Annotated in this window: 104 protein-coding genes and 4 tRNA genes (2 of these 108 cut by a window edge); 39 read left to right on the plus strand and 69 right to left on the minus strand. The window is 70.2% G+C overall.

What is annotated here, in order from left to right; genetic code table 11:
• The 8 genes from DK368_RS07045 to DK368_RS07080 all read right to left on the minus strand — a co-directional run.
• Positions 1-1,144, minus strand: partial view of a host specificity factor TipJ family phage tail protein gene (locus DK368_RS07045; RefSeq protein WP_114393230.1) — the 5' end (the start) only. The gene continues 6,374 nt to the left of window position 1, outside the view; only the first 1,144 of its 7,518 coding nucleotides appear in the window; its start codon is at positions 1,142-1,144; its stop codon lies off the left edge, out of view.
• On the minus strand, positions 1,144-1,593 hold the full coding sequence (locus tag DK368_RS07050) for a C40 family peptidase (RefSeq protein ID WP_114393231.1): 450 nt from the start codon (positions 1,591-1,593) through the stop codon (positions 1,144-1,146). Before DK368_RS07050 ends, DK368_RS07045 begins: the two co-directional genes overlap by 1 nt.
• A complete protein-coding gene (locus DK368_RS07055; RefSeq protein ID WP_114393232.1) occupies positions 1,593-2,060 on the minus strand; it encodes a DUF1833 family protein in 468 nt (155 codons plus the stop codon). The genes DK368_RS07050 and DK368_RS07055 overlap by 1 nt, the downstream gene beginning before the upstream one ends.
• Positions 2,060-2,419 carry a hypothetical protein gene (locus DK368_RS07060; RefSeq protein ID WP_114393233.1) on the minus strand — a complete coding sequence of 120 codons (360 nt, stop codon included), beginning with the start codon at positions 2,417-2,419 and terminating at the stop codon, positions 2,060-2,062. The genes DK368_RS07055 and DK368_RS07060 overlap by 1 nt, the downstream gene beginning before the upstream one ends.
• 3 nt (positions 2,420-2,422) lie before the next feature.
• Positions 2,423-3,376, minus strand: a complete 954-nt coding sequence (locus tag DK368_RS07065; protein ID WP_114393234.1) for a hypothetical protein — start codon at positions 3,374-3,376, stop codon at positions 2,423-2,425.
• Positions 3,377-3,662: 286 nt separating this feature from the next.
• Positions 3,663-4,034, minus strand: a complete 372-nt coding sequence (locus tag DK368_RS07070; protein ID WP_114393235.1) for a gene transfer agent family protein — start codon at positions 4,032-4,034, stop codon at positions 3,663-3,665.
• An 11-nt stretch (positions 4,035-4,045) separates the two neighbouring features.
• Positions 4,046-4,474 (minus strand): phage tail tube protein, encoded by a 429-nt coding sequence (locus DK368_RS07075; protein ID WP_114393236.1) that lies wholly within the window; start codon positions 4,472-4,474, stop codon positions 4,046-4,048.
• 43 nt (positions 4,475-4,517) lie between these two features.
• Entirely contained in the window at positions 4,518-4,967 is a 450-nt protein-coding gene (locus DK368_RS07080) for a hypothetical protein (protein ID WP_114393237.1), read from the minus strand.
• A gap of 680 nt (positions 4,968-5,647) precedes the next feature.
• On the opposite strand from DK368_RS07080, the gene DK368_RS07085 reads away from it, so the two are divergent.
• A complete protein-coding gene (locus DK368_RS07085; RefSeq protein WP_114393238.1) occupies positions 5,648-6,208 on the plus strand; it encodes a Pycsar system effector family protein in 561 nt (186 codons plus the stop codon).
• Positions 6,209-6,253: 45 nt separating this feature from the next.
• On the opposite strand, the gene DK368_RS07090 is transcribed toward DK368_RS07085, so the two are convergent.
• The 5 genes from DK368_RS07090 to DK368_RS07110 all read right to left on the minus strand — a co-directional run bounded on the left by DK368_RS07090 (position 6,254) and on the right by DK368_RS07110 (position 10,976).
• The gene (locus DK368_RS07090) at positions 6,254-7,906 is read right to left on the minus strand and encodes a sulfite reductase subunit alpha (protein ID WP_114393239.1); all 1,653 of its coding nucleotides are present in this window, start codon (positions 7,904-7,906) and stop codon (positions 6,254-6,256) included.
• On the minus strand, positions 7,906-8,913 hold the full coding sequence (locus DK368_RS07095) for an FAD:protein FMN transferase (protein WP_114393240.1): 1,008 nt from the start codon (positions 8,911-8,913) through the stop codon (positions 7,906-7,908). Before DK368_RS07095 ends, DK368_RS07090 begins: the two co-directional genes overlap by 1 nt.
• A 66-nt stretch (positions 8,914-8,979) precedes the next feature.
• Positions 8,980-9,795: a DUF4198 domain-containing protein gene (locus DK368_RS07100; protein WP_114393241.1), complete on the minus strand. Its 816-nt coding sequence runs from the start codon at positions 9,793-9,795 to the stop codon at positions 8,980-8,982.
• A 31-nt stretch (positions 9,796-9,826) separates the two neighbouring features.
• Positions 9,827-10,339, minus strand: coding sequence for a DUF2271 domain-containing protein (locus DK368_RS07105; RefSeq protein ID WP_114393242.1), 513 nt, complete (start codon positions 10,337-10,339; stop codon positions 9,827-9,829).
• 10 nt (positions 10,340-10,349) lie between these two features.
• Positions 10,350-10,976: a PepSY-associated TM helix domain-containing protein gene (locus DK368_RS07110; protein WP_114393444.1), complete on the minus strand. Its 627-nt coding sequence runs from the start codon at positions 10,974-10,976 to the stop codon at positions 10,350-10,352.
• Between the two features lie 214 nt (positions 10,977-11,190).
• On the opposite strand from DK368_RS07110, the gene DK368_RS07115 reads away from it, so the two are divergent.
• Positions 11,191-12,378 (plus strand): FAD-dependent oxidoreductase, encoded by a 1,188-nt coding sequence (locus DK368_RS07115; protein WP_162305921.1) that lies wholly within the window; start codon positions 11,191-11,193, stop codon positions 12,376-12,378.
• A 41-nt stretch (positions 12,379-12,419) separates the two neighbouring features.
• Positions 12,420-12,620, plus strand: a complete 201-nt coding sequence (locus tag DK368_RS07120) for a hypothetical protein (protein ID WP_114393244.1) — start codon at positions 12,420-12,422, stop codon at positions 12,618-12,620.
• A gap of 67 nt (positions 12,621-12,687) precedes the next feature.
• Here DK368_RS07120 and DK368_RS07125 read toward each other — a convergent pair whose 3' ends face one another.
• The 12 genes from DK368_RS07125 to DK368_RS07180 all read right to left on the minus strand — a co-directional run bounded on the left by DK368_RS07125 (position 12,688) and on the right by DK368_RS07180 (position 22,960).
• Positions 12,688-12,906, minus strand: coding sequence for a DUF1150 family protein (locus tag DK368_RS07125; RefSeq protein ID WP_114393245.1), 219 nt, complete (start codon positions 12,904-12,906; stop codon positions 12,688-12,690).
• An 83-nt stretch (positions 12,907-12,989) separates the two neighbouring features.
• Entirely contained in the window at positions 12,990-13,493 is a 504-nt protein-coding gene (locus DK368_RS07130) for an Hsp20 family protein (RefSeq protein ID WP_114393246.1), read from the minus strand.
• 155 nt (positions 13,494-13,648) lie between these two features.
• The gene (fliN, locus tag DK368_RS07135) at positions 13,649-13,951 is read right to left on the minus strand and encodes a flagellar motor switch protein FliN (RefSeq protein WP_114393247.1); all 303 of its coding nucleotides are present in this window, start codon (positions 13,949-13,951) and stop codon (positions 13,649-13,651) included.
• 196 nt (positions 13,952-14,147) lie between these two features.
• On the minus strand, positions 14,148-15,521 hold the full coding sequence (locus DK368_RS07140) for an efflux transporter outer membrane subunit (RefSeq protein ID WP_114393248.1): 1,374 nt from the start codon (positions 15,519-15,521) through the stop codon (positions 14,148-14,150).
• A complete protein-coding gene (locus DK368_RS07145; protein WP_114393249.1) occupies positions 15,518-17,479 on the minus strand; it encodes a MacB family efflux pump subunit in 1,962 nt (653 codons plus the stop codon). Before DK368_RS07145 ends, DK368_RS07140 begins: the two co-directional genes overlap by 4 nt.
• A gap of 3 nt (positions 17,480-17,482) precedes the next feature.
• Positions 17,483-18,703 carry a macrolide transporter subunit MacA gene (gene macA, locus DK368_RS07150; RefSeq protein ID WP_114393250.1) on the minus strand — a complete coding sequence of 407 codons (1,221 nt, stop codon included), beginning with the start codon at positions 18,701-18,703 and terminating at the stop codon, positions 17,483-17,485.
• 334 nt (positions 18,704-19,037) lie between these two features.
• Positions 19,038-19,805 carry an ABC transporter ATP-binding protein gene (locus DK368_RS07155; protein WP_205028098.1) on the minus strand — a complete coding sequence of 256 codons (768 nt, stop codon included), beginning with the start codon at positions 19,803-19,805 and terminating at the stop codon, positions 19,038-19,040.
• Positions 19,805-20,845, minus strand: a complete 1,041-nt coding sequence (locus tag DK368_RS07160) for a FecCD family ABC transporter permease (RefSeq protein WP_240002375.1) — start codon at positions 20,843-20,845, stop codon at positions 19,805-19,807. Before DK368_RS07160 ends, DK368_RS07155 begins: the two co-directional genes overlap by 1 nt.
• Positions 20,842-21,894 (minus strand): iron ABC transporter substrate-binding protein, encoded by a 1,053-nt coding sequence (locus DK368_RS07165; protein ID WP_114393252.1) that lies wholly within the window; start codon positions 21,892-21,894, stop codon positions 20,842-20,844. Before DK368_RS07165 ends, DK368_RS07160 begins: the two co-directional genes overlap by 4 nt.
• A gap of 157 nt (positions 21,895-22,051) precedes the next feature.
• A tRNA-Ala gene (locus tag DK368_RS07170) sits at positions 22,052-22,127 on the minus strand.
• Positions 22,128-22,328: 201 nt separating this feature from the next.
• Positions 22,329-22,404 (minus strand) — tRNA-Ala (locus DK368_RS07175).
• A gap of 151 nt (positions 22,405-22,555) precedes the next feature.
• Entirely contained in the window at positions 22,556-22,960 is a 405-nt protein-coding gene (locus DK368_RS07180; RefSeq protein WP_114393253.1) for a TIGR02300 family protein, read from the minus strand.
• Between the two features lie 252 nt (positions 22,961-23,212).
• Here DK368_RS07180 and aroA point away from each other — a divergent pair, with 252 nt between their 5' ends.
• From aroA to DK368_RS07210, 6 genes are all read left to right on the plus strand, one after another.
• Positions 23,213-24,544: a 3-phosphoshikimate 1-carboxyvinyltransferase gene (gene aroA / locus DK368_RS07185; protein WP_240002376.1), complete on the plus strand. Its 1,332-nt coding sequence runs from the start codon at positions 23,213-23,215 to the stop codon at positions 24,542-24,544.
• Positions 24,545-24,707: 163 nt separating this feature from the next.
• The gene (gene gstA, locus DK368_RS07190; protein WP_114393254.1) at positions 24,708-25,319 is read left to right on the plus strand and encodes a glutathione transferase GstA; all 612 of its coding nucleotides are present in this window, start codon (positions 24,708-24,710) and stop codon (positions 25,317-25,319) included.
• A 112-nt stretch (positions 25,320-25,431) separates the two neighbouring features.
• Entirely contained in the window at positions 25,432-26,097 is a 666-nt protein-coding gene (gene cmk / locus DK368_RS07195) for a (d)CMP kinase (protein ID WP_114393255.1), read from the plus strand.
• 229 nt (positions 26,098-26,326) lie between these two features.
• The gene (gene rpsA / locus DK368_RS07200) at positions 26,327-28,033 is read left to right on the plus strand and encodes a 30S ribosomal protein S1 (protein ID WP_114393256.1); all 1,707 of its coding nucleotides are present in this window, start codon (positions 26,327-26,329) and stop codon (positions 28,031-28,033) included.
• A gap of 286 nt (positions 28,034-28,319) precedes the next feature.
• Positions 28,320-28,607 (plus strand): integration host factor subunit beta, encoded by a 288-nt coding sequence (gene ihfB, locus DK368_RS07205; RefSeq protein ID WP_114393257.1) that lies wholly within the window; start codon positions 28,320-28,322, stop codon positions 28,605-28,607.
• On the plus strand, positions 28,600-28,962 hold the full coding sequence (locus DK368_RS07210; protein WP_114393258.1) for a lipopolysaccharide assembly protein LapA domain-containing protein: 363 nt from the start codon (positions 28,600-28,602) through the stop codon (positions 28,960-28,962). Before ihfB ends, DK368_RS07210 begins: the two co-directional genes overlap by 8 nt.
• An 84-nt stretch (positions 28,963-29,046) precedes the next feature.
• Here DK368_RS07210 and DK368_RS07215 read toward each other — a convergent pair whose 3' ends face one another.
• The 4 genes from DK368_RS07215 to DK368_RS07230 all read right to left on the minus strand — a co-directional run bounded on the left by DK368_RS07215 (position 29,047) and on the right by DK368_RS07230 (position 33,723).
• On the minus strand, positions 29,047-29,736 hold the full coding sequence (locus DK368_RS07215) for a tRNA-uridine aminocarboxypropyltransferase (protein ID WP_114393259.1): 690 nt from the start codon (positions 29,734-29,736) through the stop codon (positions 29,047-29,049).
• Positions 29,737-29,951: 215 nt separating this feature from the next.
• Positions 29,952-31,556 carry a phosphoenolpyruvate carboxykinase gene (locus DK368_RS07220; RefSeq protein ID WP_114393447.1) on the minus strand — a complete coding sequence of 535 codons (1,605 nt, stop codon included), beginning with the start codon at positions 31,554-31,556 and terminating at the stop codon, positions 29,952-29,954.
• 309 nt (positions 31,557-31,865) lie between these two features.
• Complete coding sequence (locus DK368_RS07225; protein WP_114393260.1) at positions 31,866-32,855, minus strand: hypothetical protein; 990 nt, start codon at positions 32,853-32,855, stop codon at positions 31,866-31,868.
• A 91-nt stretch (positions 32,856-32,946) separates the two neighbouring features.
• Positions 32,947-33,723 (minus strand): HugZ family pyridoxamine 5'-phosphate oxidase, encoded by a 777-nt coding sequence (locus DK368_RS07230; RefSeq protein ID WP_114393261.1) that lies wholly within the window; start codon positions 33,721-33,723, stop codon positions 32,947-32,949.
• Positions 33,724-33,915: 192 nt separating this feature from the next.
• Here DK368_RS07230 and DK368_RS07235 point away from each other — a divergent pair, with 192 nt between their 5' ends.
• From DK368_RS07235 to DK368_RS07260, 6 genes are all read left to right on the plus strand, one after another.
• Entirely contained in the window at positions 33,916-34,611 is a 696-nt protein-coding gene (locus tag DK368_RS07235; RefSeq protein WP_114393448.1) for a response regulator transcription factor, read from the plus strand.
• A 61-nt stretch (positions 34,612-34,672) separates the two neighbouring features.
• Positions 34,673-36,547 (plus strand): stimulus-sensing domain-containing protein, encoded by a 1,875-nt coding sequence (locus DK368_RS07240; protein ID WP_114393262.1) that lies wholly within the window; start codon positions 34,673-34,675, stop codon positions 36,545-36,547.
• A gap of 239 nt (positions 36,548-36,786) precedes the next feature.
• Positions 36,787-38,004 carry a tryptophan synthase subunit beta gene (gene trpB / locus DK368_RS07245; protein WP_114393263.1) on the plus strand — a complete coding sequence of 406 codons (1,218 nt, stop codon included), beginning with the start codon at positions 36,787-36,789 and terminating at the stop codon, positions 38,002-38,004.
• Positions 38,005-38,184: 180 nt separating this feature from the next.
• Entirely contained in the window at positions 38,185-39,036 is an 852-nt protein-coding gene (trpA, locus tag DK368_RS07250) for a tryptophan synthase subunit alpha (RefSeq protein ID WP_114393264.1), read from the plus strand.
• Between the two features lie 78 nt (positions 39,037-39,114).
• Positions 39,115-40,047: an acetyl-CoA carboxylase, carboxyltransferase subunit beta gene (gene accD, locus DK368_RS07255; RefSeq protein ID WP_114393265.1), complete on the plus strand. Its 933-nt coding sequence runs from the start codon at positions 39,115-39,117 to the stop codon at positions 40,045-40,047.
• A 174-nt stretch (positions 40,048-40,221) separates the two neighbouring features.
• Positions 40,222-41,541 carry a bifunctional folylpolyglutamate synthase/dihydrofolate synthase gene (locus DK368_RS07260; protein ID WP_114393266.1) on the plus strand — a complete coding sequence of 440 codons (1,320 nt, stop codon included), beginning with the start codon at positions 40,222-40,224 and terminating at the stop codon, positions 41,539-41,541.
• Between the two features lie 176 nt (positions 41,542-41,717).
• Here DK368_RS07260 and trxA read toward each other — a convergent pair whose 3' ends face one another.
• Both trxA and DK368_RS07270 read right to left on the minus strand, forming a co-directional pair.
• Positions 41,718-42,044, minus strand: coding sequence for a thioredoxin TrxA (trxA, locus tag DK368_RS07265; RefSeq protein ID WP_114393267.1), 327 nt, complete (start codon positions 42,042-42,044; stop codon positions 41,718-41,720).
• 188 nt (positions 42,045-42,232) lie between these two features.
• The gene (locus tag DK368_RS07270) at positions 42,233-47,071 is read right to left on the minus strand and encodes an NAD-glutamate dehydrogenase (RefSeq protein ID WP_114393268.1); all 4,839 of its coding nucleotides are present in this window, start codon (positions 47,069-47,071) and stop codon (positions 42,233-42,235) included.
• A gap of 239 nt (positions 47,072-47,310) precedes the next feature.
• On the opposite strand from DK368_RS07270, the gene DK368_RS07275 reads away from it, so the two are divergent.
• The 3 genes from DK368_RS07275 to proB all read left to right on the plus strand — a co-directional run bounded on the left by DK368_RS07275 (position 47,311) and on the right by proB (position 50,551).
• Positions 47,311-48,336, plus strand: a complete 1,026-nt coding sequence (locus DK368_RS07275; RefSeq protein WP_114393269.1) for an NUDIX hydrolase — start codon at positions 47,311-47,313, stop codon at positions 48,334-48,336.
• Positions 48,337-48,411: 75 nt separating this feature from the next.
• Complete coding sequence (locus DK368_RS07280; protein WP_240002377.1) at positions 48,412-49,263, plus strand: class I SAM-dependent methyltransferase; 852 nt, start codon at positions 48,412-48,414, stop codon at positions 49,261-49,263.
• Positions 49,264-49,408: 145 nt separating this feature from the next.
• A complete protein-coding gene (gene proB, locus DK368_RS07285; RefSeq protein ID WP_114393270.1) occupies positions 49,409-50,551 on the plus strand; it encodes a glutamate 5-kinase in 1,143 nt (380 codons plus the stop codon).
• 10 nt (positions 50,552-50,561) lie between these two features.
• On the opposite strand, the gene DK368_RS07290 is transcribed toward proB, so the two are convergent.
• From DK368_RS07290 to metX, 4 genes are all read right to left on the minus strand, one after another.
• Complete coding sequence (locus tag DK368_RS07290; protein ID WP_114393271.1) at positions 50,562-50,744, minus strand: hypothetical protein; 183 nt, start codon at positions 50,742-50,744, stop codon at positions 50,562-50,564.
• Between the two features lie 71 nt (positions 50,745-50,815).
• Positions 50,816-51,469 (minus strand): PRC-barrel domain-containing protein, encoded by a 654-nt coding sequence (locus tag DK368_RS07295; protein WP_114393272.1) that lies wholly within the window; start codon positions 51,467-51,469, stop codon positions 50,816-50,818.
• Positions 51,470-51,576: 107 nt separating this feature from the next.
• Positions 51,577-52,263 carry a methionine biosynthesis protein MetW gene (gene metW, locus DK368_RS07300; protein WP_114393273.1) on the minus strand — a complete coding sequence of 229 codons (687 nt, stop codon included), beginning with the start codon at positions 52,261-52,263 and terminating at the stop codon, positions 51,577-51,579.
• Between the two features lie 3 nt (positions 52,264-52,266).
• Positions 52,267-53,472, minus strand: coding sequence for a homoserine O-acetyltransferase MetX (gene metX, locus DK368_RS07305; protein ID WP_114393274.1), 1,206 nt, complete (start codon positions 53,470-53,472; stop codon positions 52,267-52,269).
• A 241-nt stretch (positions 53,473-53,713) separates the two neighbouring features.
• Between metX and DK368_RS07310 the strand changes: the two genes are divergently transcribed.
• The 3 genes from DK368_RS07310 (at position 53,714) to DK368_RS07320 (ending at position 56,632) form a co-directional block, all read left to right on the plus strand.
• Positions 53,714-54,562, plus strand: coding sequence for a chorismate mutase (locus DK368_RS07310; protein ID WP_114393275.1), 849 nt, complete (start codon positions 53,714-53,716; stop codon positions 54,560-54,562).
• 66 nt (positions 54,563-54,628) lie between these two features.
• Positions 54,629-55,726 carry a histidinol-phosphate transaminase gene (gene hisC / locus DK368_RS07315; RefSeq protein WP_114393276.1) on the plus strand — a complete coding sequence of 366 codons (1,098 nt, stop codon included), beginning with the start codon at positions 54,629-54,631 and terminating at the stop codon, positions 55,724-55,726.
• Between the two features lie 18 nt (positions 55,727-55,744).
• Positions 55,745-56,632 carry a prephenate/arogenate dehydrogenase family protein gene (locus DK368_RS07320; RefSeq protein WP_114393277.1) on the plus strand — a complete coding sequence of 296 codons (888 nt, stop codon included), beginning with the start codon at positions 55,745-55,747 and terminating at the stop codon, positions 56,630-56,632.
• Positions 56,633-56,654: 22 nt separating this feature from the next.
• Here DK368_RS07320 and DK368_RS07325 read toward each other — a convergent pair whose 3' ends face one another.
• The 3 genes from DK368_RS07325 to DK368_RS07335 form a co-directional block, all read right to left on the minus strand.
• Positions 56,655-57,125: a septal ring lytic transglycosylase RlpA family protein gene (locus DK368_RS07325; RefSeq protein ID WP_114393278.1), complete on the minus strand. Its 471-nt coding sequence runs from the start codon at positions 57,123-57,125 to the stop codon at positions 56,655-56,657.
• Positions 57,126-57,173: 48 nt separating this feature from the next.
• Positions 57,174-57,767, minus strand: a complete 594-nt coding sequence (locus DK368_RS07330) for a DUF1003 domain-containing protein (RefSeq protein WP_162305922.1) — start codon at positions 57,765-57,767, stop codon at positions 57,174-57,176.
• Positions 57,768-57,945: 178 nt separating this feature from the next.
• Positions 57,946-59,001: a DUF2125 domain-containing protein gene (locus tag DK368_RS07335; protein ID WP_162305923.1), complete on the minus strand. Its 1,056-nt coding sequence runs from the start codon at positions 58,999-59,001 to the stop codon at positions 57,946-57,948.
• 112 nt (positions 59,002-59,113) lie between these two features.
• Here DK368_RS07335 and DK368_RS07340 point away from each other — a divergent pair, with 112 nt between their 5' ends.
• Positions 59,114-59,764, plus strand: a complete 651-nt coding sequence (locus tag DK368_RS07340) for a gamma-glutamylcyclotransferase (RefSeq protein ID WP_240002378.1) — start codon at positions 59,114-59,116, stop codon at positions 59,762-59,764.
• Between the two features lie 18 nt (positions 59,765-59,782).
• Here DK368_RS07340 and DK368_RS07345 read toward each other — a convergent pair whose 3' ends face one another.
• From DK368_RS07345 to DK368_RS07375, 7 genes are all read right to left on the minus strand, one after another.
• On the minus strand, positions 59,783-61,456 hold the full coding sequence (locus DK368_RS07345) for an O-linked N-acetylglucosamine transferase, SPINDLY family protein (RefSeq protein WP_155524509.1): 1,674 nt from the start codon (positions 61,454-61,456) through the stop codon (positions 59,783-59,785).
• Entirely contained in the window at positions 61,447-62,388 is a 942-nt protein-coding gene (locus DK368_RS07350) for a phosphoenolpyruvate carboxykinase (ATP) (protein WP_114393282.1), read from the minus strand. The genes DK368_RS07345 and DK368_RS07350 overlap by 10 nt, the downstream gene beginning before the upstream one ends.
• Positions 62,381-62,668 (minus strand): PqqD family peptide modification chaperone, encoded by a 288-nt coding sequence (locus DK368_RS07355; protein WP_240002379.1) that lies wholly within the window; start codon positions 62,666-62,668, stop codon positions 62,381-62,383. The genes DK368_RS07350 and DK368_RS07355 overlap by 8 nt, the downstream gene beginning before the upstream one ends.
• Before the next feature lie 46 nt (positions 62,669-62,714).
• The gene (locus DK368_RS07360; protein WP_114393284.1) at positions 62,715-63,575 is read right to left on the minus strand and encodes a TylF/MycF/NovP-related O-methyltransferase; all 861 of its coding nucleotides are present in this window, start codon (positions 63,573-63,575) and stop codon (positions 62,715-62,717) included.
• The gene (locus tag DK368_RS07365; RefSeq protein WP_240002380.1) at positions 63,572-64,300 is read right to left on the minus strand and encodes a CmcI family methyltransferase; all 729 of its coding nucleotides are present in this window, start codon (positions 64,298-64,300) and stop codon (positions 63,572-63,574) included. The genes DK368_RS07360 and DK368_RS07365 overlap by 4 nt, the downstream gene beginning before the upstream one ends.
• A 717-nt stretch (positions 64,301-65,017) precedes the next feature.
• Positions 65,018-67,291, minus strand: coding sequence for an adenosylcobalamin-dependent ribonucleoside-diphosphate reductase (locus DK368_RS07370; protein ID WP_114393285.1), 2,274 nt, complete (start codon positions 67,289-67,291; stop codon positions 65,018-65,020).
• Positions 67,292-67,493: 202 nt separating this feature from the next.
• On the minus strand, positions 67,494-68,288 hold the full coding sequence (locus tag DK368_RS07375; protein ID WP_114393286.1) for a lysophospholipid acyltransferase family protein: 795 nt from the start codon (positions 68,286-68,288) through the stop codon (positions 67,494-67,496).
• A gap of 160 nt (positions 68,289-68,448) precedes the next feature.
• Here DK368_RS07375 and DK368_RS07380 point away from each other — a divergent pair, with 160 nt between their 5' ends.
• Positions 68,449-68,694, plus strand: coding sequence for a hypothetical protein (locus DK368_RS07380; RefSeq protein WP_114393287.1), 246 nt, complete (start codon positions 68,449-68,451; stop codon positions 68,692-68,694).
• A 26-nt stretch (positions 68,695-68,720) separates the two neighbouring features.
• Here the strand turns inward: DK368_RS07380 and DK368_RS07385 are convergent, their stop codons facing one another.
• Both DK368_RS07385 and DK368_RS07390 read right to left on the minus strand, forming a co-directional pair.
• Positions 68,721-69,350, minus strand: coding sequence for a YdcF family protein (locus tag DK368_RS07385; protein ID WP_240002381.1), 630 nt, complete (start codon positions 69,348-69,350; stop codon positions 68,721-68,723).
• On the minus strand, positions 69,347-70,225 hold the full coding sequence (locus DK368_RS07390; protein WP_114393289.1) for a cell division protein FtsX: 879 nt from the start codon (positions 70,223-70,225) through the stop codon (positions 69,347-69,349). Before DK368_RS07390 ends, DK368_RS07385 begins: the two co-directional genes overlap by 4 nt.
• A gap of 227 nt (positions 70,226-70,452) precedes the next feature.
• Here DK368_RS07390 and DK368_RS07395 point away from each other — a divergent pair, with 227 nt between their 5' ends.
• Positions 70,453-71,235, plus strand: coding sequence for a zinc-ribbon domain-containing protein (locus DK368_RS07395; RefSeq protein WP_114393452.1), 783 nt, complete (start codon positions 70,453-70,455; stop codon positions 71,233-71,235).
• A 33-nt stretch (positions 71,236-71,268) separates the two neighbouring features.
• On the opposite strand, the gene DK368_RS07400 is transcribed toward DK368_RS07395, so the two are convergent.
• The 4 genes from DK368_RS07400 to argH are packed head-to-tail and all read right to left on the minus strand — an operon-like array spanning position 71,269 to position 77,000.
• Positions 71,269-73,884 carry a TIGR02302 family protein gene (locus tag DK368_RS07400; protein ID WP_114393290.1) on the minus strand — a complete coding sequence of 872 codons (2,616 nt, stop codon included), beginning with the start codon at positions 73,882-73,884 and terminating at the stop codon, positions 71,269-71,271.
• A 58-nt stretch (positions 73,885-73,942) separates the two neighbouring features.
• Positions 73,943-75,265 carry a diaminopimelate decarboxylase gene (gene lysA, locus DK368_RS07405; RefSeq protein WP_114393291.1) on the minus strand — a complete coding sequence of 441 codons (1,323 nt, stop codon included), beginning with the start codon at positions 75,263-75,265 and terminating at the stop codon, positions 73,943-73,945.
• Complete coding sequence (locus DK368_RS07410; protein ID WP_114393292.1) at positions 75,262-75,588, minus strand: hypothetical protein; 327 nt, start codon at positions 75,586-75,588, stop codon at positions 75,262-75,264. The genes lysA and DK368_RS07410 overlap by 4 nt, the downstream gene beginning before the upstream one ends.
• Positions 75,588-77,000, minus strand: coding sequence for an argininosuccinate lyase (argH, locus tag DK368_RS07415; RefSeq protein ID WP_114393293.1), 1,413 nt, complete (start codon positions 76,998-77,000; stop codon positions 75,588-75,590). Before argH ends, DK368_RS07410 begins: the two co-directional genes overlap by 1 nt.
• Positions 77,001-77,156: 156 nt before the next feature.
• On the opposite strand from argH, the gene DK368_RS07420 reads away from it, so the two are divergent.
• On the plus strand, positions 77,157-77,711 hold the full coding sequence (locus DK368_RS07420; protein WP_240002382.1) for a TlpA family protein disulfide reductase: 555 nt from the start codon (positions 77,157-77,159) through the stop codon (positions 77,709-77,711).
• A 193-nt stretch (positions 77,712-77,904) separates the two neighbouring features.
• On the plus strand, positions 77,905-78,378 hold the full coding sequence (locus tag DK368_RS07425) for a sigma factor-like helix-turn-helix DNA-binding protein (protein ID WP_114393453.1): 474 nt from the start codon (positions 77,905-77,907) through the stop codon (positions 78,376-78,378).
• A gap of 28 nt (positions 78,379-78,406) precedes the next feature.
• On the opposite strand, the gene DK368_RS07430 is transcribed toward DK368_RS07425, so the two are convergent.
• The gene (locus DK368_RS07430; RefSeq protein WP_114393295.1) at positions 78,407-79,498 is read right to left on the minus strand and encodes an NADH:flavin oxidoreductase/NADH oxidase; all 1,092 of its coding nucleotides are present in this window, start codon (positions 79,496-79,498) and stop codon (positions 78,407-78,409) included.
• Between the two features lie 101 nt (positions 79,499-79,599).
• On the opposite strand from DK368_RS07430, the gene DK368_RS07435 reads away from it, so the two are divergent.
• Positions 79,600-79,902 carry an ArsR/SmtB family transcription factor gene (locus DK368_RS07435; protein WP_114393296.1) on the plus strand — a complete coding sequence of 101 codons (303 nt, stop codon included), beginning with the start codon at positions 79,600-79,602 and terminating at the stop codon, positions 79,900-79,902.
• 232 nt (positions 79,903-80,134) lie between these two features.
• On the opposite strand, the gene DK368_RS07440 is transcribed toward DK368_RS07435, so the two are convergent.
• From DK368_RS07440 to DK368_RS07450, 3 genes are all read right to left on the minus strand, one after another.
• Positions 80,135-81,007, minus strand: a complete 873-nt coding sequence (locus tag DK368_RS07440) for a 3-hydroxybutyryl-CoA dehydrogenase (protein WP_193552262.1) — start codon at positions 81,005-81,007, stop codon at positions 80,135-80,137.
• A gap of 138 nt (positions 81,008-81,145) precedes the next feature.
• Positions 81,146-82,087, minus strand: a complete 942-nt coding sequence (locus tag DK368_RS07445) for an electron transfer flavoprotein subunit alpha/FixB family protein (RefSeq protein WP_114393297.1) — start codon at positions 82,085-82,087, stop codon at positions 81,146-81,148.
• 25 nt (positions 82,088-82,112) lie between these two features.
• The gene (locus tag DK368_RS07450) at positions 82,113-82,862 is read right to left on the minus strand and encodes an electron transfer flavoprotein subunit beta/FixA family protein (protein WP_114393298.1); all 750 of its coding nucleotides are present in this window, start codon (positions 82,860-82,862) and stop codon (positions 82,113-82,115) included.
• Positions 82,863-83,409: 547 nt separating this feature from the next.
• On the opposite strand from DK368_RS07450, the gene DK368_RS07455 reads away from it, so the two are divergent.
• Positions 83,410-85,677 (plus strand): TonB-dependent receptor, encoded by a 2,268-nt coding sequence (locus DK368_RS07455; protein ID WP_155524511.1) that lies wholly within the window; start codon positions 83,410-83,412, stop codon positions 85,675-85,677.
• A 161-nt stretch (positions 85,678-85,838) separates the two neighbouring features.
• On the opposite strand, the gene DK368_RS07460 is transcribed toward DK368_RS07455, so the two are convergent.
• Together DK368_RS07460 and DK368_RS07465 are read right to left on the minus strand one after the other, a co-directional pair.
• Entirely contained in the window at positions 85,839-86,414 is a 576-nt protein-coding gene (locus DK368_RS07460; RefSeq protein ID WP_114393300.1) for a cob(I)yrinic acid a,c-diamide adenosyltransferase, read from the minus strand.
• A gap of 3 nt (positions 86,415-86,417) precedes the next feature.
• On the minus strand, positions 86,418-86,615 hold the full coding sequence (locus tag DK368_RS07465; protein ID WP_114393301.1) for a twin transmembrane helix small protein: 198 nt from the start codon (positions 86,613-86,615) through the stop codon (positions 86,418-86,420).
• Positions 86,616-86,785: 170 nt separating this feature from the next.
• Here DK368_RS07465 and DK368_RS07470 point away from each other — a divergent pair, with 170 nt between their 5' ends.
• Both DK368_RS07470 and treY read left to right on the plus strand, forming a co-directional pair.
• Positions 86,786-87,637 carry a DUF4743 domain-containing protein gene (locus DK368_RS07470; RefSeq protein WP_114393302.1) on the plus strand — a complete coding sequence of 284 codons (852 nt, stop codon included), beginning with the start codon at positions 86,786-86,788 and terminating at the stop codon, positions 87,635-87,637.
• 275 nt (positions 87,638-87,912) lie between these two features.
• Positions 87,913-90,843 (plus strand): malto-oligosyltrehalose synthase, encoded by a 2,931-nt coding sequence (treY, locus tag DK368_RS07475; protein ID WP_114393303.1) that lies wholly within the window; start codon positions 87,913-87,915, stop codon positions 90,841-90,843.
• A gap of 54 nt (positions 90,844-90,897) precedes the next feature.
• Here the strand turns inward: treY and DK368_RS07480 are convergent, their stop codons facing one another.
• Positions 90,898-91,485 carry a thioredoxin family protein gene (locus DK368_RS07480; RefSeq protein WP_114393304.1) on the minus strand — a complete coding sequence of 196 codons (588 nt, stop codon included), beginning with the start codon at positions 91,483-91,485 and terminating at the stop codon, positions 90,898-90,900.
• A 148-nt stretch (positions 91,486-91,633) separates the two neighbouring features.
• On the opposite strand from DK368_RS07480, the gene DK368_RS07485 reads away from it, so the two are divergent.
• The gene (locus DK368_RS07485; protein WP_114393305.1) at positions 91,634-92,062 is read left to right on the plus strand and encodes a YqaA family protein; all 429 of its coding nucleotides are present in this window, start codon (positions 91,634-91,636) and stop codon (positions 92,060-92,062) included.
• A 25-nt stretch (positions 92,063-92,087) separates the two neighbouring features.
• Here the strand turns inward: DK368_RS07485 and DK368_RS07490 are convergent.
• Both DK368_RS07490 and DK368_RS07495 read right to left on the minus strand, forming a co-directional pair.
• Positions 92,088-92,164, minus strand: a tRNA-Arg gene (locus DK368_RS07490).
• Positions 92,165-92,202: 38 nt separating this feature from the next.
• Positions 92,203-92,279, minus strand: a tRNA-Arg gene (locus DK368_RS07495).
• 204 nt (positions 92,280-92,483) lie between these two features.
• Here DK368_RS07495 and gpt point away from each other — a divergent pair.
• A complete protein-coding gene (gene gpt, locus DK368_RS07500; protein ID WP_162305924.1) occupies positions 92,484-92,966 on the plus strand; it encodes a xanthine phosphoribosyltransferase in 483 nt (160 codons plus the stop codon).
• Between the two features lie 94 nt (positions 92,967-93,060).
• Here gpt and DK368_RS07505 read toward each other — a convergent pair whose 3' ends face one another.
• Both DK368_RS07505 and DK368_RS07510 read right to left on the minus strand, forming a co-directional pair.
• On the minus strand, positions 93,061-93,444 hold the full coding sequence (locus tag DK368_RS07505) for a hypothetical protein (RefSeq protein ID WP_155524512.1): 384 nt from the start codon (positions 93,442-93,444) through the stop codon (positions 93,061-93,063).
• A gap of 76 nt (positions 93,445-93,520) precedes the next feature.
• Positions 93,521-94,087 (minus strand): RNA methyltransferase, encoded by a 567-nt coding sequence (locus DK368_RS07510; protein ID WP_114393308.1) that lies wholly within the window; start codon positions 94,085-94,087, stop codon positions 93,521-93,523.
• A gap of 104 nt (positions 94,088-94,191) precedes the next feature.
• On the opposite strand from DK368_RS07510, the gene DK368_RS07515 reads away from it, so the two are divergent.
• Positions 94,192-95,322 carry an asparaginase gene (locus DK368_RS07515; protein WP_114393309.1) on the plus strand — a complete coding sequence of 377 codons (1,131 nt, stop codon included), beginning with the start codon at positions 94,192-94,194 and terminating at the stop codon, positions 95,320-95,322.
• Between the two features lie 112 nt (positions 95,323-95,434).
• On the plus strand, positions 95,435-96,412 hold the full coding sequence (locus DK368_RS07520) for an NADPH:quinone oxidoreductase family protein (RefSeq protein WP_114393310.1): 978 nt from the start codon (positions 95,435-95,437) through the stop codon (positions 96,410-96,412).
• Between the two features lie 110 nt (positions 96,413-96,522).
• Here DK368_RS07520 and DK368_RS07525 read toward each other — a convergent pair whose 3' ends face one another.
• Positions 96,523-97,869: an ammonium transporter gene (locus DK368_RS07525; RefSeq protein ID WP_193552263.1), complete on the minus strand. Its 1,347-nt coding sequence runs from the start codon at positions 97,867-97,869 to the stop codon at positions 96,523-96,525.
• A gap of 472 nt (positions 97,870-98,341) precedes the next feature.
• Here DK368_RS07525 and glgC point away from each other — a divergent pair, with 472 nt between their 5' ends.
• The 3 genes from glgC to glgA all read left to right on the plus strand — a co-directional run bounded on the left by glgC (position 98,342) and on the right by glgA (position 102,115).
• Positions 98,342-99,619: a glucose-1-phosphate adenylyltransferase gene (gene glgC / locus DK368_RS07530; protein ID WP_420818890.1), complete on the plus strand. Its 1,278-nt coding sequence runs from the start codon at positions 98,342-98,344 to the stop codon at positions 99,617-99,619.
• 58 nt (positions 99,620-99,677) lie between these two features.
• Positions 99,678-100,541 (plus strand): type I methionyl aminopeptidase, encoded by an 864-nt coding sequence (gene map / locus DK368_RS07535; protein WP_420818887.1) that lies wholly within the window; start codon positions 99,678-99,680, stop codon positions 100,539-100,541.
• Positions 100,542-100,633: 92 nt separating this feature from the next.
• The gene (gene glgA / locus DK368_RS07540; protein WP_114393313.1) at positions 100,634-102,115 is read left to right on the plus strand and encodes a glycogen synthase GlgA; all 1,482 of its coding nucleotides are present in this window, start codon (positions 100,634-100,636) and stop codon (positions 102,113-102,115) included.
• Between the two features lie 97 nt (positions 102,116-102,212).
• On the opposite strand, the gene DK368_RS07545 is transcribed toward glgA, so the two are convergent.
• Positions 102,213-102,455, minus strand: a complete 243-nt coding sequence (locus tag DK368_RS07545; RefSeq protein WP_114393314.1) for a hypothetical protein — start codon at positions 102,453-102,455, stop codon at positions 102,213-102,215.
• A 326-nt stretch (positions 102,456-102,781) separates the two neighbouring features.
• Here DK368_RS07545 and DK368_RS07550 point away from each other — a divergent pair, with 326 nt between their 5' ends.
• A complete protein-coding gene (locus tag DK368_RS07550; RefSeq protein ID WP_114393315.1) occupies positions 102,782-104,119 on the plus strand; it encodes a class I SAM-dependent RNA methyltransferase in 1,338 nt (445 codons plus the stop codon).
• A 120-nt stretch (positions 104,120-104,239) separates the two neighbouring features.
• On the opposite strand, the gene DK368_RS07555 is transcribed toward DK368_RS07550, so the two are convergent.
• Positions 104,240-105,124, minus strand: coding sequence for a LysR substrate-binding domain-containing protein (locus DK368_RS07555; protein WP_114393316.1), 885 nt, complete (start codon positions 105,122-105,124; stop codon positions 104,240-104,242).
• 137 nt (positions 105,125-105,261) lie between these two features.
• On the opposite strand from DK368_RS07555, the gene DK368_RS07560 reads away from it, so the two are divergent.
• On the plus strand, positions 105,262-106,269 hold the full coding sequence (locus DK368_RS07560; RefSeq protein ID WP_114393317.1) for a zinc-dependent alcohol dehydrogenase family protein: 1,008 nt from the start codon (positions 105,262-105,264) through the stop codon (positions 106,267-106,269).
• A gap of 201 nt (positions 106,270-106,470) precedes the next feature.
• Here the strand turns inward: DK368_RS07560 and DK368_RS07565 are convergent, their stop codons facing one another.
• The 4 genes from DK368_RS07565 to DK368_RS07580 all read right to left on the minus strand — a co-directional run.
• Complete coding sequence (locus DK368_RS07565; protein ID WP_114393318.1) at positions 106,471-108,036, minus strand: S10 family peptidase; 1,566 nt, start codon at positions 108,034-108,036, stop codon at positions 106,471-106,473.
• A 120-nt stretch (positions 108,037-108,156) separates the two neighbouring features.
• Positions 108,157-109,581: a 3-isopropylmalate dehydratase large subunit gene (leuC, locus tag DK368_RS07570; protein ID WP_114393319.1), complete on the minus strand. Its 1,425-nt coding sequence runs from the start codon at positions 109,579-109,581 to the stop codon at positions 108,157-108,159.
• A gap of 172 nt (positions 109,582-109,753) precedes the next feature.
• A complete protein-coding gene (locus DK368_RS07575) occupies positions 109,754-111,511 on the minus strand; it encodes a sensor histidine kinase (RefSeq protein WP_114393320.1) in 1,758 nt (585 codons plus the stop codon).
• Positions 111,512-111,606: 95 nt separating this feature from the next.
• Positions 111,607-111,762, minus strand: partial view of an RNA-binding S4 domain-containing protein gene (locus tag DK368_RS07580; RefSeq protein ID WP_114393321.1) — the 3' end only. 189 nt of this gene lie beyond the right edge of the window; only the last 156 of its 345 coding nucleotides appear in the window; its start codon lies beyond the right edge, outside the window — the gene reads right to left on this strand; the stop codon is at positions 111,607-111,609.

Genomic DNA, 111,762 nt, shown 5'->3' on the forward strand with positions numbered 1-111,762 from the left:
TGTCGCTGTATTTGCTGTTGCCGTCATGGTCGATCAGACGGCGCACCCGGACCTGGTATTTGCCGCGGGCCACGGCCACGCGGGTGCCGCGACGCAGCAGACTGTTGTCCGTTTCGGCATAGACGCGCAGCACGCCGGGCGAAAAGGAGTCATCCGTGGGAAATGCCGTCCAGTTCTCCGTCCCGACCGGGGCGTACTGGCATTCCACCGCAGCTTCCGTCGGTTTGCGGTTGCCACCCCCAGTGGTCCTCCACACACCGGTCGGGAAGATGAAATCCAGGCTCAGCTCGTCCGCATCCTGATCGATGGCGCGGGTAATCCAGCCGTCCTTCTGGCGCAATACGCCTTGCGGCAGGCCGACGCCCTGGCCAAGCTCCTCCACCGTTCCGGGGAACAGGGCGATGGGCGCATCGCCGGGAAAACCCTGGCGGATCTCCAGTTCCACATCGCTGTAGTCGGACAGCGGTGTGTCGCCCAGACGCATGCTGGCCCGGTCGATCTCCAGCGGCCCCGGACCCAGATCGAACAGGATGCGCACGTACTGATCTTCGCCCACGACCTCCGTATAGGGCTTCGCCGCGTATCGGGGCGCCCAGCGGTGGCGTCCCAGCGGCACCGGCACCAACCCATAGGGGCTGGCAGCATTGTTGGCGTCGATGCTGTAGCGTTTCTCCATCTGGTCCGCCGACAGTTTAGGCGGCGGGATCAGCATGTTCAGCGCCATCATGCCGACGCTCGAGACGGCAGCCGTCGTGAGAGCCGTGGCCGTGGCCACACTGGTCCCCAGCGGCGCCGCAAGCTGGGCGCCATAGACCTGCCCCGTCCAGACTGAAATGGCCACGATCACTAACGTCGCTACGATGCGGAGCGCGTTCTTGCCCCCCTGGCCGCCACCACCGGCCGGCAACGCGCGCACGGATAGCAGCTGGCCCGGACGGGGCAGCACCTCGGCCCAGCGCGCACGGGGGACACACCAGTCGTCCAGCCAGACCGTGGCATCGCAGGCCTGCCGCAGCAGGCCCTGGCCGGTCAGAATCTCCAGTACGGAGCCGCCGGCAGGCACTTCGGCGCGGACCAGATCGGAGGCAAAGGGTTTCGCCGCCGCCGATAACCGGATCGGCAGCGCGTTCTGGGTGTCAGCCATCAGAGTAGATCCCGGTGACGGTAGATTGCGATAAGGGTGGCGGCATCGCGGCCGCCGCGGATGGGCGCGACCGCGGCATCCACCCGCTCTTCGGTGTGCAGCATGCTGTCCGGGGCGACGACGATGCCCACATGGCAGGGCCAGCGCAGCCGGCGCATCAGCACCACATCGCCCGGCTGTTCCAGCGTCTGCCAGATCAGCGGGTCGCGCAGGCTGGGGCGGTGGGCGATACGCACCCAGGGGGCACCGCTATGGGCCTCCACCGCCCTGGCCATGGCCGCCCGGTCTGTTGCTTCGGCGGGCGTGTCCTCGGCATAGTCGGGCACATTGATCCCGAACTGCCGGCGCAGCACCAGGGCGACCAGCCCCCAGCAGTCATAAGCTTCGGGCCCGCGCCCCCCGTGACGGTAGGGCAATCCCACATAGGCCCCGCACCAGCCCGGCAGCATCAGAACACCGCCGGATGGGTGGAGGGCAGGAAGCTGTCGGCCGGAAACGGCTCGGCCAGCAGGCTTTCCCAGGCCAGGGTGCCGGACACCTGCACGGCATCCACGTCGGCCGAGGCCAGGCGGAATTCCAGCGGCCCGGCCTCCAGCACGTCGGGGGCGGACGCCAGCACCACGGAAACGCGGACCGTCGGTGCGGTGGTCAGGGCACGGATGGTTTGCGCCATCTCCCGGCCGACATTGTCGATGCTGAGCTTCACCTCCGGCAGGGAATCGTCGGTATCCGCCGGCAGTTCGATAGTGAAGGGCAGTGCCGTGTAGGTATGGCCGTTGCTGACCGTGTCCACGGCATCGCTGCTGAAGCGCAGGGGGCCGTCGATGATCTGCGGATGCTCGATCTCGATCAGGATCAGAAAGGCGTCGCCGGTTTCCTGGGCGAAGGTGGCGGATCGGAAGCTGGGCGTCGGCATCAGGGCATCTCCTCCAGCTGGATGGTCACGCGGTAATGGTCAGGCCCGATCTGTTCCCATTCCGGCGGCTGATTGGCCACGAACCGGTAGTCCGCTGCCGCGCCGGTGACAGGATGGCGGGCGCTGAAGCGCAGGGTGCCGCCCGCGGTGGTGACCCGCCAGAACGTCTCCAGCGTCTGCCATTGGGCGGTATCGAGAACGAAGGAGCGGCTCGACGATTGGGTGGCGGCCGTGAAACGGCGCCGCTGCTTGGCCGGGCCGGCCTCCATGGCGGTGCGCAGACCCGTGGTGCCGAAACGGCCGGTCGTCCCCAGCAGGGGATAGACCGGCAGGGTGGACGGCCAGGACAAGGGGGCCATGATTCAGCTCCGGCGGATGGGGGAACGGGACAGGCCGTAATTCGACTGCATGTCGCGGTCGGCACGGCCACTGTTGAAGCGTTTGGTGACGGCCCGGTCGGCGATCTGCTCGACTATGATTTCCAGCTGGCGCGAGCCGTCGGCCCCCGTGCGTTCCTCCGCCTGCGTGTGGACGCCGGGTGCGTTGTTGTTGACGACGACCTGAAGTCCTCCCCCTGCGCCCGCGCTGGCGGCGCTGCTGTAGGACGGGGCCTGCAGCGCATGGTTCGGGATGATGCTGCCGCTCGTGCCGGGCAGGAACAGTTCCGGTCCCCGTTCGCCGACCAGATAGGCGCTGCCGGCCGACACGGGGCCGCCACCGGCCCGCGCGCCGCCGAAGCCCGTCAGGGTCGGCAGACCGGCACTGGGAAACAGGGAATTGATCAGGGGATTGAGGATCGCCATCTTCATCATGGAGGCGGCGATATCTGCCGCGGCATTCAGGGCCGTCGTCCTCAAGGCCTTGAACGCATTCTCGCCCTTGGCCAGGGCGTTCACGAAGGCGTCACCCACGCCCGACAGTGAGTCGGTCAGCTTCTTGTTGAGTTCTTTGGTGCCGTCATATTGCGACTCGATGGATTCTTTCGCTTTGTTGTAAGAATCCTCGCCGCTGTATTGGACAATGGCTTCCTTGTTATCTTCAAGCTCTTTGAGTTCTCTCTTCCTCTTGTCCTCGGGACTGCCGAATTCGTTGCCGATTTTCTTCACATAGTCGTTCGGTTCTCCGCCGGCCTTGCCTCCATTCGCCGTTCCGTCGGACCCGGAGCCCTTGCCGAGGGCCCCTTTCAGCTTTTCCGCGGCCTCGCCCAGGCTGTTCAGCGCCTTGGTGCCGGTGTCCTTGAAGGCCGCAACGGCCTGGACCAGCTCTTCGATGTTGGGCGGGACCTGGGCGGAGGTCGCGTCTGTATCTGCCATCATGTCACCTCATCTTGCCGTCTCTGCACGATTGCCGGCTGGCGGAGGCATGGCCGGCCCATCCGGGCCGGCCATGGGGATCACGCCACCCCCCGCTGCTCCAGCCGGTGACGGAACCGGTTGAAACGGTCACGGCGCAGCATGGCCGCCGCGTCCGGGTCGCCCCGGCTCAGCCGCCATTCGAAAAGAGCGGCGGCGAACTCATGGTGGGTGGCATCCCAGAAGGTCCGGGGCGGCTGGGCCAGAACACCGGCCCAGATGCCCAGCAGGCGGCGGTAGGGAAACGGCTCTACGCCGCTCCCGCCGCCGCCATCGCTTCCCCCGCGGAATCCTCCCGCGGCGGCTGGCCGCCGGTCAGCATGTTGGCCAGCAGCTGGGATGCCGGATGGATACAGGCGGCAAGGCCGGTCTGGACCACCAGCGTTCCCACCTCGTCGCGCGACAGCTCCGTCCCGGCTCCCTTCAGACCGGCCCAGATGATTGCGGCCATCTGGCTGGTCCGCAGGGTTGCCGCCCCTTTGGCCAGGATTGCGGAGGCCAGATCGGTGACGCCGCAGCCGAGCGCCTCCTCCAGCTCCACCATGGCCCCGAAACTGGGGCGCATGGTGTAGGGCCGGCCCGCCAGGGTGAGACTCACCTCACCCGCATGGGGGTTCGCCATGGGCTGGCTCCTCAGCCCGCCGACGGCGTCAGCCGGGTCAGGGCGGCCGCGGGGGTCAGGGCCAGCGTGTAGGACGTGACGTCCAGCGTCGGCGCGGTGATCTTCAGGCTGGACACATAGAAGCCGCCCTTGTAGCCGTTGCCCGCGGCATCGAACAGGATCTGGCAGTCATACGGGGAGCGGGCGGCCCAGGCCGCTTCGAGCTTGTCCAGCTGGGCCCGGCTGCCGCGCAGCTTGCCGGAGCAGTTGACGACACCGCTGACGGAGACCGGCACATTGGTGACCCAGCCGCCGCTGTCCTTGGCGGTGGTTTCGATCATCTTGGCCGAACCATCGAAGCTGGTGTCGGTCTGCCCTTCCAGGGTGGTGTAGCCGGTGGCGCCGGTGGCGGTGTTGCCGATCTGCAGAAGGCACTCGGTACCCTTGACCTCAACGGCCATGGTCTTCTCCTGACTGTGGTGGATGTGGGGAAAGGTCCGACGCTCAGGCTACGGCCTGGGCGTCGGTTTCGCTGGTGGCATAGCGGACGCTGTATTCCAGCCGCTTGGCGGCCGTGGCGTCGCCGATGTCGACGTCCTCCGGCGGAGGGGCCGTGCGCACCAGGGAAACCTGCTGTACGAGGCCGTCCAGGCCGCCGATGGCGGCGATGGCGGCCTCCACCTCGGCACAGAGCGTGTCGAGGCTGTCCTCGGCCCCGCGGTCGTCACCGCGCGCGGCACATTCGACGACCAGGGTGAGGGTGCGGAGATGGCGTCCGGCCTTGTCGGCCGGCACCGCCGTTTCGGTGTCGGTGTACAGGGCGATGCCGGGCAGCTGCCCGGCCGTATGGTCCCACGGGGTCCGCTTGGCCGGATAGATCCGGTTGCCGGACGTGGGAAGCCCGGTCAGATCCGCGACCAGCCGGTCGCGGATCTGCTGTCGAACATGGGGCATGGGGTGCTTCACTCCAGGCAGGGGTCGCCGTGCCGGTCCGCCCTGGGCGGACCGGTGTGCTGTGTCTTGGACGGCGGGGCCGTCCGCGGGACATCAGGGCTGTTGACGAAAGCCAGAACGAAAAAGGGCCTGCCCCGGAGTCCGGTGCAGGCCCTTCTGTTTCGTCGTACCGTTCATCGCTGCGCCGCCACAGGGCGGACGATGGGCGATGTTGAGGTGATCCTGCCAGCGTCCCGCCCGGGCGTCAAGGACTATTTTCTTTAAATCGGACCTTATTCAGGTCTGTCCGGGAAAATAATCCCTGAAGCCGGCTTCCTGACAGGCAGAGTCTGGGAGGAGGCCGGCTGTTTTTCTACAAAAAATAGTATTTTTTGCTGTCTCTGCTGCATTCTGGTTTCGGATCGTGGCGGCCCGACCTGTCCGGCTGATCGGGATCGCGCGGGATAAGGATGCAAGGGCGCATGGGTGTGCGTGGTCCGGCCGCAGTTCCCGTCGGCACTGCTGTCCCGTGCCGGGCGGAAGGCCGCCGTGTCCTGGTCGTGCCCCGGTCATTATGAACCGGTATTGAACTGCGACACGCTGTCTCGACAGCCTCCCTCACTTTTGGCTAGGGTCGCGTGCGCCGCGTCTGTGCGCCGGCTGCCCGGCAGCGGATTGGACGAGGGCGCAACGGGGACGCCATGGCCACATGTGATCAGGATGAAGGCTACGAGAAGCTGCTGACGGCGCAGCTGGCCCGCGTCATCGACTTCCTGAAATTCGCCGAGGCGAAGAACGGCGCCATGCTGGCCTTCTGTTCGGCCTGGCTGGTGGCGGTGTCCAAGGCCGTGACGGATGACCATACCCAGGCCTTTGTCATCATTCCGCTGCTGCTGACGGTGCCGCCGGTGCTGCTGGTGGCGGTGCTGACCTTGATCTCCTTCCTGCCGCGGCTGCCGTTCAGGGCGCGGCGGCCGGTGCCGGGGCGGCCCTGCGACCTGCTGTTCTTCGCCGATGTGCTTCATCTCAACGCGGCCGACTACAGCCTGCTGCTGCGCCAGCGCTACTACCCCGAGGAGGGGCGCTTCTGCCGGGACGAGTATTTCGATGATCTCGTGGCGCAGATCACCGCCAACAGCCGCATCGCCTATCACAAGTACCGGATGTTCAACCGGTCGGCCATGATCCTCATCGCCACCGTGGCCGTGGCCGTGTTCAGCGCGCTGGCGCTGCTGGCGCTGAAGCCGCCCTTCGCCGGCTGATCCTCCGCCGATGCCGGCTATCCCCCGGGCGGGTCCCCAGGCGGGTCAATAGACATCGCGGCGGTAACGCCCGGTCTCGGCCAGATCGGACAGCGTGTTGGCGCCCAAGGCCTCGGTCAGGGCCGCCTGCACCCCGGCGGCCATGCCCTGCAGGCTGCCGCAGACATAGAGGGCAGCACCGTCGGCCACCCAGGCGCGCAGCTCGGCCGCGGCCGGGCGCAGCCGGTCCTGGACATGGATCCGCTCGGCCTGGTCGCGGGAGAAGGCCAGGTCCAGCCGGCGCAGCAGTCCGCTGGCCTGCAAGCCCTCGATCTCGTCGCGGAACAGGAAATCATGGGCGCGGCTGCGCTCGCCATAGGCCAGCCAGACCGGTCCGGCACTGGCTGCCGCCGCCCGTGCCCGCCACTGGGCCCGCAGCCCGGCGATGCCGGTGCCATTGCCGATCAGGATCAGCGGCCGGCCGGCCTCGGGCGGGTGGAAGCCGCGATTCTCGCGCAGGCGCAGCGACACCGGCCCGTCCAGCGGGGCATGGCGGGTCAGCCAGCCCGAGCCGAGGCCCAGCCGCCCCGCGGCGTCCCGCATCTGCCGCACCACCAGCTCCAGCCGCCCATCCTGCGGCAGCGAGGCGATGGAATATTCCCGGTGCGGCAGCGGCACCAGCCTGTCGGCCAGATCGTCCGGGGCCGTGTCGGCCAGTGCGGCCCAGCCCGCCGCATCGGCGGGCAGGCGGCTGCGGGCCAGCAGGGCCGCCAGGGTCAGCGCCTCCTCCTCGGCCGTCAGCGGCAGATCGGCCGGCAGGCCCAGCCGGTCCAGGGCATCGGCCACGGCGTCGGGCGGGTTGCAGGGGCCGATCTCGGCGATGTCGCCGGCCGTCCAGTGCAGATCCTCCGCGTCGGCCGGGGGGCGCAGCCCGATGAGATGCACCGGCCCGCCGGCACTGCCGGGGTTCAGCAGATGGCGGCGCTCCAGCACCCAGGGGCGGTAGCGCGGGGCGGTCCAGTCGGCCATGGCCGCCTGACCGGTCAGCCGGCCCAATTGCTGCTGCCAGTGGCGCAGGGCGCCGGGGTCGCCGTCATCGACCTCCACCGCATCGAACAGGGGGGCGGCGCCCTGGTGGCGCAGCCAGGAATCGAGCCGCCGGCCGAAGGCGCAGAACCGGGCATAGCCGCTGTCCCCCAACGACAGCAGCCCGTAGGACAGGGAGTCCAGCGCCGGTCCCGCCGTCATCACCCGGCGCAGGAAGGCGCCGGCGCCATCGGGCGCATCGCCCTCGCCGGTGGTGCTGACCACGAACAGTGCCTGGCGGGCGGCGGCCAGCCGGGCGGCATCCACGGCCCCCAGCTCCAGCAGGCAGGCCGGGCGGCCGGCGGCGATCAGCGTTTCCGCCGTGCGCCGGGCCAGGGATTCGGCGAAGCCGGTCTGGCTGGCGAAGGCCACCAGCACGGCGGCGTCCGTGCTGGTGGGTCCCGCCGGCGGCGACAGGGCGAAGCGTCGGCGCTGGCGCCGGCGGTGCCGCCACAGGATCAGGGCGCAGAACAGGGCATAGGCCAGCAGCAGCAGACCGGCCAGCAGCAGCCGGTCGGGGGTCTGGGCCAGGATCACCGGCTTCTGCCCGGCGCACCCGGCCAGAAGCGGCAGGACCGCAAGGGGGGCCGCGGAGCGGGCCGCCGGCAGGGCGGCAGGGGAACGGCGGTGCATCACAAATCCAGAAGGGCGTTCAGGGCCGGGGTCGGCAGCTCGCTGAAGCCGGCCGGGCCGCGCAGCACGAACAGGGCGGCCAGATCCTGTTCCGCGGCCAGGGCAAGGCCGGCCTCGGGTCCCAGCACGGTCAGGGCGGTGGCCCAGGCGTCGGCCTGCATGCAGCTGGGATGCAGCACGCTGACGGCGGCCACGCGGTCCGGCACCGGCCGGCCGCTGCGCGGGTCGATGCTGTGGGACAGGCGCCGGCCGCTGCGCGACAGGACATGGCGGCGCGAATCGCCCGATGTGGCGACACACAGCCCGTGCAGGGCCACCAGCGTGTCCCCGCCATCGCCGGTGGGGCGGTCGGTGGGCTGTTCCAGCTGCACCCACCAGGGGGTGCCGTCCGGCTTCATGCCGGCGCCGCACAGCTCGCCGCCCACCTCGACCAGGAAGCTGACATAACCGGCCGCACGCAGCCGCGCGGCCACGCGGTCCACGGCGAAGCCCTTGGCGATGCCGGAGAAATCGAGATACAGCCCGCCGGGCTGCTGCACCCGGCCCGTTTCCGGCTCGATGCCGATGCGCTGCCAGCCGCAGCGGTCGAGGGTGGCGGCGATCCGGTCGGGCGGCGGTTCATCCGCCGGGGTGCCGCCGGGGCCGAAGCCCCAGAGATTGACCACCGGCCCGATGCTGGGGTCGAAGGCGCCGCCGCTGGCCCGGGCGATGGCCAGGGCGCAGTCCAGCACGGTGCGGAAACCCTCCGGCAGCGCATGCCAGCTGCCGGCCGGGGCGCGGTTGTAGCGGCTGAGGTCAGAATCCGGTTCCCAGCTGCTCATCTCGGCGATGACCTGGTCCAGCTCCGCCACGATGGCACGGCGCAGGGCGGCCAGATCCACCGGACCGGGCAGGGGCAGCTTCACCGACCAGCTGGTGCCCATGCTGCTTCCTTCCAGCAGGGCGATGCGGCTGGCCGGCGGCGGCCGTGTGTCGGGGGCGAGGTCGTGCGGAATGAGGACGCGCATGGACGGGAACCGCTGCAGGAAAATGGACGGGCCGGCCCCGGGGCGCGACCGACCCGTCCCGCCGCATCACTGCGGCAGCACTTCGAGCGTGGCGGTGTAGTTGGCCATGCGCTTGTTGGCCGGCTTCTGCACCGTCTTCTCGTCCTCGTAGCTGGCGCTGATCCAGTACATGCCGGCCTCCGGCCAGGTCACGCTGAAGCTGCCATCCTTGCCGGTCTTGACCTTGATGTCCTTGAGATCGTCGCGGTAGCGCTTGCCGCCGGGCACCACGGAGACCTCCATGTCACTGGCGGGCTTGCCGTCCAGCTGCAGCTTGAAGGTGGCGGCCTCGCCGGCGACCAGATCGTTGGGGTGGGTCACCGGCACCAGCTCCAGCCCCTTGCCGGTGGGCTTCAGCGCCGTGTCGCTGGGCTTGCCGGAGGTGACGAAGGTCTCCAGCCGGCGCTGGCTGTCGATGACCCGCAGGTTCTTGGCGTCGGCGGGGACCTCCTTGGCGAAGGTCTCGGCGGTGCCGCGCCAGCGCTTCATCTTGCCGTTCTCCTCATACATCGCCATCAGGCCGCTGCTGGCCAGGGCGATCTTGTAGGTGCCGGGCTTGTCCAGATGCAGGTCGAAGGTGGAGCGGTACTTGCCGGTGGCCGCATTCTCGGCCTTGGCCTCGCTGCCATCGGGGGCGGTGACGGTCAGACCGTCCAGGCGCAGGGGCACATGGTCGAAATAGAACAGGTCGTTGGACACGGCGGCGTCCACCGTCACCCAGGGATCGTCGCCCGACAGAACGGTGGCCGAGGGCAGCATCCAGGTGCGGTGGGCGGAGGCCGGCAGGGCGATGGCGGCGGTCAGCAGCAGGGCCAGGCCGGCGCGGGCAAACATCGTCTTCATGGTCGCGTTTCCGGTTGTTTGTTGCAAAGGATCAGGGGGTGACGTCCAGGGCGATGCGGCCCAGCTCCGCCTCGCCCTTGGCCGTTCCTTGGGCCGGCTTGGCCGCCGGCCATTCGAAGGGGATGCGCAGCAGTTCGCGCCCGCCCACTTCACGGGCGGCTTCCACCACCAGCACATAGGACCCCGGGTCCAGCTTGGGCACGCCGTTCTGGCCGGGGACGAAGGTGACGCGGTGTTCGCCCGGCGCCCTGGTCGGCCCGCTGACGCCGTCCACCGGCATGGTCAGGTCCCGGCCGATGCGGCGCCACCATTGCCGCATGTCCTTCAGCCATTTGGTCCCCTCATTGTCCCGCATCTTGACGTCGTACCAGACGGCCAGATTGGCGGCGACGCTCTGGTCCGGCCGCTCCACCCACAGGGCCACATAGGGGCGGTGGTATTCGGCGACGCTCAGCTGGGGGATCTCGACCGTGACCGCCATTTCGGCCGCCAGGGCCGGGCTGGCGATCAGGCCGGACAGGGTCACGGGAACCAGGACACGCATGGGGACCTCGTCAGTGGATGAACAGGATGGCCAGCAGCGCCGGCAGCACCAGCCCCAGCCCCACGGCGGGCCAGGTGGCCGGGCGGCCGGCGGCATGGAACTGCAGCAGCACCAGCCCGGTCAGGGTGAAGACCAGACAGGCGCCGGCGAAGATATCGATGAACCAGCTCCAGGCCGTGCCGGTGTTGCGGCCCTTGTGCAGGTCGTTGAGGTAGGAGATCCAGCCGCGGTCGGTCAGTTCATGGACGGCCTCGCCGCTTTCCAGATCAATGCCCAGCCAGGCGTCGCCGCCGGGGCGGGGCAGGGCCACATAGGCCTCGTCCGCCGACCATTCCACCGTCCGGCCGCGGACGGACACCGACAGGGTCCCGGCGATCCAGTCGGCCAGCGGCGCCGGCAACTCGGCCGGCTTGGCCTGGGCCGCCGCGGCCAGCACCGGGCGCAGCGCCTCGGGCAGGGCCGCCCTCTGCTCGCTGCGGGTCGGGGCCGCTTCGATCTGGTGGGCATGGTTCAGCGTGATGCCGGTGGCCGCGAACAGCAGCATGCCGATCAGGCACAGGGCCGAGCTGACCCAGTGCCACTGGTGGAGTTGCTTCAGCCAGAAGGCGCGGCGGGTCTGGTCGCGGGTGCTCTTCATCAGGTCGGGTCGAACGGAAAGGGCCTGCCACACCTGTGGCCGGCCTCGGAACGGCGCACACCAGACCATGAATGCGAATGACTCGCAACTTTATCTTTCGTCGGCGTGGCCATCACTTCTGCATGCAGGGTTTTCCCGTTTGGCGCGTAGGCTCCGGCGGCGGGGCCGGTTGCCAGGGAACGGTGCAGCCGCGGCGGTGAAAGGGAAGACCGGGATGACGGGCGTGCCTGCGACACGGACGATGCTGCTGGTCGGCGGCGGTCACACCCATGCGCTGCTGCTGCGGGCGCTGGCGCGGCAGCCGGAAGCCGGCCTGCGTCCGGTGCTGCTGGCCAGGGAGCTGCGGGCGGCCTATTCCGGCATGCTGCCGGGCTTTGTCGCCGGGCACTATGCCCGGGCGGCGCTGGAGATCGACCTGCCGCGGCTGGCGGCCTGCGCAGGCGCGGAGATCGTGGCCGGACAGGCCGTCGGCATCGACAGGACGGCGCGGCGCGTGCATCTGGCCGACGGCGGCAGCCTGGCCTACGACCTGCTGTCCATCGATGTGGGCATCGTGCCGGCCCTGGACGGGATCGACGGGGCGGCGGCCCATGCCCTGCCGGTGAAGCCGGTGTCCGCCTTCGCCGCCCGCTGGGAACAGGCACTGGCGGCCTTATCGCGGCCGGACGGGCCGCGGTCCTTTGCCGTGGTCGGGGCCGGTGTGGCCGGGCTGGAGCTGGCTTTCGCCCTGCGGCACCGGCTCGACACGATGGGACTGGCCGATGGCCGGGTGACGCTGGTGGCCGCCGGGCCGCTGCTGGCCGGCAGCAGCCGGCTGGCCCGCGCTCTGGCCCGCCGTGCCCTGGCCCACTCTGCCCTGCGGCCGGGTGCTGTGGACCTGGTGGAGGCCGATGCCGTCGCCGCCATCCTGCCCGGCCGGGTGCGGCTGCACAGCGGCCGGGACCTGGCCTGCGATCTGGCGCTGGTGACGACAGGCGCCCGGGCGCCGGACTGGTTCGCTGGCACCGGCCTGCCGCTGGACGGGCGCGGTTTCCTGGCGCTCAGGCCGACATTGCAGCTGCTGGATGACGACGACATCTTCGCCGCCGGCGACTGTGCCGCCGTGCTGGAGCATCCGCGGCCCAAGGCCGGCGTCTTCGCCGTGCGGCAGGCCGGACCGCTTCTGGACAATCTGCGCCGCCGCCATCGCGGCCAGCCCCTCCGCCCCTTCACCCCGCAGCGGCGCTATCTCATGCTGATGGCGCTGGGGGGCCGGCGGGCCATCGCCGCCTGGGGTCCGTTGGCCCTGGCCGGCGGCTGGGCCTGGACCTGGAAGGACCGGATCGACCGCGCCTTCATGGCCGGCTTCCACGACCTGCCGTCACCGATGGCGGCGCCGGACGGCGGGAACGGGACGGGATGACGCCTGTTGGTCCCGGCGGGACGGAACAGGGGAATGGACGCATGGGCAAGGAGACAGGGGAACTGCGTGGCGGTCCGGCACGGGACGGGGCCATGAGCGGGCATCTTCCCGGGGAACGGAAAGAGGACGAGGCCAAACGGGCGGAGGTGGAGGCGGCGCACAAGGCCAGGGCCGAGGCGGTGCAGACGCCCGATGCCGGCCCCCTGACTCCTGCCGCGCCTTTGCGCCGGCCGCCGGATTGATGCCGGCGCCGTGCCGATGCTCAGCCGCTCCGGGTCGGTGCCCCGACCGGGCGGCTCCGGCTCAGGCTCAGTGGATGGAGACCGGCTCCATGTCGTGCTGACGCACGGTGGCGACGGCTAGGTCGCGGTTCTTCAGCACGGTCAGCACGGTGCCGTCGGCGGCATGGATGGCGAAGGCCGGTTCGCCCTGCATCTCCACCGCCTTCACATAGGCGATGTCGTTGACGCCATAGGCGGCGAGATCCTGGCTGGACAGCTGACGGAGGAACTGGCTGGCGGTGGTCATGGCACGGAACTCCGGGCATGCGGGCGGCGGTGCCCCCGCATGGCTACTGTGACGGGAAAGACCTGAACAGATGGTAAAAGGCCTCAGCCAAGGGGATCGGGGCTTGCCTTGCCGGGCAGGGGCCGGTCCGGGGACAGGTCGATGGTCTGGGGACCCGGGGCGTCGGTGCCGCCCTGCGGCGTATCGATCTTGATGGTCCGGACCTTGGGTTCGGGCAGCGGCCGGCGCAGCTCCACATGCAGCAGACCGTTGTCCAGGCTGCATCCCAGCACCTCGATGCCCTCGGCCAGCACGAAGCTGCGCTGGAACTGGCGGGCGGCGATGCCGCGATGCAGATAGATGCGGGACTTGTCGTCGGTCTGCTTGCCGCGGATGACCAGCTGGTTGTCCTCCATCTGCACCTGCAGATCCTCGGCGGTGAAGCCGGCGACTGCCAGGGTGATGCGCAGCCGATCTTCGGCGACCTGCTCGATATTGTACGGGGGATAGCCTTCGTTGGCGCTCTTGGCGATGCGGTCGAGCGTGCGCTCGAACTGGTCGAAGCCAAGCAGGAACGGGCTGTTGAACAGCGACAGGCGGGTGGTCACGGCGCATCTCCTCGGCATGAGCGAGCTGGGACCGGCCCGGCACCGGCGCCGTCCCCAGGGTGTACATGGGTATTGCCTTGTTCCGATCAAGGCAAGCGCCGCGCCGTACCGCCCTGCTCCGCGGTCAGCCCTGGTCCGGGACAGGGGGCGGGCGTCTACTCGCCGGGGCCGGGACCCAGCGGCTCCCGCCCGCGGGTGGCCTGGGGCAGCAGTTCGACGATGGTCAGGCCCAGCCGGCCGTCCACCACCACCAGTTCGCCGCGGGCCACCATGCGGTCGTTGACGAACACGTCCACCGGCTCGCCCACCGCCCGTTCCAGATCGACGATCTCGCCGGGACCCAGGCGCAGCAGCTGGCTGATGCGCAACCGGCGCCGGCCCAGCCGGACCGAGACCTGCACGGGCACACCGAGCACGCTGCCCTTGTCGAATTCTTCGCCGGAGCTGGGTTCGGGCATGCTGGATGTCACGCAGAAGGGGACGGGGCGGGCCGGGGTCGCCCCCGGCTGCGGCCCACTATAGGGCAAGGAACCGGGGCGGGAAAGCGCGCCCGCCCCGGACAAAGTTGGGCAATCGATGTTGGGCAATCACTGCTGGGCAGTCACTGCTCGGCAGTCAGAGACCAACGGACCCCGGCCCCGCGCGCTGCCCGGATCAGGTCGTGCCGCCGCCCAGGGCCTGGTACAGCGTCACCTGGTTGGTCAGGCGGTTGAGATGCACCTGAGCGAAGGCCAGTTCGGCGCTGCGCCGCCGTTCCTGCGCGTCCAGCCAGGTGCGCAGCGGCACGGCACCGGCCCGGTAGCGCACGGCATAGAGCCGCTCGGCCGTGCGCGTGGCCTCCAGCGATGTCTGCTGCTGCTCGGCCTGGATGGCCAGCTGCTGCCGGGCCGACAGGGCGTTGTCCACATCGACCAGGGCCTGCTGCAGCGTCTGGCGGAAGGTCACCACCGCCCGCTCATAGTCGGCGCGGGAGATCGCGGTGTTCAGCCGCACCTTCTCCCAGTTCAGGAAAGGCAGGGTCAGGCCGGCGCCCAGGGTGCCCACCGGATTGGACAGCAGGTCCGACAGGCTGCTGCTGCTGCTGCCATAGCTGCCGGTCAGGCTCAGGGCGGGATAGTAGCTGGTGCGGGTGGCGTCCACATCGGCCAGGCTGCCGCGCAGGCGCAGTTCCGCTGCCCGCAGGTCGGGGCGGCGGCCCAGCAGGCTGGCCGGCAGGCCCGGCTCCACCGCCGGCAGCGGCGCCAGCGGCAGGGCCTGCGGCTCCGGCCCGTCGCTCCAGGGCTGGCCGCCCAGCAGCAGGGCGATGGAGGCGCGCGTCTCCACCCGCTGCTGGTCCAGCCGGCTCTGCGCCGCCAGCTGCGTGGCCAGGCTCTGCTCGGCCTCGTTGACCTCCAGCGCCGAGGCGGCGCCGGTGCGGTACTGGGTGCGCACCAGATCCAGGGTCTGGCGCGCATAGGCGATGCTCTGCTGGCCCGAGGCGATCTGCTGGTTGAGATAGGCCAGCTGCCAGTAAAGACCTGCCGTGGTGCCGATCAGCGTCAGTTCCGTTGCGTCCCGGTCCTGCTGCGTCGCTTCGGCTTCCCACTGGGCCGCATCGCGCAGGCTGCCCAGCCGGTTCCACAGATCGACCTCGTAGGAGACCGAGGCGGAGGCCGAATAGCTGTCGGTGGTGCGGCCATCGCGGCGCGTGGTGCTGGCATTGCCGCTGGCCCCCAGCTGCGGCACCAGATTCTCCTCGGCCAGACCCGCCTGCAACTGGGCCCGGCGCACCAGGATGGCGGCGGCGGCCAGATTGTTGTTGCGCTCCAGCACCTGCCCCACCAGCCGCTCCAGCCGCGGGTCGCCGAAGCTGCGCCACCAGGGACCGGAGGAGACCGGCCGCGCCTGCGACTCGGCGGCGGCGCCGGCCGCGGCGTGGCCGTACTGGTCCGGTATCGAAACGTCTGGCGTGCTGTAGGGCGTCGTGGTGTTGCACGCCGTCAGCAGCAGGGCGGCGCCCAGCGCCGCCAAAGAGGTAAGGCGCATCATTCCCGCACCAATGCGTCGACCGGATCCAGCTGCGCGGCACTGCGGGCCGGCAGGAACCCGAAGGCGATTCCGATCAGGGTGGAGCAGCCGAAAGCGGCCACGATGGAGGTCACGGAGTAGATCAGCTTGAAGCTGGCCCCGGCCATCTGGAAGGCGACACCGATACTGAGCGCCAGCAGCACGCCGATGATGCCGCCCAGCAGGCAGACCAGCACCGCCTCGATCAGGAACTGCTGCAGGATGTCGCTCTGGCGGGCACCGACAGCCATACGCACGCCGATCTCCTTGGTCCGCTCGGTCACCGACACCAGCATGATGTTCATCACGCCGATGCCGCCGACGATGAGGGAAATCACGGCAATGGCGGCGATCAGCAGTGTCAGTGTCGCCGTGGTCTGGGTGATGGTCTCGCGGATCTGGTCGGTGTTGATGATGAAGAAGTCCTTGGTCCCGTGCCGCTGGGTCAGGAACTTCGTCACCGCATCCTCGGCCACGTCCATGGGCGTGCTGTCGCTGACGCGGATGGTGATGCTGCGCAGCGTGTTCTTGCCCAGGATGCGCGACATCACCGTGGTGTAGGGCAGATAGACCGTCAGGGTCTCGCTGCTGCCGCCGAACCCGCCGGAGCGCTTCTCGGTGATGCCGATGACGCGGCAGGGCACGGCCCCCACCAGGATCACCTGGCCGATGGGGCTGCCGGGGAAGTCCTTGAACAGCGTGTTGCGCGTGTTGTCGTCGATGACCACGTCCTGGGACAGGCTGCGCACCCCGTCCTGGTCGAAGAAGCTGCCGGATGCCAGCGTGATGCCGCGCACGCGGAAATACTGCACGCCCACGCCGCTGACCTGACCCGTGGCCGCCACATTGCCGAAGCGCAGGGTCTGGCTGCTGTTCACGGTGGGGGTGACGCTGTCCACATAGGGCTGGCCGGTCAGGGCATCGGCGTCGCCCACCACCAGCGTGTTGACGGCGCCGGAGCGCAGGTCGCCGAAATCCTTGCCCGGCATGATCTCCAGCGTGTTGGTGCCGATGGAGCTGATATTGGCCAGCACCTGCCGGCGCGACCCCTCGCCCAGCGCCACCACTGACACCACCGAGGCGATGCCGATGATGATGCCCAGCATGGTCAGGAAGGTGCGCATGCGGTGCGCCGCCATGGCCAGCAGCGCCATGCGGAACGCCTCGCGGAAGCGGTCCAGCATGGCCTGCCAGTTGGCGCTTTCCGGTGTCGGCGCGGCGTCGCGGCGGGCGGTGCTGCGCACGCGCGATCCGGCGCCGGGGCGGTCGGCGATGACTTCGCCGTCGCTCAGCTCGATGATGCGGCCGGCATGTTCGGCCACGCTCATATCGTGGGTGACGATGATGACCGTGTGCCCGTCGGCGTGCAGCTCCTGCAGGATGCGCATCACCTCCTCGCCGCTCTGGCGGTCCAGCGCGCCGGTGGGCTCGTCGGCCAGCACCACGTCGCCGCCATTGATCAGGGCGCGGGCGATGGAGACACGCTGCTGCTGGCCGCCGGACAGCTGGCCCGGCTTGTGGTCGGTGCGGTCGGACAGGCCCAGGCGCGTCAGCAGGTCCAGGGCGCGGGCGCGGCGGGCGCCCCGCTCCTTGCCGGCATAGACGGAGGGCACCTCGACATTGCCGGTGGCATCCAGGTCGGGCAGCAGATGGTAGCGCTGGAAGATGAAGCCGAAATGCTCGCGGCGCAGCTGCGCCCGCTCGTCCGGACCCAGGCTGCCGGCCTCGCGGCCCATGATGCGGTAGCTGCCGGAGGTCGGCCGGTCCAGGCAGCCCAGGATGTTCATCAAGGTGGACTTGCCGGAACCGGAGGCGCCGACGATGGCCACCATCTCCCCGGCCTCGATGGTCAGGTCGATATCCTTCAGCACCGCCAGCGTTTCGCCGCCGGACTGGAATTCCCGGCGCAGCGCGCGCAGTTCGATCAGGGGAGCGCCCATGGCTCAGAACCCCAGCGGCGACGGCGGGCGGCGCATGCCGGGGCGCTGCTGGGCCGTGGGCACGGACACCATGCCGGCCTGGCCGATCACCACCTCATCGCCCTCCTTCAGCCCCTCGACGATCTCGGCCATGGCATTGTTGTTGACGCCGACCTTGACCTCGCGCGGGGTCACCTGCCCGTCGGCTCCCAGCACCTGCACCATGTAGGTGCCGCCGCGGCGTCGCGGCCCCAGGGCGGCCGACGGGATGGTCGGCACGCCCGTGGCCCGGGCCAGCACGATGGAGACCTGGGCGGTCATGGAGATGCGCAGCTTGCCGTCCGGGTTCGGCACGTCGAACCGGCCATTGTAATAGATGGCCGTGGCGGTGCTGCTGGAGCTGCTGGCCGCGCTGCTGGTGGAGTCGGTCTTGATCGAGTCCGGTGCCGGCTCCACCGTGCGCAGGCTGGCGGTGTAGCGGTTGTCCGGCTCGCCCAGGATGGTGAAATAGACCTCCTGCCCCGGCTTGACCTTGACCACATCGGCTTCGGAGATCTGGGCCTTGATGGTCATCGAGGACAGATCGGCCAGCTTGACGATGGTCGGCGTCGTCTGGTTGGCGTTCACCGTCTGGCCTTCCAGCGTGACGATGGCCACCACGGTGCCGTCGATGGGGGCGGTGATCTGGGTGTAGCCCAGATTGACCCGGGCGGTTTCCACCTGCACCTGGGCCTGGGCGATTTGGGCGTCATAGGCCGCCACCTGTGCCTCGGCCGTCTTCAGGGCCGCTTCGGCCGCCTCGTAATCGGCGCGGGAGGTGGCGTCCGCCGCCATCATCTCCTTCTGCCGGCGGAAGGTCAGCCGGGCCTGGGCCAGGGAGGCATTGTGCGCCAGCTTCTGTGCCTTGATGTTGGTCAGGCTGGCCTCGGCATTGCGCAGCGCGTTCTGCTGCGGCACGGAGTCGATCTGGGCGATCAGGTCGCCCTTCTTCACCGGCTGGCCCAGCACGACCTTCAGCGACTTCACCTGGCCCGACACCTGGGCGCCGACGCTGACCAGGTTGGCGGCTTCCAGCGTGCCGGTGGCCAGCACGGTGCGTTCGACGTCGCCTGTGGTCACCGGGGCGGTGGCCATCTGCGGGGTGCTGCTGGCGGGGAAGAACATGGCCTTGGCGCCCCAGGCGACAACCACGATCGCGAGGAGGATCAGAACCCAGCGGAGGAGGGGGCGGGTGTTGGTCTTCATGGTTCTCGGCGGCAAGGTCCGCTGCGCCTGTGCAAGGCGTCCGGACGCGGGGACGGGAGGAAGGATCGTGAGTGTTGGCCGGTTTCAGCGCGGCGTCGTCCGCAGGGCGTGGGAACGGACCGTCGGGTCCAGAGGGTCGGCGCGGCGCCTCTGCGGCAGCAGACGGGCAGTCGTCATGGTTACGTCCGTTGAGAGGAAGCCCTACGACCTTATACGGGGCGGCGCGGCAAACCCGTCACCCCCGCCGTGAGGAGACCGGACGAGGTATAGCGTCATTGGCCCCGCCGGGCCATGGCGGGGTTCATGGCGACGGTGGACTGTCCCATGACCGGCCTCACAGCCGTGGCACAACGGCCACGGTTCCGGCGGCGGCCAGACGCTCGACGGCGACGGGGACCCCATACAGCGCGGCCAGGGCCTGTGCCGTCGCCACCCGGGCCGGGGGGCCGAGGGCGGCCAGCCCGCCCGGACGCAGCAGGGCCACCCGGTCGGCCAGGGCATGGGCCTGGGCCGGGTCGTGGGTGGACAGCACGATGCTGTGGCCGGCATCCCGCAGCTGCCGCACCCGTTGCAGCACCCGGACCTGATTGCCGAAATCCAGGCTGGCCGTCGGCTCGTCCATGACCAGGACGGGGGCGCCCTGAGCCAGGGCGCGGGCGACCAGGGCCAGTTGACGCTCGCCGCCGGACACCTCGGCATAGGAGCGGCCGGCCAGGTGCGCGATCCCCACCGACTCCAGCGCCGCATCCGCGGCCGCCCGGTCGGCGGCGGCGGGCGTGGCGAACAGGCCGATCTGGGCCGCGCGCCCCATCAGCACCACATCCCGAACCCGGTAGGGGAAATGCACCGTGTGACTCTGTGGGAGGAAGGCAATGCGGCGCGCCACCGCCCGTCTTGGCAGGCCGGCCAGATCGGCGCCGCCCAGCCGCACCTGCCCGCCCAGGGGCGGCAGCAGCCCCAGCAGCGTCTTGAACAGCGTGGTCTTGCCGCTGCCGTTGGGGCCCAGCAGGCACAGCACCTCGCCGGGCTCCAGGCTGAGCGTGATCCCGCTGCCCAGGGTTCGGCCGGGATAGCCATAGGCCAGGTCCAGCGTTTCCAGCATCACGCCCAGCCTCGCGGGCGGCTGGCCATCAGCCACAGGAAGAAGGGCGCGCCGCAGCAGGCCGTGAGGATGCCCAGCGGCACCTCCACCGCGGCCAGGGTGCGGGCGGCCGTGTCCACGGCCAGAAGGAACCCGGCCCCCAGCAGGGCGGCGGCCGGCAACAGCCGGGCGAAGTCCGGCCCCACCAGCAGCCGGGCCACATGGGGCACCAGCAGACCGACCCAGCCCACCGTGCCGGCCACCGACACGGCCGCCGCCGTCACCAGCGTGGCACCGGCGATGAAGACCAGCCGCAGCGGCCCGGTCTCCACGCCCAGGGCGCGGGCCTCCTCCTCCCCCAGGGTCAGCAGGTTCATGCGCCAGCGCAGCAGCGCCAGCGGCAGCAGGCCCAGCAGCAGCGCCGGCAGCAGGGCGGCGGCGTCCTCCGGCGTCACCGCCGCCAGACTGCCCAGCAGCCAGTAGGTGATGGCCGGCAGCTGGTCATAGGGATCAGCCAGCACCTTCAGCAGGGAAATGGCGGCGCTCAACAGGGCACCGACGGCGATCCCGGCCAGGACCAGGAACAGCAGCGGGTCCTGCCCGCGCACGGCCGCCGCCACACCATAGACCAGGGCCACGGCGGCCAGCCCGCCCAGGAAGGCCAGCCCCTGGATGGCCAGCACCGGCAGCGACAGCACGATGCCCAGAATGGCCCCCAGACTGGCCCCGGCCGACACGCCCAGCAGGTCGGGACTGACCAGGGGATTGCGGAACATGGCCTGATAGGCCGCCCCGGCCGAGGCGAGGGCTGCGCCCACCAGGACAGCGGCCAGCACCCGGGGCAGACGGATCTGCCAGATCACCGTCTCGACGGCCGGGGCCAGGCCGCTGTCGCCGCCGCTGAGGCGGGCCCAGACGGCGCGGGCCAGATCGGCCGGGCTGATGGCGAAGGCGCCGAGGCCAAAGGCCAGCAGCAGCATCAGCACCAGCAGCAGTGGCGGCAGCAGCGCGGGCAGCCGCCAGCAGGACAGCCGCCAGCGGGACAGAAGGCCCGCCGTCACGGATCGACCTCGCCGGCCTCGGCCACGGCCAGCAGCGCCCCGATCCGGGCGTCGCTCAGCGTCACATGGTAGAAACGCTGGTAGAAGTCGCGGACGATGGGCCGGATATCCTCGGGGAACAGGTCGGGATACAGGACGGACACCAGCCAGCGGGCGCCGATCAGCCGGTTGACCCCCGGCGGGAAGTCGACCCAGCCGAAGGGGAGCCTCGGCGACAGATAGACCCGGCCTTCCCGGACTGCCCGCAGCACCTGCCAGCGCGGATCGCTGCCCAGGCGGCGGTGGAAATTGGGGTCGATGGTCAGGATCACGTCCGGGTCCCAGGCCAGCACCTGTTCCAGCGACACCTCGGCCAGCCCGCCCGCCCCGGCGCCGGCGGCGGCGTTCACGGCCCCGACCCGGTCCAGCACCTCCAGATTGATGGAGCCGGCGAGGCCGGTCTGCAACCCGTCGGTGCCGCGGCCGTAATAGACGCGCGGACGCCTGTCCGGCGGCAGGGTGGACAGGCGCCGGTCGATATCGGCCAGCATGGCCTCGGCCCAGCCCGCCAGCTCCTCCGCCTTGTCCGCGCGGCCCAGCAGGGCGCCCAGGGTGCGGTAGGTGCGGGGAATGGCGGCATAGCGCCCGTCCAGCAGGATATAGGGGATGCCGGTCTGCTGCTGGGTGCGGTCGGCGGAATCGACGAAGCTGCCCCGGGTGGCTCCCACATCGAGGATCAGGTCCGGTTTCAGGGCCAGGACGGTTTCGGGGCCGGCGCTGCTGCCGCGCCCGGCGATGCGGCCGGTGGCCGGCAGGCTGGCATAGGGTTCGGCCAGGAAGGCCTTTTCCCGCGCCCGGTTCTCCCGCGGCCAGCCCAGCAGCAGGTCCGGCGCCAGGGTATACAGCAGGATGGCGGCCGGTGGCCCGGCGGCGAACACCCGCTCCACCTTGTCGGGCACGGTCACCACCCGCCCGCCATCATCGGTCATGCTGCGGGCGAGGGCGGTCTGGACAGGCCCGGCCAGCACCAGCATCAGGGCGGTGATCAGGATGGCGGCCGCGCGCCTCATTTGCATCCCCTCCGGACCGGGCGGCTCTGGCGGCCGCAGCAGACGGAGCGTAGCGGGATTTGCAGAAGGCTGCAGCTTTTCCGCAGCGCCGGAAACCACCGGGGGGAGCCCGGAAACGACGAAGGGCCCCGCCGGTGTCGGCGGAGCCCTTCGGATCTGGTGGAGCCAAGGAGGATCGAACTCCTGACCTCTACAATGCCATTGTAGCGCTCTCCCAGCTGAGCTATGGCCCCGGAACCCGTCGCTGCCGTCTGGGAACGGCGCGTGGGCGCGGTATATGCGCGAACTCGGCGCGGGAGGCAAGAGGTTTTTGGCATGGTCCGGCTGCGGCGGCCTCATGCCGGTCAGGGTTCCGGCGTTACGCGGCCTCCGGCGCCGTGCCGGGGCCGGAAACGACGAAGGGCCCCGCCGGTGTCGGCGGAGCCCTTCGGATTTGGTGGAGCCAAGGAGGATCGAACTCCTGACCTCTACAATGCCATTGTAGCGCTCTCCCAGCTGAGCTATGGCCCCGGAACTCGTGAGCGCCGGCTGGGTCCCCGGCGTTCGTGGGGGCGGTTTATCGTCGAAGTCGCGCGACGGTGCAAGGGAAAAATGGAGGGGCCAGTTTCTTTTTCGTAAAAGCCGGCCTTCCGTCGTCCCCTGGCCTCAGCGATCCTTGGCCTCAGCGATCCTCGTCGCCCTCGACGTCCACCACTTCGCCCATGTCGTCGCCGTCGTTCAGCTCGTCGGCGTCCTCCAGCAGGACGTCCTCGTCCTCGACGGCGTCGTCCACATCCTCCCCATCCTCGATTCCGGGGACCTCGACATCATCGGCGGCCGCGTCCAACTCCTCGTCGGCGGTCTCCTCCTCGGCATCGATGGTGTGCGTCTCCTCATCCTCCACCTCGACGGGGGGCTTCTTCACATCCTCGACGGGGATCGGGCGGGCACGGCGGGAGCGCAGCAGTGCCTCCGGATCGAACACCGTGCTGCAGGACGGGCAAACCGGCGGGTCTTTCCGCATGTCGTAATAGCGCGTGCCACAGTTGGGGCAGATGCGCTTCACGCCCCATTCGGCTTTGGCCACGTTAAACCTCCATTGTTCACGCGCGCCCATTCCATGCGCCGCGGTATGGCGGCGGCACATGCCATGAGTCCCGGCCCCCGTCAACCGCTAGAATGGCGGCTGCCCCGTAAAGGCGGCGGAAGGGGGCGATGTGCCCCGCTCATGGCCCGGCGGGTCTGTCGCGATTTCCTCCGGCCCGGTGGATATGCTAGGAGCATGGCAGAATATTCTGTCCCTGTGACCGCCGATTCGAGCAAGCCCATGTCCCACGCCATGCCCCCCCGCCCCCTGCTGTCCCGGCGCAGCGGTGCCCTGTCCGGCACGGTGCGCGTGCCCGGCGACAAGTCCATCTCCCACCGTGCCCTGATGTTCGGGGCCCTGGCCCTGGGAGAGACACGGATCGAGGGGCTGCTGACAGGGGAGGATGTCCTGCGCACGGCCGATGCCCTGCGCGCGCTGGGCGCCGGGATCGAGCGACAGGCGGACGGAAGCTGGATCGCCCGCGGACGCGGCGTCGGCGGACTGGCCGAGCCGGACCGGGTGCTGGACATGGGCAACAGCGGTACGGCGGCGCGCTTGCTGATGGGGCTGGTGGCGACGCATCCCTTCACCACCATCTTCACCGGCGATGCCTCCCTGACCAAGCGGCCCATGGCCCGGGTGACCACGCCCCTGTCCACCATGGGCGCCAGCTTCGTGCTGCGCTCGGGCGGGCGGCTGCCGGGCGCGGTCGTCGGCACCTCCATGCCGGTGCCGATCAGCTACCGCCTGCCGGTGGCGTCGGCCCAAGTGAAATCTGCCATCCTGCTGGCCGGGCTGAACACGCCGGGCAGGACCACCGTGATCGAGCCGGAACCCACCCGCGACCATACCGAGCGCATGCTGCGCCATTTTGGGGCCGAGGTGGTGGTGGAGCCGACCGAGGACGGCGCCCTGGCCGCCACCGTCACCGGCGAGGCCAGCCTGACCGCCCGTGACCTGCGGGTGCCGTCGGACCCCAGCTCGGCCGCCTTCCCCACCGTGGCGGCCCTGATCCGGCCGGGCAGTGTCATCACCCTGCCGGGCGTGGGCATCAATCCGCGCCGTACCGGGCTCTACGACACGCTGATCGAGATGGGGGCCGACATCGCCTTCACCAACCGGCGGGAGGAGGCGGGCGAACCCGTGGCTGATCTGGTGGTGCGGGCCGGGACGCTGACGGGGGTCGAGGTTCCGCCGGAGCGGGCGCCGAGCATGATCGACGAGTACCCCATCCTGGCCATCGCCGCCGCCTGCGCCCAGGGGCGGACGCTGATGCGCGGCATCGGCGAGCTGCGGGTCAAGGAGAGCGACCGCCTGGCCATGATCGTGGCCGGGTTGCAGGCCTGCGGTGTCGCCGTGGAGTTCGGCGAGGACTGGCTGGCGGTGCAGGGCACCGGCGCCCCGCCCCGCGGCGGCGCCACCGTGGCCACCGCCATGGACCACCGCATCGCCATGAGCTTTCTGGTGCTGGGCAGCGCCAGCGACGAACCGGTGCGGGTGGATGACGGCGCCTTCATCGACACCAGCTTCCCCGGCTTCGTGACGCTGATGAACGGGCTGGGGACGGCCATCGGCGAGGACTGATCCCCGCCGCCGGCGCCGGGACACGGTTGCGGCGGGCGGGACAGTGCGTTGCGGTCCGGCATCTTTTCCGTCCGCCGGGCAACGGACACACTCGGCGTCACAAGCGGCACCGGTCCCGGACCGGGGGCGGTGCCGGTGTCGACCGAAGAAGAGATCTGTCCCCATGAAGCTGTATTATTCTCCCGGCGCCTGCTCCCTGGCCTCCCACATCGCCCTGCGCGAGGCCGGATTGCCGGTCGATCTGGTCAAGGTGGACCTGCGCAACAACCGCGCCTGTGCGGACGGTGCCGATTTCCTCGCCATCAATCCCAAGGGCTACATCCCAGCCCTGGTGCTGGACGATGGCGCCGTGCTGACCGAGGGGGTGGCCATCCTGTCCTATGTGGCCGACCGCGCCGCGGCCGGCCTGCTGGCCCCGGTCCATGGCGGCATGGAGCGCTACCGTCTGCTGGAATGGCTGACCTTCATCGCCACCGAACTGCACAAGGGCTTCGGCCCGCTGTGGAACCCGGCCACGACCGAGGCCGCCCGCGCCGCGGCGGTGGACAGGCTGCTGGGGCGTCTCGCCTATGTGGATGGGGTGCTGAAGGACCGCCCGTTCCTGACCGGCGCCGGCTTCACCATCGCCGACGCCTATCTGTTCACCGTGGTGGGCTGGGCCGGCTTCCTGAAGCTGGACATCGGTCATCTGCCGCATCTGGCCGCCTTCCAGGCCCGCGTCGCCGCCCGCCCGGCGGTGCAGGCGGCCATGAAGGCGGAAGGGCTGCTGGGCTGAAGCCTGCGGGCCGCGGGCTGGTCACTCATCCCGCGGCCACAGCGGTCTTGACGGAACCGGCCGGGGGTACCACGGTGGCGCCCGCAATCCCGACCCCGACCGATCCAGGCCCATGTCCCTCGTCATCGCCATCGACGGCCCCGCCGCCAGCGGCAAGGGCACGCTCGCCCGCCGCATCGCCGCCACCCTGGGCTTCGCCCATCTGGATACGGGCGGCCTCTACCGCGCCGTGGGGCTGGTGCGCCTGCGCCAGGGCGGCGATCCGGCCGATGCCGTCGCCGCGGCCGTGGCGGCCCGCAGCCTGACGCCGGACAGCATCGGCACCCTGACCGCCGACCCCGCCCTGCGGGCCGATGAGACGGCGCGTGCCGCCTCCGTCGTCTCCGCCGTGCCGGCGGTGCGGGCGGCGCTGCTGGACTTCCAGCGCGACTTCGCCCGCACGCCCCCGGCCGGGGCGGCCGGCGCCGTGCTGGACGGGCGGGACATCGGCACGGTGGTCTGCCCCGATGCCCCGGCCAAGCTGTTCGTCACCGCCACCACGGAAGTGCGGGCGGAGCGCCGACTCAAAGAGTTGCTCGGCCGCGGCATCGGGGCTATATACGCCGACGTCCTGAAGGACATGTTGGACCGTGACGCGCGCGACAGCCAGAGGGCGGTAGCACCCCTCGTGCCGGCTGCCGACGCGTTTTTGCTTGATACGTCCTCGTTGGATGCCGAGCAGGCCTTCGACGCAGCCATGACCTTCATCCGGTCGCGCCCCGGCTTTTCCGGGCGCTGATCCGGCGGGACCCTGCCGCTCCGGCAGGCCCCGTCCTTCGGGACAGACCAGACCGGCCGGCGGCGATGGTGCCGCGGGCGGGTGAAAAGCCGTCCGGCATGGGGCCGGGCGCATCAACCCAAGTCGCCGGGCGTGGTGTCCGGCGCGGCGGTGCAAGATTCGGCGAACCGGCTCGGGCGTGTCGGCTAGCGGATGGCGTGCCGCTCCTGGATCCACCTTAGGAGTTTTCATGGCCCAGGTTTCCACCAAGGCTTCTCCCGCCAAGGAGAGCTTCGCCGCCCTGCTCGAGGAATCGTTCGGCGCCGCCGACAGCCTCGAAGGCACCGTCGTGAAGGGCAAGGTCCTTCGCGTTGAGAACGATCAGGTGCTGATCGACGTTGGCCTGAAGTCCGAAGGCCGTGTCGCGCTGAAGGAATTCGCCGTTCCCGGCCAGCCGGTCGAGCTGAAGGCGGGCGACACCGTCGAGGTTTATCTCGAGCGCATGGAAGACAAGAACGGCGAAGCCGTCCTGTCCCGTGAGAAGGCCAAGCGCGAAGAAGCCTGGACCCTGCTGGAGAAGTCGTTCAACGACCAGGCCCGCGTCACCGGCGTGATCTTCGGCCGCGTCAAGGGCGGCTTCACCGTCGACCTGAACGGCGCCGTGGCCTTCCTGCCGGGCAGCCAGGTGGACATCCGCCCGGTGCGCGACATCTCCCCGCTGATGGGCACCCCGCAGCCCTTCCAGATCCTGAAGATGGACCGCTCGCGCGGCAACATCGTGGTGTCCCGCCGCGCCGTGCTCGAAGAGAGCCGTGCGGAGGCCCGCTCCGAGCTGGTGGCCAGCCTCAAGGAAGGCCAGGTGCTGCAGGGCGTGGTCAAGAACATCACCGATTACGGTGCGTTCGTGGATCTGGGCGGCGTTGACGGCCTGCTGCACGTCACCGACATCGCCTGGCGCCGCATCAACCACCCGTCGGAAGCCCTGCAGATCGGCCAGACCGTCACGGTCCAGGTCATCCGCTTCAACCCGGAGACCCAGCGCATCAGCCTCGGCATGAAGCAGCTGGAAGCCGATCCGTGGGAGGGTGTGGAAGCCAAGTACCCGGTCAGCGCCAAGTTCAAGGGCCGCGTCACCAACATCACCGACTACGGCGCCTTCGTGGAGCTGGAGCCGGGTATCGAGGGTCTGGTGCACGTCTCCGAGATGAGCTGGACCAAGAAGAACGTCCATCCGGGCAAGATCGTCTCCACCTCCCAGGAGGTCGAGGTGATGGTGCTGGACGTGGATCCGGTGAAGCGCCGCATCTCGCTGGGTCTGAAGCAGACCATGCAGAACCCCTGGGAGGCCTTCGTCGAGAAGTTCCCGGGCGGCACCGAGCTGGAAGGCGAGGTCAAGAACATCACCGAGTTCGGTCTGTTCGTTGGTCTGCCGGGCGACATCGACGGCATGGTCCACCTGTCCGATCTGGACTGGAACCGTCCGGGCGAGCAGGCCATCCAGGACTACAAGAAGGGCGACCAGGTCAAGGTCAAGGTTCTCGACGTGGACGTCGAGAAGGAGCGCATCTCCCTCGGCATCAAGCAGCTGGCCTCCGATCCGTTCGAGCAGGCTGCCGCTGGCGTCAAGAAGGGCGACGTGGTCACCTGCACCGTGACCCAGGTCACCGAGGGCGGCATCGAGGTCGAGGTGGGCGAAGGCTTCACCGGCTTCATCCGCAAGTCCGACCTGTCGCGTGAGCGTTCCGAGCAGCGGCCCGACCGCTTCGCCGTCGGCGAGAAGGTCGATGCCAAGGTCACCCAGGTCGATCGTGCGACCCGCAAGATCAGCCTCTCCATCAAGGCCAAGGAGGTCGAGGAGGAGAAGCAGGCCATGCAGGAGTTCGGTTCCTCCGACTCCGGCGCCTCGCTGGGCGACATCCTGGGCGCCGCTCTGAAGCGCAAGCAGCAGGGCGAGTAAGGGACGAAACGATCTGCCGGTTCCCGTTCGGGACCGTCGGGATTGGGGGCCGCTCCGGGAAACCGGGGCGGCCCTTCGTCTTTCCGGTTGCCGCCTTGGGATCAGGTTCCTCATCTGTGCCTAAAAAGCGCATGCATATGAACGGGTTACCCTTGCGTGCCCCTATTCACTGCGGCACTCTGTTGTTTGCCGGCCAGGGCGGCGCGGCGGACCTCCCCTGGGGAGGTGGGGCCGACCGGCCCCTTGGCCGACAAGCGGCCCGGCGTCACGGGGGGAAGCAGAAGAAATGACCAAATCCGAACTCATCCAGCGTCTGGCGGAACGCAATCCGCATCTCTATCAGCGGGATGTGGAAAAGATCGTCACCACCGTCTTCGACGAGATCACCGAGGCCCTGGCCCGGGGCGACCGGGTGGAGCTGCGCGGCTTCGGCGCCTTCTCGGTCAAGCGGCGCGATGCCCGCACCGGCCGCAATCCCCGAACCGGCGAAAGCGTGTCGGTGGAGGAGAAGGCCATCCCCTTCTTCAAGACCGGCAAGCAGCTGCGCGAGCGGCTGAACACCGACGATGAATGACGCCCCGCGCCGGCGGCGCCTGACGCGCGTGCTGTCTTGGCTGGTGACGCTGCCGCTGGCCCTGGTGGCCGTGTCTTTCGCCGTCTCCAACCTGACGCCGGTGGAACTGGCGCTGTGGCCGCTGCCGTTCCGGCTGGAGGCGCCGGTCTATGCGCTGGTGCTGGTGACCCTGGTCGTCGGCTTCATCGCCGGCGGGGCGGTGACCTGGCTGGGGCAGCACCACCACCGCAAGGCGGAACGGGCGCACCAGCGCCGGGCCGACCGGCTGGAAGCCGAACTGAAGGCGTTGCAGCAGCAGGACGGCGCCAAGGCGGCAACGGCATTGCCGGCGACCCTGCTGCCGCCGGCGGGCTGATTCCGGACCGCTCCGGAGCAAGGCGGGTGGGGCGGGGATGTCCCGCCCCCAGGCGGGTCTCAGGGGCGGGTCTCAGGCGGCGGGTCAGGCGGCCGGGGCTGGCGGATGCGGCCGGCGGCGGCGCTTCTTCCAGCGGTCCAGCAACTGGTCGAACGGCTGCAACAGCCGCTCCTGCAGGCCCGGATCGCCCTCCAGCTTGCCGAAGGCGAAGGCGCCGGCTTCCAGCGTGCTGACGCTTTCCTTGCGCGGTTCGCGCCGCACCGTGCCGTAGGCCGAGCGGAAATCGGGATGGATGACGACGCGGCGCAGCTTCAGCAGCCAGGCGTTGCGCCACCACAGGGTCTTGGCCTGGGACCAGGTGCCGTCGATCAGCACCAGCCCTTCGAGATCGGCCAGGATGATGTCGCTGTCCGGCAGCGGGCCGTTCTTGCCGACCACGGCGATGCCGCCACGGGGAACCTTGGCCACATCCTCCTTGCTGCCCATGTGCAGCACGCCCCAGCGCCGCGGGTCGGCCTGGGACCGGCCCAGCGCCTTGGCCAGATTGGCCCAGGACAGGCCCACCTTCACCACCGCGCCCTCGATCTGGCCCGACAGCAGCCGGGCCGTGCCCAGCTCCACATCCTGTTCCTGCGGATGCTGCAGGATCAGCAGGCCGAGGCGCGTGCGCACGGGTTCCAGCTCGGCGCAGAGGCAGAGATCGGGGGGCTTGCCGCAGGTCTTGCAGGGTTCCGGCGGGGCGGGCGGGGGCGGGGACAGCAGTTCATCGCTCATGATGGCGCATCCTAACGCAGGCGCCGCGGCTTTGGCAGGGGGTGCCGACCCGCGTGCCGCGCGCAGAGGGGCTGCGTTCCCGCCTCCTGCACCGCGCCGTCGGCTGCGGCGGCCTGAAACGCGCCGGGCCGGGGGATCGCTCCCCCGGCCCGGTTCCTCCCTTCGCGTCGTTCCCCGCGGCCGGTTCTGCGCCGGCCGGCCTGGGGGGCCGGCCGTTACGCCGCCGACCGGATGGCGATGGCCCGCACCTTCTCGTCCACATGGGACTCGAACTGCTGGAAGTTGCTCTCGAAGCGGCGCGCCACCTCACGGGCCGTGGCGTCATAGGCGTGCTTGTCGCTCCAGGTGTTCTTGGGCGTCAGCACCTCGGTCGGCACCCCATCGCAGCCCGACGGCACCAGCAGGCCGAAATTGGGCTCCGGCGCGTGGGCCACGCTGGCCAGCCGCCCGTCCAGGGCCGCCCGCACCAGGGCGCGGGTGTGGCTGATGGACATGCGCTTGCCGGTGCCATAGGCGCCGCCGGTCCAGCCGGTGTTCACCAGCCAGCAGTTCGAGCCGTACTTGGCGATCTTCTCGCCCAGCAGCTTGGCATAGACGGTGGGATGGCGCGGCATGAAGGGAGCGCCGAAGCAGGTGCTGAAGGTGGCCTGCGGCTCGGTCACGCCCTTTTCCGTGCCGGCCACGCGGGCCGTATAGCCGGACAGGAAGTGGTACATGGCCTGTTCGGCCGACAGCTTGCTGATGGGCGGCAGCACGCCGAAGGCGTCGGCCGTCAGCATGATGATGTTCTTGGGCTGGCCGCCGATGCCGGTGGCGCTGGCATTGGGGATGAAGTCGATGGGGTACGAGGCGCGGGTGTTCTCGGTATAGCGCGCATCGTCCAGGTCCAGCTCGCGGCTGGCCGGGTCCATCACCACATTCTCCAGCACGGTGCCGAAGCGCCTGGTGGTGGCATGGATTTCCGGCTCCGCCTCCGCCGACAGGCGGATGACCTTGGCGTAGCAGCCGCCCTCGAAGTTGAAGACGCTGGTGTCCGACCAGCCATGCTCGTCATCGCCGATCAGCGTGCGGCTGCTGTCGGCGGAGAGCGTGGTCTTGCCGGTGCCGGACAGGCCGAAGAAGATGGCGGTGTCGCCCTGGGGGCCGATATTGGCCGAGCAGTGCATGGGCAGCACGCCCTTGGCCGGCAGCAGGAAGTTCAGGACCGAGAAGATCGACTTCTTGATCTCGCCGGCATAGGAGGTGCCGCCGATCAGCACCAGCCGGCGCTTGAAGTTGATGATGATGAAGGTCTCGGACCGGGTGCCGTCGCGCTCCGGCACGGCCTTGAAGTCGGGCACCTGCAGCACGGTGAACTGCGGCTCGAAATCCCGCCGGTCCTGGTAGGCCGGGCGGATGAACATGTTCTGGGCGAACAGGTTGTGCCAGGCGTGCTGGGTGACGATGCGCACCGGCAGGCGGTGTTCCGGGTCGGCGCCGGCATAGAGGTCCTGCACGAAGACCTCGCGGCCCTGCAGGTAGGAGGTCACGCGGGCATGCAGCCGGTCGAACCCGTCCTCGGTGAAGGCCTTGTTGGGACCCCACCAGATGTCGTCGGAGGTGGTCTCCTCCTGGACGGTGAACTTGTCGTTGGGCGAGCGGCCGGTGTGCTGACCGGTGATCGCCACCAGGGCGCCATCGCGGGACAGGGCGGCCTCGCCGCGGCGCAGGGCTTCCTCGTAGAGCGAGCCCGGCGACAGGTTCCAGTGGGCGGCCTTGAGATTGTGCAGGCCCAGATAGTCAAGGCCGAAGCTGCTGATGACGGGACCGGTGGTTTCCACGTTCGTGATCTCCCTGATGATCCGAACCGTTGCCTGCGTCGGGCCGGTGCCGCGGCCGCCGTCCCGGCCCATCCGCCGCCGCGACACCGCCTGCGGACATGGATGAACCCGGATGCGGTCCGCACAGGCGACCACCGACCTGGGCGAGGCGGACGAATGGTAGTGCCCTTCGCAACACAACCACCCGTCTCTTGTAACGGCAGGCGTACACTTACCGTTCTCGCCCGGGGGCTGCAACCCTCCGGGTCGCTAGACCGATCCACCCCTTGGCCTGCCCCGGTCGGAGGGGGGGCGGCGGTGAGGCACGGTTCACGGGCGCGGCAGGCCCAAAGCCGGGCAGCCGCGATCCAGCGCGCCGCTGGCTGCGGCATTTTGCAGCGCCTGGCGGAGCTGTGCGGCGGCATGCTGGAAACCGGCCGACCAGCGGCGGCGGTCCGCCTTCTGCGCCGTCAGCCGTCGGTCCAGGGCCGCCAGAACCTCCTTGGCCGGCTGGCCGGCGTTCAGCTCGTCCAGGACGATGGACAGGGCCAGGCTGAAGGCTTCGGCGCCGCCATCCTCACTCGGTTCGGCCAGCAGCGAATCGAGCATCTCCGCCTGTTCGAACGCGGACCCCAGATAATCCTCGCGGGCGGCGGTGCAGCGTTCCACCCAGATCCGGTCCTTGAGCTCCAGCCGGATCGTTGAACTTGGTGCCAAGGCCGTCGGCAGATCGGCGAACCCGGTCCAGCGGGGATCGAAGCCGAGAAGGGTCGGCGGCATCGGCTCCGTCCCGGAACCGGTGTCCAGATTGTTGACGACGACGTCGCGCGGCGGGGCGATCTCCGTCAGGCTGCGGCCATCCACGGCCAGCACGGCCACATGCTCGCAGCCCGCGCAGTTGCCGCCATTCCAGACATCGGCCAGGACCAGCGTGTCCTTGCCCTGGTCCAGCACGGGGGGATCGGCGGGGGCGCCGCCCACCTGATCCGGCAGCAGGCCGGTGGCGACCTCTGTGGCCGGACCGCCGCCCGCGGCGGCGTGGTGCAGCGTCAGCGTCAGCCCGTCCTGGTCGGCGCCGCTCTTGTCCGGGGGGCACCGGCGCCAGAGGGACACGAACCAGGTCCCGCCGTCGCGGGCCGGTTGGCTGCGCGTTCCCTGCAAGCTCTGGTCGGGAGCGGGCCTGGTGATATGGACCGCCTTCAGCGCCCCTTCCTGGGCCGCCATGTCCGGATCGGGGCAGAGATCCTGGGCCCGGGCGGCCTGGGCCGTACCGGCCAGAAGCAGCCCCAGCAGGGCGGGAAGAAGCGGAATCGGGCGCATGGCCCCCCCATCGACGGCAAGGCGGTGACAGCAATAGCGGACGGGGGCTTGCCGTACAATCCGCCGTCCGCTCCGTCGCCCCCCTGGCCCGTCAGGATTCCGACTGTCCCGTCGTCCGGGCCTGCTTGACCAGGCGGACCAGTTGCGCCCGGGCTTCGTCCGCCGTGGCGACGGGCGTGTGGAAGGACAGGCGCGCCGACTCGCTGCCGTCATGCAGATCGCACCCCTCCGGATCGATGCCGGTCATGCGCCAGTCGCCGCCCTGCCGGCCCAGCAGGGCGGTGGCATAGAGCTGCAGCGCGTCGGCATGGTCCTCGTTCATATGCGCGACGATGTCGGCCTCCCGTTCGGCCAGGGCCTGCCACTGCGCCGCCGGCAGCAGCAGATCCCCGCCGGCGATCCAGCGGATGCGGCCGAAGCCGGCCACCAGATGCGCCCGCTCCGGCAGCAGCCGCCACAGGGCGAAGTCGCGGAATCCGGCATAGCCTTCGGCTTCGGGATGGCGGGCCAGGAAGCGGGCGCGCAGCCGCGGATCGGCCGACGGCGCCAGCCGGCCGAGGACGGAGACACGCGGACCGGTCAGCCGGTCGGCATGGCCGCCCGTCCCGTCGAACAGCAGCCCGCCGCGGCTGTCGGCCGCCAGATTGCGGGTATGGTCGGCCAGATCGGAGATCAGCAACAGCGGTGTGGCATCGAGATCCAGCGCCACCAGCACCAGGGACGGGTAAGGCCAGCCGCCCTGGGCGGGGGCTATCATGTCGCGCTGGGCCGTGGCCAGCGCCGCCTGTCCGCACGCCCGCATGACGTGGCGGGCGGTGGCGGGAAACCCCTCCATTCCGGCGGTCGGCGAAGCGGTGCTGTCGCTCATGATGGGCTGTCCTGGTGCAAAGGGAGGCGCAAAGGCGACGCAGAAGGGGTAGGCTCTCATCGGGCACGCCCCACTCGTGCCATATTGAAAGTGCTGTGTGACCCTGGCAAAGGGGAACAGGCGGGGGCGGCTGTGGCATGGTCCAGCGGCATCCCGGCAGCATCACCCCGATGGCCGTTGGAGAACAAGACGGTGGCCCAGACGATCGCCCTGGTCGATGACGACCGCAACATTTTGACTTCAGTTTCCATCGCCCTGGAGGCGGAGGGATACGATGTCCGTACCTATACCGACGGCGACGAGGCCCTGCGCGGTCTGAGCGGGCGTCCCGTGGATCTGGCCGTGCTGGACATCAAGATGCCGCGCATGGACGGGCTGGAGCTGCTGCAGCGCCTGCGCCAGACTTCGCAGATGCCGGTGATCTTCCTCACCAGCAAGGACGACGAGACCGATGAGCTGACCGGTCTGCGCATGGGGGCGGACGACTACATCAAGAAGCCGTTCAGCCAGCGCCTGCTGATCGAGCGTATCAAGGCCCTGCTGCGGCGCGGCGAACTGGCCCAGGGCAAGGGCACGGTCGATCCCGGCCAGACCCTGATCCGCGGCGAGCTGATGCTGGACGGGTCGCGCCATCTCTGCACCTGGAAGGGCAGGGAGGTGGACCTGACGGTCACCGAATTCCTGCTGGTCAAGGCCCTGGCCCAGCGGCCGGGTCATGTGAAGAACCGCGACCAGCTGATGGATGCCGCCTATGGCGAGCACATCTATGTGGATGACCGCACCATCGACAGCCACATCAAGCGCCTGCGCAAGAAGTTCAAGGCCGTCGATACGGACTTCGCCCAGATCGAAACCCTGTACGGTGTCGGTTACAAGTACCGTGAATAAGCGGCGGTGCGTCCGAGGTAGCGCCAATTCCGGCGTTACATACAAAAGAATGTAATGCCGCATGACCGTTACAGGACAAGACGGTGCCGCGCCCGATGCGGTCCTGCGACCCAATAGGGACCTGCGGGCGGGGCCGCGTGTCCCGGCGCAGCCGGCACCCGACCCGCCGGCCAAGGCCGATGGGACGCGGGGCAAGCCGGGAACATCCGGACAAAAGGCGCCGGCCAAGCGGGAAAAGGCTGCTGCCAAAACCAGACCGCCGCGCCGCCGCCGCCGGCTGCGCCCGATCTCGCCGCTGACCCTGCGCATCCTGGCCGTCAACGTGCTGGCGCTGGGCACGCTGATGGGCGGCCTGCTCTATCTCGGCACCTATCAGCAATGGCTGATCGGCAAGGAGCTGGAGAGCCTGACCACCGAGGCGCGGATCTTCGCCGGCGCCCTGGGGGAAGGCGCCATCGAGCCCAGCTTCGACGAGTTCAACGAACCGTCCAGCGATCTGTCCTACGAACTGGCCCGGCAGATGGTGCGCCGGCTGGTGGAGACCACGGACACCCGCACCCGCCTGTTCGCCCCGTCGGGCGAGCTGGTGGCCGACAGCCGCGTGCTGGGCGGGCCGAAGAGCATGGTGCAGATCGAGGAGCTGCCGCCCCTGCGCGACGGCAACCCCCTGAGCGAACTGGGTATCCGGCTCTACGACTATGCCGTCAATGCCGTGCCCGAGCGGGAGCACCTGCCGGCCTACCCCATGGAATCCGACATGCGGGCCGATGCCTTCCCCGATGTGCAGAAGGCCCTGAACGGCGAGATCGGCAACAATGTCTGGCGTGTGGCCCGTGTCGATGGCCGCACCGATATGCTGCTGACGGTGGCGGTGCCGATCCAGCGCTACAAGAAGGTGCTGGGCGCCGTCTATATCTCGCGCACCGGGAGCGAGATCGACCGGGCCGTGCGCGAGTTCCGCATGGACATCCTGCGTCTGTTCGGCGGCACGCTGGGTGTCACCGTGCTGCTGTCGCTCTATCTGGCCGGCACCATCGCCCGCCCCATCCGTCGGCTGGCCGAAGCGGCGGACGCCGTCCGCACCGGCCATGGCCGTCAGGCCACCATCCCCGACTTCTCGCGCCGGCGCGACGAGGTGGGCGACCTGTCCGTCAGCCTGCGGGAGATGACGGCGGCCATCTGGAACCGCATGGATGCCATCGAGCGCTTCGCCGCCGATGTGGCGCACGAGATCAAGAACCCGCTGACCAGCATGCGCAGCGCCGTGGAGACGGTGCAGCTGGTCAAGACCGACGAGCAGCGCCAGCGCCTTCTGGCCATCATCCACCACGATGTGCAGCGGCTGGACCGGCTGATCAGCGACATCTCCAACGCCAGCCGCCTGGATGCCGAACTGTCCCGCGCCAATACCGAGCCGGTGGATGTGGGCCAGGTCCTGACCATGCTGGCCGATATCCACAATGTCCCGTTGGAGCATAACGCTGCCCTGGGGGCCTCCACGGGCCAGGAGGGAGAGGCGGCGGATGCCGCCCCCGTGCGGGTGCAGGTGGATCTGCCGGCCGGGGCCAATCTGGTGGTGCCGGGGCTGGAGGGGCGGCTGACCCAGGTGTTCCAGAACCTGCTGTCCAATGCCCTGTCCTTCTCCCCGCCGGGCGGGACCGTCACCCTGCGCGCCCGCGCCTTCGCCGACCGGGTGGAGGCCACGGTGGAGGATCAGGGGCCGGGCATCCCCGAGGGCAAGCTGGCCGCCATCTTCGACCGCTTCTACAGCGAGCGGCCGAAATCCGAAGCCTTCGGCAAGCATTCCGGTCTGGGCCTGTCGATCTCGAAACAGATCATCGACGCGTTGCAGGGCCGCATCTTCGCCGACAACCGCAAGGGACCGGACGGCGGCATCCAGGGCGCCGTCTTCACCGTGGTGCTGCCGCGGGGCTAAGGCCGGCGACCGCCGGCCCGCGGGCCTATGCCCGCGCAAGCCAAGGCGGCGGATGCCGCCGCCCTGCGCCTGAGGGAACCTGAACCAGAACCGGCGGCCGCTGATATTTCTGTCCCGGCAAATACCTGACTATACAAGTGGCTGTTTGATTTTCGTGGAATCGCCCCCCTTGGAATCAGGGGTGTCCCGCTCTACTGTCCCTGTCCCTTGACCAGTGACTGCAGCACGGGCGCGTTTTCATGACCCAGCCTCTCAATACCTTCCGTTCCGGCCCGGATGAGCGCGGCCATTTCGGCATCTATGGCGGCCGCTATGTGGCGGAGACGCTGATGCCGCTGCTGCTGGAGCTGGAGAAGGCCTATGCCGCGGCCAAGGCCGATCCCGCCTTCCATGCCGAGCTGCAGGGCTATCTGACCCAGTATGTGGGCCGGCCCAGCCCGCTCTACTTCGCCGAGCGGCTGACCCGGGAGCTGGGCGGCGCCAAGATCTATCTGAAGCGCGAGGAGCTGAACCACACCGGCGCGCACAAGATCAACAACTGCATGGGCCAGATCCTGCTGGCCCGGCGCATGGGCAAGACCCGGATCATCGCCGAGACCGGGGCCGGCCAGCACGGTGTCGCCACCGCCACCGTGGCCGCACTGTTCGGCCTGCCCTGCACCATCTACATGGGCGAGGTCGATATCGAGCGTCAGGCGCCCAACGTCTTCCGCATGAAGCTGCTGGGGGCCGAGGTCAAGCCGGCCACCTCGGGCAGCCGCACGCTGAAGGACGCCATGAACGAGGCGCTGCGCGACTGGGTGACCAATGTGGAGGACACCTTCTACATCATCGGCACCGTGGCCGGCCCGCACCCCTATCCCGCCCTGGTGCGCGACTTCCAGTGCGTCATCGGTGACGAGACCCGCAAGCAGATTCTGGAGGCGGAGGGGCGCCTGCCCGACATCCTCATGGCCTGCGTCGGCGGCGGGTCCAACGCCATGGGCATGTTCCATCCTTTCCTGGACGATCCCGACGTGCGCATGGTCGGCGTGGAGGCGGCGGGCCACGGTCTGGACGTGCCCAACGGCCATGCCGCCAGCCTGACCGGCGGCCGACCGGGGGTGCTGCACGGCAACCGCACCTATCTGCTGCAGGACCAGGACGGCCAGATCCTGGAGGGGCATTCCATCTCGGCCGGGCTGGACTATCCCGGCATCGGTCCTGAGCATTCCTGGCTGCGCGATGTGGGCCGGGTCGAATATGTCAGCGCCACCGACCGCGAGGCGCTGGATGCCTTCCAGCTCTGCGCCCGGACCGAGGGCATCATCCCGGCCCTGGAGTCCAGCCACGCCATCGCCGTGGCCGCCCGCATGGCGCCGACCCTGTCCAAGGACACGCTGCTGGTGCTGAACCTGTCGGGCCGTGGCGACAAGGACATCTTCACGGTCGCCAAGCATCTGGGTGTCACCATGTGATCCGCGCCCGGCCTGTCACCTGGCTGTCCGCAAGGGCGTCCCGGGCCGCCCCGTCCGGCGCCGCCCCTATCCGGCGTCGCCCCCCTCCGGCGTCGCCCGTGTCCGGCGCCATCATTGTCCGTCGCCGGGGCAGCCGATATGGTCAGCCCCCGTTCCCCCAGCCCAACCAGCGTGCCGCCCATGTCCGTGTCGTCCACCGCTTCCGCTTCCGGCCGCATCGACCGCCGCTTCGCCGCCCTGAAGGCGGAGGGCCGGGCCGGTCTCGTCACCTTCGTCATGGCCGGCGATCCCGACCATGACACGGCCCTGGCCATCCTCAAGGGCCTGCCGGCGGCCGGGGCCGACCTGATCGAGCTGGGCATGCCCTTCACCGATCCCATGGCCGACGGTCCGGCCATCCAGGCCGCCGGCCTGCGCGCCCTGGGCCAGGGGGCCGGCATGGTCTCCACGCTGGATCTGGTGCGCGGATTCCGCCGCGGCGACGCCGAGACGCCGATGGTGCTGATGGGCTATTACAACCCCATCTACAGCTATGGCGTGGACCGTTTCCTGGCCGATGCGCGCGCGGCCGGGGTGGACGGGCTGATCATCGTCGATCTGCCGCCGGAGGAGGATGCGGAGCTGTGCCTGCCGGCCCTGGCGGCCGGCGTCAACTTCGTCCGCCTGACCACACCCACCACCGACGATGCCCGCCTGCCGGCGGTGCTGACCAACACGTCGGGCTTCGTCTATTATGTTTCCATCACCGGCATCACCGGTGCCGCCAGCGCCAGCGCGGCCACGATCCAGGCGGCGGTGGACCGGCTGCGCCGCCATACCAGCCTGCCGGTGGCTGTGGGCTTCGGCATCAATACGCCGGAACAGGCGGCGTCCGTGGCCCGCATCGGCGATGCCGCCGTGGTCGGCAGCGCCATCGTCCGCCAGATCGAGCGCAACCTGGACGCCGACGGCCGTCCGGGCCCCGGTCTGGTCGACGCAGTGCTGGGTTTCGTCCGCTCCCTCGCAGCAGGCGTGCGAAACGCGCGGAAATAGGCTAAACCACGGCCCATCATCGACGGACGGCCGCCGGCTCCGCCTGCGGGCGGCCGCGGCCTTTGAGCGAAGACGCCCATGAACTGGCTTACCAATTTCGTCCGGCCCAAGATCCAGGCCCTGGTCTCCAAGAAGGAGGTCCCGGACAATCTGTGGCTGAAGTGCCCGAACTGCGGGGCCATGATCTTCCACCGCGACCTGGAAGAGAACCTGCATGTCTGCCAGCATTGCGGCCACCATATGCGGCTGGACCCGGTCAAGCGCCTGAAGATGCTGCTGGACCCGGGTTATCAGACCATCGAGCTGCCCAAGGTGCTGGTCGATCCGCTGAAGTTCCGCGACCAGAAGCGCTATACCGACCGGCTGAAGGAAGCCCAGAGCAAGACCGGCCGCCAGGACGCGCTCTGCGTCGCCCACGGCAAGATCAACGGCCAGGCCGCCGTGGTCGCCTGCTTCGACTTCAGCTTCATGGGCGGCTCCATGGGCATGGCCGTGGGCGAGGGGCTGCTGGCCGCCGCCCGGCTGGCCGTGCTGCAGCAGGCGCCGCTGGTCGTCATCCCGGCCTCGGGCGGGGCGCGCATGCAGGAGGCGATCCTGTCGCTGATGCAGATGCCGCGCACCACCATCGCCGTGGAGATGGTGAAGGAGGCCGGCCTGCCCTATGTGGTGGTGCTGACCGATCCCACCACCGGCGGCGTTACCGCCAGCTTTGCCATGCTGGGCGATATCCACATCGCCGAGCCCGGCGCCGTCATCGGCTTCGCCGGTGCCCGCGTGATCGAGAACACCATCCGCGAAACCCTGCCCGAGGGCTTCCAGCGCGCCGAGTATCTGCTGGAACACGGCATGGTCGACATGGTCGTTCACCGCAAGGCGCTGAAGGACACGCTGGGCCGCCTCATCGACCTGCTGCGCCGTCCCGGACCGGGGGCGGAGATCGTGCGGCTGATGCCCGCCGAGGACCGCGGCGGGCTGCGGACCGGACCGGTGCCTGTTCCGGGCGCCGAGTAAGCCGGGGGAATCAAGAGCACCTCATGTCGCCGGCCGAAGGCCATCCGCCCGGGCAACCGGGCCTCGCCGTGCGGGGGCGCGTATCCCGCGCATGAGCCGGCGCATGAGGGGGGCGGGTGTCGATCGGTCACGGGTCGGCAGCCGGTGGTGAGGACGGGCAACGGGCAGGGGATCATGATCAAGGCGGTGGTGGCGACGGAGACGGCGCGGCTGGAGGCTGTGCTGGAGCGGATGCGGCAGTTGCATCCCGTGACCATCGACCTGTCGCTGGGCCGTATCGAACGGCTGCTGGCCAAGCTGGGCAATCCCGAGCGGCGCCTGCCGCCGGTGGCCCATGTGGCCGGCACCAACGGCAAGGGGTCCACCGTCGCCTTCCTGCGTGCCATGGCCGAGGCGGCCGGGCTGAAGGTGCATGTCTATACCAGCCCGCATCTGGTGCAGTTCCGCGAGCGCATCCGTCTGGCCGGCAAGCTGATCGGGGATGAGGTGCTGGCCGACCTGCTGGAGGAGGTGGAGCGTGTCAACGGGACCGACCCCATCACCTTCTTCGAGGTGACCACGGCCGCCGCCTTCCTGGCCTTCGCCCGCACCCCGGCCGATCTGGTGCTGCTGGAGGTGGGGCTGGGCGGGCGGCTCGATGCCACCAACGTCATCGCCCGCCCGGCGGTCAGTGTGCTGACCCGCATCTCCTACGATCATATGCAGTTCCTGGGCGGCACCCTGGCCGAGATCGCCTGGGAGAAGGCAGGCATTCTCAAAGCCGGCTGCCCCGCCGTGGCCGGTCCCCAGGCCGATCCCGCCGTGATCCGGGTGTTCCGGGAACGGGCCGGTGAGCTGGGCCTGCCGCTCTACCTCCATGGCGAGGACTGGACGGCCCGCGACAGCGGCAGCGGCCTGCGCTACTGCGCCGACGGTCAGGTGCTGGACCTGCCCTATCCCGCGCTGCTGGGCGCGCACCAGCTGGACAATGCCGGGCTGGCCATCAGCGCCGCCCGCCATCTGCCCTATGATCTGGACAGGGACGCCATCTCCGCCGGCCTGCGCCGGGTGGAATGGCCGGCCCGGCTGCAACGCCTGACCCGCGGGCCGCTGGCGGCGACGCTGCCGCCGGGCTGGGCGCTGTGGCTGGATGGCGGCCACAATGACAGTGCCGGCGAGGTGCTGGCCAAGCAGCTGGCCGCCTGGACCGCCGACGGCCAGCCGGTGGATGTGATCTTCGGCATGCTGGGCAGCAAGCAGCCCCAGGATTTCCTGCGCCCGCTGGTGCCGCATGTGCGCCGGTTGCTGGCCGTGGGCATCCCCGGCGAGGCCAATGCCCTGCCCCCGGACGATGCCGCCGCCCAGGCCCGGGCTGCTGGCATTGCCGCCGCAGAATCCGCCGACAGCGTCCAGGCTGCGCTCGACCGGCTGGTGCAGGCCGACGGCCCCTCGGCGCGGGTGTTGATCTGCGGCTCGCTCTACCTGGCCGGCAGGGTGCTGCGCGACAACGGCTGAGCCGGCAGCGACGGCGGGTGCGTGGCTCACTCCGCCTTTCCCCCTCGCCGTCATCCCCAGCCTCTCCGCATCGTCCCCGCGATGGCGGGGACCAAGGGGCGGCAGACCGCGCGCGCCAACGAAAACGGCGGGCCGCAGGGCCCGCCGTTCGTATGTCTGCTGGCTGACGCCAGGGGTCAGAGCACGCTCTTCACCCAGTCCTTCAGAGCCTGCTTCGGCATGGCGCCGATCTTGGTGGCGGCGACCTGGCCGTCCTTGAACAGCATCAGGGTCGGGATGCCGCGCACGCCGTACTTGGTCGGGATGTTGGGATTGTCGTCGATATTGACCTTGGCCACGGTGACGGCGCCGGCCAGCTCGGTCGCGATCTCGTCCAGGGCGGGGGCGATCATCTTGCAGGGGCCGCACCACTCGGCCCAGAAGTCCACGAGAACCGGGCCTTCGGCCTTCAGCACGTTGGAGTCGAAGGTGGCATCGGTCACATGGGAAATGGCGTCGGCCATGGGGAACCCCCAATATCTTGTGTGTCTCGCTGCCGGTCACATACCGTTCCCGGCGTCGCTGGAATGTGGCACCCGTGCCGGGGCCGGTCAAGGCGGCGTCGGCCGCACGTCTGTCCTGCGTCGGCCGCGACGGGGGCGCCCGACATGCGCCGCCCCCGTCAGTCCCGCCCCTTCCGGTTCTTCCGCCGTCAGCCCGCCGTCAGGCCACGCAGCTGGCGTCCGGCCACGGCCAGCATGGCCAGATCGACGCTGGCGGCACTGCGCAGTTCGCCCAGCAGGCCCTGGATGCGGTCCATGGGGCCCTGGCGCTGGGCGGTGAAGGCGGCGATGGGGTCGCCACTGCCGCCGGCGCCGGCCAGAACGCGGGCCGACAGCCGGGCCTGCAGGCCCCACAGGTCCTCGATGATGGCGCCGACCGCCTGCCGCTGCCAGTGCGTCTCCGTGCGGATGGCGCCGGCCCGCTCGCGCAGCGTGTCGAAGCCCAGCCGGTCGCCCAGGCCGAAATAGGCGCGGGCCACGGCTTCCACCGGCTGGCTGCACTCCTGGGCGATGGCGGCGATGTCGGCCGCCCCGGCCAGAGCCGGCAGGGCGGCGATGCGCCCGGCCAGCCCGGCCGGAACGCCGGCCTCCACCAGCTCCGCCGTGACGGCGGCCAGATGGGTGCGGGCCCCCTCGCTCAGCAGCGTCGGCAGGGCGGCCAGCACGGCTTCCGCCGCCGGGGCCAGCCGTCCGGCCTCGGCCCGCACATCCAGGGGATAGCGGCCATTGGTCAGCACCCAGGGGATGACATGGCGCATCAGCTGGTTGGTGGCCAGGATCATGCGCGTCTGCAGGGCGGCCGGCACCCGCGTGTCCAGCGCCTCGATCCCGCTCCACAGGGCGCGCAGGCCGAAGGCCTCGCGGGTGATGAGATAGGCGCGGGCCACGTCCTCCTCGCCCCGACCGGTCTGCTCCACCATCTCCCACACCAGGGTCGGGCCGACGCGGTTGACCATGCCGTTGGTGACGACGGTGCTGATGATCTCCCGCCGCAGCTGGTGCCCTTCGATGAAGCTGGCGAAGCGCTGCTTCAGGGCGGTGGGGAAATACCGGACCAGGTCGTGGACCATATCGGCATCGTCCGGCAGACCGCTGTGCAGCAGCTTGTCGTAGAGGTCGATCTTGGCATAGGCCAGCAGCACCGCCGTCTCCGGCCGGGTCAGGCCGCGGCGGGCCTGTGCCCGGGCGGCCACCTCCTCGTCATCGGGCAGGAACTCGATGGCACGGTTCAGCTTGCCGGCCTTCTCCATCCAGCGCATGAAGCGGGCCTGATCCTCCAGCAGGTCCGGCGCCTGGGCCTGCGCCACGCTCAGGGCCTGGGTCTGCTTGTAATTGTCGGCCAGCACCAGCTCGGCCACCTCGTCGGTCATCTCGGCCAGCAGGGTGTCGCGCTGCTCCAGGCCCATCTGGCCGCGGTCCATCACGTCCCGCAGCAGGATCTTGATGTTGACCTCATGGTCGGAGGTATCGACGCCGGCCGAGTTGTCGATGGCGTCGGTGTTCAGGCGGATGCCCGCCTGGGCCGCCTCGATGCGGCCCCGCTGGGTGAAGCCCAGATTGGCGCCCTCGCCCACCACCTTGGCCCGCAGCTCGCCGGCACTGATGCGGATGGAGTCGTTGGCCTTGTCGCCGACCTCGGCGTTGCTCTCGTCCGCGGCCTTGACATAGGTGCCGATGCCGCCCAGCCACAGCAGCTCCACCTCGGCCCGCAGGATGGCCTGCATCAGCTCGGCCGGGGTGACGCGGTCGTGCGTCAGGCCCAGGGCGGCCTTGATCTCCGGCGTCAGCACCAGCGACTTGGCGCTGCGCTCGAAGATGGCGCCGCCGGCGGACAGCTTGGTCTTGTCATAGTCGGCCCAGCTGGACCGGGGCAGGTCGAACAGGCGCTTGCGTTCGGCCCAGCTGGCGGCGGCGTCCGGGGTGGGGTCGATGAAGATGTGGCGGTGGTCGAAGGCGGCGATCAGGCGGATATGCGGCGACAGCAGCATGCCGTTGCCGAACACGTCGCCCGACATGTCGCCGACGCCGACGACGGTGAAGTCCTGGGCCTGGGTGTTCTTGCCCAGCTCGCGGAAGTGGCGCTTCACCGCCTCCCAGGCGCCGCGGGCGGTGATGCCCATCTTCTTGTGGTCGTAACCGGCCGAGCCGCCGGAGGCGAAGGCATCATCGAGCCAGAAGCCATAGTCGCGGCTGACGCTGTTGGCGATGTCGGAGAAGGTGGCCGTGCCCTTGTCGGCCGCCACCACCAGATAGGGGTCGTCCCCGTCCAGCCGCACCACGTCCGTCGGCGGGATCACCGCACCCTTCTTCAGGTTGTCGGTGATGTCCAGCAGGCCGCGCATCATGGTCTTGTAGCACTCGACCACCTCGGCCATCAGGGCTTCGCGTCCGGCACTGGCCGGCGGCGGGTTCTTGACCACGAAGCCGCCCTTGCTGCCCACCGGCACGATGACGGCGTTCTTCACCATCTGCGCCTTGATCAGGCCCAGGATCTCGGTGCGGAAATCCTCCTTGCGGTCGGACCAGCGGATGCCGCCACGGGCCACCTTGCCGCCGCGCAGATGGATGGCCTCCACCCGCGGGGAATAGACCCAGATCTCGCGCCAGGGCCGCGGCAGCGGCAGTTCATCGATGGAGCCGCTGTCCAGCTTGAAGGAAATGTAGCTCTTGGGCTGGCCGTCGGCGCCGGCCTGGAAGAAGTTCGTGCGCAGCGTCGCCCGGATGACGTTCAGCAGCCGGCGGAGGATGCGGTCCTCATCGATGTTGGTGACGGCGTCCAGCGCGTGGTCGATCTCGACGATCAGGCCCTTACGCTGGGTGTCAACCTCCTGCTGGCCCAGACGGGCCAGCAGGGCCGGGTCATGGCTGGTGCGGAACAGCGACAGCAGCAGCCGGGCGATGCCGGCATGGGCGGCCAGCGTGTCCTCGATATATTCCTGGCTGAAGTCGAACCGGGCCTGCTTCAGGTATTTGGCATAGGCGCGGAAGACGCTGACCTCGCGCCCGGTCATGCCGGCCAGCAGCACCAGCTTGTTGAAGCCGTCGGTCTGGGTCTCGCCGGTCCAGACGGTGCGGAAGGCCTCCTCGAAATTGGTCTTCACCGTGTCCAGCGCCACGGCGCGGCCGTCGGCCGTGACCATCTCGAAATCCTGGACATAGACGGTACCCGCGGGCAGGGCGATCTCGAAGGGGCCGCCCTCGGCCCGGATGGTCACGCCCAGATCCTCCAGCATGGGCAGCACCCGCGACAGCAGCACGGGCTGGTCCTTCTGGTAGACCTTGAAGTACAGCTCCGCGGCACCGGCCCCCTCCGGGCGGTGGAGATTCAGCCCGACCTGGCCGGTAAGGGCCTGCTCGATGCGGCCGATATCCACCACCGCCTGGTCGGCGGAATAGGCTTCCTGATAGCTGGCCGGCAGCACCGGGGTGTAGCGGCGGGCCAGGGTCAGCCCCTCGGCCTCGCCATGGGTTTCCACCAGGGCCTGGACCAGCCGGTCGCGCCAGCCGCGGGCGGCCTCGATCAGCTGCCGCTCCAGCTCGGTCCCGTCGACCTCCGGCACCTTGCCGGGGCTGGTGGCGATGATGAGATGCACGCGGGCCAGCATGCTCTCGGTCATCTGCACATTGGCCTGGGTGGTGGTGCCCTGGAAGGCCCGCTCGATCAGGGTCTGCATGCGCCGGCGCAGATCGGTGTCGTAGCGGTCGCGGGGCACATAGACCAGGGCGCTGACGAAGCGCTCGAACGGGTCGCGGCGCAGGAACAGGGCCACGCGCTGGCGCTCCTGCAGATGCAGCACGCCCAGCGCCGTCTCCAGCAGCTCGTCCTCGCCGACCTGGAACAGCTCGTCGCGGGGATAGGTCTCCAGGATGTGCAGCAGGGCCTTGCCGTCATGGCCGCGCGGGTCGAAGCCGGCACGGGCCAGGGTGTGGGAGACCTTCTGGCGCAGATAGGGGATTTCGCGGGTCGAGCGGTTGTAGGCGGTGCTGGTGAACAGGCCGACGAACAGCCGTTCGCCGATCTCCACGCCCTTCGCGTCGAAGACCTTGACCATGACCGCGTCCAGCGGCACCCGGCGGTGCACGGTGCTCTCGCGCCGGGACTTGGTCACCATCATGAAGCGGGACTGGCGCACGAAGGCCTTGACCTCCGGCGGCAGGGCGGAGAAGTGGCGCAGACCCTCGAAGATGTTGATCTCGTCGTCGCGCAGGAGGCCCAGGCCGGCGCCGGCCTGGATGTCCAGCGTCAGCTCGCCCGCCTCTTCGCCGAAGCGGTATTCGCGCACGCCCAGGAAGATGAAATGGTCCTCGTCCATCCAGCGCAGGAAGGCCAGGCTTTCCTGCACCTCCTCCTGGGCCAGCGGCACGGTGGCGGACTTGGTGGCGGAGACGGTCTCGGTGACCCGCGCCCGCATGGAGCGCCAGTCCTCCACCGCCAGCCGCACATCGGCCAGCACGGTGGCGATGCCGTCACGCACGCTGTCCAGCACGGCCGGGTCGATCTGCTGGTCGACCTCGATATGCATGACCGACTCGGCGATGACCCCTTCGGCGCCCGCGTCGGCCAGGGCGGTCAGACGGCCCTCGCCATCGCGGCGGACATGCATCACCGGATGGATGACCAGATGCACGCTGAGGCCGTGGCGGTTCAGCTCGGCGGAGACGCTGTCCACCAGGAACGGCATGTCGTCATTGACGATCTCGACCACGGTGTGCGGCGCATGCCAGCCATCCACGTCGATGCGCGGATTGAAAACCCGCACCTGGGCCGTGCCGGGGCGGCGGCGGGCGGCGAACTGCCAGGCGGCGATGGCGCCGCCGTACAGCTCGTTCTGACCGAGGCGCAGCATGTCCTCGGGCGCCACATTGGCATAGAAGCGGCGGACGAAGGCCTCGGCCGGTCCGGCATCCTCCCGGGGCAGGCGGACATGGACATTGCCCACGACCTGTTCAATCAGCTCGACCTTCCGCTGCGCCAGCTTGAGCGCCATGACGTTTCTCCCAATCGGAACAGGCCCGCATTAGCACCGGGGCCTTTCTTAGTCGACCGCCTTGATGGCAGCAAATGGGCTGGTCGGCAAACCCCGCCGGGGCAGGGGCGGATTGCGCAAGGCTTTTGCGCGGCGACGTTTGCGCACGGCGGTTCTTTGCCGTAAAAAACCGCCTATTCGAAGGACTTGCACCTGGGGCGCGTGCCTGCGCCCGCTGATACGGAGGGACCTGACAGCCGATGGCCGACTCGACCGTCCTGGGTCTGACTGCCGTGACCGTTGCCGTGACGGACGAAGTGCCGCGCGTGCTGGTGGTCCGTCGCATGACCCATGATCTGGCCACGCCGGCCCAGCGCGACGCCAGCGATGGCCTGGATGCGCTGCCCTTCGGCCCTTTCGATGCCGACCGCGACCGCACCCTGGAACAGGGCCTGCGCCGCTGGGTGGAGGAACAGACCGGCCTGCCGCTGCGCTATGTGGAGCAGCTCTATACCTTCGGCGACCGCTTCCGCGACCCGCGGGAACTGGCCGGCGGTGCCCGCGTGGTGACTGTGGGCTACATGGCCCTGGTGCAGGAGGCGCCACTGTCCGGCAGCGGCGAGGCCGAATGGCATGATTGGTACGATTATTTCCCCTGGGAGGATTGGCGCGAGGGCAAGCCCGACCTGCTGACCAGCGTCATCGAGCCGGCGTTGCGCCGCTGGGTGGCCGCCGCCCCCGACAGTGCCGCCGCCGCCAAGCGGGCCGAGCGAGTCTCCACCAGCTTCGCCGCCGACGATCTGTGGGATACGGAACGGGTGCTGGAGCGGTACGAGCTGCTCTACAGTGCCGGGCTGGTGCAGGAGGCGCGGCGTGACCGCGCCATCCGTCTGGCCCATGGCCTGGCCGATCCCGGCTGGACCGACCAGCCGGACGCCGCCGCCAGCCTGGGCACCCCCATGGCCCACGACAACCGGCGCATCCTGGCCGTCACCCTGGGCCGGCTGCGCGGCAAGCTGAAATACCGTCCCGTGGTCTTCGATCTGCTGCCGCAGCAATTCACCCTGTTCCGCCTGCAGCGCACGGTGGAGGCTTTGTCCGGCGTGCGGCTGCACAAGCAGAATTTCCGCCGGCTGTTGCTGGCCGGCGGGCTGGTGGAGGCGACCGGTGCCCTGGAGGCCAACACGGGTGGCCGTCCGGCCGAACTGTACCGCTTCCGCCGCGACGTGCTGCGCGAGCGGATGGTGGCCGGGGTGGGGCTGCCGACTGTGCGTGTTCAGGATTAGCGGTCGCCGGCACGACACCCTTGCCGGCGCCCGCCGACACTCGACGACGACAACCGATCTAGAGGAGCCGTTCCGATGCCTGCCTTTCCCCTCGGCCGTCTGGCGGCCGCCGCCGTGATCGCCCTGGTCGCCGCCGCGCCGGTTTCCGGTCCTGCTGCGGCCCGGACGGAGCTGGATGCCGCCACCGCGGCCGCCCTGGACACGGCGCTGGCCGGTGCCCACCGCTCCGACCAGAACAAGGCGCGCGACGTCTTCCGTCATCCCAGGGAGACGCTGGCCTTCTTCGGCCTGTCCCAGGGACAGACGGTGGTGGAGGTCTGGCCGGGCGGCGGCTGGTACACCGAGGTGCTGGCGCCGGTGCTGAAGGAGAAGGGGCGCTACATCGCCGCCAGCTGGGACAAGGACAGCCCCGCCCCTTACGTCAAGGCCGGCCTGGACCGCTATGCCGCCAAGCTGGGCGCGGCGCCGGCCCAGTACAGCGAGGTGACGGTCACCGCGTTCGGGCCGAAGAAGCTGCAGATGGTGCCGCCGGGCAGCGCCGATCTGGTGCTGACCTTCCGCAATGTCCACAACTGGATGGCCGATGGCTGGGCCGAGGATGCCTTCAAGGCCATGTACGCGGCGCTGAAGCCCGGCGGCGTGCTGGGTGTGGTCGAGCACCGCGCGCCCGACAGCCAGCCGCAGGACCCCAAGGCGGCCAGCGGCTATGTGCGCCAGGACCATGTGGTGAAGCTGGCCGAGGCCGCCGGCTTCAAGCTGGACGCCGCGTCGGAGATCAACGCCAATCCGCGCGACACCAGGGATCATCCCAAGGGCGTGTGGACCCTGCCGCCGACCCTGGCCCTGAAGGAGCAGGACCGGGACAAGTACCTGGCCATCGGCGAGAGCGACCGCATGACGCTGCGCTTCGTCAAGCCGGCGTCCTGATCGGAACCGGCCGGGCCTCGGCGCCGCCGGGGGCGGGGTTTGCTCCGCCCCTGCCGCATGGCGGCAATAGTCCGGCGTCGGTTGACCGTTTCGCGCCGCGATCCGCATAAATCGCATCCAGTTTCCCGCACCAGTGAGCCGGCCGATGACGGATGCGACAGTCGAAACTCTGGGCAGTGCCCGCCGCCTGATCGTGAAGATCGGCTCGGCCCTGCTGGTCGACCCGGATACGCACCGGGTCCGCCGTGACTGGCTGGACAGCGTGGCCGACGATGTGGCGGCGCTGAAGGCGCGCGGGGTGGAGGTGGTGATCGTCACCTCCGGTGCCGTGGCCTGCGGGCGCGAGCATCTGGGGCTGGTGGGCCGCCCGCTGAAGCTGGAGGAGAAGCAGGCCGCCGCCGCCACCGGCCAGATCCGTCTGGCCCACGCCTATCAGGAAACGCTGGCCCGCCACGGCATCACCGTGGCCCAGGTGCTGCTGACCCTGGACGACACCGAGATGCGCAAACGCCATCTCAACGGCCGCGCCACCATCGAGACGCTGCTGAAGCTGGGGGCCGTCCCGGTCATCAATGAGAACGACACCGTGGCCACGGCGGAGATCCGCTTCGGCGACAATGACCGGCTGTCGGCGCGCGTGGCGCAGATGATCAGCGCCGACACGCTGGTGCTGCTGTCCGACATCGACGGGCTCTACACCGCCGATCCGCGCAAGGACCCGGATGCCCGCCATATCCCCGTGGTCGGCGAAATCACGCCGGAGATCGTCGCCATGGCCGGGGAGCCGCCGCCCGGCTACAGTTCCGGCGGCATGGTCACCAAGATCGCCGCCGCCCGCATCGCCCTGGCCGCCGGCTGCCGCATGGCCATTGCCAAGGGCAAGCGGAGCAATCCGCTGGCGGCCCTGCTGACCCCGCCGGATCGGGGCGGCGCCCTTGCCACCTGGTTCCTGCCGCCGGCCGAGCCGCGCACGGCGCGCAAGCGCTGGATCGCCGGTTCGCTGAAGCCGATGGGGACCCTGGTGGTGGATGCCGGTGCCGCCGCGGCGCTGGCCCGGGGCGGCAGCCTGCTGCCGGCCGGGGTCCGCGCCATCGAAGGGGCGTTTGACCGCGGCGATCTGGTGCTGGTCCAGGGGCCGGACGGACGGGTGCTGGCCCGCGGCCTGTCCGCCTATGCCGACGAGGATGCGCGGCGCATCCTGGGCCGGCGCAGCAGCGAGACGGAGGCCATCCTCGGCTATCACGGCCGGGACGAGATCATCCACCGCGACGATCTGGTGATGGAATAGCGGGCGGGGCTTACCCGGCGATCACGGCCCAGGCCAGCACACCCAGGCTGAGGCCGAGACCGGCCGTCGCCAGATAGTCCAGCCGCTCCAGCCGACGCCGCAGGCCGCGCAGGGACTCCGCCATCTCGCCATAAGGTTCCGTGGTCCGCATCTGGCTGTCCTCCACCGGACGGTCGCTTCCGCCCTTATTCATACGCCTTATGTCATAAGACCAGAAATCAGCGGTCCTGGCGACCTCTTCGCCCGGATAGGGTGTGCAGATATTTACCTTTGCGCACCCGACAGGGTGCCGAGCCCGTCGCCATAGCGGAAATCCGGCTGCGCGCCGATCTCGGCCGCCGTCATGGCGGCGTGGAGGGTGGGCGCTTCCCCGGCGCGCTGGGCCTCCTGCAGGTGCAGCCGCTCCAGCGGCAGCAGCACCAGCTGGGTGCCGCGGTCCAGCACCGCAGCGGTCAGGCCGTTCGGTCCGGTGACGAAGTCGCGCACCGTGCCGGCATCCTTGCCGTCGCTGCCCAGCACCGGCCGGCCGATCAGTGCGCGGGCGCGGTCGGGGGTCAAGGCGGTGGCCGGGCTACGGCTCTGCGGCACGCCGCGCATGGTGGTGGCCCCCGGCGGGGGGGCCATGCTGCCGGTGCGGCTGTCCTCCCTGTCCGGCCCCCCGGTGGCAGGCACACCGGCGCCGGACGCCGCGGGGCCGGGCCGGTCATCCGCCGGGGCATCGCCGTCCAGGCCGGGATTGACGGTCTGCGGGCTGGTGGTCGGCACGTCCTCCGGCCGGGTGCCGGTGGTCAGCGGGGCATCGGTGGCCGCTGGATCGGAGGGGACGGGCACCGGTGTCGGCGGCTGCTGCGCCGAGGCGGCGGAAACCGCCAGGACCAAGCACAGGCCGGCCAGCGGCAGGGAACGGCGACGATGCATGGCGGCCTCCGGTCTTGACGGGTTCAGACCGGGAAACACGCGGCGGGTCACGGCCGTTCCGGGCGGCAGGCGGGCGGTTGCGGAAGAGCAGGGGCAGCAGCGCCCCGTTAGCCGCGGCGCAGCAGGAACAGCCCCTGTTCGCCGAACCAGTTCGACGGGCCGCTGTCGGCGGCGGCCGGGATCTCGCGGCCCTGGGCACCCAGGATGGCGCTGCGCTCGATACGGATCGACAGGTCGCGGCACAGGGTGGTGAAGTCCGCCAGGGTGCAGAAATGGATGTTGGGCGTATCCCACCATTGATAGCCCAGCCGGTCGGTCACCGGCATCCGCCCGCGCAGCAGCAGGGCCAGGCGCAGGCGCCAATAGCCGAAATTCGGCACCGAGACGATGGCGTGGGTGCCGATGCGCACCAGCTGTTCCAGCACCTCGCGCGGACGGCGGGTGGCCTGCAGGGTCTGGGACAGGATGACATAGTCGAAGGCGGCGGTGGGATAGTCCTTCAGATCGGTGTCGGCGTCGCCCTGGATCACCGACAATCCGTGCCCCACCGAGCGGCGCACCCCGTCCATCGACAGTTCCAGCCCGCGCCCGTCCACGCCCTTGGCACGCACCAGATGATGCAGCAGTTCGCCCTCGCCGCAGCCCACATCCAGCACCCGGGCGCCGGGGGCGACCCAGTCGGCGATGCGGCGCAGGTCGCTGCGGATGGCGGGGGCCGTCCCCGGCAGGTCTGGACCCGGTGTGCCCCCCGGGGTGGTGGTCACGGGGGCGGTCGTCTTGGGAGCGGTCGTCATGGCTCAGGACCCCCGCCGCGTCAGGCCGCGATGCTCGGCCTGCCCGTCCAGGAAGCCGCGTACCACCTGATAGAATTCCGGCACCTCCAGCAGGAAGGCGTCATGCCCCTTGTCGGTCCCGATCTCCACGAAGCTGACATTGGCGGCCACGGCGTTCAGCGCATGGACCACGGCCCGGCTCTCGCTGGTGGGGAACAGCCAGTCGCTGCTGAAGCTGACCAGGCAGAAGCGTACCGGGGTGCCCCGCGCCGTCCCGTCCGGCCCGGCCACGCGGAAGGCGTTGGCCAGCACGCCGCCATGCTCCGCCGCCAGATCGAAATAATCCATGGCACGGGTGATGTAGAGATAGGAGTTGGCGTCGAAGCGCTCGACGAAGCTGATGCCCTGGTGGCGCAGATAGCTTTCGACCTGGAAATCGGCGTCGAAGCCGAAGGTGATGCGGCTGCGGTCCTGCAGGTTGCGGCCGAACTTGGTGTGCAGCGCCGTCTCGGACAGGTAGGTGACATGCGCCGCCATGCGCGCCACCGCCAGCCCGGCCGTGGGCCGGGTGTTGCGGGTCAGATAGCTGCCGCCCTGCCAGTTGGGGTCGGCCATGATGGCCTGCCGCCCCACCTCGTGGAATGCGATGTTCTGGGCGCTGTGGCGCGCCGCCGTGGCGATGGGCACGGCGCAGAAGACCCGTTCCGGATACGAAACGGCCCATTGCAGCACCTGCATCCCGCCCATGGAGCCGCCGATGACGCAGAACAGCTGCTCGATGCCCAGATGGTCGATCAGCAGCGTCTGCGCCCGCACCATGTCGCCGATGGTGATGACGGGGAAGGACAGGCCCCAGGGCTGGCCGGTGGCCGGGTCGATCTCCTTCGGCCCCTCGCTGCCCATGCAGCCGCCGATGACATTGGCGCAGATGATGAAATAGCGGTCCGGATCCAGCGGCCGGCCCGGCCCGACCATCAGCCCCCACCAGCCCGGCTTGCCGGTGACGGGGTGGGTGTCGGCCACATACTGGTCGCCGGTCAGGGCGTGGCAGACCAGAACGGCGTTGGATTTGTCGGCGTTCAGCCGGCCATAGGTGCGGTAGGCCAGACGGAAAGGCCCCAATTCCACCCCGCTGTCCAGCCGCATGGGCCGGTCGCGGCCCAGCACCACCTGCTCGCCGGGCAGGCGGGCATGGGCATGGGCGGACGGGGACGGGCTGGGCGTGGTCATCACGGGTCTTTGCTGGTGTGTCCCGCGGTGCAGAGGCTGCGCCGGACGGGTCGGAAATGGGGTGGCGCGGCCGGGGCCGGACCCGATCCGGCCCCAGGGCGCCGCCAGGGCGGCGGCCCCGTTGCAAGCGGGTGAGTAGAGCTAGGAAGGGCCGTCCGGGGTGTCAATGTTTTCTTTGCTTTTGCACGGCCCGCCCCTTACTACTAATCGGCCCTGCACGGCTCATTCTCCGGCCCAAACCATGTCTGCCTCTCTCGACGAGTTGCGCCGCGAAATCGACGCGATCGACGTCGCCCTCCACGACCTTCTGCTGCGGCGCACGCAGATCGTGACGCAGATCGCCGGCCAGAAGCCGTCGGGACGCCCCGCCATCCGCCCTGGCCGCGAGGCCGAGATCGCCCGCCGGCTGGTGGCCCGGCATGAGGGACCGTTTCCCGTCCAGGCCCTGGTGCGGATCTGGCGCGAGATGATCAGCGCCCTGACCCGGATGCAAAGCCCGCTGGCCATCGCCGTGGTGGCGCGCGACGACCAGCGCAGCCCGCTGTGGGATCTGGCCCGCGACCATTTCGGCAGCGCCACGCCGATGCTGGCCGTCAATACCCCCATGGCCGCGCTGCGCGCCGTGTCGGAAGGCAATGCCACCATCGCCGTGGTGCCCTGGCCCGACGAGGGGGATGCGGAGCCCTGGTGGCGCACCCTGTTCAACGAGGATGCGAAGACGCCGCGCATCATCGCCCGTCTGCCCTTCCTGCGCGCCGTCGGGCGCGAGGGACCGGACGCCCTGGCCGTGGCCGCCGTGCCGCTGGAGGCCACGGGGGACGACCAGACGCTGCTGGGCATCGAGTTGGGACAGGATGTCAGCCGCGGCCGCTTGAAGGACTGCCTGGAGGCGGCCGGGCTGGTGACCGGCCAGTTCCGTACCGTGCATCTGCCGGGTGGCGGTGGTTCCGCCCATCTGGTGGAGGTGGGGGATTACGTGGCCGCCGACGATCCGCGTCTGGCGCTTCTGGCCGACCGGCTGGGCGAGGCGCTGATCCGTGCCCTGCCCATCGGGGCCTATGCCACCCCGATGACCATTCCCAAGGCATGAGGAGGGCCGTCCCGGCTCATCCCGTCACCGTTCCATCCCGTCAACGCTGAAGCAAGGTCCTGACCCATGGCCGGTCCGATCCCCAATCCGGGTATTCTCGACATCGCCGCCTATGTGGGGGGCGAGGCCCATGCGCCGGGCGCCGACCGTCTGATCCGTCTGGCCAGCAACGAAGGCGCCTATGGCCCCAGCCCCAAGGCCATGGAGGCCTACAAGGCCCTGGCCGGTGAGATCCACCGCTATCCCGACGGGCATGCCACGGCCCTGCGTGAGGCCATCGGCCGCCGCTTCGGCTACGACCCCGCCCGCATCGTCTGCGGCGCCGGGTCCGACGAGCTGCTGCAGCTGCTGACCAAATGCTATGCCGGGCCGGGCAGCGAGGTGCTGTACAGCCGTCACGGCTTCCTGATCTATCCCATCGCCGCCAAGGCGGCCGGGGCGACGCCGGTGGCGGCGCCGGAAACGGGCCTGAAGGCCGATGTGGATGCGCTGCTGGCCCGGGTCAACGACCGCACCCGCATCGTCTTCGTCGCCAACCCCAACAATCCCACCGGCAGCTATCTGACCAGCCGCGAGCTGGCCCGGCTGCATGCCGGCCTGCCGCGGCATGTGCTGCTGGTCATCGACGCGGCCTATGCCGAGTTCGTGCGGCTGAACGATTACAGCTCCGGTGCCGAGTTCGTGGAGAGTTTCCCCAACGTCGTGATGACGCGGACCTTCTCCAAGCTCTATGCCCTGGGCGGGCTGCGTCTGGGCTGGGCCTATTGCTCCCAGCCGGTGGCCGATGTGCTGAACCGGGTGCGCGGACCGTTCAACGTCTCCTCCGCCGCCATCGCCGCCGGTGTGGCCGCGCTGGAGGATGTGGCCTTCGCCGAGAAGAGCCGGCAGCTGAACGAGGAGAACCGCGCCGCCTTCACCCGGGCGGTGACGGCGGCCGGTCTGACCGTCCACCCCAGCATCGCCAATTTCGTGCTGGTGGATTTCTCCGGCCAGCTGGGCCAGAAGGCCGATGCCGAGCAGGCCCGCCAGTTCCTCAAGGCCCGCGGCATCCTGGTGCGCCAGATGGGCGCCTATGGTCTGGGCAACTGCCTGCGCATCTCCATCGGCACGGCCGAGGAGATGCAGACCGTGGCCCAGGGGCTGGCCGACTGGGTCCATGGGTGACGCACAGGTGATGCAACCATGACCGCGCCCCTGTTCCCCCGTGTCGCCATCATCGGGCTTGGCCTGATCGGCTCGTCGCTGGCCCGCTGTTTCCAGGCCGACCCGACGCTGGCCGGCACGGTGGTGGCGGCCGACCGCAGCGACGCCGTCTGCGCCCGCGTCCTCGACCTGGGGCTGGCGGCCGAAGCCGGCACCGATGCCGCCGCCGCGGTGACGGGGGCGGATCTGGTCATCCTGGCCGTCCCCATCGGCGCCTGCGCGGCCCTGGCGGCGGAGATCGGCCCGCGGCTGAAGCCGGGGGCCATCCTCACCGATGTGGGCTCGGTCAAGGAGTCGGTGGTGCGGGACATGCTGCCCCATCTGGCCGCGGGCGTGCATTTCGTGCCCGGTCACCCCATCGCCGGCACCGAGCATTCCGGCCCCGACGCCGGCTTCGCCAGCCTGTTCCAGGGGCGCTGGTGCATCCTGACCCCGCCCGCCGGCACCGACCCGGATGCGGTGGAGCGGGTGGCCACGCTGTGGCGGCGCTGCGGCTCCATGGTCGAGGTGATGGAACCCGGCCATCACGACCGGGTCCTGGCCATCACCAGCCACCTGCCCCACCTCATCGCCTATACCATCGTCGGCACGGCCACGGACCTGGAGGAGCATCTGCAGTCCGCGGTGATCCGCTTCTCCGCCTCGGGCTTCCGCGACTTCACCCGCATCGCCGCCAGCGATCCGGTGATGTGGCGCGACATCTTCCTCAACAACCGCGAGGCCGTGCTGGAGATCATCCAGCGCTTCACCGAGGATCTGACGGCCCTGCAGCGCGCCATCCGCTGGGGCGAGGGGGAGACGCTGGAGGCGCTGTTCACCCGCACCCGCGCCATCCGCCGCGGCATCATCGACGCCAAGCAGGCCTGACCGCCCACCGGGCCGGAGGCGGCTACTCCCCGGTTCCCGGCTCGCGCGCCTCCTGCTCGATCTTCTCCTTCAGATCCGCGGTCGGCTGGTCGGAGGGGCGGGCCTCCACCACCACGGGGGCGACACCGTCATCCTTGGTCAGGCCGACCTTCTTGGCCGCCCCCTCCGACAGGTCGATGATGCGCCCGTCCACATGCGGGCCGCGGTCATTGATCTTCACCTCCACCGATTTGCCGGTTTCAAGGTTGGTGACCTCGGCCTTGGCCCCCAGCGGCAGGTCCTTGGAGGCGGCGGTGGGCTTGTTCTTGTCGAAGATCTCGCCGCTGGCGGTCTTCTTGCCGTGGAAGCGGTTGCCATAGAAGGACGCCTCGCCCTTGTCCACCGCCACCGGCTCATCGGCGCGGGCGGCGAAGGGTGGGGCCAGGCTCAGGGCAAAGCACAGCGTCTGGGCGAGCAGGAAAGGGCGGGCCAGGGCGGGGCGCTTGGGCGGCATGGGGGCGGCTCCGGCAGGGGACGGGTGTGGAGGCGGTAACAGCCGGCCTCAGCCCTCGGTGCCGTCACGGCGCATGCGCTCCCCCAATTCGCGGGCCAGGTCGGTGACGGCGGTGGTGCGGCCCAGTTCCCGCGTCTCGCTGTCGGTGACGCCGTGCGCATCCAGCCGTTGGCTCAGCCGCTCCAGCATCTCGATCACCTTGGTCACCTCCTTTTCCGTCAGCAGATTGATCTGCAGGTCGAGATGCGCCCGCTCGTCGGCGCGCTGGCTCATGCGGTTCTGCTTGATCAGCACGAAGGTGGACATCAGCACCCCCTCCAGCGACACCAGCAGGCAGAGGAAGATGAAGGGGAAGGGATCAAAGGGGGCCAGGCCGGGGATCAGGCCGGTGTTGATCGCGGCCCAGCCGATGAACAGGGCCAGATGGCAGGCCACGAAGACCACCGTGCCGACGAAATTGGCGATGCCGTCGGCGATGCGGTCGCTGAGGCTGCGCCGCTCGGAGAATTCCCGCTCCAGCGCGATGACCTGCTGGATATTGGCCCGGGCCGTGCGTGGCACGACTGGTGCCTGGGCCGGCTCCCGGGCCGGCTCCTGGGACACATGCGGGTCCGCCGGGCGGGGGTCCTGGCTGTCGGGCATGAGGGGGCCTGCTTCCATGCGACGGGGCAAGGGAAACAGGCCAGTCCGGTGGATGCTGCATGCGGGCATCCCCCTGCCCACATGACCACCTATCTTGTTCCTTACGATGTGCTGGGGGGCATGGACGAGGCTGTCGCCCGCCGACAGCGCGGGACCGCCTCGGTCCGCCGATCCGAACTCAGGGCCAGCGGATCTCCGGGATTTCGCCCAGCTTGGCCGGGCCGATGGCCAGCTGCCGGGCCTGGATGGTCACCGGCACCTGCACGGCGCGGCTGCCGTCCGGCTGCGGCTGCGCCAGCAGGCCCAGCGCCGCCTTCACCCCCACGGCCTGGTTCGGGCGCAGCAGCCCGGCCCCGGCCAGGGCGTCCACCAGCACGTCGGTGCCGCCGAGACGGGCGCTGCCGGCCAGCAGCGGTTGCAGATCGCGGTCCAGGGCCAGGGTGGCATCGCCCTGCAGGGTCAGCCCCGACCAGGACAGCGACAGGCTGGTGAGATCGACCACGCCGCCGGCCTGCGACCAGTTCCGCAGGGACACGGCGGCAAGGTCGGGCGGCAGCGGCCCGCGCAGCGTGGCCTCCAGCCCCAGCCGGTCGATGCGGCTGGCCAGCGGCGCCGGCATCGGGTTGGGCAGGACCAGCCCCGACAGCCCCAGGCGGACGGACAGGGACGGATCGGTGCTGCCGGGCGCTGGCGGGGCCGGCTGCCGCCAGCCCAGGGTGATGCCGTCGGCCGCCAGCGTGCCGGGGGTCGGGCTGCGCACGGCCAGGGCCGCCGTGGACAGGGCCAGGGTGCCGGCCCGCACCCGCCCGTCGCTGCCCAGGTCCAGCGTGCCCTCGCCGCTGCCGGCCGTCAGGGTCGGTCCTGTCGGCGTGCCGGCGGCGTCCCAGGCCGGACCGTCGGGACCGGGAAGGACGGCGCGCAGACCCTGGGGGGCGCGGATGCGCAGGGCCAGCGGGTTCCAGGGATCGGCGGCCACGCGCAGGGCGGCCAGATCCAGCCGCAGCCCGTCCGGCATCTGCAGATGGATGCGGTCGGCGCTGGCCGCCAGCTCCAGTGGCCAGCCGGCGACGTTCAGGTTGCCATATTCCACGCTGGTGCCGGCGGCACGCTGCTGCGCCGCCCAGTCCTCGACCCCGTGGCGGAGCTGCCAGGCGGCCGACACCCACCAGGCGGTGTAGGCCAGCACCAGCAGCAGCAGGACGACGACGGCCACGGAGACGGTACGCAGGCGCATGGGATCTCGATGCGGGTGGCGGGCGGTGCCGCGGCGGAACCGCGGGGGCCGTGGTATCGGCGCTTGGGCCGGCGGCGGGATGATGCTACCTGATAGGGCCAGGATGCGCGACATGCCCCCCACGCACAGCTCCCCCCCGTCCCCGGCGGCGGTCTCCGCGACCGCGCCGTCCCCCCGCGACGAGATCGGCCACAGCCCCGGTGCCGAGCTGTGGGTCTTCGCCTACGGCTCGCTGATGTGGAATCCCGGCTTTCCCGCCCTGGAGCGGCAGGCCGCTCTGGTGCGCGGCTGGCACCGCAGCTTCTGCATCTACAGCCACCATCACCGCGGCACACCCGCCGCGCCCGGTGCCGTGCTGGGGCTGGACCGCGGCGGCAGCTGCCGCGGCGTCGCCTTCCGCGTGGCCGACGGGGACGTGGATCGGGTGCTGGACTATCTCTGGGCACGGGAGATGGTCAACCGGGTCTATGTGCCCCGGTATGTGCCGGTGCGGCTGGCCGGCGGCGGGCGCGTGGCGGCGTTGACCTTCACCGCCGACCGCGGGCATGGCCAGTATTGCGGCCGCCTCGGTGCCGATGGCACGGCCCGGCTGATCCGCCAGGGCGTTGGCATCAGCGGCCGTGCTGTGGACTATCTGGCCAGCCTGCTGGCGCATCTGCAGGCGCTGGGCATCCGCGACCACGGCCTGCTCGATCTGGCCCGCCGGGTGGCCGAGCCGGACAGGCGCGAACCGGGCCGCGAACCGGGCCGCGAACCCGGCTGACCGTGGCCGGGAACGCCGTCAGCCCGACGGATCAACGGGGGGAGGGCCCGGTGGGCCGGCGGGGGGAAGGATGGCGCCGGCCCGGGCTGCCAGGATGAACCGGTCGAACCGGGCCGCCGTCCGGTCCAAGGCGGACCGGACAACCCGGTCATAGTGTCCGCTGGCCGCGGCCCTGGACTGCCGCAGGCGTTCCACGTCGTCGATGAGTGCCAGCGCGGCCGCCACATAGCCGTCCGGTGTCGCAGTCACCAGCTCGTCCCGCTGCAACAGGGCCAGGATCGACGCGGTCGTCCGTGCCGAGGGGAGCGCCCCGCACAGCGTCAGCACCGGCACACCCTGGGACAGCGCATCCAGGCTGACCAGCCCGCCGCTGTAGGGATAGGTGTCCAGGGCCAGATCGATATCCCGATGGCGCGCCAGATAGGGGGCAAGGGCTTCGCGGCCCTCGAAGCGGAGTCGATGCGGCGCGATCCCGAAATCCGCCATCCGCCGCAACACCCGGCGTTCGACGCCCGGGTCGGCATAGAGATCGTCCTTCAGGATCAGCTCCGTCGCCGGTCTGGCCGCCATGATCCGGCCCCACATCGCCAGCAGCGGGTCGGACAGCTTCTCCGCCCGGGCGAAGCAGCCGAGCCTGACCGGACCGGGGGGATCGCGCGGGGGCTCATCCCCCTCGGGGGCCGGCTGGAGGTCGCACAGGGTCGGGCAGGGGACATCCACCAGGGCTTCCGGGAACAGGTGCCGCTCCGACCGGGGGGCCAGCACCGGGTCGGTGACCAGCGCGTCGATCCCCGGCGTCCCCGGTCCGGGAAGGTACCCCCAGGCCGAAACCTGCACCGGGGCCGGCCGCAGGGCGAACAGGCCCAGCCGGTTGCCGGAGGTATGCCCGTCCAGGTCGACCAGGATATCGACGGCATCGGCGCGGATCAGGCGGGCCGCTTCCTCGTCGCTCAGGCCCACCAGGGACCGCCACCCGTCCACCGCCAGCCGCAGCCGGACGGTCATCCCGTCCCGGCGCGGGCTGCCCGAATAGCAGGTGATCCTGACCCGGCCGCGGTCGTGACGCTCGATCAGCGGCACGAAGACCCTGGCGGCGGCATGGGAGCGGAAGCAGGCCGAGACATAGCCCACATGCACACGGCCCTGCGGGTCCGCCGGCGGCGGGACCGCCCTGGCCGCTCCCGGAAAGATCCCGCGCTGCAACGCCTTCAGCCCGGCCGTCGTCGCCCCCGGGTCGAGGGAGGCGGCATAGATGATGTTCGAGGCCGTCAGGCGGTCCGTCGGGTCGATCCGGCACGCTTCCCGCCAGGTCTCGACGGCCCCGGCAAGGTCACCAAGCTGCATCAGGGCGTTCCCCCGCTCCCTCAGCAGCCGGCTGGTCCTCGTGCCCGTGGCAAGGGCCCGGTCCGTCCGCGCCAGCGCCAGCGTGGGGCGGGACAGCCGCACCGCTATCCGCGCGGCGTCCGTCATCAGGTCCGGGTCGTCCGGGTGGTCGGCGAGGGCGGCCGCCAGCGTCCCCTCGGCCACGGCGTAGTCGCCGGCAAGGGCCTGTGCCCGCGCCAGCGCAAGCCTGGCCCCGGGGCCGGCACGGCGCAGCAGGTCGAACGCTTCCGTGAAGGCCCCGGCCTGCGCCAGCCGCCAGCCTTCCGCCAGGATCCTGTCCCGGCCCGCCTGATCGGACATCAGGGGCATGGGGCTGCGCCGCCGGCCATGGCGGCGAGATGGGCCGCAAAGCCTGGCAGCCGGTCGAGCCCGTCGGGGGCCGAAACCGAGAATACCGGGACGGCCGCGCAAAGGTCCGCCACAGACGCCAGCAGATCCCTCCGGCTTCCCAGCAGGGGGGCGACCGAAAGCCCGGTCACATGGGACAGGAGCATCGGCACGGCCAGGGCCGGCGGCAGCCGCTTGATGGACCCGCTGCCGGGCTGGCGCCCGGTGAGAAGCACGACGGCGCCGATCCGGACCGGTTCCGGGGACAGCCCCGCGGGGATGGGCAGGCGCACCTTGCCGTCGGCCGTCGGCGCGCCCCGCAGCGCCAGGGCGTCGGCGGCATCGGGCAGCAGGCGGAGCGCGGGGAAGACCGGCCGCAGAACCGGGCCGTCCGGCCCCGGCTCCGGTGCGCACAGGTCGTCGGCCACAACCACGCCGCCGGCCTTCATCAGGGCCGCCAGCAGGGTGGACTTGCCCCTGCCGCTGGCGCCGTGGACAAGGATGGCCCGTTCCCCGACCGACACCGCGCCGGCATGCAGCGGCAGCCGGTCCCTGTACAGCAGGGCCGCGGACAGGGCAGCGCCGGGGATGAAGTCCAGGGCCTCGTCGATCTGGGCGGCTGTCCGCCCCCAGACCGTCAGCGCCCGGCCGGCGCGGAGATGCAGCCGCCCGCCCAGGGGGGGCTGGACAAGCCACGCATCGCCGCCGACGGCCCAGTTCGGCCCCCGGGTCGCTTCCCCCTGGATGTCGGGCGGGGCGCCGGTCCTGACGATCCGGATGGTCAGGTCGGCCGGTCCGTCCCCGGCCGGCAGGGCCGGAAGCCGAAGCGGCGACAGGATATTCAGTCCGCCGACCGCATGGGAAAACCATTGCGTCCCCTGCGCGCCGGCCGGCAGGCGGGGCCCGTCAGGCATCCGCCACCGGGGGGGCGGCCAGCAGCCCGGCCTCTTCAAGGCTGTTGAGGAAGGTCAGCACGTCGGCAAGGCAGGTGGCCGCGTCCACGTCGTACATCTTGCCCAGGCGGGCGCAGATATCACGGACCGCCATGGGCGACGTGATCAGGGCGCCGATCCGGCTGCCCGTGGCCCCCAACGCGGCATAGGTGCCGGTCTCCGCGTTCAGGAGCACGGTTTCCCCGTCGATTTCGGTTTGCAGCAGCCCGCTGGCCAGGGCCACGATGCTGTCCGCTGTCATTGTCCGTCCCATGCTCCCCCTCTTTCCTTCGAATGCAATCGCAGCATCAGGCCGCCAGGGGCTTGCGCCAGGCGACACAGGTCCAGTCCACCGTCTCCAGCGGGGCCTGGATGCCCTTCGTCAGCCGGAAGGCCTCGATGGCGAACCGGCAGCCGGGCAGCGCACCATAATCGTCCACGATGACATATCCCCCGGGGGTGACCTTGCCATAGAGCGCGGAAAGCGTATCCAGGGTCGAGGTGAACAGGTCCCCGTCCAGGCGCAGGACCGCCAGGGACTCGACCGGCAGGGTCGGAAGCGTGTCCGCGAACAGGCCTTCGACCAGGACGACATCGTCCCCCCACAGGCCGAAGCGGCGGAACGCCTCCTCGACCAGGGGCCGCTGTATGGCCAGTTCGGGCCGGTCCGACAGCGCGACGCCGGCATCGGCGGGATGGCTCGGCGGCGGCACCCCGGCAAAGCTGTCGGCCAGCCAGACACGGCGGCCAGCCGCCCCATGGGCCTTGAAGAAGCCGCTGGCGAACAGGCCGCAGCCGCCGCGCCAGACCCCGGCCTCCAGGAAATCGCCGGCGATCCCGTCCTCGAGTATCTGCGCCAGGCACCGTTCCAGGTGGTCCAGGCGGAGGCGTCCGCTCATCGTGAAGGCGCAGTCAAGGCCGATATCATCGCGGGAGGTCCGCCCTTCCTGCCGCCGCCGGGCCAGGGCCGCGAAGCGGTCCGCCTGAAGCAGCCGGATATCCCGCAGGACGATGCGATCCGGTGTCGTCCCCGACCGGGCGCACTCATGCAGGTAGGCGATACGCAGCTCGGCTTCCAGCCCTGTCTCGTTCAACAGGACCTTCTTCAGCAGGTCGAGATAGAGGCTGGCCGGATCGCAGGCCCGGGCGGGTTCCGGAACCGGGCTCACAGCGCCGTTCCGCCGTCCGCAGCGGTTTCGCGGCGGCGCAGGTACCCGCCTGCGTTCAGCGAGAGCAGGAACCGCTCACAGCTCCGGTCCACCTCGAATTCGGGATGGCGCGCCAGGAAGAAGGCGGCCGCTTCCGCCGGCCCCGGCCCGTGTTCCGGCTGGTTCGGCCGGCCATTGACATGGGTGTCCTCGGCGATCAGGTATCCGCCCGGCCGCACCAGGGGGGCATAGGCCTCCAATTCGTCCAGCACATGCAGCAGACGGTGGTCGCTGTCCAGGATCACCAGGACCTCCGGCGCGGCAGCGTCGGGACCCGCGTCGTTCCGACTCGCGGCGGCGCGTGCGCGCACGGCGTCGAGGATTTCCGGGCTGGTCGTGCTGCCGGCGAGGAACTCCAGCCGGGGATGGGCCGGCAGGTCGGCGCCCGGGCCATTGCGGAGGTCGATGCTGACGACCCGGCCATGGCCGACAAGGTCGCAGACAGAGGCCAGGAACAGGGCGCTGCCGCCCTTGTGCGTCCCGCATTCCACGATCAGGTCCGGGCGGCGGCGGACGATGATCTCCTGGTATATCCACAGGTCGGTCGGATATTTGATCGCCGTGCGGCCCAGCCAGTCGCAATGCAGCGACCGGCGGCCATCGATGAACCGCTGGTGGACAAGGCGCATATAGGCCTGGACCACATCCTGCTCGTGCGCGGACAGATCGTCGCCAAGGGGAGACACGTCAACCTTCCCGACTGGAGGCCCGCAACGGACGGCCCTGGTGCCGGCAACCATGCGCCGGTGTGGAGAATGACAGGTGGATGCCGATTATGAGCCCATGCACGCGTCCGATGATAGGCTGGGGCCCATCTGCGTTTCACGCAGGTTCATCACCGTGGCGACCGGTGCCGTCCACGGCAGCCGCTCCGCGTGGAGATCCGTTCCAGAAACGCCGATCGGGGCCTCTTCGTTCTTGCCAGCGATGCGCATAGAAAATACCTCCAAAGTAAAAATTGTCTCGAAAGATGTAATTCCTCGGCGGAGTGCGGGTCAAGCAATCCTTATCGGTCTGCGTATATTGATCTGCTCACCCGCTGCATCTGCTGTAGCCACAGCTGGGGCAGAGGTCGCCGCCTTCCTGGCGGACCGCCCCGGTGCCGGCAACCATTCGCCGGTGTGAGAATGGTTGCCGGCGTCACTCACGACGTAGCGCAAGCCTCCGCTGATGGGGTGGAGCCCAACTGCGTTTCACGCAGGTTCATCACCGTGGCGACCGGTGCCGTCCACGGCAGCCGCTCCGCGTGGAGGTCCGTTCCAGAAACGCCGATCGGGGCTTCTTCGTTCTTGCCAGCGACGCGCATAGAAAATACCTCCAAAGTAACGATAGTCTCGAAAGATGTAATTCCCCGGCGGGGTGCGGGTCAAGCAATCCTTATCGGTCTGCGTATATTGATCTGCTCACCCGCTGCATCTGCTGTAGCCACAGCTGGGGCAGAGGTCGCAGCCTTCCTGGCGGACCAGCCCGGGCTGGCCGCAGCGGGGGCAGGGGGCGGGGCGGGCCGCCGTGCCGCCCGTGCCACCCGTGCCGCCGGTACCGGCCAGGGGGACCGGCTGCGCCAGGAAGCCGATATCCAGCAGATGGCGCTCGATGACGGTGCCGATGGCGGCCAGCAGTGACGGGACGTAGCGGCCCTGCATCCATTGGCCGCCGCGCGGGTCGAACACGGCCTTCAGCTCCTCCACCACGAAGGCGACGTCACCGCCGCGGCGGAACACGGCCGAGATCATGCGCGTCAGCGCCACGGTCCAGGCGTAATGCTCCATGTTCTTGGAATTGATGAACAGCTCGAACGGCCGCCGCCGGCCATCCTCGACCACATCGTTGACCGTGATGTAGAGGGCATGGTCGCTTTCGGGCCAGCGCAGCTTGTAGGTCTGGCCCGGCAGCACCTCCGGCCGGTCCAGGGGCGCTCCGGCGGCATCCAGGGACGGCACCGGCGGTGCCCTGTCGGCCGGGCTTCCGGCCGTGTCCCCCTCTGCCGGCAGCGACAGCACGGCCCCGGTCACCGGGTTGGGCCGATAGGTGGTGCAGCCCTTGCAGCCCAGGGCGTAGGCCTGGAGATAGATGTCCTGGAAGGCGCTGAAGGGCACGTCGGCGGGGCAGTTGATGGTCTTGCTGATGGCGCTGTCGACATACTTCTGTGCCGCTGCCTGCATCACCAGATGGGCGGCCGGACTCAGCGTCTGCGCATCGACGAAGGCGTCGGTCAGCGGGGCCGCCTCCCCGTGCAGCCGCCGGTACAGGCGGTAGGCGTGGTCCTCCACCGTTTCGCTCTGCCGGCTGCCGTCGGGCATCAGCACGGCGCGGTCGTAGCGGAAGGCGAAGACCGGCTCGATGCCGCTGGAGACATTGTCGGCCAACAGCGAGATGGTGCCGGTGGGCGCGATCGAGGTCAGCAGAGCATTGCGGATGCCGTGGGCGGCGATCTGGCCGCGCAGATCGTCCGGCAGGCCGCGCAGCATGGGCCGGTCCAGATAAAGTGCGCGGTCGAACAGGGGAAAGGAGCCCTTCTCCGCCGCCAGCGCGGCCGAGCTGCGATAGGCCTGGTCGCGGATGGTCCGCAGCCAGCCTTCGGTCAGCTGCACTGCCCGCTCGCTGCCATAGCGCACGCCGCACAGGATCAGGGCGTCGGCCAGCCCGGTGACACCCAGCCCGATGCGCCGCTTGGCCCGCGCCTCCGCCGCCTGCGCCTCCAGCGGGAAGCGGGACACATCGATGGCATTGTCCAGCATGCGCACGGCCAGCGCCACCACCCGCGCCAGCGCAGCCCTGTCCAGATCGGCCTGCGGTGTGAAGGGCTGGCGCACCAGCGCCGCCAGATTGACCGACCCCAAAAGGCAGGCGCCATAGGGCGGCAGCGGCTGCTCGCCGCACGGGTTGGTCGCGGCGATATCCTCGCAATAGGACAGGTTGTTCTGCTGGTTGATGCGGTCGATGAAGATGACGCCGGGTTCGGCATAGTCGTAGGTGGCGCGCATGATGCGCTCCCACAGGGCCCGCGCCGGCAGCCGGCGGTGGACGCGGCCGGCGAAGACCAGGTCCCACGGCCCATCGGCCCGCACCGCCTCCATGAAGGCGTCGGTCACCAGCACCGACAGGTTGAAGTTGCGCAGCCGGCCGGGGTCGCGCTTGGCGTCGATGAACAGTTCGATGTCCGGATGGTCGCAGCGCAGCGTCGCCATCATGGCGCCGCGGCGGCTGCCGGCGCTCATGATGGTGCGGCACATGGCATCCCAGACGTCCATGAAGCTGACGGGGCCGGAGGCGTCGGCCCCGACTCCGGCCACGGCGGCGCCCTTGGGCCGCAGGGTGGAGAAGTCATAGCCGATGCCGCCGCCCTGCTGCAGGGTCAGCGCCGCCTCGCGCAGATGGGCGAAGATCGACCCCATGTCATCGGGGATGGTGCCCATGACGAAGCAGTTGAACAGGGTCACCGACCGGCTGGTGCCGGCACCGGCCAGGATGCGGCCGGCGGGGATGAAGGTGAAGCCGGCCAGGGCATCGTGGAAGCGCGCCGCCCACAGGGCGGGGTCGGCCTCCGCGGCCGCCAGCGCCGTGGCGACCCGGCGCCAGCTGTCCTCCACCGTCTCGTCCAGCACGCGCCCGTCCGGCTGCTTCAGCCGGTATTTCATGTCCCAGATGCGGCGGGAGATGGGGGCGATGTCGGGCATGAACGGCTCCGCTGGCGGACGTCCCTCTCCCAACAGTAGGGACAGGGGGGCGGTCCCGCAAGCCGCAGCCGGTGACGGTTCCGTTGCAGGTCCGGTGCCGGGCGGACAAGGACGCGGACAGGGACATGGTCTCCTGCCGGGCCAAGATCTGCGCTCCCCGGCCTCCGGCGGCCGGGGCCAGTCCTTATGAAGACGCCCGGCTTCAGACCGCCGACGGTTCGGGCCGGTGGCGGGCGGCGGCGGTGCCCGGCATGGCGGCCAGCGGATTCAGGGTCATCGGCCCGCCCACCGCCATCACCAGCCGGTCGCTGGCGTCCTCCAGCCGCGCCTCCAGCTCGAACAGGGCCGTCTCCTTGGGCAGGCCGGGGGGGATCGGCGGCAGGAACTCGATGGTGATGGTGCCGGGCTTGCGGATGAAGGTCCGGCGGCCCCAGAACATGCCGGAATTCAGCGCCATCGGCACCAGCGGCAGCCCCAGATCCTCGTACAGTACGGCGATGCCGACCTTGTAGGGCCGATAGCTGCCGGGCGCGGTGCGGGTGCCCTGGGGGAAGATGACGATGGGCCGGCCTTGCGCCTTCATGCGCCGGGCGCCGGCGATCAGGCTGTTGATGGCGCTGCCGCGCTTGCCGCGATGGATGGGGATCAGGTCGGCCTTCCAGGCGTACCAGCCCCAGAGCGGCAGCCACAGCAGTTCCCGTTTCAGCACGATGGCCGGATCCGCCAGCATCAGGTGCAGCTTCATCGTCTCCCACATGGACTGGTGCTTGGCGCCGATCAGCACCGCCCCGTCCTTGGGCAGATGTTCCAGCCCCTTCACCTCCCAGCGCAGGCCGATGATGTGGCGCTCCAGCCAGTCCAGCGTGCCCAGATACCAGCGCACCACCTCGATCATGGCCCGGCGCGGGATGAACAGCATCCAGAACAGGCCGAAGCAGCAGAGGATGGTCCAGACATAGAAGGCCAGATTGAACAGCAGGGAACGGAACAGAAGCATGGGCTGGATACCTGCGACGGAAGCCCGGCCATCCTTAACCAGGGTCCCGCCGCCTGTCCAGACAGGGGCGCCACCCCTTATTCCGGCCCTGCATCCGGGAACTGCCGGGGGGCGGGGCGGGTTGGGATGCGGTGCGCACATCCCCCGCACGAAGGAGACGATGATGACCCGACAGGCCCCCCAGGCTCCCGGTCCGGGCGCCATACCCGACGATCCCAAGGACCCGACCCAGCGACCGCCGCCGCCGGCCGGCGATGCCGAAAGCCGGTCCATCCGCGGCCAGCAGCACACCGGCAACCATCAGAAGCCCGCCGGCGAAAGCGCCGACGCCCATGGCGGCACCCGTGCCGGGGCGGAGAATGTGGAACCGGCCGCGGGCCGCGGCGAGGACCGGCAAAGCGGCTGACAGGCAGAGCGGCTGACCGGCAGGGATCAGGGGATGGGCGCCGACTCAACGGCGCGCGGGGTCGACAGGGCGGCGCGCAGATGGGCCAGCAGGAACTTGCTGTATTCCCCGACCACCAGCTCGGCTGTGCCCGGCCATTCCCACCAGCGCTCCAGCCGCACGGCCGCCGGTGCCACCGGATGGGGCACGATCTCCACATCGGGCAGGGCGCGGTGGAACTCCACCAGACTGCGGGGCATATGGTAGTTCGCGGTCACCAGGCGCAGGCTGTGGAAACCCTGGTCGCGCATCCAGTGGGCCGTTTCCACCGCGTTTCCCTCGGTGTCGTCGGCCTCGTAGCCCAGGGCGATGCAGCATTCCAGCTCGCCGCCCTTGCCGGCCCGCTCCAGCAGCTCCCGCACCTCGACGCCGCGATAGACGCCGCTGATGAACAGCTTGCGCGCGCGGCCGGCGCGCAGCAGCTCGAAGCCCACGGTCAGCCGGCCGCTGCCGCCGGTCAGCACCACGATGGCATCGGTCTGCCGCCCGTCGTCGGGCATGGCGCGGGGCAGGGCGGCCACGAACAGGAACAGCCCCACAGCCCAGGCCCCGGCCAGAATGCCGACCGCCAGCAGGCTGCGCCGGGCCGCCTGCCCGAAGCGGGCCAGCAGACTCACGGCAGCCGCTCCAGGGCGCGGGTCACGGTGATGCGTGCCGTCAGCGCCGCCAGCAGGGCGGCGGCGGCCGGGACCGCCAGCAGCAGCGCCCATTGCACCGGGGTCAGGGCCAGTTCCGGCAGCAGCGCCGCCTCCAGCCCGCGCCCGGCCTGTTGCAGCCCGACCAGGGTCAGGGCCGCCAGGGCGAAACCGATGCCGCCGCCCAGCAGGGTCAGGCGCAGCACATGGCGCTGGAACTGGGCGGCCACATAGCGGTCGGAGGCGCCCATGACATGCAGCAGCTCCACCTCGGCCCGGTGCACGGCGAAGCCGGCGCTGGCGGCGAAGATCACCGCGGCCACGGCCACGCCGCCGATCAGGGCGATGATGACCACCGACACCCCCTGCACCGCGCCGGCCAGCCGCCGCAGATCGGCCAGCCAGCGGCCGGGGTCCTCCACCACCACGCCGGGGGCGGTCAGCTGCTGGCGCAGCGACCCGGCGTCGGCGCCGGGTGCCAGCGTCACGTCGATCAGCACCGGCAGGGGCAGGTCGTCCAGCAGCGCGCCCTCGCCCAGCCAGGGGCGGACCAGGGCACGCGACTCGTCGCGCGGCAGGGGCTTGGCATCGGCCACGGCGGCCAGATCGGCCAGGCTGGCCATGACCGACTGCACCCGCCGGTCCAGGGCATCGGCCGATTCCCCGCCCTGGGGGCTGACCTGCACCGTCAGGCTGCCGCTCAGGCCGCTGTCCCAGCGCCGGGCCAGATCGGACAGCGACAGCGACGCGGCCAGCGCCAGGGCCGCCAGATAGACCATCAGGGCGATGATCCAGGGCAGGAAGCGCCCGCTGGCGTCGCGCTTCAGGGGAATGTCGTAATGGCCGCGGCGGCTCATCTGCACGGGACTGCGGCTCCTGCCGTTCTGCCGGGTCGGGCCGGCGCGCGGTGGCGGCCGGCGGGCCTAGAGATGGCATGCCGGACCCGCCGCCGTAAAGGGCGCCGGGCATTTGTCCCATCCCGACCGGGGGTACGTGCCTTGCGTTCACGCCTGCCACTTTCTATAAGTTTCTTGACGTGGTCTGCGCTCCGCCAGACCTGAAGCCTCCGGTACACCTCGCTGCGATGATCCTGACCTGCCCGTCGTGCACCAAACGCTTCCTGCTCGACGCGGCGCTGCTGGGCACGGGACGCCGCGTCAAATGCGGGGCCTGCGGCCATGTCTGGTTCCAGGAACCGCCGGTCGGCGCCGCTGCGCCCGCACCCTCCCTATCGCCGCGCCGCGCCCCCCGGTCCGAGCTGGACGCCCTGTCCGAGCTGATGGCGGAGCGCGATCCCGATCTGCCACCGCCGGAGACCACCCCCGCCGGCACGGACTCCCTGTCGCGCCTGCGCCAGGGGCGGCCGGTGACGCGCAATCTGCCGGCCCTGCCGGACCAGGGCGGATCACGCCGGGGTGCCTGGCTGCGCTGGGGCGGGCTGGTCGTCGTCGTCGCGGGTCTGGCCGCCAGCGTGCTGCTGCTGCAGGAACCGGTCATGCGGCTGTGGCCGCCCGCGGCCCGCCTGTACGAGACGCTGGGGCTGTGGCACGAGCTGGGGGCCGGCCTCGCCATCCCCGGTGACCGGCTGAAGAGCGAGTTCCGCGACGTGGAGGGCAATCCCATGCTCTTCGTCAGCGGAGAGGTGGTGAACATCTCCGATGCCGCCCAGCCGGTGCCGGATGTGGAGGTCACGGCCGTGGGCGAGGATGGCAAGGCGCTGTTCAGCTGGCGTGTGGTGCCCTCGGCCCGCCGGGCCTTCCCCAAGCAGGCCATCCCCTTCCAGTCCACCACGCCCGAGCGTGGCGGGCCGGCCAAGTCCATCTCCGTCCGCTTCGTCGCCCCGGAGGCGCCGGCCCCCGCGCACTGACGGGGCCGGCCGGGATCGGACAGGACGGCTCCGTCAGGGCCGGCCGAAACGTTCCAGCAGCCGCTCGATATAGTCCCGTTCCAGCTTCGGGCGGTTCTGCTCGCCGGAGCGGCGGCGCAGCTCGTCCAGGATCTCCCGCGCCCGCTGCAGATCGCTTTCCGTGGGGATCTTGACCTGGTCGGTGTTGTACTGGCCGTTGCCCGGCTGCATGGAGCGGCCCAGCGGGTCACGGCCGGGCTGGCGGCCGGCCTGGCGCCGCATCATCGGCTGGCTGCCGCTCCCCTGGGCCTGCTGCATCTGCTGCTGCATGGATTGCAGGCCCTGCTGCAACTGGTCCAGCGCCTGGTTCTGCGACGGCACCGCCTCGCCCGGCATGCCCTGGCCCAGCGCCTGTTCGGCCTCGCGCATGGCCCGCTCGGCCCGGCCCAGCGGCCGGGGGATCTCGGCCCCCAGCTCCCCGAACTGGCGCATCAGGTCGCCCAGACGGCGGCGCAGCTCCTCCTGCTGCTGGGCCATGCCCGCCTGCGCACCGCCCTCCTGGCCCTGGCTTTCCTGCTGCCCGCCCCGGGATGGCTGCCCGCCGGGCTGCTGGCCCTGCGGCCGGGTGCCCTGGCGGTTGGGGCGGGCGCCCTGGGGGCCTTGCTGCATGCCGCCCTGCTGCTGCTCGTCACCCTGGCGCTGCGCCTCCTGGAAGGTCTGGTCCATCAGCTGCTGCTGCTGCTGCGACAGCGATTGCAGCTGCTCCATCATCTCCATCATCTGCTGGGCACCCTGGGCCTGCTGCTGGTCGGGCGTCTGGCCGTTCTGCAGGTTCTCCATCATCTGCCGCAGCTGCGACAGCATCTGGCGGGCGGCGTCGCGGTTGCCCGATTCCGCCATGCGCCGCATCTGCTCGATCATCTGCTGCAGGTCCTGCCGGTCCATGGCCTGGGCATCGGGCGGCAGCTCGGGCGGCATCTGCCCGTTCTCCATGGCCTGGCGCATCTGCTGCTCCATGGCGTCCATGAACTGGTCCATGGCCTGCTGCAGCTCCTGCATCAGCTGGGCCAGCTCCTGGTCGGAGGCATTGCGGTCCAGCGCCTCCATCAGGTTCTGCTGGGCGTCGCGCAGGGCGCGCTCGGCCATGGACAGGTTGCCGTCCTCAAGGCGCAGGGCCGTATCCCATAGTTGTTGCAGCAGCGAGGGGATGGCCGTCTTCTCCTTGTCCAGCATCAGCCGGTTGACGGCGCTGCGCAGCGACAGGAACACCGACAGGTCGCCGCTGTAGGCATCGGGCCGCAGCGACAGCTCGTTCAGGGCGCGGGCCACCGGCTCGCGCATGGTGTCGCCGCCCAGGATCAGCCCCTTGCGCTGCTGGACGATGGCGCGGGCCACGGGGTGGGTGAAGCGCCGCTCGGGCAGGGTCATGGTCGTGCTGTCGCTGCGCCCGGTCTGGCCGGCGGCGTCGGTGGCCTCCAGCTGCACCGTCACCGGCAGCCCGGCCCAGGGATGGCCCGTCAGGTCCTGATAACCGCTGGCATTGGCCTCCTTCGGGCTGCGGCCGGGCAGCGACAGGGGCAGGCTGATCGGCGTCGGGTCCAGCGTGTCCGGCGCCTCCACGGCCAGCCGCACCGTGGCCGTGACCTTGGTCAGCCCGTAATCGTCGGCGGCGGTATAGTCCAGGCGCACCGACTGGCGTTCGGTGACGGCGGGCGGGTTGCGGAAGGCGATGGCGGGGGCGTCATCGGGCACGATGCGCACCGGCCAGTCCTGCACGGTGCGGCCGCCCTGGCGGATGGTGATGCGGTCGCCCCGGGTCAGCGGCTGGCTGATCTGCCAGGACTCGGATCCGGCCTCGGCGAAGGGGGTCTCGCCGCCATTGGCCTGCAGCAGCGGGTCGCCGCGCCCGCCGGTGATGCGGGCCAGCACGGTGCTGCCGGTGGGAATGCTGACCGGCGCGGGCCTGCCATCGGCCGCGGCCGCGTCCCCGGCGTGCCGGGTCAGGAAGATCGGGGGCAGGCCGGTATAGTCGGGCGGGGTGACCCACACATCCAGCTGCGCCGGCGTGGCCATGCCGCCCAGGCGCAGCGACGGCGTCAGGGCGCCGGCCAGACGTCCGCCCAGATCGCCCCAGGAGAGGGTGGCGCCCACCACCAGCAGCAGGCCCAGCGCCGCGCGCAGGGCCCAGGGGTCGCGGGCGGCCAGGTTGGGGTGGGGGGCGGCCACGTGCAGGGCCGAGACCTGCCGCCGGGCCTGGTCCTGTGCGATGCGCCACAGCGCATGGGCCAGGGGATCGCCGGCACCGCCGGCCAGCGCATCGTCGATCCGGGTCAGGGGCCGGTGCGCCAGGGCGCTGTCGCGCTCCAGCCGGCGCCGCGCCTCCTCCGGTGTCGGCAGCCGCCAGCCGCGCAGATGCCGCCAGCCCAGGATGCCCAGGGCGGCGCCGAAGCCCAGCAACAGCAGCAGGTGCAGCCAGCCCGGCACCAGGGTGAACAGGCCGAGCCAGGCCAGAACCAGGAACAGGCCGGCCACCCCGGCGGCGGGCCACAGGGCGGGCCACAGCCGCTCCCAGCCCAGGGCCAGCCGGGCCAGCATCAGCGCCCGCGCGCCGCGCGGAGGCACGGCGGGCCGGCGGAAGGGTCGGCGGATCGGTCTGGGCCGGCTCTGCATGCTCACGCCTCGTTCCTGCGCCTCGCTCCGCGGCGGTCCCGGACCATCCAGGGAACCGTCACGCGCCGACGGGTGGGGAAAGCCAGCCGGGCGTCTGCTCCAGCGCCAGCGACTCCTCGAAGCTGGGCCGCCGCCGCACCACGCTCCATTCTCCGCCGCGCACCAGCACCTCCGGCACCAGCGGCCGGCTGTTGTAGGTGCCGGCCATGACGGCGCCATAGGCCCCGGCTGTCAGCAGCGCCACCAGGGCGCCGGGCGCCACCGGCGGCATCGGGCGCATCTTGGCGAAGGTGTCGCCGCTTTCGCATACGGGTCCCACCACGTCCACCGGGGAAAGGGGGGACCCCGCCGCCGGCTCCTCCACGGGAAGTATGGTGTGCCAGGCGTCGTAAAGCGAGGGGCGGATCAGATCGTTCATGGCCGCATCCAGCACCAGGAAGCGGCGATCCAGCCCGTCCTTGACGAAATTCACCCGCGTCAGCAGCAGGCCGGCACTGGCCACCAGCGAGCGGCCGGGCTCCAGCGTCACACGGCAGCCCAGATGACCCACGGTCTCGTGGATGGCGGCGGCATAGGCGGCATAGTCGGGGGCGGCGTCATCCGGCCGGTAGGGCACGCCCAGCCCGCCGCCCAGGTCGATATGGTCGATGGCGATACCGTCGGCCCGCAACTGTTCCACCAGCCCGGCCAGCTTGCCGAAGGCGTTGCGGAAGGGCGTGGCCTTCAGCAACTGCGAGCCGATATGCACCGCCACCCCCACCGGCGCCAGGCCGGGCAGGGCCTTGGCCCGGGCGAAGGCCTGCCGCGCCAGCGACAGATCAATGCCGAACTTGTCCTCCTTGCGGCCGGTGGCGATCTTGCCGTGGGTCTGCGCATCGACGTCGGGATTGACGCGGATGGCGATGGGCATGGTCCGGCCCAGGCCGGCGGCGACCTCCGACAGCGTCTCCAGTTCCGGCAGGCTCTCCACATTGATCTGGTGGATGCCGGCGGCCAGCGCCGCCGCCATCTCCTCGCGGGTCTTGCCGACGCCGGAGAAGACGATGCGGTCGGCCGGAATGCCGGCGGCCAGGGCCCGGCGCATCTCGCCCGCCGACACCACGTCGGCCCCGGCGCCCAGGCCGGCCAGGGTACGGATCACCGCCAGGTTGGAGTTGGCCTTCAGCGCGTAGCAGAGATCGACCTGGAACCCCGCCCGCCCGTCGGCGGCGCGATAGGGGGCGAAGGCGTCGGCATAGGCGCGCCAGTTCGCCTCCAGTCCGGCGCTGGAATAGACATAGACCGGGGTGCCGACGGCGGCGGCGATGGCGGCCAGCGGCACATCCTCGGCCCGCATCCGGCCGTCCACATAGCGGAAGCCCGGCGTGGGGAAGCAGCTCATCGTGTCCCCGTATTGGTGGTGGCGGTGCCGGCGGGCAGGCCCGCCTTGGTCTCCGGTCCCCCCACCGGCTTGGGGATGTCGCTGCCGCTGGGGACGGTGGCCGTCGGTCTGGCCGCGGCCGTGGCGGCGGCCGACGGGGCCGGCCCGGTGGTTCCGGCCGTGGAAGTGCCCGCGGCGGTGCCGGCGGCGGGCTGGGGGTCCAGGGCCGGGTCCGGATAGGTGCGCAGCTGTGTGCTGCCCTCCGGTGCCATGGGGAAGGACGGCCGCACGCCGCAGCCGGCCAGCAGCAGCGGCAGCAGGATCAGGGCAGGGGACAGACGCATCACAGGAACCGCTCCCGGGCGGCCTTCACCGCCGCTTTCACGATGTCGGGGGAGGTGCCGCCGAAGCTGGTCCGGCTGGCGACCGAGGCCTCCAGCGTCAGCACGCGGTAGACATCCTCGGTGATGCCGGCATGGACCGTCCGCATGGCGGCCAGCGGCAGGTCGGACAGGCCGACGCCCTGCTGTTCCGCCAGCTTGACGATGCTGCCGGTGACATGGTGCGCCTCGCGGAAGGGCAGGCCCAGGCTGCGCACCAGCCAGTCCGCCAGATCGGTGGCGGTGGGGAAGCCGGCCTCCACCGCCCGGCGCATGGCAGCCGGGTCGGCGGTCAGGTCGCGGATCATGCCGGTGGTGGCGGCCAGACACAGGGCCAGCGTCTCGTCGGCCTGGAACACCGGCTCCTTGTCCTCCTGCATGTCCTTGGAATAGGCCAGCGGCAGGCCCTTCATGACCACCAGCAGCCCGTTCAGCGCGCCGATGACGCGGCCGGTCTTGGCCCGTACCAGCTCGGCGGCGTCGGGGTTGCGTTTCTGCGGCATGATCGAGCTGCCGGTGGTGAAGGCGTCCGTCAGCCGCACAAACCGGAACTGGGTCGTGCACCACAGCACGATCTCCTCCGCCAGCCGCGACAGGTGGGTCGCGCAGATGGCGGCGGCCGACAGATATTCCAGCGCGAAGTCGCGGTCGGACACGGCATCCAGCGAATTGGCCGTGGGCCGGTCGAAGCCCAGGGCCGCCGCGGTCATGGCCCGGTCGATGGGATAGGGCGTGCCGGCCAGGGCGGCACTGCCCAGCGGGCATTCGTTCAGCCGGGCGCGGGCGTCGCGCAGCCGGCCGCGGTCGCGCCCCAGCATCTCCACATAGGCCAGCAGATGGTGGCCGAAGGTCACGGGCTGGGCCGTCTGCAGATGGGTGAAGCCCGGCATGATGGTGCCGGCATGCTCCTCCGCCCGGTCGATCAGCGCCGCCTGCAGTTCGCGGATGTCGCCATCCAGCCGGTCCAGCGCGTCCCGCACCCACAGCTTGAAATCGGTGGCCACCTGGTCGTTGCGGGACCGGGCCGTGTGCAGCCGTCCGGCGGCGGGGCCGATCAGCTCGCGCAGGCGGGACTCGACGTTCATGTGGATGTCTTCCAGCGCCACCGAGAACTGGAAGCGCCCCTCGGCGATCTCCTGCGCCACCTGGTCCAGGCCGCGGTGGATGGCCTCCACATCCTCGGCCGACAGGATGCCCTGGCGGCCCAGCATGGCGGCATGGGCCTTTGACCCGGCGATGTCCTGGGCCCACAGCGCCTTGTCGAAGCCGATGGAGGCGTTGATCTGCTGCATGATGGCCGCCGGCCCGCCGGAGAAGCGGCCGCCCCAAAGGGCGTTGGCGCTGGACGGGGACGGCGTGTCTGGCGTGGCTGGCATCGGTTCGGTCGTCACGGCGGTTGACGGGGCGGGGGCGAGAGACGAGGTAAAGGGTCCGGTCCCGCAGCCGCTGCCATGGCAGCCGGCCCGGAACGGACAGACAAGAGGGCAAGAATGGCGATTTTCCGGCGCTCCGCAATGGTCCTGCTGGCCTGCATGGCAGTTCTGCCCCTGACCGCCTGCGGTGAGGACCCGCAACCGGCCACGGCGCCGGGGGGGAATGCCGCCGCCCTGCCCGCCTTCCAGGGTGACACCCGGCCCTTCGCCGCCACGCCGGGCCGGCCGCCGGCCCCGGATTTTCCCTTCGCCGATGCCGGGGGGCGGGACCTCACCCTGGCCGACCGGCGGGGCAGGGTGGTGCTGGTCAATCTCTGGGCCACCTGGTGCGCCCCGTGCGTCAAGGAGATGCCGTCCCTGGACCGGCTGCAGGCAGAGCTCGGCGGCGCCGATTTCGAGGTGGTCGCCATTTCCCTGGACCGCGGCGGGTTGCAGGCGGTCAAGCCCTTCCTCGACCAGAACGGCATCACCCGCCTTGCCCCCTATCTCGACCCGCGGATGACGGCCATGAAGCTGGCCCAGCCGCTGGAAGGACTGCCCACCAGCATCCTGGTGGACCGCCAGGGACGCGAGGTCGGCCGCCTGCCCGGCGGGGCCGACTGGTCGGGCCAAGCGGCCAAGGCCCTGATCCGCGCCGTCCTGGCGGAGGGGTGACGGAAGCGGAAGGACGGGGGAGGGGCCGGCAGCCGGCGCGGGCGGAGCAGTCTGCCCCGAAAGAATCCTTCTCCCACCCCAGATCCTGTGTCATTGTTGACGTGAACACACCATGAACATGACGGCCGGCGGCCCACTATGAACCGACCATGAACGGGGCCGCCGCTGGCCGCCGGAACCGATCGGGGTGTCCATGCCGACATTGAAGCAGTTCGAGGCGGCGTTGCGGGAGCAGGGACAGGAGGCGGCTCTGGCCATCCTGGAGGATCTGCAGACCCGCGACCGGGCCACACGCAGCATCCGTCCGGCCCGCCGCCTGACCGGGCGCAAGATGACGCCGGAACTGGCGCGGGAGGTGCTGCATCTGCACCGGACCACCTCCATGACCCAGCAGGAGATCGCCTTCCGTCTGGGCGTCAACCAGGGCCGGGTCAATGAGGTGGTGAAGCACGGCAAATGGCTGAGCGGGGACCCCGCGGCCCCCGAAGCCGTCGCCCGCGACAAGGCCAGGAAGCGGGCGGACGCCGGCATCGGCATTCCCGCCCGTTCCGACAGTCCCGTCAAGGCGCCGACCGGTCCGGTATCGAAACAAGCCCGGCGCCGGCCGGAAAAGCCCCAGCCGGACGCGCCGCCGGCGCGTCCGGGGCAATTGTCGTTCGGACTCTAAGGGAACCGGCCGGGGGCGGCCCTGCCGGTCAGCGATAGCGCTCCAGCCAATGGGCATAGGGCGCCGGCAGGGTCCAGGACGGCTTCTCCACGCCCAGATCCTTGGCCGCGGCATAGGGCCAGTGCGGGTTGGCCAGCAGCGGCCGGCCGATCATGGCCACATCGATGACCCCCTCGCGGATCAGCCGGTCGGCCTGCTCGGCCGGGCCCACATTCCAGGTGGTGGAGCCGGGCAGGCCGGTCTCGGTCAGCACGCGCCGCGCCGTCTGCGCCAGCATGGCCGGCCCCCAGGGGATCTGGGCCTTGGGCGTGGAAAAGCCCATGCTGACATCCAGGAAATCCAGCCCTTCGGCCTTGAAGCGCTGCACCAGCCCGATGGCCTCGGCCAGGGTCTCCTCGTCGCGCCCGTCGAACTCGATGACGCCGAAGCGGGCGGTCAGCGGCAGATGCTCCGGCCAGACCGCGCGCACGGCGGCCAGTGTCTCCAGCAGGAAGCGGCCGCGATTCTCGGCGCTGCCGCCATACTCGTCGGTGCGCTGGTTGGCATGGACGGAGAAGAAGCTCTGCGCCAGATAGCCATGGGCGAAGTGCAGCATCAGCCATTTGAAGCCGGCATCGCGGGCGCGGATGGCAGCGGCCACGAAGTCGCCCCGGATCCGCTCGATGTCGGCCTTGGTCATCTCCCGCGGCACGCGCGGCAGCCCGCCGCCGAAGGCGATGGCCGAGGGGGAGATGGTCTCCCAGCCGCGCGGATCGCCTGCCGGGATGTGGTCGTCGCCTTCCCAGGGCTTGTTGGCGCTGCCCTTGCGGCCGGCATGGCCGATCTGGATGCCGGGCACGGCGCCGGCCTTGGCGATGGCGGCCACCATCGGCTCCAGCGCCGCCGCCTGCGCATCGTTCCACAGGCCCAGGCAGCCCGGGGTGATGCGCCCCTCCGGCGAGACGCCGGTGGCCTCCACCACCACCAGCCCGGCGCCGCCGCGGGCCAGGCTGGCCAGATGCACGGCGTGCCAGTCGTTGGCGACGCCATCGGTCGCCATATATTGGCACATGGGCGACACCGCGATGCGGTTGCGCAGGGTGACATCCTTCAGATGGAAGGGATCGAACAAGCTCGGCATATCCACAGGCTCCGGAGTCCGGTTGGGAATTTGATGGTTCGCTTGTACGATGTTTATCGAACTATGGCAAGAGCCAAGGCCGCCTGATAGAATGCGTCATCATGCGCGCCTATAAGCACCCCGCCATCGAGGATGTGAGACCGGAGGATTTCTTCCACGCGCTCAGCGATCCGGTCCGTCTCGCCATCGTCCGCCAGCTGGCCCGCGAGGGGGAGGCCAGCTGCGCCGCCCTGGACGGCGGACGGCCGAAATCCAGCATGTCCCACCATTTTCGCGTGCTGCGGGAGGCCGGGCTGGTGCAGACGCGCCCGGCCGGGGTGACCCATATGAACACCCTGCGCCGGGACGAGCTGGACCGCCGCTTCCCCGGCCTGCTGGATGCCGTGCTGGCGGCCATCGGGTGAGGGAAAGACCCTCCGTCTTCCTACGGTGTGTTCTCCGCCCGCTTCCGTCCCCTTCGGCGTCGTCCCCGCGCAGGCGGGGACCCAGGGGACGCCAAGACCGGCGCGCCCCGGCCCTTGATGCCCGTCCGCGCGGGGAGAGGCCGGGAAAGGGCCGCGCGGCCCCGTTCCCTCCCCCGGCGGGGGAGGGGTCCAGGCGCAGCAGGATGGAGGAAGGGCGCGGGGGAGCGGTGACTTACCGCGTCGGCCGCGGGGTCGGGCCGGAATAATCGTAGAAGCCGCGGCCCACCTTGCGGCCGAGCCAGCCGGCCTCGACATACTTCACCAGCAGCGGGCAGGGCCGGTACTTGCTGTCGGCCAGCCCCTCATACAGCACCTGCATGATCGACAGGCAGGTGTCCAGGCCGATGAAATCCGCCAGCTCCAGCGGGCCCATCGGGTGGTTGGCGCCCAGCTTCATGGCGGTGTCGATGGCTTCCACGCCGCCCACGCCCTCATACAGGGTGTAGATGGCCTCGTTGATCATCGGCAGCAGGATGCGGTTGACGATGAAGGCCGGGAAGTCCTCGGCCACGGCCGCGGTCTTGCCCAGCCTGGCCGTCAGCGCCTTGATGGCCTGGAAGGTCTCGTCATCGGTGGCGATGCCGCGGATCAGCTCGACCAGCTGCATCACCGGCACCGGGTTCATGAAATGCATGCCCATGAACTTCGACGGGCGGTCGGTGCTGGCGGCCAGCCGGGTGATGCTGATCGAACTGGTGTTGGTGGCGATCAGGGCGGCGGGCTTCAGGTTCGGCACCAGCGCCTTGAAGATCTGGCGCTTGGTATCCTCGCTCTCGGTGGCGGCCTCGATGACCAGATCGCTGTCGGCGAAGACGGACAGGCTGGTGCCGGTCCCGATCCGGGCCAGCGCCGCCTGCTTGTCGGCCTCGGTCAGCTTGCCCTTGGCGATCTGCCGGTCGAGATTCTTGCCGATGCCGGCCACAGCCTTGGCCAACTGGTCGGCGCTGATGTCGCTGATGATGACGGACAGGCCCGCCACGGCACAGACCTGGGCGATGCCGCTGCCCATCTGGCCGGCGCCGATGACACCGATCTTCTCGATCATTTGCACCTCTGCTGGCATGCATGCCTCCGCTGGATATGTATCCGCTGGCATCTGCGCCGCGCCCACGGCGGCGTGCCCTCGGGAAATCCGCATGGAAACGGGCGGCCCGTCGCCGGACCGCCCGTCAGGATACACCCGTTACTTCGAGACGGCCTCGGTGAGTTCCGGCACGGCCTTGAACAGGTCGGCGACCAGACCGTAATCGGCGATCTGGAAGATCGGCGCCTCTTCATCCTTGTTGATGGCGACGATGACCTTGCTGTCCTTCATGCCGGCCAGATGCTGGATGGCGCCCGAGATGCCGACGGCGATGTACAGCTCCGGCGCCACGATCTTGCCGGTCTGACCGACCTGGTAGTCGTTGGGCACGAAGCCGGCATCCACCGCGGCGCGCGAAGCGCCGACGGCGGCACCCAGCTTGTCCGCCAGCGTGTCCAGCATGTGGAAATTGTCGCCGGACTGCATGCCGCGGCCGCCGGAGACGATGACGCGGGCGCTGGTCAGCTCCGGCCGCTCGGACTTGGTCAGCTCGGCCGAAACGAAGCTGGACAGGCCGGCCTCGCCCGTGGCGGCCAGCGCCGTCACGCTGCCGCTGCCGCCGGTGGCGGCCACGGCCTCGAACGCCGTGCCGCGCACGGTGACGACCTTGACCGCATCGGCCGACTGCACCGTGGCCACGGCGTTGCCGGCATAGATCGGCCGCTCGAACGTGTCGGCGGACACCACGGCGCTGATCTCGCTGATCGGCTGCACGTCCAGCAGCGCCGCCACGCGCGGGGCCACGTTCTTGCCGAAGGTGGTGGCGGCGAACAGCACATGGCCGTAGCCGCCGGCCTTGACCGCGGCGGCCACCAGCGGGGCCACGTTCTCGGCCAGGGCGTGGGCGTATTCGGCCGCATCGGCCACCAGGACCGTGCCGACACCGGCAACCTTGGCGGTGGCGTCCGCCGCGGCGGCCACACCCTGACCCAGCACCAGCACATCGGCCGTGCCGCCGATCTTGGCGGCGGCGCCCAGGGTGGTCAGGGTCGGCTTCTTCACGTCGCCCGTGGAGGGCTCGGCAATGACCAGAATGCTCATGATTGCTCTCTCCCTTCCGCGGACGTCAGATCACGCGCGCTTCGTCGCGCAGCTTGGCCACCAGCTCCTGCACGGAGCCGACCTTGACGCCACCCTGGCGCTTCGGCGGTTCGGTGACCTTCAGCGTCTTCAGACGAGGGGTGAAATCGGCGCCCAGCGCGGCCGGATCGATGGTCTCGATCGGCTTCTTCTTGGCCTTCATGATGTTGGGCAGCGAGGCGTAGCGCGGCTCGTTCAGGCGCAGATCGGCGGTGACGATGGCCGGCAGCTTCAGCGACAGCGTCTCCAGACCGCCATCGACCTCGCGGGTGACGGCGACGGTGCCGGCGGCCGGCTCCACCTTGCTGGCGAAGGTGCCCTGGGCCCAGCCCAGCAGCGCCGCCAGCATCTGGCCGGTCTGGTTGCTGTCGTCGTCGATGGCCTGCTTGCCCAGGATGACCAGCTGCGGCTGCTCCTTCTCCACCAGGGTCTTCAGCGTCTTGGCCACGGCCAGCGGCTGCACCTCGGCATCGGTCTGCACCAGGATGCCGCGGTCTGCCCCCATGGCCAGCGCCGTGCGGATGGTTTCCTGGGCCGAGGCCGGGCCGATGGAGACGACCACGATTTCGGTTGCGGCGCCCTTCTCCTTCAGGCGCACGGCCTCTTCGACGGCGATCTCGTCGAACGGGTTCATCGACATCTTGACGTTGGCAAGTTCGACGCCCGTGTTGTCCGGCTTCACGCGGATCTTGACGTTGTAGTCAACGACCCGCTTCACGGCGACCAGTATCTTCATGGCGATCCCCTGGCAGGAAGGCTTTGGGTTGCGGCGGCGATGTGCCGGCCGTTCCTCATGGTTCGGGGGCGTTGATTCCGATCCGGCCCCGTGTCCGGGACCGTTGCGCCGTCCAGCCCCCTTGATCGGGCCGGCGCAGGGTAGGTTGCGCTGCACACATGTGTCAATCGGCTGAATCCCGTGGCGAATCCCTGCAACGTCCTGCCGCAGGCTGCTGTGCGCAAGGCCCGATCCGCTCCGGAGTCCAGGCCGGCAAAGGGTTTCCCCGCCGCCGGCACCTTCCGTTTACGTAATGGGCAGATCATACCGCGCTTTCGAGCGAATGCAAGATCCGGTGCGCCCGCCGGGGCCGGGGTCCCGATCCTGGCCCCGGCGGGCCGGACGGCGGAGTGGGCCGCCTCCCGGTACCGTCGACAAGATCTTGCAACTGCGAATAAGTTGCGTATAAGCGGGATCGAACCGGGCCGCCTGGGGAGCTTGCCGGCCCAATCGCAAATCAGAATGAATCGTACTCGGGGCCGGGCTGCCTCGGTGAAGGGGAATGCAGATGCGGGCACGTCTGGGGGCCGGGGTGGCCCTGCTGGCACTGATGGGGCAGGCGGCGGCGGCCGAGCCGGGCACGGCGCCGGGTGATGCGCCCATGCTGGACGAGGTGGTCGTCACCGGGGAGAAGCAGGGCCGTTCCCTGCACAATACGCCCAGCAGCGTGCATGTGGTCGGCAGCGAGCAGATCGAGGCCGAGGGGCTGGTCGATCTCTATGACGTGCTGGACCGCACAGCCAACGCCGGCAGCCGCGCCGGCAAGGCCGGAGTCACCATCCGCGGCATCGATGCCTTCGGTGTCTCGGGTGCCGGCAACGGCATGCTGGCCAGCATCTATGTCGATGGGGCGGTGCTGCCGCGGCGCGCCGTGCAGGCGGCCAATCTGGCGGTCTGGGACGTGAAGCAGGTGGAGGTGCTGCGCGGGCCGCAATCCACCCTGCAGGGCCGCAACGCCCTGGCCGGCGCCATCGTCCTCCGCACCGAGGACCCCGGCTTCGACTGGTCGGGCAAGGCAAGGCTGGTCTATGGCGAGGGGGGGCGGCACGAGGCCGCCGCCGCCATCGGGGGGCCGCTGGTGGCGGACGAACTGGCTTTCCGCCTGTCGGCAGAGGCCACGGAGAAGAACGGGTTCAGCTACAACCCCGTGCGCGACGAATATGCCGACCGGCGCACCACCGGCAGCTACCGGGCCAAGATGCTGTATACGCCCAAGGCTCTGCCCGATCTCGAGGTGAAGCTCAGCGCCAGCCATCTGCGCAGCCGTGAGGGCACCGAATTCGTGGACATCACCAACGGCACCCGTTGGGACGACCGCGCCAACTACTCCAACGATCCCAACAAGACCGAGACCGATACCAACATCCTGGTGCTGGATGTGGGCTACGCCCTGTCGGATCAGGTGACCCTGACCTCGCTGACGACCTGGAACCGTTCCGACTATCGCTACCGGGCCGATCAGAACTGGACGCCGTCCAACGACGACAAGGTCACCATTGATGATGTGGGCAAGACGGTCTCGCAGGAGCTGCGGGCGAATCTCGATCTTGGCCGGCTGACGGGCATCGTCGGCGCCTATTACGCCCATATCGACGAGCCCACCCGATCGACCTCGCAGGTCGGGTTGAGCCTGGCGCAGGCCGGTGTGGCCGGTCTGCTGACGGCGCCGCCCTCGGCCGGCGGCTTCGGCCTGCCCACCGAACTGGCCAACCAGGTGCTGGCGCTCTATCCGGCCCAGTTGCCCATCTATTCGCAGCAGAACAGCCCGCAGACGGTCGAGACCTATGCGGTCTTCACCGACCTGACCTATGCCCTGACCGACCGGCTGAAGCTCAATGCCGGCCTGCGCTGGGACCGGGAGGACCAGACCCGCGCCGTCAACAACAGCGCCTCGCTCCGCACCAGCCTGCCGGACCCGGCCAATCCGGCCTATTCCGCCCTGGTCCGTCAGATCGTCGCCGGCATCAACGGGGCGGTGAATGCGCAGCTGGCCAACGCCACCTCGGCCCAGCCGGAATCCTCTGCCGATTTCACTGCTGTCCTGCCCAAGGGCGGCGTCACCTATGACTGGACGCCGGATCTGGCCACCAGCGCCATGGTCCAGCGCGGCTACCGCTCCGGCGGCGTGGTGGTGAACACGGCGCGCTCCACGGTGGTGGCCTTTGATCCCGAATATACCTGGAACTACGAGCTGTCGTTGCGCAGCCGCTGGCTGGACCGGCGTCTGACCGTCAATGCCAACCTGTTCTATGTGGACTGGACGGACCAGCAGGTGAATGTCCGCCTGTCCGGCAACATCTATGACACCCAGACCGAGAATGCCGGCAAGTCCCACCTGTGGGGCGGCGAGGTGGAAACCAGCTATGCCGTCACCCGCGATCTCGATCTCTATGCCTCGGTCGGCTACACCCGGACCCGCTTCGACGATTTCGTCTTCAGCACCCAGAATCTCGAGGGCAACGAATTCGCCTTTGCCCCGCGCTGGTCGCTGGCCGCGGGCGGCACCTGGCGCTTCGCCGACGGCTTCTTCGCCGCGCTGAACGCCAATTACCGCAGCGCCGCCTATGCCGAGGCCATCGACGAGGACAAGCGCCTGATCTCCGCCCGCACCCTGGTCAATGCCCGGCTGGGTTACGAGCGGGACAAGTACGGCCTCTATCTCTATGCCGACAACCTGCTGGACCAGCGCTACTACGCCACCCGTTACGCCAGTTACCGCTGGGCCGGGCTGGGCGACCCGCGCACCGTGGGCGTGATGCTGGAGGCGCGGTTCTGATCGCGCCGCGGGGTTCTCGCCGCCGGGTTTGAGCGGAGACGGCCGGGGCGACCCGGCCGTCTTCAATCCGGGCCACTGTCGTTGTGGCTGGCGTCGTTGTGGCCGCCGTCGTTGTGGCCGCCGTCGTTGTGGTTGGCGTCGATGGGGCCCGCCGGGTCCGTTCAGCGGTTCTGGCCGGGCACCCACAGCACGTCGGCGCCGCGGTTGACCCAGCGGGCCAGCACGAACAGATGGTCCGACAGCCGGTTGAGATACTGCAGGGCCGGGGCGCCGACAGGCTCGTGGCTGGCCAGATCGGTGGCCAGACGCTCGGCCCGGCGCACCACGGTGCGGGCCAGGTGCAGATGCGCCGCCGCCGGCGAGCCGCCGGGCAGGATGAAGCTGTTCAGCGGCGGCAGCTCGGCGTTCATGGCGTCGATCTCCGCCTCCAGGCGCTCCACCTGGGCGGGGATGATGCGCAGGGGCGGATAGGGCGGGTTCTCCTGCTCCGGGGTGCAGAGATCGGCGCCCAGGTCGAACAGATCATTCTGGATGCGGCCCAGCATGGCGTCGGCCCGGCCCAGATCGCCATCGTTGCCGCCGGTGTGCAACCGGGCCAGACCCAGCACGCTGTTGGCCTCGTCCACCGTGCCGAAGGCGGCCACGCGCACGGCATGCTTGGGCACCCGGCGCCCGTCGCCCAGCGAGGTCTCGCCCTGGTCGCCGCCACGGGTATAGATGCGGGTCAGTTTCACCATGGATCAGGCCTGTGATGTGAGGAAAGCCAGGGTGAACAGCACCAGCGCCAGGATCTGCAGGCGCACGCGCCACCACATCAGCCGGTTGCCGTACTTGGCATTGAAATCGCCGCCGCGCGCCATGCCGAACAGTCCCATGACCAGCACGGCCAGGGTCGCCACCATGGCCAGGATCATCAGGAAGACCAGGAAACCACTCATCCTCGCTCTCGACTGTCCGGGGAAGGGCGCGCAGGCGCCGGAGCGCAGCATATGGGGCGCGGGGGACCGCTTGCCAGTCCCGATTTTCACGCCCTGTCGCGGCCGGGCGCACGGGGCCGGCGGCGACAGGGCATTGCACCATCCCCCGCTCCGGGGGTAGCGTCGGGGGCATGAGCTTCCTGCGCCATATCATCGCCTGCAATACCCACGATCTCGACCGCTTCCGCCCCTTCCGGGTGGCGGGGCGGCAGGTGGGCTGGCTGCGGCTGGATTTCCTGATGCAGCTGGCCCGTTTCGGCGGCCCCTTCGTCCCGCAGGAGGGGGGGATCGCCCTGGCCGACGATCTGGACACGGCCGAGGCCCGCAGTTCGGCCGTGGCGGAGGCCCTGGCCGAGCTGGTGCGCCGGGGCGTGCTGCCCAGGCTGCGGGGCGAGATCTATCCGGTGCTGACGGAGTGGGGCGCCACGCCGCTGCTGGGCCTGGACCGGGGAGTCGTGTCCTTCTTCGGCATCAAGAGTTTCGGCCTGCACATCAACGGCTTCGTGCGCCGGCCCGACGGGCTGCATCTCTGGGTCGGGCTGCGGGCCAAGGACCGCGGCATCGCCCCCGGCCAGTACGACAATCTCGTGGCCGGCGGTCAGCCCATGGGCCTGACACTGGCGGAGAACCTGGTGAAGGAAGCGCGGGAGGAGGCGGACCTGCCGCCCGACCTGGCCGCACGCGCCACTCCCGTGGGCGCCATCTCCTACCGCATGGAGAATGGCCGCGGGCTGAAGGACGACACGCTGTTCTGCTATGATCTGGACCTGGCGCCGGACGTGGTGCCGCGCAACACCGACGGTGAGGTGGAGCGGTTCGAGCTGTGGCCGGTGGAGCGCGTGGCCGCCAGCGTGCGCGACAGCGACGACTGGAAGTTCAACGTCAATCTGGTGGTCATCGATTTCCTGATCCGCCATGGCGTGCTGACGCCGGAGCATCCGGAGTATCTGGCCCTCTGCCGCGGCCTGCGCCGGCCGGCCTGAGGGCGGCCTGATCCGCGGCATTCCGCCGGCGCGTTTCGCCGGCGCGGGACCGGGTGCACAGGGGACCGGGCGTACAGGGGACCGGGCGCACAGGGGACCGGGTGGGGAACCCCGGTCCCCTGTGCTGTGTTCTTGCTTTCACGTGGGGTGTCCGCACCGGGCCGCGGCCGTTCTTCCTGTCCGGTCCGTCCCGTGGGAGATCCCGCCCGTCCGGCGCGCCTGCGCCGGGCGTTCGCTCCTCCATCCCGGAGGGGAAACGGAGCCAGATCCCGCCCATGCCCGCCGAGACGCCGCCCCTCATCCCCGCCGTGCCCCGGGCCACTGCCCGGCTGCAGTTCGCCGCCGGTTTCGGGTTCGCCCAGGCCCGGGAGCTGGTGCCCTATCTGGCCCGGCTGGGCATCAGCCATCTCTATGCCTCGCCCTTCCTGAAGGCACGGCCGGGCTCGACCCACGGCTATGACATCACCGACCATGCCCAGCTGAACCCCGAACTGGGCAGCGCGGCCGATTTCGACGCGCTGGTGGCGGCGCTGCACGCCCAGGGCATGGGGCTGATCCTGGATTTCGTGCCCAACCATATGGGGGTCGGCGGGTCGGACAATCCCTGGTGGCTGGATGTGCTGGAATGGGGGCAGGCCAGCCTCTACGCCCCCTTCTTCGACATCGACTGGGAGGCGCATGCCGACGGGCGCCTGCTGCTGCCGGTGCTGGGCGACCAGTACGGCACCATCCTGGAGAAGGGGGAGCTGACGCTGGTGTTCGAGGGCGGCGGCTTCAGCGTGGTCTATTATGCCCATCGCTGCCCCATCGCCGTGCGCGACTATCCCCGCCTGCTGCGCGAGGCCTGGGAGCGGCTGGAGGATGGCGCCGCGCGCGAGCCCCTGTCCGATCTCGCCAACGGCTTCGCCGGGCTGGGCACGCCGCCCAAAGGCATGCAGAAGCTGGCCGGGCTGCGGCGGCAGGTGGACGAGCTGAAATCCCGGCTGGCCGCCCTGGTGGAGCAGGATGCCAAGATCGCCGCCGCCATCACCGCCGTGCTGGACCGTGTCAACGGCAGGCCGGACGATCCCGCCAGCTTCCGCGACCTGCACGCCCTGCTGGAGCGCCAGTCCTACCGCATGGCCTTCTGGCGCGTGGCCTCGGACGAGATCAATTACCGCCGCTTCTTCGACGTCAACGAGCTGGCCGGCCTGCGCATGGAGCGGCCGGATCTGTTCGAGCTGGCCCACCCGCTGGTGTTCCGGCTGATTTCCGACGGCAAGCTGCAGGGCCTGCGCATCGACCATATCGACGGGCTTTACGATCCCAAGGCCTATGCCGAGCAGGTGCAGACCCGTGCCGCCTATCTGACCGACCGGCCCGGGGAATTGCCGGTGGAGGCCGGGGGACCCCGCCTGCGCGATCCGCTCTATGTGGTGGTGGAGAAGATCCTGGCCCGGCACGAGAAGCTGCGCGAGGACTGGCCGGTGGCCGGCACCACGGGCTACGAGTTCATGGTTATGGTCGGCGGCCTGTTCGTCGATCCGGCGGCCGAGGCGGCGCTGACCGAAACCTATGAGCGCTTCCTGGAGCGCGCCGCCCCCTACGAGGAAATGCTGCTGGAGGCCAAGCGTCTGATCCTGGGCCGCAACCTGTCGGCCGAGCTGAACGTGCTGGCGCGCGAGCTGCACGGGTTGGCGCAGCAGAGCTGGTCCACCCGCGACCACACCCGCACCGGCATCCGCCGGGCCCTGGCCGACGTGGTGGCGCATTTCCCGGTCTACCGCACCTATGTCACCGGCGACGGGGCGGCGGAGGAGGACCGGCGCTACATCGACTGGGCCGTGACCCGCGCCCGTCGCGGGGCGGAGGCCGCCACCGACCTCAGCGTCTATGAGTTCCTGCGCCGGGCCCTGACCGGCGATCTGGCCGCCGACAAGGCCCATGGCTACAAGGCCGCGGAGGTGATCCGTCTGGCCATGAAGGCGCAGCAATTCACCGGCCCGGTCATGGCCAAGGCGGTGGAGGACACGCTGTTCTACCGCTATGTCCGTCTGGCCTGCCTGAACGAGGTGGGGGGCGACCCCGACCATTTCGGCACCGGAGTCGGCCTCTTCCACAAGGCCAACCAGGAACGTCAGCGCCACTGGCCGCACCAGCTGCTGGCCACCGCCACCCACGACCACAAGCGCGGCGCCGATACCCGTGTGCGCATGGCCGTCATCAGCGAGCTGGCGGAGGACTGGGGCAGCCATGTGCGCAAATGGTCCCGCCTCAACAAGCTGAAGAAGCGGGAGATGGAACAGAAGCCGGCTCCCGGCCGCAATGACGAGTATCTGCTGTACCAGACGCTGGTGGGTGCCTGGCCGCTGGATCTGGACAAGCCGGAGGGGCCTGGGCTCGACGCCTTCGCCGACCGTCTCTGCGCCTATATGCTGAAGGCGGTGCGCGAATCGAAATACCGCTCCAACTGGGCCGCGCCCGACACCGATTACGAGGAGGCGCTGGAGCGCTTCATCCGCGCCATCCTCGATCCCGGCCGCAGCGCTGCCTTCCTGGAGGATCTCATCGGCTTCATCCGCCGGGTGGAACCTGTGGGCGCCATCAACGGCCTGTCGCAGCAGCTTCTGGCCGCCACGGCGCCGGGCGTGCCCGATCTCTATCAGGGCACCGACTTCTGGGACCTGTCGCTGGTGGACCCGGACAACCGCCGTCCGCCCGATTGGGCGGCGCGGCAGGCGGCGCTGGAGCGGCCGGCCGCGGTGGAGGAACTGCTGGTGCAGTGGCGGGACGGGCGCATCAAACAGCATGTGTTGCATACGGCCCTGCAGCACCGGGCCCGCGTCCCCGCCCTCTATGCCGAGGGCGAATATGTGCCGGTGGAGGCCAGCGGTCCCGCGGCCGAGCGCGTGGTCGCCTTCCTGCGCCGCGGCGGCGGGGCGGCGGCGCTGGTGGTGGCGCCGCGGCTGGTGGCGCCGCTGCTGCCCAACCACGGGCAGCGGCCGCTGGTGCCGGCCGAGGCCTGGCACGAGACCGTGCTGCACCTGCCGGACCTGCCCGATGGCGTCCGCCTGCGCAACCTGCTGACCGGTGACGCGGTCCCCTGGCCCAGCGAGGGGCGGCCCGGCGCCCGGTCCGATGGCGGGCGGCTGGCCGTCGCCGACGTGCTGTCCCGTTTCCCCGTGGCCCTGCTGGCGACGGAGGAGACCCCGGCTGAGGCCGGCTGAGGGCCGGCCGAGTCACAGGGGGCGCCGGGGGCCGGAGAGGTCCCCGGTTCCGTGTCAGCCCTTGGCCGGGGCCTTGCTGGCGGCCGCCTTGGTTCCCGCCTTCACCGGGGCGGCATAGCGGGCCAGCCAGTCGACGATGGCCTGCGGGGATTTGGAGCGGGCGTCGGCCAGTTCGGCGCTGTCGGTCTTGTTGACCAGGGTGCCGTCGGCCTCCAGCACCAGCACGGTGGGCACGCCGCGCAGCTTCTCGATGCCGAAGCGCTGCGGGATCTGCAGGTTCTTGTTCATGCGGCCCACATCCACCGTCACCACGGCGTAATGGGCCTCCAGGAACGGCTTCACCTCCGGCAGTTCCATCATGCCGGCCAGGATGCGGCAGTCCGGGCACCAGTTGCCGCCCAGATCGATCAGCACGCGCTTGCCGTCGGCCTTCGCCCGGGCGAAAGCGGCGGCCACGGCCGCCTCGGCATCGGCAGTCTCGTCATAGGGCAGGGGCAGCGGGTTCGTCAGCTGCGCCAGATCGGTGATGCCGACCTTGGGCGCCTCCACCTGGGCGAGGGCGGGGGCGGCCAGACCCAGCGCAAGGCCGGCGGCGAGAAGGGCCGGGGCGGCCAGGGTCGGGATCAGCGGTTTCTGCGGCATGGGGACGGGTTCCCGGATTGCGGAAACGACCACTCTACCGCAGGATGGCCCCTTGTGAAGCCGTTGCGCGCCGCTTGCCGCCCGGTTCCGCACCTTAGGCTTTCCGGCTGTTCTCCCTCCGGACCTTCCGCCCGCTGACCGGACGCCGATGGATCTCTCTTATCTCTCCATGTTCGTGGTGGCCTTCGGCGCCGCCACCGTGCTGCCAATCCAGTCGGAAATCCTGCTGGTCGGACTGCTGTTGCAGCACGAGTACAACCCGGCTCTGCTGGTGCTGGTGGCCAGTGTCGGCAATACGCTGGGATCGTGCGTGAACTGGTATATGGGCCGCTGGCTGCGCCATCTCGCCGAGAAACCCTGGTTCCCCGCGCCGGAGAAGGCCCTGGCCAAGGCCGAGCGCTTCTACAAGAAGTACGGGCTGTGGTCGCTGCTGCTGGCCTGGACCCCGTTCCTGGGCGACCCGCTGACCATCGTCGCCGGCTCGCTGCGCGTACCCTTCCTGCCCTTCGTGCTGATGGTCGGCGCCGGCAAGGCCGCCCGCTTCCTGGCTGTGACCCTGGCGACGCTGCAGTTCTGAGGGGGAATGTATTCGTCTGGTGGAATGGCGCGCCCGAAAGGATTCGAACCTCTGACCCCCAGATTCGTAGTCTGGTGCTCTATCCAGCTGAGCTACGGGCGCAGCGCCCCAGGCCTGTGAGCCTGGCACCGGTGGTGGAATGGCGCGCCCGAAAGGATTCGAACCTCTGACCCCCAGATTCGTAGTCTGGTGCTCTATCCAGCTGAGCTACGGGCGCGCTGTCTTCCAGTTCCAACACCCCGCTAAGGAGGCATCGGCCGGTGAGGCGCGCTTGATAGCGGAACGGACGGACGATTGCAACGGATTTCTGACAGGGGTCGCCGCCGCGGCGCTGCTGCCATGGTCAGCCGCGCATTGCCGACCTCAGACCATTGGAGTATGTCATGCTGCATTCCTTTATCCGGCTACAGGTTATCCCCCCGTGAGCGCGCCGCACGACCCGCAGAAGAACTTTCCCGTCACCTGGGAAGAACTCCACCGCAATGCCAAGGCCATGGCCTGGCGCCTTCAGGACCGGGGTCCGTGGAAGGGCATCGTCGCCATCACCCGCGGCGGCCTGGTGCCGGCCGCCATCGTGGCGCGCGAGCTGGACATCCGCGTGGTGGAGACCATCTCGGTGAAGTCCTACGAGCATCAGACCCAGGGCGAGGTGAAGGTGCTGAAGTCGCCGGACGCGGTGACGGACGAGGGCGAGGGCTGGCTGCTGATCGACGATCTGGTCGATACGGGCAAGACCGCGGCGGCCGTGCGCAAGATGATGCCCAAGGCCCATTTCGCCACCATCTATGCCAAGCCCGCCGGCCGTCCGCTGGTGGACACCTTCATCACCGAGGTCAGCCAGGACACCTGGATTTTCTTCCCCTGGGACCTGCTGCCGGTCAGCTATCTGCAGATCGAGCGCTGATCCGTCAGCACCCGGCGCGGGCTCCGCGCCGCGGTCCGATCATGGAAAAGCCCCCGGCCGTAAGGTCGGGGGCTTTTTCGTCCGGGGCCGGGTGTCACTGTCCCTTCAGCGTCTGGCGGATGCTGGGGGCGTTGCGGATGGCGTCGCGGGTGCTGGAGCGGTTGTTGGGGCCGTCCATGGCGCCGCCGGCATCGAAGCTGGAATCGCCCTGCACGTCGGGCGGCGGCGGCTTGCCATAGATGGCGTCCAGCTTGGTGAATTCGGCCTTGTGGTACTCGTCCACCGTCTGATAGTCGGGCTGCACCGCACGGGGTGCGATGACCGGGACCTCTTCCGTCTGGGTCGGCTTGGCGGCGGGTGGCGGGGCTGCCGGTGCAGGATTGTCGGCGCCGATGGCGTACTGGGCCGCCGCCGGTGCCGCCAGCAGCGGCAGCAGCAGGACCGTCGCCAGCAGGCTCCGGACAGGGGTGAACCGCATCGCCATCATTCTTCGTTCTTTCGGCAGTTGCGTCATCCAGACTGGCACGCAGGGCGCCAGTGTAGCACGGGCGGGCCTATTCCCATCCCCCCAGCAACGGGCGCATGCGCAGCGAGTTCCGGTCGCGCACCCGCACACGCCCATGGACATGCTCCGGCAGCGCCTCACGGTTGCCGCCCACGCGCACCGGCCGCTCGGCGAAGCGGCCCAGGCTGATCATGCGGTCATAGGTGACGATGGCCGCCGCCACCGAGACATTGACGCAGAACTTGGTGGGGATCTTCACCACATGGTCGCAGCGTTCGACCATGGCGGGCGACAGGCTGCCGCGCTCCGGCCCGAACACATAGGCCGCCCGCAGCGGGTGGCGGAAGCTGGGCAGGTCCACGGCGTCGTCGGTCAGTTCCACGCCCACCAGCACGCAGCCCTCCGGCAGCGCCATCTCCGCAAGGGAATTCCAGGGGTAGAAGGGCATGTGGTCGACGCCGCCCGAGGTGTCGGTGGCCCGGATGGCGCCCATGTCCACCACGGCGTTGACGGTGAAGATGAAGCTGGCGCCGAAGGCGTGGCCGGTGCGCAGGATGGTGCCCACATTGCCCGCCTTGCTGATCCCCTCTGCGCCCAGGGCGAAATATCCACGCATGCTTTACCTGTCTGCCGTTCGTCCGGCACTCCTTGCACGTCCGCCCGCGCCTGGGCAAGGTGAAGCCCTTCCGCCCCGCCGCGGGCCAGTCATCGATACAGATCATGCCGCACGCACGCGATAAAAACCCCTCCGCTTCCGGTCATGTCCATGACGGTTCCTGTGGCAGCGGCTGCTGCTGCGGGTCGGGCGATGGCGGGGCCGACCCGGCCCGCATCACCCTGCCGGACCACCGGGCCGACCCGATCCTGGTCGAGGTCACGCGCGGCCCCCTGATCGAGTCGGTCCATCGCGGCCGCGCCGTGGCGGTCGATGCCGGCGGCCATGTGCTGGCCAGCTGGGGCGATATCCAGGCCCCGGTCTATCCCCGCAGCTCCAACAAGTCGCTGCAGGCGCTGCCGCTGGTGGAAAGCGGTGCGGCCGACGCCTTCGGCCTGGACGATGCCGAGCTGGCGCTGGCCTGCGCCAGCCACCAGGGCGAGCCCATGCACACCACGCGCGTGGGCGCCTGGCTGGCCCGGCTGGGCCTGTCGGCGGCCGATCTGGAATGCGGCGCCCATGCGCCCTACCACGCCCCCACCTGGGAGGCCATGCTGCGCCGGGGCGAGGCGTTCAGCGCCCTGCACAACAACTGCTCCGGCAAGCACAGCGGCATGCTGACCACGGCCCTGCACAAGGGCGAGTCGCTGAAGGGCTATGTGGGCTACCAGCATCCGGTGCAGCAGCGCATCCTCGGCGTCATCGAACAGATGACGGGCCAGGACCTGTCCCATGCCCCCTGGGGCGTGGATGGCTGCTCCATCCCCACCATCGGCGTGCCGCTGGAGGCGCTGGCCTATGCCATGGCCCGGATGGCCGATCCGGTGGATCTGCCGTCGCGCCGGGCCGAGGCCGCGACGCGGCTGGTGCGGGCCTGGAGCCGGCATCCCGAGCTGGTGGCCGGCAGCGACGCCTTCGACACCCTCTTCATGCAGGCGCTGAACAGCCGCATCGTCGTGAAGTCCGGCGCCGAGGGCATGTGCTGTGCCGTGGTGCCGGAGGTCGGCATCGGCGTGGCCCTGAAGATCGATGACGGGACCGGCCGCGCCGCCGGCCCGGCCATGGCCGCGGTGCTGCGCGCGCTGGACCTGCTGACGGCGGCGGAGGGGGAGGCGGTGCAGGCCCTGGCCGCGCCGCCCATCAGCAACCGCGCCGGGCTGACCGTCGGCACCCTGCGCGGCGGCCCGGCCTTCTGAGCCGCTCCGCCGGTCCAAGCCGGCCGGACCCGGGCAGAGATCCGGGCCGGCCGGCGGCTTTCGCCACGGTAAGACGATCAACGACAATCAACGATATGGAGGAGACCCGAGCATGCGTGCTGTCCTGTGCAAGGAATTCGGCCCGCCCGAGAGCCTGAGCCTGGAGGAGGTGCCGGCCCCGGCCCTGGGGCCGGGCCAGGTGCGGGTGGCGGTCAAGGCCGCCGCCATCAATTTCGCCGATACGCTGGTGATCCAGGGCAAGTACCAGGAGAAGCCGCCCTTCCCCTTCATCCCCGGCCTGGAACTGGCCGGCGACATCCTGGAGCTGGGGGAGGGGGCGCCGAAGCATCTGGCGCCGGGCCAGCGGGTCATCGGCCTGTCGCCCAAGGGCGCCTATTGCAGCGAGGCCGTGGTGGATGCGGCCATGGTGCTGCCGATGCCGCCGGGCATGGATTATGCCGTGGGGGCCAGCTTCCCCGTGGCCTATGGCACCTCGCACATGGGTCTGGTGGACCGGGCCGGGCTGAAGGCGGGGGAGACGCTGCTGGTGCTGGGCGCCTCCGGCGGGGTCGGACTGACGGCGGTGGAGATCGGCAAGGCGCTGGGTGCCCGTGTCATCGCCGCGGCCAGTTCGGACGACAAGCTGGCGCTCTGCCGTGCCCATGGCGCCGACGCCACCATCAATTACGCGACCGAGGATCTCAAGGCGCGGATGAAGGAGCTGGCGCCCAAGGGGGCCGATGTCATCTATGATCCCGTCGGCGGCGACGCCTTCGACGCCGCCCTGCGCTGCGTCGCCTGGGAAGGCCGCATCGTCACCATCGGCTATGCCTCGGGCCGCATCCCCAGCGTCCCGGCCAATCTGCTGCTGGTGAAGAACTGCAGCGTCATCGGCCATTACTGGGGCGCCTATGCCCGGCACAATCCCGCCCGGCTGGGCCAGAGTCTGCTGGAGCTGATGCGGATGTGGTCGGCAGGCACGCTGAAGCCCCATGTCAGCCACGCTCTGCCGCTGGCGCAGTATGCCGAGGCCCTGCGCCTGCTGATGGACCGCAAGGCCACGGGCAAGGTGGTGCTGACCATCGGCTGATCCGCCGGCCGGGCAAAAGAACGCCGCCGGACGCTGCTCCGTCCGGCGGCGGGAATTCTGGGTCCGGGTGCCGACTGGCCGTCCTGGGGCCGGTCGGCACCCGGTCGGGATCAGTGGACGGATTCGCCGTGCAGGGCGATGTCCAGCCCGTCGCGCTCCGCCTCCTCGTCGACACGCAGGCCGATGGTGAACTTGATGGCGTAGAGGATGGCCGCGGTCAGCACCGCCGTGTAGATCACGGTGAAGCCGACGCCCTGCACCTGGAGCCACAGCGCGCCGGCATTGCCCTCCAGCAGGCCCAGGGTGGTGGCGGGGTCCTTCTCCAGCGCGGCGGCGAAGGCCCCTTCGCTGTTGGCCACGGCGATCTTGGCGAAGACACCGGTCAGCAGCGCGCCGACAATGCCGCCGACGCCATGCACGCCGAACACGTCCAGGCTGTCGTCATAGCCCAGCGCATGCTTCAGGCTGGTGGAGGCGAAGTAGCAGATGATCGAGGCCACAGCGCCGATGATCAGCGCACCGGTGCCGTCGACGAAGCCCGCCGCCGGGGTGATGGCGACCAGACCGGCCACGGCGCCGGTGATGATGCCCAGCACCGAGGGCTTCCGCTTCACGGCCCATTCCACGAACATCCAGGCCATCGCCGCGGCGCCGGTGGCGATCTGGGTCACGGCCATGGCCATGCCGGCGCGCGGGCCGGCAGTCACCGCCGAGCCGGCGTTGAAGCCGAACCAGCCCACCCACAGCAGCGAGGCGCCGATCAGCGACAGAACCAGATTGTGCGGGGCGAAATCGCCGTTGGGATAGCCCTTGCGCTTGCCGATCACCAGGCAGGTCACCAGCCCGGCGATGCCGGCATTGATGTGGACCACGGTGCCGCCGGCGAAGTCGAGCACACCCAGCTGGAAGAAATAGCCGGTGGGGTGCCAGACGGCATGGCAGATCGGCACATACACGATCAGCGACCACAGGGCCGCGAAGACCATCAGCGCCGAGAACTTCATGCGGTCGGCAAAGGCGCCGGTGATCAGGGCCGGGGTGATGATGGCAAAGGTCATCTGGAACATCATGAACACCGACTCCGGAATGGTCGGTGCCAGCGCATGCGTCCCTTTCGGGTCCAGCCCGGCCAGGAAGGCCCGGTCAAGCCCGCCCAGGAAGCTTCCCCCGTCGGTCAGGGCCAGGCTGTAGCCCAGGACGAACCAGAGAACGGTCACCAGGCAGCAGATGGCAAAGCTCTGCATGACCATCGCCAGCACATTGTGCTTGCGCACCAGGCCGCCATAGAACAGCGCCAGGCCGGGAATGGTCATCAGCAGCACCAACGCCGTCGAGGTCAGCATCCACGCCGTGTCGCCACCGCTGATGGTCGGACCGGCGGGGGCATCCTGGGCGAGGGCCACGCCCGGAACCAGCGCCAGGCACGCTGCAAGGATCAGGTTAGACAGTCGATTCATGTGGCTCCCCATTCTTGTGGGCACGGGGGCCGACCCGGCCGCCGCACACGCCGCCCTGCCTCCTTTCAACTTCCGTGCCGCGGCGCAAAGCCGCGGATTTCCTGGGGAACCGAGTCGGTGCCGCGTGCTCACTAAGCAGGCAGTTCGGGTGCGCGGGCTGAAAATGCACAAAAATCGTGCAGAAACAGGACGGACGGAAAGTTCCGATTTTCGCGCTCCGGCAACAGTTTAGTTTCAAAATCATGGAAAGCGGCACGGGCCGCCGTGGTGTTCCCCGGCCTGTGCCGAAACAATAGGCAGATTCCCGGCGCAGTACGGCTCCCCCGGTCGTGGCACCGCGCTTGCGTATTTTTCGCCTGTTGTGCGCTGCGGCACAGATTGGCCGCGCGTTTGGAAATATGGCAGTCTTACCGCCCGTACCACCGACGGGCGTAACGATGTGATCGGGAGGACTCAAGCAGTGCCCAGTATGATGTCGGATTCACGCCTGGACCAGGAACTGCGCCAGGCCCCCAGGCACGCCCTTGCGCTGGTCCTTGCCGGTGGTCGCGGCAGCCGGCTGAAGCAGCTGACCGATCGTCGTGCCAAGCCGGCGGTCCATTTCGGCGGCAAGTTCCGGATCATCGACTTTGCCCTGTCGAACTGCATCAATTCCGGCTTCCGCCGCATTTCGGTGCTGACCCAGTACAAGTCCCACTCGTTGCTGCGGCACCTTCAGCGCGGCTGGAATTTCCTGCGTGGCGAGATCGGCGAATTCGTCGACATGCTGCCGGCGCAGCAGCGCATCGACGAGACCAGCTGGTACCAGGGCACGGCCGATGCCGTGTACCAGAACCTGGACATCCTGCGGGTGCATGGGGCCGAATGGGTGCTGATCCTGGCCGGCGACCATATCTACAAGATGGACTATGCCAACATGCTGGCCGACCATATCCGCACCGGCGCGGATGTGACCGTGGCCTGCATCGAGGTGCCGCGCATGCAGGCCACCGGATTCGGTGTCATGCATGTGGATGAGCGCAACCGTGTCGTCAGCTTCCTGGAAAAGCCGGCCGATCCGCCGGCCATGCCGGGCCGGCCGGACATGGCGCTGGCCAGCATGGGCGTCTACATCTTCAACGCCGCGTTCCTGTACGACCAGTTGGAGCGGGACGCGCGCGATCCCGCCTCCAGCCGTGATTTCGGCAAGGACATCATCCCCTATCTGGTGCCGCGGGCCACGGTGGTGGCGCATCATTTCAACCAGTCCTGCGTCTATAACCGGGCGCCAGGGTCGGAGGCCTACTGGCGCGATGTCGGCACGGTGGAGGCCTATTGGGAGGCCAATATCGACCTCTGCCATGTCTCGCCGTCGCTGGACCTCTATGATGCCAGCTGGCCGATCTTCACCTATCAGGAGCAGCTGCCGCCGGCCAAATTCGTCTTCGACGATGAGGACCGCCGTGGCATGGCCGTGGACAGCATGGTGTCGGCCGGCTGCATCATCTCCGGTTCCAGCGTGCGGCGCTCGCTGCTGTTCAACAAGGTCCGCATGCATTCCTATTCCGAACTCACCGACACCGTCCTGCTGCCGGAGGTGGAGGTCGAGCGCAATTGCCGCCTGACCAAGGTGGTGGTGGACCGCGGCTGCCAGATCCCGCCGGGGCTTGTGGTCGGGGAGAATCCGGAGGAGGATGCCCGTCGTTTCTACCGGTCGGAGAACGGTGTCGTGCTGATCACGCAGGACATGCTGGCGCGTCTCCGCAGCTGACACGGGGGCCGGGGCCGACTGGCCGCGCCGGCCGGTCGGCGTCCCGCAATGCAGGACCATGATGAAGAGCATCTCCGGTCCCTTCCTGCCCGGTCCCTTCGTGCTGGACCCCAGCGGCCGCCGGGTCCGCCTGCACGATGCCGCCGGGTTCGCCCGGCTGCGGGCGGCCGGCCGTGTGGCCGCCGCCTGCCTGGACCATCTGGCCCCGGCCGTGCGCCCGGGGATCAGCACCGGCGACCTCGACGGGCTGGTGGCGGACTTCCTGGGGGCGCAGGGCGCCCTCGCCGCCACGCTGGGCTATCGCGGCTTCCCCAAATCCTGCTGCATCTCCGTCAATGACGAGGTCAATCACGGCATCCCCTCGCCGGCCCGGCGGCTGGCGGACGGTGACATCGTCAATGTCGATGTCACCGCCATCGTCGAGGGCTGGTACGGCGATACCAGCCGCATGTATCTGGTGGGGGCGGTGGCGCCGGCGGCGCGGCGGCTGGTGGACGCCACCTGGGAGGCGACCATGGCCGGCGTCATGGCCGTGCGCCCCGGCGGCCATCTCGGCGATATCGGCCACGCCGTGGAGACGGTGGCGCGGCGATGCGGCTACAGCACCGTGCGCGACTATGTGGGCCATGGCATCGGTCAGGTCTTCCACGATGCGCCCCAGGTCCTGCATTGGGGCAATCCGGGCACCGGCATGCGGTTGCTGCCGGGCATGGTCTTCACGGTGGAGCCGATGCTGAACATCGGCGGCCCGGCCGTGCGCACGCTGCCGGACCGCTGGACCAATGTCACCGTCGACGGCAGCCTGTCGGCCCAGTTCGAGCATATGGTCGGTGTGACCGACACCGGCGTCGAGATCTTCACCCTGTCACCGGCCGGCCATGAGCGCCCGCCCTATCCCGGGGGACCGCCTGGTTCCGGCTGAGGCACCGGATGGTTCCCGTGCTTCCGTTCCTCGCCTCTCCCGGCCGGCGCGGTGCCGTCCCGACCGATCACTCTCCAGGGCAGTCCGAGATCATGCGCATCCTGTTCGTGGCGTCCGAATGCTATCCCTATGTCAAGACCGGCGGTCTGGCCGATGTGGTGGCGGCCCTGCCGCCGGCGCTGAAGGCGCTGGGGCTGGAGGTGCGGCTGCTGCTGCCCGGCTATCCCGCCGTGCTGGAGCGGCTGGGGGTCATGCGCGCGCTGCGCGACCTGCGCGGCATGCCCGGCCTGCCGTCGGAAACGCCGGTGCAGCTGCTGTCCAGCCTGGGCGAGGACGACATCCCGGTCTATGTGCTGGATGCGCCGGCCCTCTATGCCCGGCCCGGCAACATCTATCTGGGACCGGACGGCAAGGACTGGCCCGACAACCATCTGCGCTTCGGCGCCCTGGGCCGCACCGCGGCCCTGCTGGGGCTGGACGGCGACGGGGCCGGCTGGCGGCCGCAGGTGCTGCACGCCCATGACTGGCAGGCCGGGCTGGCCGCGGCCCATCTGCGCCACCCGGTCTGGCCCTTTGTCGGCCGGCCGCGGCCGGCCACCGTCTTCACCATCCACAATCTGGCCTTCCAGGGCCTGTTTCCGCCGGCCACCGTGCCGCTGCTGGGCCTGCCCTGGACGGATTTCACGCCGGAGGGGCTGGAGTTCCACGGCAAGCTGGGCTTCCTCAAGGCGGGGCTGGTCTATTCCGACCGGCTGACCACGGTCAGTCCCACCTATGCCCGCGAGATCCAGGGACCGGAGATGGGGTTCGGTCTGGACGGGGTGCTGCGCGCCCGCGCCGGCGACCTGACCGGTATCCTCAACGGCGTCGATACCCGCTACTGGGACCCGGCCGCCGACCCGCATCTGGCCGCCGCCTACGATGCAGCCCATCTGGACGGCAAGGCCGCCAACAAGCGCGCCCTGCAGCAGGCCTTCGGCCTGACTCCCGATCCGGCGGCGCCGCTGTTCGCCATCGTCAGCCGTCTGACCCATCAGAAGGGCATCGATCTGGTGATGCAGGCGCTGCCGCGCCTGCTGGCCCAGGGCGGGCAGCTGGCCGTGCTGGGCACCGGCAGCCGCGAGATGGAAACGGCCATCCTGGCCGCCGCCGCCGCCAGTCCCGGCCGGGTGGGTGTCAACCTGGCCTATGACGAGGGGCTGTCGCACCGGGTGCAGGCCGGGGCCGATGTGCTGATGGTGCCGTCGCGGTTCGAGCCCTGCGGCCTGACCCAGATGTACGCCCTGCGCTACGGCACGCTGCCCCTGGTCTCCCATGTGGGCGGGCTGGCCGACACCGTGACCGACGTGACCGAATCCAGCCTGGCCGATGGCAGCGCCACCGGCTTCGTCTTCGCGCCGGTGCAGGTGGGGGCGCTGGTCCAGGCCATCGACCGGGCGCTGGCGCTGTATCAGCGTCCGGCGCTGTGGCGGCAGGTGCAGGTGGCCGCCATGGGCCGCGATGTGGGCTGGGAGGCCTCGGCCCGGGCCTATGCCGACCTCTATGCCGGGCTGCCGCTGCCGGCGGCGGTCTGACCGTATCCGCCGCCGGGGCCGGAAACGAAAACGCCCCGCCGGCCCGGTCTGAGCGGGCTGGCGGGGCGCTGTCTGTCCGCGGCGGGCGGGAAAGGGCTTACTCGTCGCCCTCGTCCTCGTCGGCGTCGGCTTCGATCTGGTCGGCCAGATCGCGCAGCATCTCGGCGATCTCCTGATGGCCGGCCTCCTCGACGGACTGGTTGACCGCCGCCTCGATCATGGCGATGGCCACATAGCCGGAGAGCGCGCCACCTTCCTTCATGGCCGCTTCCAGGTGCTTCTCGGCGAGGTCGAGCGCCTTTTCGAACAGCTGCTCGGCGGTGGAGTTGGTGTCGGACATGAACGGTCCCTTCCCGGGTTGGACGTGAGCGGTGCGCCCCTTCTAGCACCGTTTCCGGCGGTCGGCTTGCCAAATCCGCACGCATCGCCGCCCCGCCGCACGGCCGCCGTCCGGCCCGCCTGCGATGAAACCGGATGGCAGAGGCGGAGGTTCCGTCCATGGTCTTCGCGGACGCACAGCGGCCGTGTTCGCGCTGCCGCCATCGCTGCCTTGACCGCAACGGCCGAGGCCGTAGGGTGTCGCCGACGATCCGCGCAGGCCGGGCACGGCAATCCGCCGCTGCCCGGCGGTGATGTGCCTGCCGATGATGTGAAAGACCCGTAAGCGTGTCCCAGCGAAAGTCCCAGGGCTCCAAGCCCCGTTCCCCCGCCCGCCGCAGCGAGGAGCCGCCCGTGCGCGGCCCGGTGGAGGTGACCGTGGAGCGCGTCGGCGCCCGTGGCGACGGGCTGGCGCGCTGGCAGGGCCAGGCCCTGTTCGTGCCGCAGAGCCTGCCGGGCGACCGGCTGATGGTGGAGTTCGCGGCCCGGCGCGGCGACGGCTGGGAGGCGCGGCCGGTGACGCTGCTGCAGGAAGGTCCGGGCCGGGCCGAGCCGGGCTGCCGCCATTACGGCCTGTGCGGCGGCTGCGCCCTGCAGCATATGGACGATGCCACCTACGCCGCCTGGAAATGGGATCTGGCCCGCACCACGCTGGACCGCGCCGGCCTGCTGGCGGGGGTGGAGATCCGGCCCCTGGTCCGCACCCCGCCCGCCGCCCGCCGCCGGGCCGTGCTCACGGCCTCCAGGCGGGGGCGGCGCCTGTGGCTGGGCTTCAACGAGCGCGCGTCCCACCGGCTGATCGATCTGGAGCAATGCCCGGTGCTGGCGCCGCCGCTGCAGGCGCTGGTGGCCCCGCTGCGGCCCCTGCTGGCCGGGCTGCTGGCCGACGGGCAGCAGATCGATGTGGCCCTGACCCTGCTGGCCGACGGGGTGGATCTGGTGCTGGAGGGGCTGGCGGAACCGGCGCTGCCGCAGCTGGAAACCCTGGCCGCCTTCGCCGAGGCCCACGATCTGGCCCGGCTGACCTGGCGGCGCAAGCCCGGCGTCCCGGCCGAACCCGTTGCCCTGCGCCGCACCGGCCTGGTGCGCTTCGGCGGTGTCGCCGTCTGCCCGGCGCCCGGTGCCTTCCTCCAGGCCAGCGCCGAGGGGGAGGCGGCGCTGGTGCAGGCCGCCTGCCAGGGCACGGCCGGGGCCGCGCAGGTCGCGGACCTGTTCGCCGGCAGCGGCACGCTGACCTTCCCGCTGGCGGGGCAGGCCGAGCAGGTGCATGCGGTGGAGGGCGAGCCCGAGGGGCTGCGCGCGCTGACGGCGGGGGCGCGGCAGCTGCCGCCCGGCCGGGTCACGGTGGAACGGCGCGACCTGTTCAAGGACCCGCTGTCCCCGCCCGAGCTGGCGCGCTTCCAGGCCGTGGTCTTCGACCCGCCGCGGGCCGGGGCGGCGGCGCAGGCGGCGGCCCTGGCCGCCTCGTCCGTGCCGGCCGTGGTGGCGGTGTCGTGCAATCCCGCCAGCTTCGCCCGCGACGCCCGCACCCTGGTCGATGGCGGCTACCGGCTGCTGGAGCTGACCCCCGTGGACCAGTTCCTCTGGTCCCCGCATCTGGAACTTGCGGCCCTGTTCCGCCGCTGAGCGTCGGTGCGCCGGCGCCTGAGGGAACCCGGACCAAGGCCGGCGACCGCCGGCCCGCGCCCCCATGGGCGCGCAAGCCAAGCCGCCGGATGGCGGCGCCCGGCGCCTGAGGGAACCCGATCACGCCGCCAGCGTCACCGGGTTGACCAGCGATTGCAGGGCGTCGACCAGGAACTCCACCAGCGGCCGGGCCACGGCCCGGCTGGCCTTGTCTTCGCCGAAGACGGCGATGTCCACCGGCTCCAGGGCGGGGAAACCCTCCTCCTCGCCCAGTACGCGCAGGCCCGGCAGCAGCGAGGCCACGCCCAGGGTGGTGACGCCCAGCCCGGCCTGGGCCGCGGCGCGCACGCTGGCGATCGAGGCGCTGGCATAGGCCGTGCGCCAGGGCCGCGCCCTGCGGTCCAGCGCCTCCACGGCGCGGGCGCGGTAGATGCAGGGGCTGGGCATCAGGCACAGCGGCACCGGCGCGCCCGGCTCCGCCCGCCAGTCGCCGGCGGCGACCCAGACCGCCGGCTCGCGCCACAGCAGCCGCCCGGCGCTGGAACCGGCATCGCGCTTGGCGATGACCAGATCCAGCTGCTCCGCCTCCAGCCCGCGGATCAGCTCCAGGCTGGAGCCGACGCGGACATCCAGCCGCACCCGCGGATAGGCCTTGGCGAAGCGGGCCAGGATGGTGGGCAGATGCTCCGGCGCGAAATAGTCGGCCACGCCGAAGCGCAGCAGCCCCTCCGCCTCGGGCGCCAGCACATGGGCCACGGCCTCGTCGTTCAGGGCCAGGATGCGCCGCGCATGGCCCAGCAGCCGTTCCCCCGCCGGGGTCGGGGCCAGCGACCGGCTGGTGCGGTCCAGCAGCCGCCGGTCCAGCAGTTCCTCCAGCCGCTTGATCTTCATGCTGATGGCGGATTGCGTGCGGCCCAGCCGTTCCGCCGCGGCGGTGAAGCCGCCGGCCTCCATCACCGTGACGAAGGTCCGCACCGCATCGATGTCCAGGTCCGGCAGGCGCATGGTTCATTCATCACGATTGGGCATTGATCGGATCAAAACAATTCATTTCCCTGATGCGTCCGTCAAGGGCATTCCTGATGCACGCTTCATCCGTTGCCAGGACCAGGGCACGGCCATCCCCTTCAGGAGACGCGATCATGAAAGCCAGCCTGCTGCACGCCTTCGGCGGCCCCGAACAGTTCCGCACCGGCGAGATCCCGACGCCGGTGGCCGGCCCCGGCCAAGTGCTGGTCCGCATCGCCGCGGCCAGTGTCAATCCGGTGGATACGAAGATCCGGGCCAGCGGGGCCATGGCGCCGGCTCTGCCGGCGCCGCTGGGCTGCGACATGGCCGGCATCGTCGCGGCGGTGGGGCCGGGCGTGGCCGGGTTCGCGCCCGGCGACCGGGTCTATGGCTGCGTCGGCGGTGTCACCACGCTCCAGGGCACCTATGCCGACTATGTGGCCGCCGATGCCCGCCTGCTGGCCCCGGCCCCGGCGACGCTGGACCTGCGTCAGGCCGCGGCCCTGCCGCTGGTCTTCATCACCGCCTGGGAAGGGCTGGTGGACCGGGCGGCGGTCCAGCCGGGCGACACGGTGCTGATCCATGGCGGCGCCGGCGGTGTCGGCCATGTGGCCATCCAGATCGCCAAGTCCCGCGGCGCCCGCGTCGTCGCCACCGTCTCCTCGCCGGAGAAGGCGGAGATCGCCCGCAGCCTCGGCGCCGACGAGACGGTGAACTACCGGGACGAGACGGTGGAGACCTATGTGCAGCGCCTGACCGGCGGCACCGGCTTCGACGTGGTGTTCGACGCCACCGGCGGCAGCGACATCGCCACCAGCTTCGCCGCGGCCAAGCTCAACGGTCAGGTGGTCACCATCGTCTCCCGCTACAGCGCCGACCTGTCGCCGATGCACCAGAAGGGCCTGTCGCTGCATGTGGTGTTCATGCTGCTGCCCATGCTGCACGATGCCGCCGGCCGGCTCGACCGCACCCATCAGGGGCAGGTCATGCGCCAGGCCACGGCGCTGGCCGAGGCCGGCCGGCTGACGCCGCTGCTCGACCCTGCCCGCTTCACCCTGGACCAGGTGGCCGACGCCCACCGGCACCATGCCGGCGGCAAGGCTGTGGGCAAGATCGTCATCGACGTGGCGGCGCTGGACTGACCGGCGGCCTGGGGCGCCAGTCCCGCCTGTGGGCACAGGGCAAAGGCCGGCGACCGCCGGCCCGCGCCCGCATGGGCGCGTAAGCCAAGGCGGCGGATGCCGCCGCCCGGCGTCTGAGGGAACCTGAACCAGATCCGGCGACCGCCGGCCCGCGCCCGCATGGGCGCGTAAGCCAAGGCGGCGGATGCCGCCGCCCCCGCCTCACGGCTTGGCCAGAAAGGCCCGGATGTCCGACAGCAGCCGGTCGCGGTCGGCGTCGCGCAGATACATCATGTGGCCGGCCTCGTAATAGGACATGCCCACCCGCTCCGCCGGGATGTCATGGGCGGCGAAGGTGCGCTCGGCATCGAAGAAGGGCGTGATCAGGTCGTAATAGCCGTTGGCGACCATGAGCCGCATGCCGGTGTTGCGGCGCATGGCGTGGGCCAGCCGGCGGGCGGTGTTGACATAGGACGGCTCCCAGCCTTCCCCGGCCGGGACCGGGCGCCAGTCCCAGCTCTTGCCGACGGCGCCGCCGGTCAGATAGGGCCGGTCCATCTCCACCCTCAGCGGCCCGCCGAACAGGCTGTTCAGGGCGGCGGTATAGGCGCTGTCGATGGCCTCGCCCGCGGCATCGTCCAGCACCGGGCTGTCGGCCACCCGGTCCAGATCGTCGATGGCATAGCGCCCGTCCAGCTGGCCGATGGCCAGCCCGCGGTCGCGCAGCAGCTCCTTGCGGAAGCGGGCCACCGTCACCCGCAGGTCGGACCGCAGCACATAGCCCTTGTCCAGGCCCAGCAGCGCCGCCAGCCGTGCGGCCACGGCCTCGCGCTCGGCCGCGGGCAGACGTCCGCCCTTGAACAGGGCCGGCAGGTAGGTGTCGGTGGCGAAGGCGCGGGCCTCCTCCGCCACCTGCTCCAGGCTCTTGTCCCGGTTGGCCCGGCCGTGATAGCGCGCCGTCAGCGCCATGGCCGGCAGATAGGTGGCGAAGCTGATGAGATTGTCGGGGGTCGAGGTCGATCCCTCGTAATCCAGGGCCTGGCTGATCAGCACCAGCCCGTTCAGCGCCAGCCCCTGGCCATCGTCCAGCAGCGCGTCGGACAGCGCCGCGGCGCGGGTGGTGCCATAGCTCTCGCCGATGATGAATTTCGGCGCGTTCCAGCGCTTGTTGGCCGTGACCCAGCGGCGGATGAAATCGGCCATGCTGGCGATGTCGCCGGTCAGGCTCAGATAATCCTCCGGCTTGCCGGCCCCGACGGTGCGGCTGTAGCCGGTGCCGACCGGGTCGATGAAGACAAGGTCGGTCAGGTCCAGCGGGCTGGCCCCGTTGTCCAGCAGACGGTAGGGGGCAGCCCCGTCATCGGCGTCGGCCTCGCTGGCCACCTGCACCCGCGTCGGTCCCAGCAACCCCAGATGCAGCCAGACCGAGGCCGATCCCGGCCCGCCATTGAAGACGAAGGTCACGGGCCGCTTGCCGGCCTCCACCCCGTCGCGGGTATAGGCCACCGACCAGATGGCGGCCACCGGCTCGCCCTTGTCGTCGGTCAGATAGGTTTCCTCGGCCGTGGCGGTGTAGCGCAGGCTCTGCCCGCCGAACTTGCCCTCATGCTGGCTGACGAAGCGCCGGGCCGGCGGCACGGCGGGTCTGGCCGCCTCCCGCTCACTGGAGCCCGGGTCGGCCGCGGCCCGGTCCGCTGCTGTAACCGTGGGCTTCGGGGTGTCGGCGGCCTCCGCCAGGGGGGATATCAGCACCGCCGCTGTCGCCAGCAGCACCCGGACCAGACGCATCGATCACCGCTCCCATCCGAAAGAGCGGAGAGGGTAGCGCCGCGGCGGCGGCTTGTCTTCCCCATTGCCACGCGGCCGCATCGGGGCCGGCCGCGGGCGGCAGCCCCGATGCCGGCCACCTCACCCCAGATCGCGCACGTCGGTCAGCCGGCCGGTCAGGGCGGCGGCGGCGGCCATGGCCGGGCTCATCAGATGGGTGCGGCCGCCGGGACCCTGGCGCCCCTCGAAATTGCGGTTCGAGGTGGAGGCGCAGCGCTCGCCGGGCTTCAGCTTGTCGTCGTTCATGGCCAGGCACATGGAGCAGCCGGGTTCGCGCCAGTCGAAGCCGGCCTGCTTGAACACCCGGTCCAGCCCCTCCTGTTCCGCCTGCTGCTTCACCAGGCCGGAGCCGGGCACCACCATGGCATAGACGCCATCGGCCACCCGGCGCCCGCGGGCCAGGGCGGCCTCGGCGATGGCGGCGGCGGCGCGCAGATCCTCGATGCGGCTGTTGGTGCAGGAGCCGATGAACACCTTCTGCACCGGCACCTCGGTCAGCGGCGTGCCGGGGGTCAGGCCCATATAGGCCAGAGAGCGCGCCGCTGCCTGCTGCTTGTTCGGGTCCTTGAAGTCGGCCGGGTCGGGCACGGCGGCGGTGATGGGGGCCACATCCTCGGGGCTGGTGCCCCAGGTCACCACCGGCGCGATGTCGGCGGCGTTCAGCACCACCTCCTTGTCGTACACGGCCCCCTCGTCGCTGACCAGGGTGCGCCAATGGGCGACGGCGCGGTCGAAATCGGCGCCCTGCGGTGCGCGCGGCCGGCCGCGCAGATAGGCGAAGGTGGTGTCGTCCGCGGCGATCAGGCCGGCGCGGGCGCCGCCCTCGATGGCCATGTTGCAGACGGTCATGCGGCCTTCCATGGACAGGCTGCGGAAGGCCTTGCCGCAATATTCGATGACATGGCCGGTGCCGCCGGCGGTGCCGGTGGCGCCGATCACGGCCAGGGTCAGGTCCTTGGCGGTGACGCCGGGGCCCAGATCGCCATCGACCAGCACCCGCATGTTCTTCGACTTCTTCATCAGCAGCGTCTGCGTGGCCAGCACATGCTCCACGTCCGAGGTGCCGATGCCGAAGGCCAGGGCGCCGAACGCCCCGTGGGTGGCGGTATGGCTGTCGCCGCAGACGATGGTCATGCCCGGCTGGGTCACGCCCTGTTCCGGCCCGACCACATGCACGATGCCCTGGCGGATGTCGGCCATGTCGAAATACTCGACGCCGAACTCCCGGGCGTTGATGCCCAGCTGCTCCAGCTGGATGCGGCTTTCCTCGTTGCGCACGCCCTGCAGCCGGTCGGCGCTGGTGGGCACATTGTGGTCGGCCACGGCCAGGGTCTTGTGCGGCTGGCGCACGCGGCGGCCGGCCAGACGCAGCCCCTCGAATGCCTGCGGGCTTGTCACCTCATGCACCAGATGCAGATCGACATAGAGGACGCAGGTCCCATCCTCCTGCCGGTGGACCACATGGGCGTCCCAGATCTTGTCATAGAGGGTACGGGGCTTGGACATGATCGCTCGATATCGCTGCGGGGCCTTCGGTGCGTTTTATCCGGAAAGGTGCGGCGCATGATCGCGCCATTTTCTTTCGCGGACAGCCGACAATAGCCCGTGCCGCCGGGATGAACAAGGCTGGGAGCCGGCGCCTGCCGCATGGTGGCCGTGCGCAAAGCAGGGGGCGGGATCAGGCGGCGGGCAGCCGCACCTCCACCATCGTGCCCCGGCCGGGCGCCGTGTCCAGCCGCAGGCTGCCCCCCTGCAATTCGGCCAGCTGCTTGGCCAGGGGCAGGCCCAGGCCGGTGCCGCGCACATCGCTGATCTGGGCGTGGGCGCCCTGGCGGAAGGGCAGCAGCGCCTGCGCCGCCTCCTCCGCCGTCATGCCGGGGCCGGTGTCGCCGATGCGGATGCACAGCAAGCCGGCCTCGGCGGTCAGGTCCACCCGCACGGCCGCGCCGGGCGGCGAGAACTTCACGGCGTTGGACAGAAGGTTGACGGCGATCTGCAGCACGGCGCGCCGGTCGGCCCGGGCCGGCGGCAGGTCCGGCGGCAGCGCGGACTCCAGGCGGATGCTGCGGTCCTTGGCCTGTCCCGCCACCAGCGTCATGGCATTGGCCAGCACCCCGTCCAGGGCCAGCGCCTCCGGCATCAGCTCCCAGCGGCCGGCGCCGATCTTCGACAGGTCCAGGATGTCGTTGATCAGCGACAGCAGGTGCCGCCCCGCCTGCAGGATATAGCCGAGATATTCGCCCGCCGGTCCCGGCCGGGCCTGCTCGTCCACTTCCAGGACCTCGGCGAAACCGATGATGGCGGTCAGCGGCGTGCGCAGCTCGTGGCTGACATGGGCCAGGAACTGGTCCTTGGCGGTGTTGGCCCGTTCCGCTGCCCGGCGCGCCCGCTCCAGCTCCTGGGTATGTTGCAGGATGCGGTGGTGACTGTCCTGCAGCGCCGCCTCCACCGCCCTGATCTCCGCCGTGGCCGGGGGCAGGCGCAGGGCCGGCACACGGTCCTGGGCCATGCCGGCGGCCACGTCCGCCAGATCCTCGAACGACTGGCCGAGCCGGCGGGCGATCTGGCGCAGGGCCACGAACACGATCCCCACCAGCAGCAGGCAGAGCAGGAAGGTGCTGCTGCCCAGGCGCCAGGCCTCTGTCAGCAGCAGCGACTGCGCCTCGCCGACGACGGCGATCCAGCCGGCCTCGGCCGAGCGCACGGCCGCCACCCGCACCCGCACCCCTTCGGGACTGGTGACCAGCCCCTGGCCCTCGCCGCGTCCGGCCAGCAGCGCCTGTGTCTCCGCCACCAGCGCACGCCCCACCACGGCTTCCGGGGCATAGCTGCGGGCGGCGATGGTGCCGCTGCGGTCGGCCACCAGCCCGACATAGGGGGATGGCAGACCGGCCAGCAGCCGTTGCAGCTGGTCGGTGAACAGGGTGAAGGCCAGCAGATGGCGCTGCCCCTCGACCCGCACCGGCCGCATGATGACGAAGATGGGACGTCCGGCCAGATTGCCCAGGAACAGGTCCGACACCTGGAACCGTTCTCCTTGCGCTGCCGCCCGGAACACATCCTCGATCTTCGAGGCCGGCAGCGGTGCGCCGAAGGGCCGCAGCGTGTTGAACACCGGGCGCCCGTTCCCGTCGATCAGGGCCACGGCATCCACGCGGTCCGGCTTGGCGGTGACGGCGAAGGCGTAGAAGCTCTCCAGCCGCCCGGCGGCCAGATCCGGCATGCCGGCCATGGTGTCGAGGGACAGCCGCAGCGCATCCAGCTCCCGGTCGATGGAGGCTGCCAGCAGCCGGGCCGCGACCAGCGTGCGTTCCTGCGCCGTGCGCGTGGCTTCCTGTACCGACCACCAGACCAGAAGGCCAGCCAGAGCCAGCAGCGGCACCAGGGCGATCAGCACCAGCCGGGTCAGTTGCTGTCGGGTCGTGGTCGGGCGCATCGCATCGTCCGGATACAGGGTGCCCTACAGCTACCTGAACTTGTCCCGCTGTCCAGCGCAATCCACGTCGCAGGATATGTCCCGCACCGTCCCGCTCAGATCCGCGGCAGCCGCGCTTCCGGCGTCGGCGGAGCCAGATCCTCGTACAGGGCGCGGGCCTCGGGGGCCGGGCCGCGACGGGCGGCCAGGGCCAGCACCTTGATGACGCGGATATGCGGCCCCAGCGGAAAGGTCAGCACATCGCCCGGTCG

Source organism: Oleisolibacter albus, from assembly GCF_003336875.1.
Taxonomy (GTDB): Bacteria; Pseudomonadota; Alphaproteobacteria; order Azospirillales; family Azospirillaceae; genus Niveispirillum; species Niveispirillum album.

Coding starts and splice junctions, on each gene's coding strand:
- DK368_RS07525 (WP_193552263.1), bottom strand. CDS start 97,869: ATGAATCGACTGTCTAACCTGATCCTTGCAGCGTGCCTGGCGCTGGTT.
- DK368_RS07270 (WP_114393268.1), bottom strand. CDS start 47,071: ATGGCGCTCAAGCTGGCGCAGCGGAAGGTCGAGCTGATTGAACAGGTC.
- DK368_RS07430 (WP_114393295.1), bottom strand. CDS start 79,498: ATGCCGAGCTTGTTCGATCCCTTCCATCTGAAGGATGTCACCCTGCGC.
- DK368_RS07120 (WP_114393244.1), top strand. CDS start 12,420: ATGGGCAAGGAGACAGGGGAACTGCGTGGCGGTCCGGCACGGGACGGG.
- DK368_RS07105 (WP_114393242.1), bottom strand. CDS start 10,339: ATGCGTGTCCTGGTTCCCGTGACCCTGTCCGGCCTGATCGCCAGCCCG.
- DK368_RS07420 (WP_240002382.1), top strand. CDS start 77,157: ATGGCAGTTCTGCCCCTGACCGCCTGCGGTGAGGACCCGCAACCGGCC.
- DK368_RS07080 (WP_114393237.1), bottom strand. CDS start 4,967: ATGCCCCATGTTCGACAGCAGATCCGCGACCGGCTGGTCGCGGATCTG.
- DK368_RS07410 (WP_114393292.1), bottom strand. CDS start 75,588: ATGCGTCTGTCCCCTGCCCTGATCCTGCTGCCGCTGCTGCTGGCCGGC.
- DK368_RS07460 (WP_114393300.1), bottom strand. CDS start 86,414: ATGGTGAAACTGACCCGCATCTATACCCGTGGCGGCGACCAGGGCGAG.
- DK368_RS07145 (WP_114393249.1), bottom strand. CDS start 17,479: ATGGGCGCTCCCCTGATCGAACTGCGCGCGCTGCGCCGGGAATTCCAG.
- DK368_RS07110 (WP_114393444.1), bottom strand. CDS start 10,976: ATGAAGAGCACCCGCGACCAGACCCGCCGCGCCTTCTGGCTGAAGCAA.
- DK368_RS07260 (WP_114393266.1), top strand. CDS start 40,222: ATGATCAAGGCGGTGGTGGCGACGGAGACGGCGCGGCTGGAGGCTGTG.
- gstA (WP_114393254.1), top strand. CDS start 24,708: ATGAAGCTGTATTATTCTCCCGGCGCCTGCTCCCTGGCCTCCCACATC.
- glgC (WP_420818890.1), top strand. CDS start 98,342: ATGTCGGATTCACGCCTGGACCAGGAACTGCGCCAGGCCCCCAGGCAC.
- DK368_RS07155 (WP_205028098.1), bottom strand. CDS start 19,805: ATGCTGGAAACGCTGGACCTGGCCTATGGCTATCCCGGCCGAACCCTG.
- rpsA (WP_114393256.1), top strand. CDS start 26,327: ATGGCCCAGGTTTCCACCAAGGCTTCTCCCGCCAAGGAGAGCTTCGCC.
- DK368_RS07085 (WP_114393238.1), top strand. CDS start 5,648: ATGGCCACATGTGATCAGGATGAAGGCTACGAGAAGCTGCTGACGGCG.
- DK368_RS07435 (WP_114393296.1), top strand. CDS start 79,600: ATGCGCGCCTATAAGCACCCCGCCATCGAGGATGTGAGACCGGAGGAT.
- leuC (WP_114393319.1), bottom strand. CDS start 109,581: ATGTCCAAGCCCCGTACCCTCTATGACAAGATCTGGGACGCCCATGTG.
- metW (WP_114393273.1), bottom strand. CDS start 52,263: ATGACGACCGCTCCCAAGACGACCGCCCCCGTGACCACCACCCCGGGG.
- trpB (WP_114393263.1), top strand. CDS start 36,787: ATGACCCAGCCTCTCAATACCTTCCGTTCCGGCCCGGATGAGCGCGGC.
- lysA (WP_114393291.1), bottom strand. CDS start 75,265: ATGAGCTGCTTCCCCACGCCGGGCTTCCGCTATGTGGACGGCCGGATG.
- DK368_RS07330 (WP_162305922.1), bottom strand. CDS start 57,767: ATGCCCGACAGCCAGGACCCCCGCCCGGCGGACCCGCATGTGTCCCAG.
- glgA (WP_114393313.1), top strand. CDS start 100,634: ATGCGCATCCTGTTCGTGGCGTCCGAATGCTATCCCTATGTCAAGACC.
- DK368_RS07065 (WP_114393234.1), bottom strand. CDS start 3,376: ATGATGGCAGATACAGACGCGACCTCCGCCCAGGTCCCGCCCAACATC.
- DK368_RS07125 (WP_114393245.1), bottom strand. CDS start 12,906: ATGACCACCGCCAGCCAGTTCCTCCGTCAGCTGTCCAGCCAGGATCTC.
- DK368_RS07340 (WP_240002378.1), top strand. CDS start 59,114: ATGCCCCCCACGCACAGCTCCCCCCCGTCCCCGGCGGCGGTCTCCGCG.
- macA (WP_114393250.1), bottom strand. CDS start 18,703: ATGAAGACCAACACCCGCCCCCTCCTCCGCTGGGTTCTGATCCTCCTC.
- DK368_RS07115 (WP_162305921.1), top strand. CDS start 11,191: ATGACGGGCGTGCCTGCGACACGGACGATGCTGCTGGTCGGCGGCGGT.
- ihfB (WP_114393257.1), top strand. CDS start 28,320: ATGACCAAATCCGAACTCATCCAGCGTCTGGCGGAACGCAATCCGCAT.
- DK368_RS07215 (WP_114393259.1), bottom strand. CDS start 29,736: ATGAGCGATGAACTGCTGTCCCCGCCCCCGCCCGCCCCGCCGGAACCC.
- DK368_RS07375 (WP_114393286.1), bottom strand. CDS start 68,288: ATGCTTCTGTTCCGTTCCCTGCTGTTCAATCTGGCCTTCTATGTCTGG.
- DK368_RS07355 (WP_240002379.1), bottom strand. CDS start 62,668: ATGACAGCGGACAGCATCGTGGCCCTGGCCAGCGGGCTGCTGCAAACC.
- DK368_RS07575 (WP_114393320.1), bottom strand. CDS start 111,511: ATGCGCCCGACCACGACCCGACAGCAACTGACCCGGCTGGTGCTGATC.
- DK368_RS07050 (WP_114393231.1), bottom strand. CDS start 1,593: ATGCTGCCGGGCTGGTGCGGGGCCTATGTGGGATTGCCCTACCGTCAC.
- DK368_RS07070 (WP_114393235.1), bottom strand. CDS start 4,034: ATGGCGAACCCCCATGCGGGTGAGGTGAGTCTCACCCTGGCGGGCCGG.
- DK368_RS07555 (WP_114393316.1), bottom strand. CDS start 105,124: ATGCGCCTGCCGGACCTGGACATCGATGCGGTGCGGACCTTCGTCACG.
- DK368_RS07390 (WP_114393289.1), bottom strand. CDS start 70,225: ATGAGCCGCCGCGGCCATTACGACATTCCCCTGAAGCGCGACGCCAGC.
- DK368_RS07275 (WP_114393269.1), top strand. CDS start 47,311: ATGGCCGACTCGACCGTCCTGGGTCTGACTGCCGTGACCGTTGCCGTG.
- DK368_RS07395 (WP_114393452.1), top strand. CDS start 70,453: ATGATCCTGACCTGCCCGTCGTGCACCAAACGCTTCCTGCTCGACGCG.
- proB (WP_114393270.1), top strand. CDS start 49,409: ATGACGGATGCGACAGTCGAAACTCTGGGCAGTGCCCGCCGCCTGATC.
- DK368_RS07425 (WP_114393453.1), top strand. CDS start 77,905: ATGCCGACATTGAAGCAGTTCGAGGCGGCGTTGCGGGAGCAGGGACAG.
- DK368_RS07335 (WP_162305923.1), bottom strand. CDS start 59,001: ATGCGCCTGCGTACCGTCTCCGTGGCCGTCGTCGTCCTGCTGCTGCTG.
- DK368_RS07230 (WP_114393261.1), bottom strand. CDS start 33,723: ATGAGCGACAGCACCGCTTCGCCGACCGCCGGAATGGAGGGGTTTCCC.
- DK368_RS07560 (WP_114393317.1), top strand. CDS start 105,262: ATGAAAGCCAGCCTGCTGCACGCCTTCGGCGGCCCCGAACAGTTCCGC.
- hisC (WP_114393276.1), top strand. CDS start 54,629: ATGGCCGGTCCGATCCCCAATCCGGGTATTCTCGACATCGCCGCCTAT.
- DK368_RS07510 (WP_114393308.1), bottom strand. CDS start 94,087: ATGCGTGGATATTTCGCCCTGGGCGCAGAGGGGATCAGCAAGGCGGGC.
- DK368_RS07320 (WP_114393277.1), top strand. CDS start 55,745: ATGACCGCGCCCCTGTTCCCCCGTGTCGCCATCATCGGGCTTGGCCTG.
- DK368_RS07060 (WP_114393233.1), bottom strand. CDS start 2,419: ATGGCCCCCTTGTCCTGGCCGTCCACCCTGCCGGTCTATCCCCTGCTG.
- trpA (WP_114393264.1), top strand. CDS start 38,185: ATGTCCGTGTCGTCCACCGCTTCCGCTTCCGGCCGCATCGACCGCCGC.
- DK368_RS07505 (WP_155524512.1), bottom strand. CDS start 93,444: ATGCGGTTCACCCCTGTCCGGAGCCTGCTGGCGACGGTCCTGCTGCTG.
- DK368_RS07565 (WP_114393318.1), bottom strand. CDS start 108,036: ATGCGTCTGGTCCGGGTGCTGCTGGCGACAGCGGCGGTGCTGATATCC.
- DK368_RS07465 (WP_114393301.1), bottom strand. CDS start 86,615: ATGAGTGGTTTCCTGGTCTTCCTGATGATCCTGGCCATGGTGGCGACC.
- DK368_RS07520 (WP_114393310.1), top strand. CDS start 95,435: ATGCGTGCTGTCCTGTGCAAGGAATTCGGCCCGCCCGAGAGCCTGAGC.
- DK368_RS07400 (WP_114393290.1), bottom strand. CDS start 73,884: ATGCAGAGCCGGCCCAGACCGATCCGCCGACCCTTCCGCCGGCCCGCC.
- treY (WP_114393303.1), top strand. CDS start 87,913: ATGCCCGCCGAGACGCCGCCCCTCATCCCCGCCGTGCCCCGGGCCACT.
- DK368_RS07440 (WP_193552262.1), bottom strand. CDS start 81,007: ATGATCGAGAAGATCGGTGTCATCGGCGCCGGCCAGATGGGCAGCGGC.
- metX (WP_114393274.1), bottom strand. CDS start 53,472: ATGACCACGCCCAGCCCGTCCCCGTCCGCCCATGCCCATGCCCGCCTG.
- DK368_RS07055 (WP_114393232.1), bottom strand. CDS start 2,060: ATGCCGACGCCCAGCTTCCGATCCGCCACCTTCGCCCAGGAAACCGGC.
- DK368_RS07445 (WP_114393297.1), bottom strand. CDS start 82,087: ATGAGCATTCTGGTCATTGCCGAGCCCTCCACGGGCGACGTGAAGAAG.
- DK368_RS07455 (WP_155524511.1), top strand. CDS start 83,410: ATGCGGGCACGTCTGGGGGCCGGGGTGGCCCTGCTGGCACTGATGGGG.
- DK368_RS07290 (WP_114393271.1), bottom strand. CDS start 50,744: ATGAATAAGGGCGGAAGCGACCGTCCGGTGGAGGACAGCCAGATGCGG.
- cmk (WP_114393255.1), top strand. CDS start 25,432: ATGTCCCTCGTCATCGCCATCGACGGCCCCGCCGCCAGCGGCAAGGGC.
- DK368_RS07225 (WP_114393260.1), bottom strand. CDS start 32,855: ATGCGCCCGATTCCGCTTCTTCCCGCCCTGCTGGGGCTGCTTCTGGCC.
- fliN (WP_114393247.1), bottom strand. CDS start 13,951: ATGCCCGAACCCAGCTCCGGCGAAGAATTCGACAAGGGCAGCGTGCTC.
- DK368_RS07480 (WP_114393304.1), bottom strand. CDS start 91,485: ATGCCGCAGAAACCGCTGATCCCGACCCTGGCCGCCCCGGCCCTTCTC.
- aroA (WP_240002376.1), top strand. CDS start 23,213: ATGCCCCCCCGCCCCCTGCTGTCCCGGCGCAGCGGTGCCCTGTCCGGC.
- DK368_RS07370 (WP_114393285.1), bottom strand. CDS start 67,291: ATGCCCGACATCGCCCCCATCTCCCGCCGCATCTGGGACATGAAATAC.
- DK368_RS07380 (WP_114393287.1), top strand. CDS start 68,449: ATGATGACCCGACAGGCCCCCCAGGCTCCCGGTCCGGGCGCCATACCC.
- DK368_RS07450 (WP_114393298.1), bottom strand. CDS start 82,862: ATGAAGATACTGGTCGCCGTGAAGCGGGTCGTTGACTACAACGTCAAG.
- DK368_RS07075 (WP_114393236.1), bottom strand. CDS start 4,474: ATGGCCGTTGAGGTCAAGGGTACCGAGTGCCTTCTGCAGATCGGCAAC.
- DK368_RS07485 (WP_114393305.1), top strand. CDS start 91,634: ATGGATCTCTCTTATCTCTCCATGTTCGTGGTGGCCTTCGGCGCCGCC.
- map (WP_420818887.1), top strand. CDS start 99,678: ATGATGAAGAGCATCTCCGGTCCCTTCCTGCCCGGTCCCTTCGTGCTG.
- DK368_RS07325 (WP_114393278.1), bottom strand. CDS start 57,125: ATGCCGCCCAAGCGCCCCGCCCTGGCCCGCCCTTTCCTGCTCGCCCAG.
- DK368_RS07345 (WP_155524509.1), bottom strand. CDS start 61,456: ATGCCCCTGATGTCCGATCAGGCGGGCCGGGACAGGATCCTGGCGGAA.
- accD (WP_114393265.1), top strand. CDS start 39,115: ATGAACTGGCTTACCAATTTCGTCCGGCCCAAGATCCAGGCCCTGGTC.
- DK368_RS07280 (WP_240002377.1), top strand. CDS start 48,412: ATGCCTGCCTTTCCCCTCGGCCGTCTGGCGGCCGCCGCCGTGATCGCC.
- DK368_RS07310 (WP_114393275.1), top strand. CDS start 53,714: ATGTCTGCCTCTCTCGACGAGTTGCGCCGCGAAATCGACGCGATCGAC.
- DK368_RS07515 (WP_114393309.1), top strand. CDS start 94,192: ATGCCGCACGCACGCGATAAAAACCCCTCCGCTTCCGGTCATGTCCAT.
- DK368_RS07100 (WP_114393241.1), bottom strand. CDS start 9,795: ATGAAGACGATGTTTGCCCGCGCCGGCCTGGCCCTGCTGCTGACCGCC.
- trxA (WP_114393267.1), bottom strand. CDS start 42,044: ATGGCCGACGCCATTTCCCATGTGACCGATGCCACCTTCGACTCCAAC.
- DK368_RS07140 (WP_114393248.1), bottom strand. CDS start 15,521: ATGATGCGCCTTACCTCTTTGGCGGCGCTGGGCGCCGCCCTGCTGCTG.
- argH (WP_114393293.1), bottom strand. CDS start 77,000: ATGCCAGCCACGCCAGACACGCCGTCCCCGTCCAGCGCCAACGCCCTT.
- DK368_RS07470 (WP_114393302.1), top strand. CDS start 86,786: ATGAGCTTCCTGCGCCATATCATCGCCTGCAATACCCACGATCTCGAC.
- DK368_RS07350 (WP_114393282.1), bottom strand. CDS start 62,388: ATGCCTGACGGGCCCCGCCTGCCGGCCGGCGCGCAGGGGACGCAATGG.
- DK368_RS07240 (WP_114393262.1), top strand. CDS start 34,673: ATGACCGTTACAGGACAAGACGGTGCCGCGCCCGATGCGGTCCTGCGA.
- DK368_RS07295 (WP_114393272.1), bottom strand. CDS start 51,469: ATGCATCGTCGCCGTTCCCTGCCGCTGGCCGGCCTGTGCTTGGTCCTG.
- DK368_RS07090 (WP_114393239.1), bottom strand. CDS start 7,906: ATGCACCGCCGTTCCCCTGCCGCCCTGCCGGCGGCCCGCTCCGCGGCC.
- DK368_RS07210 (WP_114393258.1), top strand. CDS start 28,600: ATGAATGACGCCCCGCGCCGGCGGCGCCTGACGCGCGTGCTGTCTTGG.
- DK368_RS07545 (WP_114393314.1), bottom strand. CDS start 102,455: ATGTCCGACACCAACTCCACCGCCGAGCAGCTGTTCGAAAAGGCGCTC.
- DK368_RS07095 (WP_114393240.1), bottom strand. CDS start 8,913: ATGCGCGTCCTCATTCCGCACGACCTCGCCCCCGACACACGGCCGCCG.
- DK368_RS07165 (WP_114393252.1), bottom strand. CDS start 21,894: ATGAGGCGCGCGGCCGCCATCCTGATCACCGCCCTGATGCTGGTGCTG.